Annotated in this window: 98 protein-coding genes, 1 tRNA gene and 1 pseudogene (2 of these 100 running past the window's edge); 58 read left to right on the top strand and 42 right to left on the bottom strand. The window is 71.6% G+C overall.

Annotated features, from left to right (window positions below):
* Positions 1–929, top strand: partial view of an excinuclease ABC subunit UvrB gene (uvrB, locus tag DEO23_RS11270; protein WP_109276132.1) — the final stretch only. 1,180 nt of this gene lie to the left of the window's left edge; the window shows 929 of its 2,109 coding nt (coding positions 1,181–2,109); its start codon lies off the left edge, out of view; it ends in the stop codon at positions 927–929.
* A 16-nt stretch (positions 930–945) separates the two neighbouring features.
* On the opposite strand, the gene DEO23_RS11265 is transcribed toward uvrB, so the two are convergent.
* Both DEO23_RS11265 and DEO23_RS11260 read right to left on the bottom strand, forming a co-directional pair.
* A complete protein-coding gene (locus DEO23_RS11265; protein WP_165831813.1) occupies positions 946–2,685 on the bottom strand; it encodes a bifunctional 3'-5' exonuclease/DNA polymerase in 1,740 nt (579 codons plus the stop codon).
* Positions 2,682–3,425: an MBL fold metallo-hydrolase gene (locus DEO23_RS11260; RefSeq protein ID WP_109276130.1), complete on the bottom strand. Its 744-nt coding sequence runs from the start codon at positions 3,423–3,425 to the stop codon at positions 2,682–2,684. The genes DEO23_RS11265 and DEO23_RS11260 overlap by 4 nt, the downstream gene beginning before the upstream one ends.
* A gap of 201 nt (positions 3,426–3,626) precedes the next feature.
* Between DEO23_RS11260 and uvrA the strand changes: the two genes are divergently transcribed.
* The 9 genes from uvrA (at position 3,627) to secG (ending at position 15,283) form a co-directional block, all read left to right on the top strand.
* Entirely contained in the window at positions 3,627–6,476 is a 2,850-nt protein-coding gene (gene uvrA, locus DEO23_RS11250) for an excinuclease ABC subunit UvrA (protein ID WP_109276128.1), read from the top strand.
* A 9-nt stretch (positions 6,477–6,485) separates the two neighbouring features.
* Positions 6,486–8,375: an excinuclease ABC subunit UvrC gene (uvrC, locus tag DEO23_RS11245; RefSeq protein ID WP_109276127.1), complete on the top strand. Its 1,890-nt coding sequence runs from the start codon at positions 6,486–6,488 to the stop codon at positions 8,373–8,375.
* 181 nt (positions 8,376–8,556) lie between these two features.
* Positions 8,557–9,510 (top strand): RNase adapter RapZ, encoded by a 954-nt coding sequence (rapZ, locus tag DEO23_RS11240; RefSeq protein WP_109276126.1) that lies wholly within the window; start codon positions 8,557–8,559, stop codon positions 9,508–9,510.
* Entirely contained in the window at positions 9,507–10,643 is a 1,137-nt protein-coding gene (locus tag DEO23_RS11235) for a gluconeogenesis factor YvcK family protein (RefSeq protein WP_109276125.1), read from the top strand. The genes rapZ and DEO23_RS11235 overlap by 4 nt, the downstream gene beginning before the upstream one ends.
* Positions 10,627–11,601, top strand: coding sequence for a DNA-binding protein WhiA (gene whiA, locus DEO23_RS11230; protein WP_109276124.1), 975 nt, complete (start codon positions 10,627–10,629; stop codon positions 11,599–11,601). Before DEO23_RS11235 ends, whiA begins: the two co-directional genes overlap by 17 nt.
* A gap of 194 nt (positions 11,602–11,795) precedes the next feature.
* Entirely contained in the window at positions 11,796–12,800 is a 1,005-nt protein-coding gene (gene gap / locus DEO23_RS11225; RefSeq protein WP_109276123.1) for a type I glyceraldehyde-3-phosphate dehydrogenase, read from the top strand.
* Positions 12,801–12,915: 115 nt separating this feature from the next.
* Positions 12,916–14,118, top strand: a complete 1,203-nt coding sequence (locus DEO23_RS11220; RefSeq protein ID WP_109276122.1) for a phosphoglycerate kinase — start codon at positions 12,916–12,918, stop codon at positions 14,116–14,118.
* Entirely contained in the window at positions 14,115–14,891 is a 777-nt protein-coding gene (tpiA, locus tag DEO23_RS11215) for a triose-phosphate isomerase (RefSeq protein WP_109276121.1), read from the top strand. Before DEO23_RS11220 ends, tpiA begins: the two co-directional genes overlap by 4 nt.
* 143 nt (positions 14,892–15,034) lie before the next feature.
* On the top strand, positions 15,035–15,283 hold the full coding sequence (secG, locus tag DEO23_RS11210; protein ID WP_109276120.1) for a preprotein translocase subunit SecG: 249 nt from the start codon (positions 15,035–15,037) through the stop codon (positions 15,281–15,283).
* Positions 15,284–15,362: 79 nt separating this feature from the next.
* Here the strand turns inward: secG and pgl are convergent, their stop codons facing one another.
* From pgl to tkt, 4 genes are all read right to left on the bottom strand, one after another.
* A complete protein-coding gene (gene pgl / locus DEO23_RS11205; protein ID WP_109276119.1) occupies positions 15,363–17,063 on the bottom strand; it encodes a 6-phosphogluconolactonase in 1,701 nt (566 codons plus the stop codon).
* Entirely contained in the window at positions 17,060–18,595 is a 1,536-nt protein-coding gene (gene zwf / locus DEO23_RS11200) for a glucose-6-phosphate dehydrogenase (protein WP_240613364.1), read from the bottom strand. The genes pgl and zwf overlap by 4 nt, the downstream gene beginning before the upstream one ends.
* Before the next feature lie 120 nt (positions 18,596–18,715).
* The gene (gene tal, locus DEO23_RS11195) at positions 18,716–19,828 is read right to left on the bottom strand and encodes a transaldolase (protein WP_109276117.1); all 1,113 of its coding nucleotides are present in this window, start codon (positions 19,826–19,828) and stop codon (positions 18,716–18,718) included.
* Positions 19,829–19,982: 154 nt separating this feature from the next.
* Positions 19,983–22,082 (bottom strand): transketolase, encoded by a 2,100-nt coding sequence (gene tkt / locus DEO23_RS11190; RefSeq protein WP_109276116.1) that lies wholly within the window; start codon positions 22,080–22,082, stop codon positions 19,983–19,985.
* 349 nt (positions 22,083–22,431) lie between these two features.
* On the opposite strand from tkt, the gene DEO23_RS11185 reads away from it, so the two are divergent.
* The 12 genes from DEO23_RS11185 (at position 22,432) to DEO23_RS11130 (ending at position 34,568) form a co-directional block, all read left to right on the top strand.
* Complete coding sequence (locus tag DEO23_RS11185; protein WP_109276115.1) at positions 22,432–23,391, top strand: heme o synthase; 960 nt, start codon at positions 22,432–22,434, stop codon at positions 23,389–23,391.
* 28 nt (positions 23,392–23,419) lie between these two features.
* Entirely contained in the window at positions 23,420–24,430 is a 1,011-nt protein-coding gene (locus DEO23_RS11180; protein ID WP_109276114.1) for a site-specific tyrosine recombinase XerD, read from the top strand.
* Between the two features lie 130 nt (positions 24,431–24,560).
* Complete coding sequence (locus tag DEO23_RS11175; protein ID WP_109276113.1) at positions 24,561–25,433, top strand: ParA family protein; 873 nt, start codon at positions 24,561–24,563, stop codon at positions 25,431–25,433.
* The gene (locus DEO23_RS11170) at positions 25,433–26,305 is read left to right on the top strand and encodes a pseudouridine synthase (RefSeq protein WP_109276112.1); all 873 of its coding nucleotides are present in this window, start codon (positions 25,433–25,435) and stop codon (positions 26,303–26,305) included. The genes DEO23_RS11175 and DEO23_RS11170 overlap by 1 nt, the downstream gene beginning before the upstream one ends.
* Positions 26,302–27,435, top strand: a complete 1,134-nt coding sequence (locus DEO23_RS11165; RefSeq protein ID WP_109276111.1) for a prephenate dehydrogenase — start codon at positions 26,302–26,304, stop codon at positions 27,433–27,435. Before DEO23_RS11170 ends, DEO23_RS11165 begins: the two co-directional genes overlap by 4 nt.
* A 20-nt stretch (positions 27,436–27,455) precedes the next feature.
* Positions 27,456–29,687 carry a bifunctional cytidylate kinase/GTPase Der gene (gene der, locus DEO23_RS11160; protein ID WP_109276282.1) on the top strand — a complete coding sequence of 744 codons (2,232 nt, stop codon included), beginning with the start codon at positions 27,456–27,458 and terminating at the stop codon, positions 29,685–29,687.
* A 144-nt stretch (positions 29,688–29,831) separates the two neighbouring features.
* Positions 29,832–30,119 carry a hypothetical protein gene (locus tag DEO23_RS11155; protein ID WP_119724705.1) on the top strand — a complete coding sequence of 96 codons (288 nt, stop codon included), beginning with the start codon at positions 29,832–29,834 and terminating at the stop codon, positions 30,117–30,119.
* A 1-nt stretch (position 30,120) separates the two neighbouring features.
* Positions 30,121–30,594 carry an NUDIX hydrolase gene (locus DEO23_RS11150; RefSeq protein WP_109276109.1) on the top strand — a complete coding sequence of 158 codons (474 nt, stop codon included), beginning with the start codon at positions 30,121–30,123 and terminating at the stop codon, positions 30,592–30,594.
* On the top strand, positions 30,591–31,232 hold the full coding sequence (locus DEO23_RS11145) for a hypothetical protein (protein ID WP_109276108.1): 642 nt from the start codon (positions 30,591–30,593) through the stop codon (positions 31,230–31,232). Before DEO23_RS11150 ends, DEO23_RS11145 begins: the two co-directional genes overlap by 4 nt.
* 71 nt (positions 31,233–31,303) lie before the next feature.
* Complete coding sequence (locus tag DEO23_RS11140) at positions 31,304–32,677, top strand: extracellular solute-binding protein (protein WP_109276107.1); 1,374 nt, start codon at positions 31,304–31,306, stop codon at positions 32,675–32,677.
* Positions 32,674–33,645: a carbohydrate ABC transporter permease gene (locus DEO23_RS11135; RefSeq protein WP_109276106.1), complete on the top strand. Its 972-nt coding sequence runs from the start codon at positions 32,674–32,676 to the stop codon at positions 33,643–33,645. Before DEO23_RS11140 ends, DEO23_RS11135 begins: the two co-directional genes overlap by 4 nt.
* A complete protein-coding gene (locus DEO23_RS11130) occupies positions 33,642–34,568 on the top strand; it encodes a carbohydrate ABC transporter permease (protein ID WP_109276105.1) in 927 nt (308 codons plus the stop codon). Before DEO23_RS11135 ends, DEO23_RS11130 begins: the two co-directional genes overlap by 4 nt.
* Before the next feature lie 102 nt (positions 34,569–34,670).
* On the opposite strand, the pseudogene DEO23_RS11125 reads toward DEO23_RS11130, so the two are convergent.
* Positions 34,671–35,789: pseudogene (locus DEO23_RS11125) on the bottom strand (acyltransferase family protein); the annotation flags it as partial.
* Positions 35,790–35,909: 120 nt separating this feature from the next.
* Here DEO23_RS11125 and DEO23_RS11120 point away from each other — a divergent pair.
* Positions 35,910–37,217: a sensor histidine kinase gene (locus tag DEO23_RS11120; RefSeq protein ID WP_109276104.1), complete on the top strand. Its 1,308-nt coding sequence runs from the start codon at positions 35,910–35,912 to the stop codon at positions 37,215–37,217.
* On the top strand, positions 37,214–37,849 hold the full coding sequence (locus DEO23_RS11115) for a response regulator (protein ID WP_109276103.1): 636 nt from the start codon (positions 37,214–37,216) through the stop codon (positions 37,847–37,849). Before DEO23_RS11120 ends, DEO23_RS11115 begins: the two co-directional genes overlap by 4 nt.
* A 69-nt stretch (positions 37,850–37,918) precedes the next feature.
* Here the strand turns inward: DEO23_RS11115 and purU are convergent, their stop codons facing one another.
* Positions 37,919–38,794, bottom strand: a complete 876-nt coding sequence (gene purU, locus DEO23_RS11110; protein ID WP_109276102.1) for a formyltetrahydrofolate deformylase — start codon at positions 38,792–38,794, stop codon at positions 37,919–37,921.
* A gap of 149 nt (positions 38,795–38,943) precedes the next feature.
* Here purU and DEO23_RS11105 point away from each other — a divergent pair, with 149 nt between their 5' ends.
* Both DEO23_RS11105 and DEO23_RS11100 read left to right on the top strand, forming a co-directional pair.
* On the top strand, positions 38,944–39,453 hold the full coding sequence (locus DEO23_RS11105; protein WP_109276101.1) for a universal stress protein: 510 nt from the start codon (positions 38,944–38,946) through the stop codon (positions 39,451–39,453).
* A 200-nt stretch (positions 39,454–39,653) separates the two neighbouring features.
* Positions 39,654–39,944: a DUF4287 domain-containing protein gene (locus DEO23_RS11100; RefSeq protein WP_109276100.1), complete on the top strand. Its 291-nt coding sequence runs from the start codon at positions 39,654–39,656 to the stop codon at positions 39,942–39,944.
* A 129-nt stretch (positions 39,945–40,073) separates the two neighbouring features.
* On the opposite strand, the gene DEO23_RS11095 is transcribed toward DEO23_RS11100, so the two are convergent.
* A tRNA-Pro gene (locus tag DEO23_RS11095) sits at positions 40,074–40,147 on the bottom strand.
* A 279-nt stretch (positions 40,148–40,426) separates the two neighbouring features.
* Here DEO23_RS11095 and DEO23_RS11090 point away from each other — a divergent pair.
* The 3 genes from DEO23_RS11090 to DEO23_RS11080 all read left to right on the top strand — a co-directional run bounded on the left by DEO23_RS11090 (position 40,427) and on the right by DEO23_RS11080 (position 42,336).
* Positions 40,427–40,870 (top strand): FHA domain-containing protein, encoded by a 444-nt coding sequence (locus tag DEO23_RS11090; protein ID WP_476695647.1) that lies wholly within the window; start codon positions 40,427–40,429, stop codon positions 40,868–40,870.
* Positions 40,871–40,874: 4 nt separating this feature from the next.
* Complete coding sequence (gene ftsR, locus DEO23_RS11085) at positions 40,875–41,570, top strand: transcriptional regulator FtsR (protein WP_109276098.1); 696 nt, start codon at positions 40,875–40,877, stop codon at positions 41,568–41,570.
* Between the two features lie 181 nt (positions 41,571–41,751).
* Entirely contained in the window at positions 41,752–42,336 is a 585-nt protein-coding gene (locus tag DEO23_RS11080; protein ID WP_109276097.1) for a MerR family transcriptional regulator, read from the top strand.
* 109 nt (positions 42,337–42,445) lie between these two features.
* On the opposite strand, the gene DEO23_RS11075 is transcribed toward DEO23_RS11080, so the two are convergent.
* Positions 42,446–43,237: a ParA family protein gene (locus DEO23_RS11075; protein ID WP_109276096.1), complete on the bottom strand. Its 792-nt coding sequence runs from the start codon at positions 43,235–43,237 to the stop codon at positions 42,446–42,448.
* Positions 43,238–43,351: 114 nt separating this feature from the next.
* Between DEO23_RS11075 and DEO23_RS11070 the strand changes: the two genes are divergently transcribed.
* Positions 43,352–44,380: a methyltransferase gene (locus tag DEO23_RS11070; protein WP_109276095.1), complete on the top strand. Its 1,029-nt coding sequence runs from the start codon at positions 43,352–43,354 to the stop codon at positions 44,378–44,380.
* A gap of 10 nt (positions 44,381–44,390) precedes the next feature.
* On the opposite strand, the gene DEO23_RS11065 is transcribed toward DEO23_RS11070, so the two are convergent.
* From DEO23_RS11065 to DEO23_RS11045, 5 genes are all read right to left on the bottom strand, one after another.
* Positions 44,391–45,035: a TIGR03085 family metal-binding protein gene (locus tag DEO23_RS11065; protein WP_109276094.1), complete on the bottom strand. Its 645-nt coding sequence runs from the start codon at positions 45,033–45,035 to the stop codon at positions 44,391–44,393.
* A 160-nt stretch (positions 45,036–45,195) separates the two neighbouring features.
* Entirely contained in the window at positions 45,196–46,197 is a 1,002-nt protein-coding gene (locus DEO23_RS11060) for a sugar phosphate isomerase/epimerase family protein (RefSeq protein ID WP_109276093.1), read from the bottom strand.
* 60 nt (positions 46,198–46,257) lie between these two features.
* The gene (locus DEO23_RS11055; RefSeq protein ID WP_109276092.1) at positions 46,258–47,400 is read right to left on the bottom strand and encodes a Gfo/Idh/MocA family protein; all 1,143 of its coding nucleotides are present in this window, start codon (positions 47,398–47,400) and stop codon (positions 46,258–46,260) included.
* Between the two features lie 112 nt (positions 47,401–47,512).
* The gene (locus DEO23_RS11050; protein WP_109276091.1) at positions 47,513–48,643 is read right to left on the bottom strand and encodes a Gfo/Idh/MocA family protein; all 1,131 of its coding nucleotides are present in this window, start codon (positions 48,641–48,643) and stop codon (positions 47,513–47,515) included.
* Complete coding sequence (locus DEO23_RS11045) at positions 48,640–49,407, bottom strand: sugar phosphate isomerase/epimerase family protein (protein WP_109276090.1); 768 nt, start codon at positions 49,405–49,407, stop codon at positions 48,640–48,642. The genes DEO23_RS11050 and DEO23_RS11045 overlap by 4 nt, the downstream gene beginning before the upstream one ends.
* Before the next feature lie 143 nt (positions 49,408–49,550).
* On the opposite strand from DEO23_RS11045, the gene DEO23_RS11040 reads away from it, so the two are divergent.
* Positions 49,551–50,351, top strand: a complete 801-nt coding sequence (locus tag DEO23_RS11040) for a transglutaminase-like domain-containing protein (RefSeq protein ID WP_240613362.1) — start codon at positions 49,551–49,553, stop codon at positions 50,349–50,351.
* Positions 50,352–50,361: 10 nt separating this feature from the next.
* On the opposite strand, the gene DEO23_RS11035 is transcribed toward DEO23_RS11040, so the two are convergent.
* Positions 50,362–51,309: a PAC2 family protein gene (locus DEO23_RS11035; protein ID WP_109276088.1), complete on the bottom strand. Its 948-nt coding sequence runs from the start codon at positions 51,307–51,309 to the stop codon at positions 50,362–50,364.
* 152 nt (positions 51,310–51,461) lie between these two features.
* On the opposite strand from DEO23_RS11035, the gene DEO23_RS11030 reads away from it, so the two are divergent.
* Positions 51,462–52,586 (top strand): DNA glycosylase AlkZ-like family protein, encoded by a 1,125-nt coding sequence (locus tag DEO23_RS11030; protein WP_109276087.1) that lies wholly within the window; start codon positions 51,462–51,464, stop codon positions 52,584–52,586.
* On the opposite strand, the gene DEO23_RS11025 is transcribed toward DEO23_RS11030, so the two are convergent.
* On the bottom strand, positions 52,556–53,821 hold the full coding sequence (locus tag DEO23_RS11025) for an MFS transporter (protein ID WP_165831811.1): 1,266 nt from the start codon (positions 53,819–53,821) through the stop codon (positions 52,556–52,558). The two genes, DEO23_RS11030 and DEO23_RS11025, sit on opposite strands and share 31 nt — an antisense overlap.
* 182 nt (positions 53,822–54,003) lie before the next feature.
* Between DEO23_RS11025 and DEO23_RS11015 the strand changes: the two genes are divergently transcribed.
* From DEO23_RS11015 to DEO23_RS10970, 9 genes are all read left to right on the top strand, one after another.
* Entirely contained in the window at positions 54,004–55,014 is a 1,011-nt protein-coding gene (locus DEO23_RS11015; RefSeq protein ID WP_165831810.1) for a LacI family DNA-binding transcriptional regulator, read from the top strand.
* 191 nt (positions 55,015–55,205) lie between these two features.
* The gene (locus DEO23_RS11010; protein WP_109276085.1) at positions 55,206–57,029 is read left to right on the top strand and encodes an ABC transporter substrate-binding protein; all 1,824 of its coding nucleotides are present in this window, start codon (positions 55,206–55,208) and stop codon (positions 57,027–57,029) included.
* Positions 57,030–57,038: 9 nt separating this feature from the next.
* Complete coding sequence (locus DEO23_RS11005; protein ID WP_109276084.1) at positions 57,039–58,049, top strand: ABC transporter permease; 1,011 nt, start codon at positions 57,039–57,041, stop codon at positions 58,047–58,049.
* 1 nt (position 58,050) lies between these two features.
* On the top strand, positions 58,051–59,163 hold the full coding sequence (locus tag DEO23_RS11000) for an ABC transporter permease (RefSeq protein WP_240613361.1): 1,113 nt from the start codon (positions 58,051–58,053) through the stop codon (positions 59,161–59,163).
* A complete protein-coding gene (locus tag DEO23_RS10995) occupies positions 59,160–60,140 on the top strand; it encodes an ATP-binding cassette domain-containing protein (RefSeq protein WP_109276083.1) in 981 nt (326 codons plus the stop codon). Before DEO23_RS11000 ends, DEO23_RS10995 begins: the two co-directional genes overlap by 4 nt.
* Positions 60,141–60,145: 5 nt before the next feature.
* Entirely contained in the window at positions 60,146–61,000 is an 855-nt protein-coding gene (locus DEO23_RS10990) for an ABC transporter ATP-binding protein (RefSeq protein ID WP_109276280.1), read from the top strand.
* Positions 61,001–61,094: 94 nt separating this feature from the next.
* The gene (locus DEO23_RS10985; protein ID WP_165831809.1) at positions 61,095–62,108 is read left to right on the top strand and encodes a GNAT family N-acetyltransferase; all 1,014 of its coding nucleotides are present in this window, start codon (positions 61,095–61,097) and stop codon (positions 62,106–62,108) included.
* 78 nt (positions 62,109–62,186) lie between these two features.
* Positions 62,187–62,765 (top strand): maltokinase N-terminal cap-like domain-containing protein, encoded by a 579-nt coding sequence (locus DEO23_RS10980; RefSeq protein ID WP_109276081.1) that lies wholly within the window; start codon positions 62,187–62,189, stop codon positions 62,763–62,765.
* A gap of 207 nt (positions 62,766–62,972) precedes the next feature.
* Positions 62,973–63,788 carry an endonuclease/exonuclease/phosphatase family protein gene (locus DEO23_RS10970; protein ID WP_109276079.1) on the top strand — a complete coding sequence of 272 codons (816 nt, stop codon included), beginning with the start codon at positions 62,973–62,975 and terminating at the stop codon, positions 63,786–63,788.
* Positions 63,789–63,849: 61 nt separating this feature from the next.
* On the opposite strand, the gene DEO23_RS10965 is transcribed toward DEO23_RS10970, so the two are convergent.
* The 5 genes from DEO23_RS10965 to DEO23_RS10945 form a co-directional block, all read right to left on the bottom strand.
* The gene (locus DEO23_RS10965) at positions 63,850–64,710 is read right to left on the bottom strand and encodes a GH25 family lysozyme (RefSeq protein ID WP_109276078.1); all 861 of its coding nucleotides are present in this window, start codon (positions 64,708–64,710) and stop codon (positions 63,850–63,852) included.
* A gap of 143 nt (positions 64,711–64,853) precedes the next feature.
* A complete protein-coding gene (locus tag DEO23_RS10960) occupies positions 64,854–66,311 on the bottom strand; it encodes a multidrug effflux MFS transporter (protein ID WP_240613360.1) in 1,458 nt (485 codons plus the stop codon).
* 59 nt (positions 66,312–66,370) lie between these two features.
* Complete coding sequence (locus DEO23_RS10955; protein WP_109276077.1) at positions 66,371–67,648, bottom strand: MFS transporter; 1,278 nt, start codon at positions 67,646–67,648, stop codon at positions 66,371–66,373.
* Between the two features lie 16 nt (positions 67,649–67,664).
* A complete protein-coding gene (locus DEO23_RS10950) occupies positions 67,665–68,453 on the bottom strand; it encodes a queuosine precursor transporter (RefSeq protein WP_109276076.1) in 789 nt (262 codons plus the stop codon).
* 39 nt (positions 68,454–68,492) lie between these two features.
* A complete protein-coding gene (locus DEO23_RS10945; RefSeq protein WP_109276075.1) occupies positions 68,493–69,290 on the bottom strand; it encodes a TetR/AcrR family transcriptional regulator in 798 nt (265 codons plus the stop codon).
* 165 nt (positions 69,291–69,455) lie between these two features.
* Here DEO23_RS10945 and DEO23_RS10940 point away from each other — a divergent pair, with 165 nt between their 5' ends.
* A complete protein-coding gene (locus DEO23_RS10940; protein ID WP_109276074.1) occupies positions 69,456–72,236 on the top strand; it encodes an MMPL family transporter in 2,781 nt (926 codons plus the stop codon).
* Positions 72,233–74,938 (top strand): YhgE/Pip domain-containing protein, encoded by a 2,706-nt coding sequence (locus DEO23_RS10935; protein WP_109276073.1) that lies wholly within the window; start codon positions 72,233–72,235, stop codon positions 74,936–74,938. Before DEO23_RS10940 ends, DEO23_RS10935 begins: the two co-directional genes overlap by 4 nt.
* A gap of 33 nt (positions 74,939–74,971) precedes the next feature.
* On the opposite strand, the gene DEO23_RS10930 is transcribed toward DEO23_RS10935, so the two are convergent.
* Genes DEO23_RS10930 through DEO23_RS10920 form a run of 3 tightly spaced genes read right to left on the bottom strand, consistent with a single transcriptional unit; the run spans position 74,972 to position 81,281 of the window.
* The gene (locus DEO23_RS10930; protein WP_109276072.1) at positions 74,972–78,490 is read right to left on the bottom strand and encodes an error-prone DNA polymerase; all 3,519 of its coding nucleotides are present in this window, start codon (positions 78,488–78,490) and stop codon (positions 74,972–74,974) included.
* 15 nt (positions 78,491–78,505) lie between these two features.
* Positions 78,506–80,260, bottom strand: a complete 1,755-nt coding sequence (locus tag DEO23_RS10925) for a DNA polymerase Y family protein (RefSeq protein WP_109276071.1) — start codon at positions 80,258–80,260, stop codon at positions 78,506–78,508.
* Positions 80,261–80,279: 19 nt separating this feature from the next.
* The gene (locus DEO23_RS10920) at positions 80,280–81,281 is read right to left on the bottom strand and encodes a hypothetical protein (protein ID WP_205678951.1); all 1,002 of its coding nucleotides are present in this window, start codon (positions 81,279–81,281) and stop codon (positions 80,280–80,282) included.
* Between the two features lie 261 nt (positions 81,282–81,542).
* On the opposite strand from DEO23_RS10920, the gene DEO23_RS10915 reads away from it, so the two are divergent.
* Positions 81,543–83,357 carry an HNH endonuclease signature motif containing protein gene (locus DEO23_RS10915; protein WP_165831808.1) on the top strand — a complete coding sequence of 605 codons (1,815 nt, stop codon included), beginning with the start codon at positions 81,543–81,545 and terminating at the stop codon, positions 83,355–83,357.
* Positions 83,358–83,488: 131 nt separating this feature from the next.
* Positions 83,489–84,235 (top strand): methyltransferase domain-containing protein, encoded by a 747-nt coding sequence (locus DEO23_RS10910; RefSeq protein WP_109276069.1) that lies wholly within the window; start codon positions 83,489–83,491, stop codon positions 84,233–84,235.
* A gap of 43 nt (positions 84,236–84,278) precedes the next feature.
* Here the strand turns inward: DEO23_RS10910 and DEO23_RS10905 are convergent, their stop codons facing one another.
* Positions 84,279–84,962, bottom strand: a complete 684-nt coding sequence (locus DEO23_RS10905) for a DUF2848 domain-containing protein (protein ID WP_109276068.1) — start codon at positions 84,960–84,962, stop codon at positions 84,279–84,281.
* A gap of 111 nt (positions 84,963–85,073) precedes the next feature.
* On the opposite strand from DEO23_RS10905, the gene DEO23_RS10900 reads away from it, so the two are divergent.
* The gene (locus DEO23_RS10900; RefSeq protein ID WP_109276067.1) at positions 85,074–86,450 is read left to right on the top strand and encodes an MFS transporter; all 1,377 of its coding nucleotides are present in this window, start codon (positions 85,074–85,076) and stop codon (positions 86,448–86,450) included.
* Positions 86,451–86,505: 55 nt separating this feature from the next.
* Here DEO23_RS10900 and DEO23_RS10895 read toward each other — a convergent pair whose 3' ends face one another.
* Positions 86,506–87,153 carry a GntR family transcriptional regulator gene (locus DEO23_RS10895; protein WP_165831807.1) on the bottom strand — a complete coding sequence of 216 codons (648 nt, stop codon included), beginning with the start codon at positions 87,151–87,153 and terminating at the stop codon, positions 86,506–86,508.
* Between the two features lie 73 nt (positions 87,154–87,226).
* On the opposite strand from DEO23_RS10895, the gene DEO23_RS10890 reads away from it, so the two are divergent.
* Positions 87,227–88,021 (top strand): nitrilase-related carbon-nitrogen hydrolase, encoded by a 795-nt coding sequence (locus DEO23_RS10890; RefSeq protein ID WP_109276065.1) that lies wholly within the window; start codon positions 87,227–87,229, stop codon positions 88,019–88,021.
* A gap of 75 nt (positions 88,022–88,096) precedes the next feature.
* On the opposite strand, the gene DEO23_RS10885 is transcribed toward DEO23_RS10890, so the two are convergent.
* Together DEO23_RS10885 and DEO23_RS10880 are read right to left on the bottom strand one after the other, a co-directional pair.
* Positions 88,097–88,894 carry a TrmH family RNA methyltransferase gene (locus DEO23_RS10885; protein ID WP_109276278.1) on the bottom strand — a complete coding sequence of 266 codons (798 nt, stop codon included), beginning with the start codon at positions 88,892–88,894 and terminating at the stop codon, positions 88,097–88,099.
* Positions 88,895–88,970: 76 nt separating this feature from the next.
* Entirely contained in the window at positions 88,971–89,762 is a 792-nt protein-coding gene (locus DEO23_RS10880) for an ABC transporter ATP-binding protein (RefSeq protein ID WP_109276064.1), read from the bottom strand.
* A 175-nt stretch (positions 89,763–89,937) separates the two neighbouring features.
* On the opposite strand from DEO23_RS10880, the gene DEO23_RS10875 reads away from it, so the two are divergent.
* From DEO23_RS10875 to DEO23_RS10865, 3 genes are all read left to right on the top strand, one after another.
* A complete protein-coding gene (locus DEO23_RS10875) occupies positions 89,938–91,443 on the top strand; it encodes a cation:dicarboxylate symporter family transporter (RefSeq protein ID WP_109276063.1) in 1,506 nt (501 codons plus the stop codon).
* Positions 91,444–91,520: 77 nt separating this feature from the next.
* Entirely contained in the window at positions 91,521–93,005 is a 1,485-nt protein-coding gene (locus tag DEO23_RS10870; RefSeq protein ID WP_109276062.1) for a ribonuclease catalytic domain-containing protein, read from the top strand.
* Positions 93,002–93,808: a hypothetical protein gene (locus tag DEO23_RS10865; RefSeq protein ID WP_109276061.1), complete on the top strand. Its 807-nt coding sequence runs from the start codon at positions 93,002–93,004 to the stop codon at positions 93,806–93,808. The genes DEO23_RS10870 and DEO23_RS10865 overlap by 4 nt, the downstream gene beginning before the upstream one ends.
* 31 nt (positions 93,809–93,839) lie before the next feature.
* Here the strand turns inward: DEO23_RS10865 and glgA are convergent, their stop codons facing one another.
* Positions 93,840–95,042, bottom strand: a complete 1,203-nt coding sequence (glgA, locus tag DEO23_RS10860; protein WP_109276060.1) for a glycogen synthase — start codon at positions 95,040–95,042, stop codon at positions 93,840–93,842.
* Between the two features lie 125 nt (positions 95,043–95,167).
* Between glgA and glgC the strand changes: the two genes are divergently transcribed.
* Together glgC and serB are read left to right on the top strand one after the other, a co-directional pair.
* Positions 95,168–96,406 (top strand): glucose-1-phosphate adenylyltransferase, encoded by a 1,239-nt coding sequence (glgC, locus tag DEO23_RS10855; RefSeq protein WP_109276059.1) that lies wholly within the window; start codon positions 95,168–95,170, stop codon positions 96,404–96,406.
* Positions 96,407–96,483: 77 nt separating this feature from the next.
* Positions 96,484–97,149: a phosphoserine phosphatase SerB gene (serB, locus tag DEO23_RS10850; RefSeq protein WP_109276058.1), complete on the top strand. Its 666-nt coding sequence runs from the start codon at positions 96,484–96,486 to the stop codon at positions 97,147–97,149.
* 40 nt (positions 97,150–97,189) lie between these two features.
* Here serB and DEO23_RS10845 read toward each other — a convergent pair whose 3' ends face one another.
* Together DEO23_RS10845 and DEO23_RS10840 are read right to left on the bottom strand one after the other, a co-directional pair.
* The gene (locus tag DEO23_RS10845) at positions 97,190–97,711 is read right to left on the bottom strand and encodes a SixA phosphatase family protein (protein WP_109276057.1); all 522 of its coding nucleotides are present in this window, start codon (positions 97,709–97,711) and stop codon (positions 97,190–97,192) included.
* A gap of 79 nt (positions 97,712–97,790) precedes the next feature.
* Complete coding sequence (locus tag DEO23_RS10840) at positions 97,791–98,516, bottom strand: beta-ketoacyl-ACP reductase (protein ID WP_109276056.1); 726 nt, start codon at positions 98,514–98,516, stop codon at positions 97,791–97,793.
* A 176-nt stretch (positions 98,517–98,692) separates the two neighbouring features.
* Between DEO23_RS10840 and DEO23_RS10835 the strand changes: the two genes are divergently transcribed.
* From DEO23_RS10835 to DEO23_RS10815, 5 genes are all read left to right on the top strand, one after another.
* Positions 98,693–99,766 carry a hypothetical protein gene (locus tag DEO23_RS10835; RefSeq protein ID WP_109276055.1) on the top strand — a complete coding sequence of 358 codons (1,074 nt, stop codon included), beginning with the start codon at positions 98,693–98,695 and terminating at the stop codon, positions 99,764–99,766.
* 119 nt (positions 99,767–99,885) lie between these two features.
* Positions 99,886–100,242 carry a hypothetical protein gene (locus tag DEO23_RS10830; protein ID WP_240613359.1) on the top strand — a complete coding sequence of 119 codons (357 nt, stop codon included), beginning with the start codon at positions 99,886–99,888 and terminating at the stop codon, positions 100,240–100,242.
* On the top strand, positions 100,239–101,261 hold the full coding sequence (locus tag DEO23_RS10825) for an SURF1 family cytochrome oxidase biogenesis protein (RefSeq protein WP_109276053.1): 1,023 nt from the start codon (positions 100,239–100,241) through the stop codon (positions 101,259–101,261). The genes DEO23_RS10830 and DEO23_RS10825 overlap by 4 nt, the downstream gene beginning before the upstream one ends.
* Positions 101,233–102,099 carry a glycerophosphodiester phosphodiesterase family protein gene (locus DEO23_RS10820; protein ID WP_109276052.1) on the top strand — a complete coding sequence of 289 codons (867 nt, stop codon included), beginning with the start codon at positions 101,233–101,235 and terminating at the stop codon, positions 102,097–102,099. Before DEO23_RS10825 ends, DEO23_RS10820 begins: the two co-directional genes overlap by 29 nt.
* A 115-nt stretch (positions 102,100–102,214) precedes the next feature.
* Positions 102,215–102,565 carry an RNA polymerase-binding protein RbpA gene (locus DEO23_RS10815; protein WP_109276051.1) on the top strand — a complete coding sequence of 117 codons (351 nt, stop codon included), beginning with the start codon at positions 102,215–102,217 and terminating at the stop codon, positions 102,563–102,565.
* 102 nt (positions 102,566–102,667) lie between these two features.
* Here DEO23_RS10815 and DEO23_RS10810 read toward each other — a convergent pair whose 3' ends face one another.
* The 9 genes from DEO23_RS10810 to DEO23_RS10770 form a co-directional block, all read right to left on the bottom strand.
* Entirely contained in the window at positions 102,668–103,249 is a 582-nt protein-coding gene (locus DEO23_RS10810; RefSeq protein ID WP_109276050.1) for an FxsA family protein, read from the bottom strand.
* Positions 103,250–103,253: 4 nt separating this feature from the next.
* Positions 103,254–104,042, bottom strand: coding sequence for a polyprenol monophosphomannose synthase (locus DEO23_RS10805; protein WP_109276049.1), 789 nt, complete (start codon positions 104,040–104,042; stop codon positions 103,254–103,256).
* Positions 104,039–105,709 (bottom strand): apolipoprotein N-acyltransferase, encoded by a 1,671-nt coding sequence (gene lnt, locus DEO23_RS10800; RefSeq protein WP_109276048.1) that lies wholly within the window; start codon positions 105,707–105,709, stop codon positions 104,039–104,041. The genes DEO23_RS10805 and lnt overlap by 4 nt, the downstream gene beginning before the upstream one ends.
* Positions 105,706–106,476: an imidazolonepropionase-like domain-containing protein gene (locus tag DEO23_RS10795; protein ID WP_109276047.1), complete on the bottom strand. Its 771-nt coding sequence runs from the start codon at positions 106,474–106,476 to the stop codon at positions 105,706–105,708. Before DEO23_RS10795 ends, lnt begins: the two co-directional genes overlap by 4 nt.
* A gap of 52 nt (positions 106,477–106,528) precedes the next feature.
* Positions 106,529–109,486 carry a DEAD/DEAH box helicase gene (locus tag DEO23_RS10790; RefSeq protein WP_109276046.1) on the bottom strand — a complete coding sequence of 986 codons (2,958 nt, stop codon included), beginning with the start codon at positions 109,484–109,486 and terminating at the stop codon, positions 106,529–106,531.
* Positions 109,486–110,445 (bottom strand): diacylglycerol/lipid kinase family protein, encoded by a 960-nt coding sequence (locus DEO23_RS10785; RefSeq protein WP_109276045.1) that lies wholly within the window; start codon positions 110,443–110,445, stop codon positions 109,486–109,488. Before DEO23_RS10785 ends, DEO23_RS10790 begins: the two co-directional genes overlap by 1 nt.
* Positions 110,442–111,368 carry a twin-arginine translocase subunit TatC gene (gene tatC, locus DEO23_RS10780; RefSeq protein ID WP_240613358.1) on the bottom strand — a complete coding sequence of 309 codons (927 nt, stop codon included), beginning with the start codon at positions 111,366–111,368 and terminating at the stop codon, positions 110,442–110,444. The genes DEO23_RS10785 and tatC overlap by 4 nt, the downstream gene beginning before the upstream one ends.
* Positions 111,369–111,480: 112 nt before the next feature.
* Positions 111,481–111,864 carry a Sec-independent protein translocase subunit TatA gene (gene tatA / locus DEO23_RS10775; protein WP_109276044.1) on the bottom strand — a complete coding sequence of 128 codons (384 nt, stop codon included), beginning with the start codon at positions 111,862–111,864 and terminating at the stop codon, positions 111,481–111,483.
* 127 nt (positions 111,865–111,991) lie between these two features.
* The gene (locus tag DEO23_RS10770; RefSeq protein WP_240613357.1) at positions 111,992–114,037 is read right to left on the bottom strand and encodes a WYL domain-containing transcriptional regulator; all 2,046 of its coding nucleotides are present in this window, start codon (positions 114,035–114,037) and stop codon (positions 111,992–111,994) included.
* A 37-nt stretch (positions 114,038–114,074) separates the two neighbouring features.
* Here DEO23_RS10770 and DEO23_RS10765 point away from each other — a divergent pair, with 37 nt between their 5' ends.
* Entirely contained in the window at positions 114,075–115,244 is a 1,170-nt protein-coding gene (locus DEO23_RS10765; RefSeq protein ID WP_109276042.1) for a DUF3866 family protein, read from the top strand.
* Between the two features lie 24 nt (positions 115,245–115,268).
* On the opposite strand, the gene DEO23_RS10760 is transcribed toward DEO23_RS10765, so the two are convergent.
* Positions 115,269–115,343: the end of a PH domain-containing protein gene (locus tag DEO23_RS10760; RefSeq protein WP_109276041.1), read on the bottom strand. The gene runs 402 nt beyond the window's last position; only the last 75 of its 477 coding nucleotides appear in the window; the start codon falls outside the window, past its right edge — the gene reads right to left on this strand; it ends in the stop codon at positions 115,269–115,271.

Below are 115,343 nucleotides of genomic sequence, written 5' to 3'. Positions count from 1 at the left end.
CCGGGCAGACCGTGTACCTCTCGGCGACCCCCGCCGACTACGAGCTGGGGCGCAGCAACGGCGTGGTCGAGCAGATCATCCGGCCCACGGGGCTCGTGGACCCCGAGGTCATCGTCAAGCCCGTCAAGGGGCAGATCGACGACCTGCGCGCGGAGATCGAGACCCGGGTCGAGCGCGACGAGCGCGTGCTGGTCACCACGCTCACCAAGCGCATGGCCGAGGACCTCACCGACTACCTGCTGGAGAACGGGGTGCGGGTGCAGTACCTGCACTCCGACGTCGACACCCTGCGTCGCGTCGAGCTGCTGCGCTCGCTGCGCCAGGGCGAGTACGACGTGCTGGTGGGCATCAACCTGCTGCGCGAGGGACTCGACCTGCCGGAGGTCTCCCTGGTCGCGATCCTGGATGCGGACAAGGAGGGCTTCCTGCGCTCGCGCACCTCGCTGATCCAGACCATCGGTCGCGCGGCCCGCAACGTCTCGGGGCAGGTGCACATGTACGCCGACACGGTGACCGACTCGATGCGCGAGGCGATCGACGAGACCAACCGGCGTCGCGAGAAGCAGGTCGCCTACAACACCGAGCACGGGATCGACCCCACGCCGCTGCGCAAGAAGATCGCGGACGTCACCGACATGCTCGCGCGTGAGGACATCGACACCGACACCCTGCTGGCCACCGACTACCGCTCCGGCAAGGAGCGTGTGAACCGGGACCGGGCGCGGGCGAACGTGGTCGACGCGGTCTCCTCGCGCACCGTGGACCTGGGCGACGACCCGGTGGGCAACCTCAGCGCGATGATCGACGAGATGACGGCGCAGATGCACCAGGCCGCCGAGACCCTGCAGTTCGAGGTCGCGGCCCGGATGCGCGACGAGGTCCAGGAGCTCAAGAAGGAGCTCAAGCAGGTCCAGCGCAGCGCGTCCTGAACGGACGCCGAGGGCCCTACTTCTCGGCCTGCCGCTCGGTGATCTGCAGGTCCAACGGGAAATCGACCGGACTACCGGGGAACAGCAGACGCCCGGCGCCGTCGGCGGCCTCGCGCACCGCCGCGGCCGCCGCCTCGGCCTGGGAGGCGGGGGCGTGCACGATGACCTCGTCGTGCAGGAAGTAGGCCAGGTGCGCGCGGGGCGCGAAGGCGGGGCCCGACGGCGTCGCGGCCTCGCTCTCGGGGACCGCCGGGAAGCCGGCCAGCGCGAGCCGCAGGGCCGCCATCCAGGACAGCGCCCACTCCGCCGCCGTCCCCTGCACGACGAAGTTGCGGGTGAAGCGGCCGCGATCCCGGGCCGAGCGCCGGGCCCGCTCCTGCTCGGCCTGGCCGGCGTCCGGCAGGTTCGACGAGCGCTGGGCCGTGGACCACGCCTCCTCGGGCGGGGGAGAGGAACGCCCCAGCCAGGTGCTGACGATCCCGCCGCGCTCGCCCTCGGCGGCGGCGTCGTCGACCAGACGCATCGCCCGTGGGAAGCGCTCGCGCAGCCGCGGCACCACCCGGGCGCTGTCGCCGGTGGTGCCGCCGTACAGGGCGCCGAGCACCCCGACCTTCGCCTCCTGCCGGGTGGCGACGATGCCGGCCTCGACGATCCCCGAGTACAGGTCCTGCCCCGCGCCCGCCGCGGCCATCGCGCGGTCGCCCGACATCGCGGCCAGCACCCGCGGCTCGAGCTGGGAGACGTCGGCGCTGACCAGTCGCCACCCGGGATCCGCCCGCAGCGCGGGACGCAGTCGCCGCGGGATCTGCAGGGCCCCGCCGCCGCTGCTGGCCCAGCGCCCGGTCACCACCCCGCCGGGGACGTAGACGGGGCGGTAGCGACCCTCGTGCACCCACTGATCGAGCCAGTGCCAGCCGTTGGCCGTGAGCAGCCGGGCCATCTTCTTGTACTCCAGCAGCGGTGGGATCGCCGGATGATCGTGCTCCGCCAGTTCCCACTGCGAGGTCGAGGAGACGTCGATCCCGCCGCGGCGCAGGGCCCGCAGCACCCGGGGCGGGGAGTCGAGGCTCAGGATCGGGTCCTCGAGGGCGGCGCGCACCGCGGCACCGACCTCCGCCATCCGCGCCGGCACCTGGTCGCGACGGGGTCGGGGACCCAGGGACTCCGTCAGCAGTCGATCGTGCTCGGCCACGTCCCAGGGGATCCCGGCGGCATGCATCTCCGCGGCGACCAGGGCCCCGGCCGATTCCGCCGCCAGCAGCAGGCGCAGCCGCGAGGGCTCCGCGGACTGCGCGACCGCCTCCTGCTGACGGGCGTGCTCGGCGAGGACCTCTGCGATCTGCTGCGGCACGCCTCCCGTGCGGCCGGCGGCGTCGAGCTCGAAGAGGGCGGTGCCCCGCTGCGGGTCCTGCGCCGCGGTCTCCTCGGGCGTCTCCCAGGCGCTCGCCTCCCGCAGCGCCCGGGCGTCCCGCACCAGCACGGAGCGGGCGAGGATCCGGTGGGCCAGGCGCAGGTCGTGACAGCGGGCGAGGACCACGCCCGCGTCCAGCAGTGCGGGGCACCAGGTGGCGGCGTCGGGGAGCACCCAGCGCGGGCCGACCGCGTCCTCGATCTCCCGGGCCCGCTGCGGCCAGTCCTGCGGGTCCACCTCGTGGCTGCGCAGCGTGATGCCGTCCTCGGCCTGCTCGCGCAGGGCGATCCGCCCGTCGGCCCCGCGGCCGACGACGCACTCACGGGTCGTCGGCGGCCGTGTCACCACCCGCGTTCGCGCCACTCGCCCAGGTGCGGGCGCTCGGCGCCGAGCGTGGTGTCGTCGCCGTGTCCCGGGTAGACCCAGGTGGCGTCGTCCAGGTGGTCGAAGATCCGCTGCTCGACGTCCTCGAGCAGCGAGGTGAACCGCTCGGCGTCCCCGCGGGTCGCCCCGACGCCGCCGGGGAACAGGGAGTCCCCCGTGAAGAGGTGGTCGCCGTCCTCGCCGCCCCGCCACAGCAGGGCGATCGAGCCCGGGGTGTGCCCGCGCAGTCCGATCACCTCGAGGTCGTTGACGCCGACCCTCACCAGGTCGCCGTTGCCGAGCGTCTGATCGGTGGGGGTGGGGATGTCGGGCGCGTCGGCCGCGCCGGCGTAGGTGCGGGCACCCGTCGCCGCGACCATCTGGGCGAGGGCGCCCACGTGGTCGTGGTGGCTGTGGGTGGTCACGATCGAGTCGAGCCGGCTGGCGGGGGAGCCCTCGCGCACCAGGCGCAGCAGCCGGGGCTGGTCCGCGGCGGCGTCGATCAGCAGCTGCGCCCCCGAGACCCGGCAGGTCAGCAGGTAGGCGTTGTTGTCCATCGGGCCGACGGAGGCCTTGCGGATCACCAACGTCGAGGTCCGCCGGGTGGCGGTGGGACCGTCGGCCTCGACGTGGCCGTCGTAGGGCGGTCCGTCCTGCCCTCCGGTCGCCGAGACGACGTCATCGGCGCTCGCGGCGGACTCGTGGTCACGGTTCTCGCTCATGACCCCAGTATGGACCGGGACGAGGGTGCGGTGAGAGGGCGCCGGCCGGCGTGCGAGCGCGCGTTCCCCGTGCGACGGCGACTCGCCGTGGTGGCGGAGCACAGGTCAGCGGACATGCCGCTGTCCGCCGTGCGCGAAGCGCTCCGTGGCAGCGGCCTCATCGCCCTCTCGGACGTCGGCCCGCGCTCGTAGGATGGCCGGGTGAGTGACACCCTTCTGGTCCGCGGCGCCCGCGAGCACAACCTCAAGAACGTCGACATCGAGATCCCCCGGAACCACCTGGTCGTCTTCTCCGGCCTCTCCGGCTCCGGGAAGAGCTCCCTGGCCTTCGACACCATCTTCGCCGAGGGGCAGCGACGCTACGTCGAGTCGCTGTCGGCCTATGCCCGCCAGTTCCTGGGGCAGATGGACAAGCCCCGGGTCGACCTCATCGAGGGACTCTCGCCGGCCGTCTCGATCGACCAGAAGTCCACCAACCGCAACCCGCGCTCGACCGTCGGCACCATCACCGAGGTCTACGACTACCTGCGCCTGCTGTTCTCCCGCACCGGGGTCCAGCACTGCCCCGTGTGCGGGGAGCGGGTGACCAGCTCGAGCGCGGAGCAGATCGTCGACGTGCTGCTGGGCGAGGAGCCCGGCACCCGCTTCCAGCTGCTGGCGCCCGTGGTGCGCGGGCGCAAGGGCGAGCACGCCGATCTGCTCAGCTCCCTGCGCTCCGAGGGCTACGCGCGCGCCCGCATCGACGGCGACGTGCGGCGCCTCGACGAGAGCATCGAGCTGGACAAGAAGTTCAAGCACACCATCGAGGTGGTGGTGGACCGTCTGGCCGCCAAGCCGGACTCCCGGCGTCGCCTCACCGACTCGGTCGAGACCGCGCTGCGCCTGGCCGACGGGCTCCTGGTCGTCGACTTCGTGGATCGCGAGAGCGAGGCGCCGGATCGTGAGCGCCGCTTCTCCGAGAAGCGCGCCTGCCCCAACGACCATCAGCTCGCTCTCGACGACATCGAGCCCCGCTCCTTCTCCTTCAACGCCCCCTACGGCGCCTGCCCGGAGTGCACGGGCCTGGGCATGCGCCTCGAGGTCGATCCGGAGCTGGTGATCCCCGACGAGGACCTCACCCTCGCCGAGGGCGCGATCGCGCCGTGGACGATGGGGCATGCCGACCACCACCAGCAGATGATGGCGGGCCTGGCCGAGGAGCTCAGCTTCTCGCTGGACACCCCGTGGCGCGCACTGCCCCAGCGCGCCACCGAGGCGCTGCTGCACGGCAACGACTTCAAGGTTCACGTGCGCTACCGCAACCGCTTCGGCCGCGAGCGCCGCTACTCGACCGGCTTCGAGGGCGTCATCCACTACCTCGAGCGCCGCCACGAGGACACCGAGTCGGACTGGGCCAAGGACCGCTACGAGCAGTTCATGCGCGAGGTCCCGTGCCCCGCCTGCGGGGGCGCCCGTCTGCGGCCCGAGGTGCTCGCGGTGACCGTCGGGGAGCGCTCGATCGCGGAGGTCTGCGACCTCTCGATACGCGAGGCCCACGGCTTCCTCGGCGGCCTCGAGCTCGGCGAGAAGGAGGCGCAGATCGCTTCCGAGGTGCTCCGGGAGATCGAGTCCCGACTCGGCTTCCTGCTCGACGTGGGCCTGGACTACCTGACCCTCTCGCGCGCGGCCGGGACGCTCTCCGGCGGCGAGGCGCAGCGCATCCGGCTGGCGACCCAGATCGGCTCGGGCCTGGTGGGCGTGCTCTACGTCCTCGACGAGCCCTCGATCGGGCTGCACCAGCGCGACAACGAGCGGCTGATCGGGACCCTCACGCGTCTGCGGGACCTCGGCAACACCCTGATCGTCGTGGAGCACGACGAGGACACGCTGAACGCCGCCGACTGGATCGTGGACATCGGTCCGTTCGCGGGCGAGCGCGGCGGCCACGTCATCCACTCGGGCGATCTGGCGGGACTGAAGGCCAACCCCGAGTCCCTCACCGGCCAGTACCTCAGCGGCGCGCTCTCGATCCCGGTCCCGCCCGTGCGCCGCCCGGTCCAGAAGGATCGACTTCTCACGGTCCTCGGCGCCCGCGAGAACAACCTCAAGAACGTCGATGCCAGCATCCCGCTGGGCACCTTCACCGCTATCACCGGCGTGTCCGGCTCGGGCAAGTCCACGCTGATCAACGACATCCTCTACTCGGTGCTCGCCAAGGAGCTCAACGGTGCCCGCACCGTCGCCGGGCGCCACAAGAAGATCACCGGCCTGGAGAACCTCGACAAGGTCGTCCACGTCGACCAGTCGCCGATCGGCCGCACCCCGCGCTCGAACCCGGCGACCTACACGGGAGTGTGGGACCGGGTGCGCACCCTGTTCGCCCAGACCTCCGAGGCGAAAGTGCGCGGCTACAAGGCCGGGCGGTTCTCCTTCAACGTCAAGGGTGGGCGCTGCGAGGCCTGCTCGGGCGACGGCACCATCAAGATCGAGATGAACTTCCTGCCCGACGTCTATGTGACCTGCGAGGTCTGCCACGGGGCGCGGTACAACAGGGAGACCCTCGAGGTCCACTTCAAGGGCAAGAACGTCGCCGAGGTCCTCGACATGCCGATCGAGGAGGCCGCGGAGTTCTTCGACGCCGTCCCGGCGATCCGTCGCCAGCTGCAGACCCTGAACGACGTGGGCCTGGGCTACGTGCGTCTGGGGCAGAGCGCGACCACGCTCTCGGGCGGTGAGGCGCAGCGCGTCAAGCTCGCCTCCGAGCTGCACAAGCGCTCCAACGGCCGCACCATCTACGTGCTCGACGAGCCCACCACGGGGCTGCACTTCGAGGACGTGCGCAAGCTGCTCGAGGTCCTCAACGGGCTCGTCGAGAAGGGCAACACGGTGGTCGTGATCGAGCACAACCTGGACGTCATCAAGAGCGCGGACCACGTGGTCGACCTCGGTCCCGAGGGTGGCGACGGCGGCGGCCGGCTGGTCGCGGCCGGCACCCCCGAGGAGGTCGCGCGGGTCGCCGCCTCCCACACGGGCCGGTTCCTGGCCCAGCTCCTCGACTCCGGGAGGCAGTGACCCCTCACGATGGCTGATCCCTCGACCTACCGCCCCGCCACCGGGACGATCCCCACCTCACCGGGCGTCTACCGATTCCGCGACGCCGACGGTCGGGTGATCTATGTCGGCAAGGCGAAGAACCTGCGGGCGCGGCTGTCCAACTACTTCCAGGACCTCTCGGTCCTGCACGAGCGCACGCGGCGCATGGTCACCACCGCGACCGGCGTGGAGTGGACGGTGGTGCGCACCGAGGTCGAGGCCCTCACTCTCGAGTACACCTGGATCAAGGAGTTCGACCCGCGGTTCAACGTCAAGTTCCGCGACGACAAGTCCTATCCCTACCTCGCGGTGACCATGGGGGAGGAGTTCCCCCGCGTGCACGTGACCCGCCGCCCCCGCCCCAAGGGCGACCGCACCTTCGGCCCCTACACGCAGGTGTGGGCGATCCGGGAGACCGTCGACCTGATGCTGCGCGTGTTCCCGGTGCGCTCGTGCAGCGCCGGGGTCTTCCGCCGCGCCGAGCGCGCCGGGCGCCCCTGTCTGCTGGGGTTCATCGGCAAGTGCTCGGCCCCCTGCACCGGGGAGATCTCCCCGGAGGACCACCGCCGGCTCGCCGAGCAGTTCTGCGACTTCATGGCCGGCAACACCGGCGCGCACCTACGGCGCATCGAGGAGCAGATGCGGGCGGCCGCCGCCGCCCAGGACTACGAGACCGCCGCCGGACTCCGCGATGACCTGCAGGCGCTGCAGAAGGTTATGGAGAAGAACTCCGTGGTGCTCTCCGACGCCACCGACGCGGACCTGGTGGCGCTCGTGCAGGACGAGCTCGAGGCCTCGATCCAGGTCTTCCACGTGCGCGGTGGCCGCATCCGCGGTCAGCGCGGCTGGACCGCCGAGATCCTCGACGACTCCGGCCCCGCCGACCTCATGGAGCGGGCGCTCGCGACCCTCTACACCGACGGCGAGGCGCCCGCCGAGATCCTGGTCAGCCACCTGCCCACCAACGCCGAGCAGATCCGCGAGCTCACCGGGCGCCGGGTGGACCTGCGCGTGCCGCGGCGCGGCGAGAAGAAGGAGCTGCTGGAGACCGTCGCCGCGAATGCCGAGGACGCGCTCCGCCTGCACCGTCTGCGTCGCACGGGCGATCTCACCGCCCGCACGAAGGCCCTCGAGGACCTCGGCAACGCCCTCGAGCTCAGCGAGCCCCCGCTGCGCATCGAGTGCTTCGACATCTCGCACGCCCAGGGCACCAACGTCGTCGGCTCCCAGGTGGTCTTCGAGGACGGTCTGCCCAAGAAGAGCGAGTACCGCCGCTACTCGGTCAGCGGTGAGGCCGCCCGGGACGACACCGCCTCGATGTACGACGTGATCCGGCGGCGCCTGCAGCACCACCTCGACCCGAAGCCGGTCGACGACGAGGACTCCCGACGGTTCGCCTACCCGCCCTCGCTGATCCTCGTCGACGGCGGACAGCCCCAGGTCGCCGCCGCCCAACGCGCTGTCGACGACCTCGGGATCACCGACATCGCCCTGGCCGGGATCGCCAAGCGGCTCGAGGAGATCTGGCTGCCGGGGGACGAGTACCCGGTGATCCTGCCCCGCACCAGCGAGGCGCTGTTCCTCGTGCAGCGGCTGCGCGACGAGGCCCACCGCTTCGCGATCACCTATCACCGCTCCAAGCGCGGCCGGGCCATGCAGTCCAGCGCGCTCGACGAGGTGCCGGGCCTGGGCCCGGCCCGCAAGCGCGCGCTGCTGGACCGCTTCACGACCGTGAAGGCGATCCGGGAGGCCGACGAGGAGGCGCTGCAGGAGGTCTCCGGGATCGGACCCCAGCTGGCCGCCCAGATCCTCGCCTCCCTGCGCGGGGAGGAGCCCGAGCCCGCGGTCGACATGGCCACCGGCGAGATCCTCCCGTAGGCCGGGCGACGCCGAGGAGATCACGCAGATCGCAGCTGAACGGGCATGATGTCCGTGGTCCCGGTAGCCTGCCCGCAGCGGGCCGGTATCCTGCTCGGACCGCACGCAGCCGCGCCGATCCCGCCGCCACCGCAGCGGGAACGAGCGGCCCCATCAGTCCTACGAGGAGCAAGGAGCACCGATGGCGTCAGAGGAGATCCCCGGCGCCTCCGCGCCCAGCGCCGAGGTCGGCCCCCAGGATGCGCCGCACGCCGCCGACTCCCCTCCGCCCGACGTCCCGGGCGACGTCGTCGTCATCACCGGACTCGCGGGGGCGGGACGTGAGACCGCCGCCCACGCCCTCGAGGACCTGGGCTGGTACGTCGTCTACAACATCGCTCCGCAGCTGATCCCGGAGCTGTCCGACCTGCAGCAGCAGGCCGAAGGGCGCCCGAACCGCTTCGCCGTGGTCGTCGACCCCCGCTCCGGACCCTTCTTCTCCGAGCTCTCCCGGGTCATCGCGCAGCTGCGCAGCTCGGAGATGCGCGTGCGCCTGGTGTTCCTCACCGCCGACGAGGACACGCTGGTGCGCCGTTTCGACTCCGTGCGCCGTCCGCACCCGCTGCAGGGCGAGGAGGGGGTGCTCGAGGGCATCCGCCGCGAGCGAGAGATGCTCGCGCCCTACCGGCGCCTGGCGGACATCGTCATCGACACCTCGCCGCTGAACGTGCACCAGCTGACGATGAAGATGCGCACCACCTTCGGGTCCCACAGCGAGCAGGCGCTGACGGTGAACGTCATGTCCTTCGGGTTCAAGTACGGGATCCCGATCGAGGCGGACCACGTCAGCGACGTGCGCTTCATCCCCAACCCCTACTGGGTTCCCGAGCTGAAGGCCCTGCGCGGGACCGACGACGCGGTCGCCGCGTTCGTGCTGGCCGATCCCAACGGCGCCGAGTTCGCCTCCCGCTATCTCGAGATGATCCGCCCGGTGCTGCGCGGGTACTCCAACGAGAACAAGCACTTCACGACGATCGCGATCGGCTGCACGGGTGGCAAGCACCGTTCGGTGGCGATGGCGGAGAAGATCGGCGAGGACCTCCGTGAGGCCGGATTCGCCGTGCGGGTGCGTCACCGGGACCTGGGGCGCGAATGACCTCCTCGCGACTTCCCGGGCTGCCCCCGCACCTGCGGCACGGCCCCCGACGCTCCCTGTCGGCCCCGCGCCGTGTCGTCGCCTTCGGCGGCGGGCACGGTCTCGCCGCCAACCTGCGCTCGCTGCGACTGCTGGTCGACGACATCACAGCCGTGGTGACCGTGGCCGACGACGGCGGCTCCTCGGGACGCATCCGGGGGCAGCTGCCGGTGCTGCCTCCCGGCGACCTGCGGATGGCTCTCGCCGCACTGTGCGAGGACTCCGACTGGGGCGCCTTCTGGCACGACGCCGTCCAGCACCGCTTCGCGACCGACGGCGAGCTGGACGGCCACGCCCTGGGCAACCTGATGATCGTGGCCATGTGGCAGATCCTCGAGGACCCGATCGCCGGGCTCGACCGCATCGGCGAACTGCTGGGCGCCCGCGGCCGGGTGCTGCCGATGGCGCTGGACCCCCTGGACATCGAGGCGGAGGTCGTCTTCGCCGACGGCACGCGCTCCACGGTGCGCGGCCAGGCCCAGGTCGCCGAGGCGCCGGGCCGCGTCGAGACGATGCGGCTGATCCCCGAGCGTCCGCGGGTGCCGGACGAGGTCGTCCAGGCGATCCATGCGGCCGACTGGGTCGTCGTCGGCCCCGGCTCCTGGTACACCTCGGTCCTGCCGCACCTGCAGATCCCGGAGATCGCCGAGGCGCTGCGCACCACCAGCGCGCACCGCTGCGTGGTGATGAACCTCGAGGCCGGGGGAGAGGAGATCGAGGGGATGCGCAGCCGCGACCTGCTCTCGGTGCTCCTGGACGCCGCGCCGGACACGCGCTTCGACACCGTGATCGCCGATCCGACGGCCCTGGACGACGCGGTCGAGCTCGCCGAGTTCGCCCACACCCGGGGCATCCGCACGCTGCTGCGGCAGGTGAGCGTCGCCGCCGGCGTGCCCGAGCACGACCCGGTGCGGCTGGCGGCCGCCTACCGCGACGTCTTCGACGGGGTGTTCGGGGACATCGGCCAGGGGGCCGGTGCCGCTCGCAGCACCGGGCAGAACCGACGACCCGGGGCGGAGGGCGAGTCCGTGGTGGACAACGCACCGGGGACCACGCAGAACAGGGAGGGGACCGAGGATGGCACTGACCGCTGACGCCAAGGAGGAGCTGGCACGGATCGAGGTGACCCGGCCCTCCGCGCGCAAGGCGGAGGCGGCTGCGATGCTGCGCTTCGCCGGGGGGCTCCACCTCCAGGGCGGGCGTGTGGTCATCGAGGCCGAGCTCGACAGCGCGGCGACCGCGCGGCGGCTGCGCGCCATCATCGCCGACGTGTACGGCCATCCCAGCGAGATCGCCGTGCTCTCGCCGTCGGGCATCCGTCGCACCACGACCTACATCGTGCGGGTGGGCGGCGACGGCGGCGTGCTCGCGCGTCAGACCGGACTGCTCGATGCGCGCGGCCGGCCCGTGCGGGGGATGCCCCCGGCCGTGGTCGGCGGCGCCGCCGTCGATGCCGAGGCCGCCTGGCGCGGTGCCTTCCTCGCCCGCGGATCGCTCACCGAGCCCGGTCGCAGCTCCGCCCTCGAGCTGGGCTGCCCGGGACCGGAGGTGGCCCTCGCCATGGTCGGAGCCGCGCGCCGGATCGGGATCGCCTCCAAGGCCCGCGAGGTGCGCGGAGGAGATCGCGTGGTGCTGCGGGACGGCGACGCGATCTCCGCGCTGCTGACCAGGATGGGCGCCCACCAGACCGTGCTGGTCTGGGAGGAGAGGCGCACCCGCCGGGAGGTCCGTGCGACGGCCCACCGGCTGGCGAACTTCGACGACGCGAACCTGCGGCGTTCCGCGCGCGCCGCGGTCGCCGCGGGACAGCGGGTCGAGCGTGCGCTGGAGATCCTCGCCGACGAGGTGCCCGATCACCTGCGCGAGGCCGGGCGTCTGCGGATCGAGCATCGCCAGGCGAGCCTCGAGGAACTCGGCCGTCACGCCGATCCGCCGATGACGAAGGACGCCGTCGCCGGACGGATCCGCCGCCTGCTGGCGATGGCCGACAAGCGGGCGGAGGAGCTCGGCGTGCCCGGCACCGACGAGGGGGACGAGGACTCCGACGAGTGAGCGCCACGACGAACCCGGTCGAAACGGTCGTCCGCACCTCGGGACGCGTGAGCCGCGCCACCGAGGATTGATAGACTGATCCGTGGTCGTGATCGTTCCCCCGGGTACCCGAGGGGACGGCGCGGTCGTTCGAGCGTACGAGGGCGTGCGCGACACCCATCCCCGCAGCCACGGCTGCGTTCCAAGGAGGAACCGTGACCATCAAGGTCGGAATCAACGGATTCGGTCGCATCGGGCGCAACTACCTGCGCGCCGCCCTCGAGCAGGGAGCTGACATCGAGGTGGTCGGCGTCAACGACCTCACCGACAACGCCACGCTCGCCAACCTCATCAAGTACGACTCCATCGGCGGTGTGCTGCCCTACGAGGTCAGCCACGACGAGGACTCGATCACCGTCGGCGAGACCACCTTCAAGGCCTTCGCCGAGCGCGATCCCAAGAACATCCCGTGGGGCGAGATCGGCGCGGACGTCGTCATCGAGTCCACCGGCATCTTCACCGACGCCGAGAAGGCGAAGGCGCACCTCGAGGGTGGCGCCAAGAAGGTCATCATCTCCGCTCCGGCGAAGAACGAGGACGCGACCTTCGTGATCGGCGTCAACGAGGGCGACTACGACCCCGCGTCGCACAACATCGTCTCCAACGCCTCCTGCACCACCAACAGCCTCGCGCCGGTGGCGAAGGTGCTGAACGACGAGTTCGGCATCGTCAAGGGCCTGATGACGACGATCCACGCCTACACCTCGGACCAGGTCCTGCAGGACGGCCCGCACAAGGATCCGCGTCGTGCGCGCGCCGCCGCCCTGAACATCGTGCCGACCACGACCGGTGCGGCCAAGGCCGTGGCGCTCGTGCTCCCCGAGCTCAAGGGCAAGCTCGACGGCTACTCGCTGCGCGTGCCGGTCCCCACCGGCTCGATCACCGACCTCACCTTCGAGGCCTCCCGCGAGGTCACCGCCGAGGAGGTCAACGCCGCGGTGAAGAAGGCCGCCGAGGGCCCGCTCAAGGGCATCCTGCGCTACACCGAGGACCCGATCGTCTCCAAGGACATCGAGGGCGACCCGCACTCCTCGATCTTCGACGCGCAGCTCACCAAGGTGAACGGCAACCAGGTGAAGATCTTCGCCTGGTACGACAACGAGTGGGGCTTCTCCAACCGCCTGGTCGAGCTCAGCCAGCTCGTCGGCAAGAGCCTCTGATCCTCTCTCTCCCGAGCTGAGATCCGACGGAGCCCGTCCGGCGCCGCACCCTGTGAAGGCGCGGCCTCGGGCGGGCTCCGCCGCTTCCGTCCGCCCCCTACCGAGGAGTAACCCCGTGCTGAAGACCATCGAGTCGCTCGGCGACCTGACCGGCAAGCGGGTCATCGTCCGCGCCGACCTCAACGTGCCGCTGGACGGCACCACCATCACCGACGACGGCCGCATCCGCGCCGCTCTGCCCACCCTCACCCGGCTCAAGGACGCCGGCGCCCGGGTCGTCGTCATCTCCCACCTGGGACGCCCCAAGGGCACCCGCGAGGAGAAGTACTCGCTGCAGCCCGTGGCGGCCCGTCTCGGCGAGCTGCTGGGCCAGGACATCGCGTTCGCGACCGACACCGTGGGCGCGAGCGCGCGCGAGGCCGTCGAGGGCCTCGTGGACGGCGGGGTCGCCGTGCTCGAGAACCTGCGCTTCGCCGCCGGCGAGACCTCGAAGGACGCGGACGAGCGCCGCGCCTTCGCCGAGGGCCTGGCGGCCCTGGGCGACGCCTTCGTCTCCGACGGCTTCGGCGTGGTCCACCGCAAGCAGGCCTCCGTGTACGAGCTCGCGGAGCTGCTGCCCGCGGCCGCCGGGGAGCTGGTGAACGCCGAGGTCGAGGCCCTGCGCAAGGTGACCGACGATCCCGAGCGCCCCTTCGTGGTCGTCCTCGGCGGCGCGAAGATCGCCGACAAGCTCGGTGTCATCGAGAACCTGCTGACCAAGGCCGATCGCCTCCTCATCGGCGGCGGCATGGCCTACACCTTCCTCAAGGCCCAGGGCCTGGAGGTCGGCACGTCGCTCCTGGACGAGGAGCGCGTGGACACCGTGCGCCAGTACCTCGAGACCGCCGAGCAGAACGGCGTCGAGCTCGTGCTGCCGGTGGACACCGTCGTGGCGGCGGAGTTCTCGAACGACGCCGAGCCCACCGTGGTCGCCTCGAACTCCATCCCGGCCGATCAGGAGGGCATGGACATCGGTCCCGAGACCGCGAAGCTGTTCGGCGAGAAGATCGCCGATGCGGCCACCGTGTTCTGGAACGGCCCGATGGGCGTCTTCGAGTTCCCGACCTTCGCCAAGGGCACGGAGTCCGTGGCACGCTCGCTCGCGGACGCCGAGGGCTACACCGTGATCGGCGGCGGCGACTCCGCCGCGGCCGTGCGCACCCTGGGCTTCGACGAGAACGCCTTCTCGCACATCTCCACCGGCGGCGGTGCGAGCCTCGAGCTGATCGAGGGCAAGGAGCTGCCGGGCATCGCCATCCTCGAGGAGGACCACGCATGACCACCCGCACCCCGCTGATGGCGGGCAACTGGAAGATGAACCTCGACTGGAAGCAGGGGCTCTCGCTCGTCGAGGACCTCGGCGACGCCCTCAAGGGCCTGGACACCTCGGCCGTCGAGGCCGTCGTGCTGCCGCCCTTCGTCGACCTGCGCACCGTGCAGACCGCCGTGGACGCGGGCAAGCTCCCGATCGGCTACGGCTCGCAGGACATCTCCGCCCACGAGTCCGGTGCCTACACCGGCGAGGTCTCCGCGTCGATGCTCTCCGCCCTCGGCGCGAGCTACGCGACCGTCGGGCACTCCGAGCGCCGCGAGTACCACGGCGAGACCGAGCAGGTCACCAACGCCAAGGTGAAGGCCGCTCTCGACGGCGGACTCACCCCGATCCTGTGCGTCGGCGAGCCGCTCGAGGAGCGCAAGGCCGGCAAGCAGGTCGAGTACACCCTCGCCCAGCTCGAGGGCGGCCTCGAGGGGCTCTCCGCCGAGCAGGTCGGCTCGCTGGTCGTCGCCTACGAGCCCGTGTGGGCCATCGGCACCGGCGAGGTCGCGACCCCGGACGATGCGCAGGAGGTCTGCGGAGCGATCCGCGACTGGGTGCGCACCGCCCACGGCGAGGCGGCCGCCGACGCCGTCCGCGTCCTCTACGGCGGCTCGGTGAAGTCCTCGAACGTCGCCGAGCTGATGACCAAGCCCGATGTCGACGGCGCCCTCGTGGGTGGGGCCTCGCTGAAGGCCGACGAGTTCGCGAAGATCGTGCGGTACCTGGAGGCCTGAGCGCCTGGGGCGCGGGGGAGGGGCCGAGGAGGTCGCGTCCCCCGCGCCGAACAGCTCACATCCGCAGGGGCGGGTCCGGACCGGGGCCCGCCCCGTGCCGTATCCTGGCGCAGTCTTTCGTACCCGTGAGGAGGGTCGCCCACGTGGACCTCAACCTGCTGAAGATCATCCTGCAGATCGTCCTCGGGATCACCGGCGTGCTGGTGATCCTGCTGGTGCTTCTGCACCGCGGCAAGGGCGGCGGCCTGTCGGACATGTTCGGCGGCGGCGTCTCCTCGAGCGCGAGCGCCTCGGGAGTCGCCGAGCGCAACCTCGACCGTCTGACCGTCACCCTCGGCATCGTCTTCGGTGCCGCGGCCGTCGGGCTCGGAGTGATCGAGCGCTTCATGTGACATCCGCGCCGCACGGCGCACGAGAAAGCGGCCGGGAGGAGCACTGCTCCTCCCGGCCGCTTCTCTTCGTGCGGGGACCTCAGGACGCTGCCGCGTCTCCTGCCGCTGCCGCATCCAGGTACCACGTCGTGGTCTCGAGCCCGCGCACCGAGGAGGCTGGCACCTCCCACGGGGCGATGCCGCGGTGGGCGTCGGCCACGGCCTGCGCCTTGCCCTCGCCGGCGGCGAGCAGCGCCACGTGACGCGACGAGTTCAGCACCGGCCAGGTCAGCGAGATCCGCAGCGGCGGGGGCTTCGGGGAGTCCACGACCGCGACCGCGCTCGCCCCGTCCAGCTGCTGCGAGGGGTGGCGCGGGAACAGCGAGGCGATGTGCCCGTCGGGCCCGACGCCCAGCAGCAGCACGTCGAAGAAGGCCTCTCCGCGCGTGCGGAACGGTCGGTCGCCGCCGGCCCGGTCGAGCTCCTGGCCGTACCAGGCGGCTGCCTCGTCCAGCGACATGCCGCTCGAGGTCGAGGGGATCGGGTGCAGCTTCCCGGAGGCGAAGGCGATCTTCTCGAGGAAGCCCGTGCGCACGGCCTGGTGGTTGCGATCCTCCGACTCGGCGTCGACGAACCGCTCGTCGCCCCACCAGACGTGGACGGCCTCGGGGTCGACCTCGTGCTCGCTGAAGGCCGCGGGGAGGGCCTCGGCAGTCGCGGTGCCGATGGTGCCGCCGGTGACGACGAGGTGCGCCTCGCCGCGTGCGGAGATCGCCTCGGCCAGATGCGCCGCGACGTCGTCCGCCGCGCGCACGGCCGCCGCCTCCAGGGACTCCGAGACGGCATCGGTCGGCTCGGGCTTGTCCTTGGCGAAGGTGGAGGCGTCCTCGACCTTGGAGAAGGCCTGGGCGAGGGCCTCGCCGTAGACCTCGTCGGGATCCAGGCGACGCAGCTCCTCCGCCAGCAGCTCGTAGAGCGAGCGCTCGGGCATCGGGACCGTCTGGTCCTCCTGGTCCCCGGGCAGGGAGATGACGACCGCATCGCCCTCGCCGCGGCGCAGCTCGACGGTGTCGTCCTCCCGCTCGAGGACGACGGCCTGGGGCCCGGCCGGGGCATCGGGCGTGTTCTCGACCTTCACGTCGACACCCAGCTCGAGAGCCAGCCAGGCGGCGAGCAGGCGCACCGTGAGATCCTTCTTCGACCCGTGCACGGTGACGCGCTGGGGCAGGCCGACGGGCGGGGCCTCGTAGGCCGTCGCCACGAGCCCGCGCCACCGGGTCAGGCGGGCCCACGAGAGGTCCGAGTCGCCGCTCGCGTAGCCGCGACGCAGCCGCTTCAGGCTCGCGACCGGGTCGGAGCTCGAGGCGGCGTCGGTGATCCGACGCTGCGAGATCGACCCCAGCACGTCGTGGACGGGGGAGGAAGGAGCGTCCTCCGGCCACCAGGTGACGATCGGGGAGTCCGGGAGCAGCAGCGGGTTGATCAGCGTGTCCAGGCTGGACATGGTCTCCCCGCGGGCACGCAGGATGACGATCTCGCCGGCCCCCGCGTCGCGCCCCACGCGGATCTCCGCGTCCAGACCGGTGGGCTCGTCGGTGTCGGCGTCGACCACGATCACCCGGCTGGGGTGCTCGTGGCTGGCGCGGACGGCCGCCTCCAGGGGCGCGTCGATGTCCTCGCCGGTCGCGACGATGATCAGCGTGAGAACGCTGCCCAGCGTCGTGGCGCCGAAGGTCTCGCGCATCTCGGTCATCTTCTTCGAGATGGCCGAGCTGGTGGTCTCGTTCAGTGTGGTGATCACGGTCGCCTCCAGGCGCGCCCGTCGCGCGCGAGCATCTCGTTGGCGGTCTCCGGGCCCCAGGTGCCGGGACGGTACGGAGCGGGGGGAAGGTTCTGCGCCCAGTACTCGGTGATCGGGTCAAGGATCTCCCAGCTGAGCTCGACCTCGCGCTGACGCGGGAACAGCGGCGGGTCACCCAGCAGCATGTCCAGGATCAGGCGCTCGTAGGCCTCCGGGGACTCCTCGGTGAAGGAGGAGCCGTACTGGAAGTCCATGTTCACGTCCCGCACCTCCATCTGGGTGCCGGGGACCTTGGAGCCGAAGCGCATGGTCACGCCCTCGTCGGGCTGCACGCGGATCACGATCGCGTTCTGCCCCAGGTCGGCGGTGTCCGTCGAGGAGAAGGGCAGGAACGGGGCGGATTTGAAGACCACGGCGATCTCGGTGACGCGGCGCCCCAGGCGCTTGCCGGCGCGCAGGTAGAACGGGACGCCGGCCCAGCGGCGGGTGTTCACGTCCAGGCGCATCGCGGCGAAGGTCTCGGTCGTGGAGTCGGCGGGGATGCCGTCCTCCTGGAGGTAGCCGCCCACCTCCTCGCCGCCCTGCAGGCCCGCCACGTACTGGCCGCGGGCGGTGTGCAGCGAGAGGTCCTCGGGCAGCGAGATGGCCTCGAGCACCTTCTCCTTCTCCGTGCGCAGCTCCTTGGCGTCGAAGGAGATGGGCTCCTCCATGGCCGTGAGGGCGAGCAGCTGGAGCAGGTGGTTCTGGATCACGTCCCGGGCGGTGCCGATGCCGTCGTAGTAGCCCGCGCGCGAGCCGATGCCGATGTCCTCGGCCATCGTGATCTGCACGTGGTCGACGTAGTTCGCGCTCCAGATGGGCTCGAACATCTGGTTGGCGAAGCGGAACGCCAGGATGTTCTGGACGGTCTCCTTGCCCAGGTAGTGGTCGATGCGGAAGACGTCCTCCGGGCGGAAGACCTTCTCCACGACGTCGTTGAGCTCCTTGGCCGACTCCAGGTCGTGCCCGAAGGGCTTCTCGATGACCACGCGGCGCCAGGAGCCGTCCCGAGGGGTGTTCAGACCGGAGTTCGCCAGCTGCGAGCACACCTGCGGGAAGGCGTCCGGCGGGATCGACAGGTAGAAGGCGTGGTTGCCGCCGGTGCCCCGCGTGCGGTCGAGCTCGCCGACGACCTCGGTGAGCTTCTCGAAGGCCGCGGAGTCGTCGAAGGTGCCGGTGACGAAGCGCAGGCCGCCGCGCAGCTGCTCGAAGGTGGCCTCGTTGAACTCGGTGCGGGCGTGCTCGGAGACGCTCTTGCGGACGTACTCGGCGAAGTCCTCGTGGCTCCAGTCGCGGCGGCCGTAGCCGACCAGACCGAAGGCGGGCGGCAGCAGGCCGCGGTTGGCGAGGTCGTAGATCGCCGGCAGCAGCTTCTTGCGCGCCAGGTCTCCGGTGACGCCGAACATCACCATCGAGCTCGGGCCCGCGATCAGCGGCAGACGCCGGTCACGGGGGTCGCGCAGCGGATTGCGCGGGGTGGGGGTCGTGTTCACGATGGTCCTTCCGGCACGGGGCGGAGCCGCCGAGGGAGCGGCTCCGCCGGGTGCTCGATGGAGTCAGGACCGGCGCTGGGTCCCTGCACGGAGCAGGGACCCGCGCGTCGGCGGGGTGGGTCAGGCGGTGGCGGAGGCGATCGAGGCCGAGACGGTCTCGAGGAGCTCGTTCCAGGCCTTCTCGAACTTCTCCACGCCCTCGCGCTCGAGGACCGCGTACACGTCGTCGAGGTCGACGCCGGCGGCGGCGATCTTCTCGAGGTCCTGTGCCGAGGCCTCGGCGGTGGAGGCGTCCAGGGCGGCGCCGGGCTCCGAGTGGTCCGCGACGGCGTCGAGGGTCTTCTCCGGCATCGTGTTGACGGTGGGGGAGGCGACCAGCTGGTCGACGTACATGGTGTCGGCGTACTCGGGGTTCTTCACGCCGGTGGAGGCCCACAGGGCGCGCTGGACGTGCGCCCCCTTGGCCTCGAGGGCGGCGAAGCGCTCCGAGGAGAACTTCTCGAGGTACAGGCCGAAGGCGACGCGCGCGTTGGCGACGCCCGCCTTGCCGCGCAGCTCGAGGGCGTCGCCGCCGAGCTTCTCCAGTCGCGCGTCGATCTCGCTGTCGAAGCGCGAGATGAAGAACGAGCCGACGGAGCGGATGCCGGAGAGGTCGATGCCCGCGGCGTCGGCCTTCTCGAGGCCGGCGAGGTAGGCGTCGATGACCTCGCTGTAGCGGTCCACGGAGAAGATCAGGGTCACGTTGACGCTGATGCCCGCACCGATCACCTCGGTGATCGCCGGCAGGCCGGCCTTGGTCGCGGGGATCTTGACCATGACGTTCGGGCGGTCGACGATCTCGCTGAGGCGCTTGGCCTGCTCGATCGTGCGCTCGGTCGCGTGGGCCTGACGGGGGTCGACCTCGATCGAGACGCGGCCGTCCTGGCCGTCCGTCGCCTCGTAGATGGGCGCGAACAGGTCGGCGGCGTTGCGCACGTCGTCCGTCGTCAGCTTCTCGACGACGTCGTCGACGTCCTTGCCCTCCTTCGCCAGCGCCGTGATGTCGGCGTCGTAGTCCTGGGCGCCGGAGATCGCGGCCTGGAAGATCGAGGGGTTCGTGGTGACGCCCACGACGTTCTTGGTGTCCACGAGCTCCTGCAGGTTGCCCGAGGTCAGACGGCCGCGGGACAGGTCGTCGAGCCAGATGGAGACGCCGGCGTCGGTGAGGGCCTGGGTACGGGTGTTCTGGGTCATGGGATGAACCTTCCTCGGCGCGGGGCGCCGATGCGATCGACGGGATGATGCGTCCCCGGTGCTGTGACCGGGGAGGCGCCGCGCGGGCGGGCAGTGCTCTCGGGCGCGGCGTGGAACGGGGGCGGGACCCGTGGGCCCCGCCCCCGTCGGCGGATCAGCTACGTGCGGCTTCGATCGACTCCTTCGCGGCGGCCACGACCGCGTCGGCCGTGAAGCCGTACTCGCGGAACAGCGTGGCCGCGTCCGCGGAGGCGCCGTAGTGCTCGAGGCTCACCGCTCGACCGGCGTCGCCCAGGTACTTGTACCAGGACTGGGCGATGCCCGCCTCGACGGTCACCCGGGCGCGCACGGCGCGGGGGAGGACCGACTCGCGGTAGGACTCGTCCTGCGCCTCGAACCACTCGACCGAGGGCATCGAGACCACGCGGGTGGGGGTGCCGGCCTCCTCGAGCTGCTTCTGCGCCTCGACGGCGTACTGCAGCTCGGAGCCGGTGCCGATGAGGACGACGTCGGGCGAGCCGTTCGAGGCGTCCTTGAGGACGTAGCCGCCCTTGGCGAGGCCGTCGGCGCTCGCGTACTCCGAGCGGTCCAGCGTGGGCATCGCCTGGCGGCTCAGGACCAGGCCCACGGGCCCGTCGCGGTGCTCGAGCGTCGCCTTCCAGGCGGCGGCGGTCTCGTTGGCGTCCGCTGGGCGGACGACGGCGAGACCGGGGATCGCCCGCAGCGCGGCGAGGTGCTCGACGGGCTGGTGGGTCGGACCGTCCTCACCGAGGCCGATGGAGTCGTGGGTCCACACGAAGATGTTGTCCACGCCCATCAGCGCCGACAGGCGCACGGCGCCGCGCATGTAGTCGGCGAACTGGAGGAACGTGCCGCCGTAGGCCCGGGTGAGCCGGTCCAGGTTGATCCCCGAGAGGATCGCGCCCATCGCGTGCTCGCGGATGCCGAAGTGCAGGGTGCGGCCGTACTCATCGCCGGAGAACTCCTTGGTGGAGCGCTCGGAGGGGATGAAGGAGGGCTCGCCGTCCATGGTGGTGTTGTTCGAGCCGGCGAGGTCGGCGGAGCCGCCCCACAGCTCGGGCAGCACGGGCGCCAGCGAGTTCAGCACCTTGCCCGAGGCGGCGCGGGTCGCGAGGCCCTTGGCGTCGGACTCGAACACCGGCAGGGCGTCGGCCCAGCCGTCGGGGAGGTCCCCGGCGACCAGCCGGTCCAGCAGGGCCGCGCGCTCGGCGTTGGCCTCACGCCAGGTGGCGATCTTCTCGTCCCAGGCGCTGTGGGCCTCGCGGCCGCGGTCGACCAGCTCGCGGGTGCGGGAGAGGACGTCCTCGGAGACGTCGAAGGTCTTCTCCGGATCCAGGCCGAGGGCCTTCTTCAGCCCCTGGACCTCGTCGTCGCCCAGCGCGGCGCCGTGGGCGGCGCCGGTGCCCTGCTTGGTGGGGGCGGGCCAGGCGATGACGGTGCGCAGAGCGATGAAGGACGGCTTGTCCGTGGTCTTCTGCGCGGCCTCGATCGCCGACTTCAGGGCGGCGACGTCCTCGACGTACTCGGTGCCGCCGTTGGTCCAGTCCACGTGGTGGACGTCCCAGCCCAGCGCCTCGTAGCGGGCGGCGGTGTCCTCGGTGAAGGCGATGTCGGTGTGGCCCTCGATCGAGATGTCGTTGTCGTCCCACAGGACGATCAGGTTGCCGAGCTCCTGGGTGCCCGCGATCGAGGAGGCCTCGTTGGTCACGCCCTCCTGCATGTCGCCGTCGGAGGCGATCACGTAGGTGAAGCGATCGAAGGGGCTCTCGCCCGCGGGGGCCTCGGGATCGAACAGGCCGCGCTCGCGGCGCTGGGCCATGGCGATGCCGACCGCGGTGGCCAGGCCCTGGCCGAGCGGCCCGGTGGTGGTCTCCACGCCCTTGGTGTGGCCGACCTCGGGGTGGCCGGGGGTCTTGGAGCCCCAGGTGCGCAGCGCCTCGATGTCCTCGAGCTCGAGGCCGAAGCCGCCCAGGTACAGCTGGATGTACTGGGTCAGGCTCGAGTGGCCCGCGGAGAGCACGAAGCGGTCACGGCCGAGCCACTCGGTGTCCGAGGGGTCGTGGCGCATGATGTCCTGGTAGAGCAGGTAGGCCGCGGGGGCGAGGCTGATCGCCGTGCCCGGGTGGCCGTTGCCGACCTTCTGGACCGCGTCGGCGGCCAGGGTGCGCACGGTGTCGATCGCGCGCTTGTCCACGTCCGACCAGCCGTCGATTCCCTTGAACGATTCGCTCACGAGTGATTCTTCCTTCCGTCAGGAGCGGCATTGAGAGGCTCGCGTCGCCCGCTTCCCGGGTCGCGCCTCTCAGTGACCCCTCGATCCTATCGCCCTGCCCCGTGGCCAGGGGCAGCCGGGCGCTCGCGCTGGGCGAATTCCCGGTGAGCCTCGTCATGGGGGTCGTGGACGGTCACGGTCCGGGCAACGGGTCGCGGGCACGCGGTGATGTCGGGAGGTGACGAGCGGCACGCGGTGCGGCGCGCCCCACTCCCGTCCCGGGGCCGCGTGGTCCGGCGGGCCGGTAGGATCGAGCGTGTTCGCCCCCTGGACGCAGAGGCGCCCGGAACACCAGGAAGGACGGTGGACGGTGACCGCACCCCACGGCACCCCCGCTGCCGGGACAGCCCGGCGCAGCGTCAGTGCACCCAGGGCTCCGCGCACCGTCGCCGGCACCCTCCGGGCCTACCTGGCCCTGACGAAGCCGCGGATCATCGAGCTGCTGCTGATCACGACGATCCCCACCATGTTCCTCGCGGCCGGTGGGTTCCCGCACCCCCTGCTGATCCTCGACACGATGGTGGGCGGCTACCTCGCCGCGGGCGGCGCGAACACGCTGAACATGTACTTCGATCGCGACATCGACGCGAAGATGAAGCGCACGCGGAACCGCCCCATCGTCACCGGCGAGGTCAGCCCGCGCGCGGCGGTGGTCTTCGGCGTCGCCCTCTCGATCGCCTCCGCCCTCTGGCTCGGGCTGCTCGTCAACTGGGCCTCGGCCGTCCTCGCGATCGCCGCGATCCTGCTGTACGTCGTCTTCTACACGCTCTTCCTCAAGCGCCGCACCTCCCAGAACATCGTCTGGGGAGGGGTCGCCGGCTGCATGCCCGTGCTGATCGGCTGGTCCGCCGTCACCGGCACCGTCTCGTGGACCGCCTTCCTGCTGTTCCTGGTGATCTTCTTCTGGACCCCGCCGCACTACTGGCCGCTCGCCGAGAAGTTCACGAAGGACTACGAGACCGCGGGCGTGCCGATGCTGCCCGTGGTGAGCTCGCGCGAGAACGTCGCCCACCAGATGATCGGGCACACGGTGGCGATGATCGCCTCGAGCCTCGCGATCATCCCGCTCGGCCACACCGGCTGGGTGTACGGGGTCGCGGCGGTCGCCTCCGGCGCCTGGTTCCTGTTCCTCGTGATCCGCTACGCGCTGCGCACCCACCGGGGGATGACCGGGAAGGCCCTCGGCCCGATGGTCGTCTTCCACGGATCCATCACCTACCTCACGCTGCTGTTCGTGGCCCTGGCGATCGACCCGTTCGTCCGCTTCTGAGGGCCGCCGCGGCGCCCCTGCTCCTGCGATGAGCACCGAGACCTCGCACCCGGCCGCCGACGGTCTTCGCGACGGCGACCGTCGCGTCCTCGAGCAGTACCTCAGCCACCTCCGCATCGAGCGCGGGCTGTCGGCGAACACCCTGGCCGCCTACCGGCGCGACCTCACGCGCTATCTGCGCCGTCTCGCCGAGACCGGGACCGACGTCGCGGCGGTCGACGCGCAGGACGTGACGGCGCACCTGCGCACGATCCGCTCCGGGGGCGACGGCGGAACCCCGCTCGCCGCCTCCAGCGCGGCGCGGGCCCTCGCGGCCGTGCGCGGGCTCCACGCATTCCTCGACGCCGAGCGCAGCTCGCGCACCGGCGATCCCGCACGGGGCCTCCCCGCCCCCTCGCGCCCGCGGACCCTGCCCCACCCGATCACGGTCGGGGAGGCCTCGCGTCTGCTCGAGGCGGCGGGCCGTCCGGGCACCGGCTCGTTCTCCACCGAGCGGGCGCTGCGGGACCGGGCACTGCTCGAGGTCCTCTACGGGCTCGGCGCCCGCATCTCCGAGGCGATCGGCCTGGACGTCGACGACGTCGACCTGGCAGCGCGCTCAGCGGTGCTGCGCGGCAAGGGCGACAAGCACCGGGTGGTGCCCGTCGGCCGCTACGCGCTCGAGGCCCTCGAGGCGTATCTCACCCGTGCGAGGCCCTCCCTGGCCGTGCGGGGGAAGGGCACCCCGGCGATCTTCCTGGGGTCGCGCGGAGGACGCCTCACCCGTCAGGCCGCCTGGCAGATCATCCGGCGCGCCGCCGGCGATGCCGAGATCGAGGGGCCGATAGGGCCGCACACGCTGCGCCACTCCTTCGCCACGCATCTGCTGCACGGGGGAGCGGACGTGCGCGCCGTGCAGGAGCTGCTGGGGCACGCCTCGGTCACCACCACCCAGCTGTACACCCAGGTGACCGCCGATTCCCTGCGCGAGGCCCACGCCGCCGCCCACCCGCGCTCGCGCGGGACCGCCCCGGGGCACGGCACGCGCTCGGGGGCTTAGACTTGCGGGGCGCTCCCCGGCGCCGCCGGCACGGCGGACCAGCCCCGCGGACGCCCCGCCCACTGGACCGGTGGCGCACAGACCTGCGGTGAGAACCGACGCCCGGACGAGAAGACGACAGGAACCCCACGTGAGCGACTCCTCGAAGTTGACCCTGGACATCGACCTGGGACCCACGGGTCTCCCGCTCCCGGACTTCCCCGAGCCCCCGGCGCTCGAGAGCCACGGGCCGGCCCGGGTGATCTCGATGGTCAACCAGAAGGGCGGCGTCGGGAAGACCACGAGCGTCATCAACCTCGGCGCGGCACTCGCCGAGATGGGTCGCAAGGTGCTGCTGGTGGACCTCGACCCGCAGGGCGCCCTGTCGGCCGGGACCGGCGTGAACCCCTACGAGCTCGACATCACCGTCTACAACCTGCTGATGGACCGCAGCCACGACGTGCACGACGTGATCCAGTCGAGCACCACCGAGGACCTCGACGTGCTGCCGGCGAACATCGACCTCTCGGCGGCCGAGGTGCAGCTGGTCAACGAGGTCGCCCGCGAGATGGCCCTCGCCCGGGTGCTGCGCCCGGTGATGGACGAGTACGACGTCATCATCATCGACTGCCAGCCGTCGCTCGGCCTGCTCACCGTGAACGCCCTGGCGGCGAGCCACGGCGTGATCATCCCGCTGGAGGCCGAGTACTTCGCCCTGCGCGGTGTGGCGCTGCTGGTGGAGACCATCGAGAAGGTCCAGGACCGCATCAACCCGCGTCTGGACATCGACGGCATCCTGATCACGATGTTCGACCCCCGCACCCTGCACGCCCGGGAGGTCAGCCAGCGCGTGGTCGAGGCGTTCCCCGACCGGGTCTTCCGCACCACCATCAACCGCACCGTGAAGTTCCCCGACGCCTCGGTCGCCGCGGAGCCGATCACCTCGTTCGCGTCCTCCACCAAGGGCGCGGAGTCCTACCGACTGCTCGCGCGCGAACTCGTCGCCCGCGGCTGCGCGGCCTGATGGCCCGGCGCCGGCGCAGCGCGTTCACCCCGCCCAGAACGGTGCGCCTGCGCGACGACCAGGGCCGGACGGTGCGCTCGGGCGCGGCCCAGGAGGCGGACGCGGCACCGTCGGCCGACGCCTCCTCGGGCGCCGAGGAGCCGGCGCGCGAGCGCCTGCAGAAGGTCCTCGCACGGGCCGGCTTCGGCTCGCGCCGCGCCTGCGAGACCATCATCGGCCAGGGACGGGTCAGCGTCGACGGCGAGACCGTCCTCGAGCAGGGGGTGCGGATCGACCCCTCCCGCCAGGTCGTCCATGTCGACGGGCGCCGCCTCCAGCTGGACGACAGTCGCCGCACCGTCGCCCTGAACAAGCCCCGTCACGTGGTCAGCGCGATGCACGACCCCGAGGGGCGGCGGGACCTCACCGAGTTCACCGAGCGCTTCCCCGAACGGCTGTACCACGTGGGCCGTCTCGACTACGAGACCGAGGGGCTGCTGCTGCTGACCAACGACGGCGAGCTCGCCCATCGGCTGACCCACCCCAGCTTCGACGTCGAGAAGACGTACGTGTGCCGCTTCGATCTCACCGGGGCCTTCCCCCGCGGTCTGCTGAAGACCCTGCGCGAGGGCGTCGAGCTCGAGGACGGGCCGGCCCGCGCCGACCGTGCCCGCCTGATCGCCCACGACGGCCGGGAGGCCGTGGTGGAGGTGACCCTGCACGAGGGCCGCAACCGCATCGTGCGCCGGATGTTCGCCTCGCAGGGCCTCGAGCTCACCGCGCTCGTGCGCACCCGGATCGGCCCGGTGCTGCTGGGGGAGCTGGCCCCGGGCGAGACCCGCGAGCTCGCCGCGGGCGAGCTCGGCACGCTGATGGCCGAGGTCGGGCTGTGAGCACGACGGCTCCTCATCTCCCCAGCCCCGTGCTGATCATCGGGACCGGGCTCATCGGCGGCTCCCTGGGGCTCGCGCTGGGCCCCGCGGGGGTCACGGTGCACGTCCAGGACGTCTCCCCGGGCACCACCTCGCTGGCGGTCGAGCTCGGCGTCGGTCGGCCCCGCACGGAGGAGGACGCCCCGCCCGCCCTGGTGCTGGTCGCGGCACCGCCGGACGTCGCCGCGTCCCTGGTCGCCGACGCCCTGCACAGCTACCCCGAGGCCCTCGTGGTCGACGTCGCGAGCGTCAAGCGGGCGGTCCTCGAGTCCCTGCGGGGCGAGGTCTCCGCGGGGCGGCTGACCGAGCAGGACCTCACCCGTTACGTGGGCGCCCATCCGATGGCCGGACGCGAGGTCTCGGGCGTGATCGCCGCTCGCGCCGACCTGTTCCTGGGGCGGCCGTTCGTGATCTGCCCCCACGAGGGCACGGAGCGCCGCGACATCGCGGTCCTGCAGCAGATCGCCGCCGAGCTGGGGTCCCTGCCGGTGGTGATGGAGGCGGCCCGCCACGACGAGGCGGTCGCCCGGGTCTCCCACGCCCCGCAGGTCCTGGCGAGCCTGCTGGCCACCGGACTGCTCGAGGCCGACGAGCAGGCTCTCGAGCTCGCCGGCCAGGGCCTGCGCGACACCACCCGCATCGCCGCCTCGGATCCGCGCCTGTGGGTCGAGATCCTCGGTGCCAACGCCCGTGCCCTGAGGCCCGTCCTGCAGACGATGGGGGAGAGGCTCGAGGGGATCCAGGATGCGCTGCGCACCATGGAGGCGGATCCAGACCCGGGCGTCGGCTCGCGTCGCCGCCTGGCGTCCCTGATCGCGGACGGCAACCGCGGGGTGCATCGCATCCCCGGCAAGCACGGCAGCGGCACCGACACCTTCACGACGGTCTCCGTGATGGTGCCCGACAGCCCCGGCGAGCTCGCTCGTCTGCTGACGGAGACCGGACAGATCGGCGTCAACCTCGAGGACCTCCACCTCGAGCACTCCCTGGGCCAGAGGGTGGGCGTCGCGCACATCGCGGTGATCCCCAGCCATGAGGATCTGCTCACGAGGGAGCTCGCCGCGCGCGGATGGAGCGTGCTCGACGGCTGAGCTGTCCGTATCCTGAGGTGATGGAGTCCCCTGCGCACCCGACCGCGACCGAGCAGCGCGGCGTCACCGTCGCCATCGACGGCCCCGCCGGCTCGGGGAAGTCGACCATCGCCCGCCGCATCGCCGAGACCACCGGCGGTGGCTTCCTCGACACCGGTGCGATGTACCGGGCCGTGGCCTGGGACTGCCTCGATCGCGGAGTGGACCTCGAGGACCTCGATGCCGTCGCCGAGGCGGCCCGCGGCCTCGACCTGGACCTGGGCACCGACCCCGACGGGGCGACCGTCGCGGTGCGCGGCACCGACATCACCGCCGCGATCCGCACCCCGGAGATCAGCAGCCGCGTCAGCGCGGTGGCCACCAACACGGCCGTGCGTCCCGTCCTGCAGCAGCGCCAGCGCGAGATCCTGCGCGCCACCGCCGACGCGCGCGGCCTGTGTGCCGCGGAGGGACGCGACATCACCACGGTCGTCGCTCCCGACGCCGACGTCCGCGTGCTGCTCACCGCCTCCGACGAGGCACGGATGGCCCGCCGCGCCGCCGAGCTGGGTCTCGACGACTCCGAGGCCTCGAAGGCGCAGATGCGTGACCAGGTCCTGCGCCGCGACCGCGACGACTCCGCCGTCTCCGAGTTCCTGACCGCCGCCGAGGGCGTCACCCCGATCGACACCACGGCGCTGGGCATCGACGAGGTGCTCGAGCGCGTGCTCGCCCTCGTCGACGCCGCGCACGCCCGGAACGCGGCAGAGGCCGCCGGGCAGGACGAGGACGACGAGGGGCCCGAGGTGATCACGACGGCCGGACCCGGCGCCGACGCGCCGTCGGACGAGGAGATCGCCGGCGCCTGGCGCGCGGGGCTCGAGGACTACGCGCTGGAGGACGAGGACCTCGCCCTCCTGGAGGACGAGGACGCGGACCTGCCGGTGGCCCCGGCCGCCCGCAACCTGCCGGTGCTCGCCGTCGTCGGTCGACCCAACGTCGGGAAGTCCACCCTGGTCAACCGCATCCTCGGGCGCCGCGAGGCGGTCGTCGAGGACACCCCGGGAGTCACCCGCGACCGTGTCTTCTACGAGGCCGAGTGGGCGGGACGGGACTTCTGGCTGGTCGACACCGGCGGCTGGGAGGACAAGGTCCAGGGCATCTCCTACCGCGTCGCCGAGCAGGCCGAGGTCGCGATCGAGCTGGCCGACGCCGTCCTGTTCGTGGTCGACGCGAACGTCGGCATCACCACCACCGACGAGCAGCTGCTGAAGGTCCTGCGCCGCTCCGACCGCCCCGTGATCCTGACCGCCAACAAGGTCGACGACGAGCGCGGCGAGCTCGAGGCCGCGGCCCTGTGGAACCTCGGGCTCGGCGAGCCCCACCCGGTCTCGGCGATCCATGGCCGCGGTTCGGGCGACCTGCTGGACGCCGTGCTCGAGGCGCTGCCCGAGGAAGGACGCGGAGCGGCGCCGGACAGCGGCCCGCGACGGGTCGCCCTTCTCGGGCGCCCCAACGTCGGCAAGTCCTCCCTGCTGAACCGTCTGGCCGGCGGCGTCCGTGTCGTCGTGGACGACGAGGCGGGGACGACCCGCGACCCGGTGGACGAGAAGATCGAGTTGGGCGGGCAGACCTGGACGTTCGTGGACACCGCGGGGATCCGTCGTCGGGTCCTGCAGTCCCAGGGCGCCGATTTCTACGCCTCGCTGCGCACCCGCTCGGCGCTCGATCGGGCGGAGGTCGCCGTGGTGCTGCTGGAGGCCTCGGAGCCGATCTCGACCCAGGACCTCAAGATCATCGACATGGTGCTGGAGTCCGGTCGCGCGCTGGTGCTGGCCTTCAACAAGTGGGACCTGATCGACGAGGACCGTCGCCGTCAGCTCGAATGGGAGATCGAGAAGGACCTCGCCCACGTTGCCTGGGCCCCGCGCGTGAACATCTCGGCGAAGACCGGGCGCCACGCCGAGAAGCTCGTGCCCGCGCTGCGCACGGCCCTGGACTCGTGGGACACCCGTGTGCCGACCGCGCGACTGAACGCCTTCCTGGGCGCGATCGTGGCCGCGCACCCCCATCCGCTGCGCGGTGGCAAGCAGTCCAGGATCCTCTTCGCGACCCAGGCGAGGACCCGTCCGCCACGGATCGTGATCTTCGCCAGCGGCTTCCTCGAGCACGGGTACCGCCGCTTCATCGAGCGCCGCCTGCGGGAGGACTTCGGGTTCGCGGGCTCGCCGATCGAGATCGGCGTGCGGATCCGCGAGAAGCGCTTCTCGTAGGCTGGCGCCATGAGCGATCCCCATGGCGGCCCGCCGCAGATGCCCTCCGACCCGCCTCCCGGCGGCGCCGCTCCCGGCGGCGCCGCTCCCGGGGGCGCTGCTCCCGGGGGTCCTCCTCCGGCCGGTTCGCCTCCCGGAGGGCCGATGCCGGGAGCGCCCGCGCCGGTGCAGTACCCCGAGCGGTCGTCCCTCCAGACCCAGTCGATCGTCCTGATCGTCGTGGGTGCGCTGTGCGGCGGCATGATCCCGACGATCCTCGGCATCATCGCGCTGGTCCAACTGGACCAGCCCACCACCGCACGGTCGCTGGTGCGCTGGGGCTGGATCTCGCTGATCATCATCGCGGCCCTGATCGTCCTCTTCCTCGTCGCCTCGTTCCTGGTGCCCTCGCTGATGATCGGCCTGATGTTCTGGGCAGACGGGACCGCCTGAGGTGCCGACCCCCGAGTTCGTCCTGGACCTGCGCGAGAAGGTCGGTCACGACCTGCTGTGGATGTCAGGGGTGACCGCGATCGTGCTGGATCGCGCCCACGAGAACCTGCTGGTGGTGCGGCGCACCGACAACGGTGTGTGGACGCCCGTCACGGGCATCATCGACCCGGGGGAGCAGCCGGCGGCGGCTGCCGTGCGGGAGGTCGCCGAGGAGGCCGACGTGACCGCGCGTCCCGTGCGCCTGCTCGAGGTGCGCACCCTGCCCGTGATGACCTACCCCAACGGGGACCGGGCCCAGTACCTGGACCTGTGCTTCCTGCTCGAGCACGTCGAGGGCGATCCCTTCCCGGCGGACGGCGAGAACACGGAGGCGCGCTGGGCGCCGGTCGACGAGCTCCCGGACATGCCCGGCCGATTCCGCGAGCAGCTCGACCTCGCGCTCTCCGGGCGCGCCGAGGCGGCGTTCCGCGCATGAGCGCGGCGCGGGAGCGCGGGGTCGCGCGTGCTGGGGACGTGCTGCGCCTCCCTCTGACCGCACGGGAGGGCGATGCCGCCGAGGTGAGGGTGCTGCTCGACCTGCGCGAGCTCAGGGGGCGCGACCAGGCGGCGGCCGAGCACCTCTCGGTCCTCGGCGAGGGCGTCCTCGTCGAGGTGCGCGTCGGCGGGCGGCTGCTGCTGCCCGGTGCGTGGACCGAGCGCAGCTTGCTGGATCTCGCGGCGGACGGGCAGCATCGACCGGTGCGGGCCGGCGACCTCCGGCTCCCCGCCGTGGTGCTCGGCGGCACCGGGCGCACGACGCTGGCCTGGGGGGAGACCCGGTGGCCGCTGCAGCTGGATGCGAGCGTCGCCATCCCGGCCTCCTGCCGTCCGAGTCCGCACTCGCTGCCCGAGCTGCGCCGCTTGGTGCTGCACGCCTCGGGCCGACGCGCCGAGATCGCCCTGACCCTCTGGCAGGACCCGCGCTTCGACGTCCCCTGGCACGACGTGCGCCTGGTCCCGCGCGCCTCCTGGTGGTTCGAGATCGCGCAGGTACCCGAGGGGATGCGCTACGCCGACGCGGCCGCGTCCCAGGACGTCCGCGTCGATCGTCTCCTGCCCGCCTCGCGCATGTAAGCTTTGCCACGCCGATCCCGGTGCCGCTTTCCTGCGAGCACCGAGACCCTCGACGCGGAGGAGCCTTCCCCATGGACCCCTCGGGCCCCAGACGCCCTGATCGACGCACCGTGCTGCGGTTCACGGCGGGCGCCGCCGTGGCCCTGCCACTGGCAGCCTGCTCCGGCTCCTCGGGGCCCAGCACCGTGCGCATCGCCTACCAGCAGTTCGGCTCGGGAACGCAGCTCTCGAACTGGCTCAACGCGAGCGCGAAGACGTTCACGAAGGACAATCCCGGCCTCAGCATCGAGCTGGTGCCGATCGTCGCCGCCGAGAACGACTACTTCACGAAGAACGAGCTGCTGATGTCCTCGCCGCGGACGTCGGCCGACGTCGTCTACGAGGACTCCTTCATCATGCTCTCCGACGTCGGCGCGGGGTACCTGCAGCCGATGGACGAGGAGATCGCGACGTGGGAGCACTGGGACGACGTCGCCCCGGCCTCCCGCGACGCGTTCACCGCGGAGGACGGACACGTCTACGGCACCCCGCAGACCACCGACACCCGCGCCCTCTACTACCACCGCGACGTCTTCGAGGAGGCGGGCCTGCCCACCACCTGGGAGCCGCGGAACTGGGACGACATCCTCGAGGCCGCCCGCGCGATCAAGGACTCGGACTCCGAGGCCGCGCCGATGTTCATCTTCTCCGGCAAGGCCCAGGGCGAGAAGGCCTCGATGCAGGGCTTCGAGATGCTCCTGTACGGCACCACGTCGCGCCTGTACGACGAGAAGTCGAAGAAGTGGGTGCTGGGCGGGAAGGGCTTCGTCGACGCCCTCGGGCTGCTCAAGACCATGTTCGACGAGGAGTTGACCCTGCCGGTCTCCCAGCACCTGGACCCGAACATCGGCGAGAGCATCTACTCCACGATGCTCCCCGCCGGGAAGCTCGGCATCATCCTCGACGGCTCCTGGAATACCAGGAACTGGGCGAAGGGATCGCCGGGGGAGTGGCCCGAGTGGACCGAGAAGATCGGCTTCGCGAAGATGCCGACGAAGGACGGCCAGGACCCCGGCACGCTCACCCTCGCCGGCGGGTGGGGGATGACCATCCCCCAGTACTGCCGCGACAAGAAGGCCGCCTGGGCCTTCATCGAAGCAGCGACCTCGACCCAGAACTCGCTCGACTTCGCCATCGCCGACAACCACATCACCGTGCGCAAGGACGTCGCGGCGAAGAAGGAGTACCAGGAGTACGCGCCCTCGGTCGAGTTCTTCACCGACCTGCTGGCGACGGCGTACTACCGCCCCGCCCTCCCGGCCTACCCCGAGGTCTCCGCCGCGATCCAGGAGGCCATGGAGGCCGTGATGACCGCGGGTGACTCCCCGGAGGAGGCCGCGGCCGCCTACGACGCCGCGGTCACCGACATCGTCGGCCCCGAGAACGTCCAGGAGGAGTCCCGATGAGCACTCTCGCTCCCTCGACCTCGCGACGCCCGGATCCGCCCGAGCGCTCCGACCCGGCGCCCGTGCGCCCGCGGCGTCGTCGCCCTGCGGGCATCGGCGATCGCCTCTCGCTGCGCCGCACGATCCCGATGATCCCCGCGGCCCTGCTCCTGCTGCTGTTCATGGCCGGGCCCATCATCTACTCGCTCTACCTCGCGTTCACCGACAAGGCGATCCGCGGGGAGGGCGCCTCGAAGACGTCCTTCGTGGGCGTCGAGAACTTCACCGACGCCCTCACCGACGGCGACTTCTGGAACTCGGTCGTCCTCACGATCGTGTTCACGGTGATCTCCGCCGTGATCGGCCAGAACCTGATGGGGCTCGTGCTCGCCCTGCTGATGGAGAAGTCGAACAGGGCCATCAGCTTCGCGGTCACCTCGGTCGTGATCGCCGCCTGGATCCTGCCCGAGGTCGTCGCCGGCTACCTGCTCTACACCTTCTTCTCCGACGGCGGCAGCCTCAACGGCCTGCTGGGCCTGGTGGGGATCGCCCCGCAGACGCTCCTGTTCAGCGCACCGATCGTGGCGGTGAGCTTCGCGAACGTGTGGCGCGGCACGGCGTTCTCCATGCTCGTCTACTCGGCGGCCCTGGGCGCGATCCCCGGTGACATCCAGGAGTCGGCGTCGATGGACGGAGCCGGACCGATGCGGCGCTTCTTCTCGATCACCCTGCCGCTGCTGCGTCCCGCGATCGCGACCAACCTGATGCTGATCACCCTGCAGACACTCTCGGTCTTCGGCCTGATCTTCATCATGACCGGCGGCGGGCCGGACCGGAAGAGCCAGACCCTGCCGCTGTACATGTACGAGCAGGCCTTCTCCTACGGCCAGCTCGGCTACGGCACCGCCGTCGCCCTGCTCCTGCTGCTCATCGGCGCTGCCGCCTCCCTCGTCTACCTCCGCCTGCTCCCCGAGGAGGAGAAGCGATGACCACCACCGAGAACGCCTCCTCCGCCACGGGGGCCACGCCCCCCACCGCCACGGCGTCCACCCCACCCGCCCGGCGTACTCGCAGCACCGGGGGCAAGGGCCCCCGGGAGCGGACCACCGAGCTGGCCTCGGGCATCGTGATGATCGTGATCGGCGTGGTCTTCCTGATCCCGCTGCTGTGGGTCGTCCTGGCCTCGTTCAACGAGAACGCGACCCTCTCGGTGAGTTGGCCCGAGCACTGGAGCCTGGGCAACTTCGCGGCGATCTGGAACGCCGACACCACGTTCCGGCCGCTGGGCAACTCCCTGCTGCTGTGCGGCGGGGCGACCATCGTGACGATGGTGGCCGCGGTGCTGTGCGCCTACCCCTTCTCGCGCTACCGCTTCGCCGCCAAGCGTCCGCTGCTGCTGACGATCATCTTCGCGACCGGCCTGCCCATCACGGCGATCATGATCCCGGTGTACTCCCTGTTCGTGCAGGTCAACCTCGTCGATTCGATGTTCGGTGCGATCCTGTTCCTGGGCGCCTCGTCCCTCCCGTACGCGATCTTCCTGACCAAGGGCTTCATGGACACGGTGCCCGTGGAGATCGAGGAGTCGGCGTGGACCGAGGGGGCGGGCGTGCTGCGCACGCTGTGGTCAGTCGTGCTGCCGCTCATGCGCTCGGGCCTGTCGGTGGCGACGATCTTCACCTTCGTGGGCATGTGGGGGAACTTCTTCGTGCCCTTCATGCTGCTGCTGAGCCCCGACAAGCTCCCCGCGGCCGTCACCCTGTACACGTTCTCCTCCCAGTACGGACAGGTGGCCTACGGCCAGCTCGCCGCCTTCTCGATCTTCTACTCGCTGCCCGTGGTCGCGCTGTACCTGATCATCGGGCGCAGCCTGGGGACCGGGTTCGCCGCCGCCGGTGGTGTGAAGGGCTGAGGGCGGGCGCGCACCACGGAACAGCCCGCGGGGTCGGCGGTGGCCGTTCAGCCACCGCCCGATCCAGGTGCTGCGCACCATCAGGTCGTAGGTGACCAGCAGGACCCCGGTGGTCACCACGAGGTTCGCTGCCACCTTGACCAGCGGCGGCAGGGGCAGTTGCGCCATCGCGATGCCGAGCGCGACGACGATCGGCAGGTGCAGCAGGTAGATCCAGTACGAGGCGTCGGCCAGGTAGCGCACGACGGGGATCTCGCGATCCACGACCCGCGCTGCGAGCCCGAGCAGAGCACGCACCCACGACCACCCCGCGAGAGCCACCAGGACGACCGTGGCACCCTGGCCGCCGACGTCCGCGATCACCAGCACGGACAGGACCACCGCCACGACGAGATCCAGCGGCCACACCCGGGCCATCCGCACGAGCGACGCGTCGTCGGCCTGCAGGAACCACCCGACCAGGAACGCCCCGCCGTAGGCGAGGCTCGCCCCGGCGACCGGGAGTAGGGTGGTCGGCTCCTGGATGCCGCCCACGTCGTCGCCCTGGGCGAGCAGGCCCGCCCCGTAGGGCACGGCCGCCAGCAGCAGTCCCGGGGACGTGGACAGCACGTGGCCGAGCCATCTCGCGGCGCGACCCGCGCGCTCGCTGCCGAGCACGCGGACCAGCAGCGCGCGCACGGCCACCACGACCACGACGATCTCCAGCAGGAGGAGCAGGAACCACAGCTGCCCGGGCGTGAGCAGCGCGAGCAGGCCTCCCTGTGTCGAGCCGCCGGCGGACTCCTCGCTCGGCGGGGCCGGGGGCATGGGACGCCCCAGCAGCAGGTTGCCGCCCACGATCACTACCGGCAGGGACAGCACCGCGAGCGGCCAGAACGCCGGCAGCGGGGCCCCGATGCGCAGCAGACGGTCGCGCAGGTAGGCGCGGACGCCGCGGCGTTGCAGGACCATGCGCCCGAAGTACCCGGCCAGCAGCATGAACAGCGTCATCCGGAAGAGGTGGATGACGATCAGCGTCGGCTGCGCCCAGGGCGCGGTCGTGGAGTCCTCGAACAGCCAGACGGTGTCGGGGATGAACCCGATCACCGTGTGCAGGACGACGCCCAGGAGCAGCGCGGCGGCGCGCAGGGCGTCGAGGTGGTGGAGGCGAGGGGGAACGGGAGAGGTCCCGAGGCCGGGGCCCGGGGGTGTGGATCGGGGCGGGGACTGGTCGTGTGCCATGTCAGCGACGCTAGGGACCAGGCCTTCTGCCCGGATCCGCCCATCGGGAGCGGGAGCATCCGCCGATCGGGGGATGCAGGATCGCTGGCGGCGCAGGGGAGCGCGGGGGAGACTGGTCGCATGCCCGTGGCCTCCGCGCCCCACCATCCGCGGCCGACGACTCCCGTCGGCCGCCCCGGATCGGTGCGTGCGGCGGGGCTCGCGAGCCCGTTGCCGATCGCCGGCTCGGCGGCGGCCTCCGCGCCGGGACCGATCGGTCGGATCCTGACCACGTGGCTCCCGCCTCTGCTCGCGGCCGTCTCGTGGGGCATCGGCCTGGTCGCCGCCGAGGCGCTGGGGTTCGGAGACGTCATCCTGTGGGCGCTGCTGCCGACTCTCGCGACGCTCGTGATACGTCTCGGTCTGACCAGAGAGCTCCGGAGGTGGGGCGCGGGGCACCCGCGGCTGATCGCCCTCTTCGTCCTCCATCAGGCGGTCCTGCTCGTTGCTGTCGCCCTGAATCCCCTCGCGTGCATCTATGCCTTCGTGGGGTACCTCGATGCGCCGCGCTTCCTGAGGGGCCGGGCGGTCCGGGTCTCCGTCGTCCTCACCGCGCTGATCTGCGCGCTCGGTCAGACCGGCGGGTTCGGGGCGATCGCGGCCGTGCCCGCCCTGTTCCTGCTGCTGGTCTTCGTGAACGTCCTGCTGAGCCTGGGCATGATGCACATGGACACCGAACGCGAGCGGGAGGTCGTCGCACGGGAGGCGGCAGCGCGCGAGCTCGCGCGGGCGACCAGCGAGAACGCGGCCCTGCACGAGGAGCTGGTCCGGAGGGCACGGGAGAACGGGGTGGCCGAGGAACGTGCGCGCCTGGCGCGCGAGATCCACGACACCGTCGCGCAGGGCCTGGTCGGTGTGATCCGTCAGCTGGAGGCGGTCCCGCAGGATGGGCTCGAGAGGTCCGCGCGACAGCGGATCCTCACCGCTCGGGACGCCGCCCGCGAGAGCCTGGTCGACGCACGCCGCGCGGTCGACGCGCTCGCACCCCAGCAGCTCGAGGGGAGCGACCCGCTCTCGGGGCTGGCCGAGCTCGTCGCGCGCTGGTCCCGCGCCCATCGCGTGGTCACCATTTTCGATGCGGACGAGGCACCGGACCCGGTCCCTCATCCTCACGCCCTCGTACGGGTGGTCCAGGAGGCCCTGTCCAACGTGGCACGGCACGCCTCGGCAGGCACCGTGGAGATCACGATCGGCGACGAGCAGCGGCATCTCGTGCTGCGGATCGCCGACGACGGCCGCGGCTTCGATCCCGAGGCGGCCCTGGACGAGACCGGTCACGGCCACGGGCTGGCCGGGATGCGCTCCCGGATCCGGGAGACGGACGGGACGCTCACCGTCGACTCCGCCCCGGGAGCGGGCACCGTCATCACCGCGAGGGTTCCCCGATGAGGTCCGCGACCCCTCGGGGCGTCCGCGTCGTGGTCGCCGACGACCATCCCGTGGTGCGGGACGGGCTGGTCGCGATGCTCGGCGCGGACCCGGACATCGACGTGGTCGGGTCCGCCCAGGACGGCGCCGAGGCCCTGACGGTGATCGCCGCCGAGGAGCCCGATGTCGTCCTGATGGACCTGCGGATGCCCGGCACGGGCGGGGTCGAGGCGATCCGGGAGCTGCGGGCCCGTGGTGGCACGAGCACCCGGATCCTCGTGCTGACCACCTACGACACGGACCGCGAGATTCTCGGGGCGCTCGAGTCCGGGGCCGACGGATACCTGCTCAAGGACGCCCGGGGCGAGGAGCTCGTGCGCGCCGTCCACGACCTCGCGGCCGGCCGCCCCGTGCTGGTGCCCGCGGCGCTCGCCGCCCTCACCTCGAGCCGGGGTGCGAGGGCCGCGCTCAGTGCGCGGGAGAGCGAGGTCCTGCGACTCGTGGCGGAGGGCTGCACCAACCGCGCCGTCGCCCGCCGGCTGAGCATCGGCGAGGCGACCGTCAAGACGCACCTCGCGCACGTCTACGACAAGCTCGGCGTCGGCGATCGTGCCTCCGCCGTGCGCACGGCCTGGGAGCAGAGCCTGGTCTGAGCATCGACTGCGGTCGCGAAGACCCGCGTGGTCGGACCGGTCGTGTCGGAGGCGACCGATGACGAGGGGTCAGCGGAAGACGACCGTGCGCTTCCCGTCCAGCAGCACCCGGGACTCGGCCGCGTAGCGGACGGCCTGGCGCAGGGTGAGTGATTCGGCGTCCTGACCGATCTCGCGCAGCTGCGCGACCGAGCCGGAGTGGTCGACCCGGGTGACGTTCTGCTCGATGATCGGCCCCTCGTCGAGATCCGGGGTGACGAAGTGCGCCGTCGCGCCGATCAGCTTGACCCCGCGCTCGTGCGCCTGGCGGTAGGGGTTCGCCCCCTTGAAGCCGGGCAGGAACGAGTGGTGGATGTTGATGCAGCGCCCGGCGAGTGCCTCGCAGAGCTCGGGTGAGAGCACCTGCATGTAGCGGGCGAGGACGACCTGCTCGATGTCGTGCTCCTCGACCGCCTCCAGCACCTCGCGCTCGAAGTCCGCCTTCTGCTCGGCGCCCGTCACCGGACGCGACCGGAACGGCACGTCGTGGAACTCGACGAGCTCACGCAGGGTGTCGTGGTTGGCCATCACCAGCGGCACCTCGATCGGAAGGTGGCCGGACCGCTGGTGGAACAGCAGATCGGCCACGCAGTGGGCGGCCTTCGAGGCGAGGATCAGGGTGCGACGCGGGCGGTCGGCCTCATCGAGCGTCGTCTCCAGGCCGAAGCGCTCCACGACGGGGGCGAGCGCCTCCTCGATCACCGAGCGTTCGGCGGCCGCATCGATCCGCAGACGCATGAAGAAGCGACCCGTGTCGGCGGAGGTGAACTGCTGGGACTCCAGGATGTTGCCGCGGGCCGCGACCACGGCGCCGCTGAGCGCATGCACGATGCCGGGCCGGTCCTCGCACACCAGGGTCAGGACCCAGGTGCGGGCCGCGGGCGTCGGGGAGGTGTCGATCGGCATGGGAAGAGTCTAGGAGCGCGAGCGGTGGGGGCCCTCGTCGTATCGCCTCGTGGGAGGCGGAGATCGCCTCTGGACTTCACGGGCCGACAGGGGGACGATCTCGGTATCCGCGCACGAGCCGGATGCGCGGCCGGGGAGGGAGGTCAGCGATGACGAGGTCGATCCCCACCGTGGTGGTGGGCGTGGTCCCGGGACAGCACTCCCGGGTGGTGGCCGAGGCGGCCACGTTCGCGGAGAGATTCGGCGGCGAGCTCGTGTGCGCGAGCGTGGATGCCTCGAGCTACACGCTCGAGCGCAGACCCGACGGCACGGTGACGGCACTCCCGGTGGATCCCGACGCCTTCGAGGAGATCGTCGAGGAGTTCGACCCCGGTCTGCGCGAGGCGATCTCGACGACTCTCGCGGGACGGTCCGTGTCGTGGTCGACGGTCGCCCTCGCGGGGCCGCCGGCGCAGGAACTCACGCGCCTGGCCGATCAGGTCGATGCCGCGATGATCGTGGTGGGGACGCGCGAGTCGGGGATCCGGGCCTCGTTGCGCGAGTTCCTCAGCGGCTCGGTCGCCGTCCATCTGGCTCATCACCAGCACCGCCCGGTCGTCGTGATACCCCTTGCGGCCCACGGCGAGGACATCACCCTGCCGTGGGAGGACGAGGGGTGAGCACCCGGAGATGCGGCTGACAGTGCGATGCCGCGCGTGGAGGTTTGACGTCGGGGCTTAGCTATCGGTGTCCCGCCTCGAAGAAGTTGACCGGACTCACTCCTCCGTGGTGCCTCACGGTCAACCCGACGGATACGAACAGGCGCCGCCGACCGTACCGAACCCATCGAAGATCCGCAGTTCCGAGAAAGGACCCGCAGATGTCATTCCAGGCATATCTCGACACCATCGAGGACAAGACCGGCCTCACCCCCCGACAGCTCCTCGATGTCGCCAAGAGCCGCGGCTACGACGCCCCGGACATCAAGGCGGGCGTCATTCTTGAATGGCTCAAGGACGACTATGGACTCGGGCGCGGCCACGGCATGGCACTCGTCCACGTCATCAAGAAGGGCCCGCAGATCGACAGCAAGCACGTCGGGACGACCGGTTCACACCGGGACGAGTCCGACCTACTGTGGCTCGACGGAAAGGCGGCTAGGCCGCAGTGATCGCCGCTCTCGCGACGTGGGGCATGACCCTGTGATCCAACATGGAGAGAGGCCCGCCCCGGCGCTAGCCGATGCGGGCCTCTCTCCATCCCTGCAGATCATCGGAAGATCCGATCATCGCAGTCCCGGTCGGGCTGACAGGATTTGAACCTGCGACCCCTTGACCCCCAGTCAAGTGCGCTACCAAGCTGCGCCACAGCCCGAGACCTTCGATCGCCCGGGAACCTCGTTCCGTAACGACCGGAGTCGATGCTACCCCGGAGCGGGCCGTGAGGGCGAATCCGGAACCGCGTGACCTGCGGCACCCTGGCGTGGGAGCGCTCCGTGGGCGCCGCCGACGACCTCGGAGGTGGGTACTTCTCCACGAGCGATACGTCCTGTCGGTCAAGTATTCGTCAAATCTCCACAGCTTTGTCCACGGGGGCGACGGCAGGGCGCCGGGACGTGGGAGGATGGGCCGACCTAGGGAAAGGGGAGCAGCAGTGACCGAGAACGCCGACGGCACGTATGACAGCCTCGACAAGACCTCGACGCTGCATGCGATCCCCACCCAGGATGCGCTCGAGGAGCCCGAGCACGGCCTGAACCAGCAGGACCGCGCGGCGATCGAGAACCTCCCCGACGGCAGTGCGCTGCTGATCGTGCGGAAGGGGCCGAACCTCGGAGCGCGGTTCCTGCTGGATGCGGAGAAGACGGTCGCCGGCCGCCATCCCCACAGCGAGATCTTCCTGGACGACGTCACCGTCTCGCGCAAGCACGCCGCCTTCCTGCAGCAGGGGGCCGACTTCGTGATCCGCGACCTGGGGTCCCTCAACGGCACGTACGTGGGCATGGAGCGCGTGGACGAGGCCGTCCTCCGCAACGGCCAGGAGGTCCAGATCGGCAAGTACCGGCTGACCTTCCACCTCAAGCCCGGTAAGGACTGAGCGAGTGCCGGCCTCTGCCTCGCGCAGGCCGACGCCGTCGGGCAGTGCGCGCCTGAGCATCGGGCAGGTGCTCGATCTGCTCCACGAAGAGTTCCCGGACCTCAGCCACTCCAAGCTGCACTACCTGGAGGCCGAGGAGCTGATCGCTCCCGAGCGCACCGCGAGCGGTTACCGCAAGTACTCCCGGGCCGACGTCGACCGCCTGCTGTTCGTGCTGCGCGCCCAGCGCGATCGTTTCTGGCCGCTCAAGGTCATCAAGGAGCACCTGCTCGAGCACGGGGTCGACGGTGACATCACTTCGATCGCCTCCCGTCCCGGCCCCAGCTCGCAGATCCAGCCGGTGCGCCTGGACCGCCGCGGGTTGATGCGGGAGACCCACGCCGACGAGGACCTGCTCGCCGAGCTCGAGAGCTACGGGATGCTCGAGGAGGGAGCGGTGTTCTACGGGGCCTCCGAGCTCGAGATCGTCCGCGCCGCGTGCGCCCTGGCCGACGAGGGCCTCCATCCGCGCCACCTGGTGATGGTCCGCACCTCGGTCGAGCGTCAGGCGCACATGCTGCGCTCGGTCGCCCAGCCGCATTCGCGCCCCACGGACGCCGCCGCTCGCGGGCAGGCACAGAGTCTCGCGGAGGAGCTCGGGGAGTCCCTCAACACGATGCACAATGCACTGCTCAGGAAGCAGATCAACCGCGGCGGCTGAGCCGGCTGCGGACGGCTCCTGCACCGAACAGGTGCTTCCGGACCACTCCGACCGTGCACGGGGCGCGCTCGTCGCCCACGCGACACGCGTGCGCGGGGGCGGGACGCGGAGGGCTCGGAGGCGCTAGGCTGTCAGCGTGCTCTCACCCTTCCCCATCGGAGAGCCGCAACCGGAGGCGAATGTGAACAGCGATCAGCGCGCGGACCGCGCCACGCAATCGACCGTGCCCGCGGAGGACGCCCAGGGCGTCCTCTTCGACGAGCTCGTCGATGCGCCCGGCGAGTTCGGCTACCGCGGCCCCGCGGCCTGCAAGGCCGCCGGCATCACCTACCGCCAGCTCGACTACTGGGCGCGCACCGGCCTGGTCTCCCCGAGCGTGCGAGCCGCGAGCGGCTCCGGCAGCCAGCGCCTCTACGGCTTCCGTGACGTCCTCGTCCTGAAGGTCGTCAAGCGCCTCCTGGACACCGGCGTCTCCCTGCAGCAGATCCGCGTCGCCGTCAGTGCACTGCGTGAGCGCGGTATCGACGATCTCGCCCAGATCACCCTGATGAGCGACGGCGCCTCGGTCTACGAGTGCACCTCCGCCCAGGACGTCATCGACCTCGTCCAGGGCGGGCAGGGCGTGTTCGGCATCGCCGTGGGCCGCGTGTGGCGCGAGGTCGAGAGCGAGCTGTCGGTCCTGCCCAGCGTCGACCCGGCCGACGACGCCGAGGCCGCCCTGCACGACGAGCTCGCCGCGCGCCGCCGCGCACGTCACGCCGGCTGAGGGACACAGGACTCCGACCAGGGCCGACAGGGCCCCGGACACAGAGAGGGCGGGCACCCGGGAAGGGGGCCCGCCCTCTTTCTGTCGTCGGGTCTCTCGCCGAACGTGCTCAGCTGTCCTGGCGGGAGTCCATCACGCGCGTCAGCAGCGCATCGAAGTCCTGGGTGAGGCGCTCTCCGCTGGCGCCCTGGTACTCGTGAAGGGGCACGGCGCCGCCCTGGGCCTGCTGCAGTCCCACCCGTTCCTCGATCACCGGCTCGAGCACCAGGTCGCCGAACAGGTCGCGCAGTTCCGCGAGACGGTACTGGTGCTCGACCGAGCGCGGGCGGTAGCGGTTGACGACCAGACCGAGCGGCTTCAGGCGCGGCGCGAGATCGCCCTCGTGCATCTCCTGGGCGAGCTTGAGGGCACGGTCGGCCGCGGTGACGGCGAAGAACCCGGGCTCGCACACCACGAGGGAGCGGTCCGAGGCCGAGAGCGCCATTTGCGTGAGGCCGTTCAGGGACGGCGGGCAGTCCACGATCACCACGTCGTAGCGGTGGGTGCGCTTCTCCAGCGCATCGTGCAGTCGCCGCACCTCGCGGCCCTTGGGGGCCGGGGAGTCCACGAGCACGGAGCGGTGGCTGCCCGGGATGATGTCCAGGTGCGAGGAGGAGTCCTTCGACCACGGGGCGGGGATGATCGCGCGATCCACCGTCTCGGTTCGGGGGGAGGACAGCACCTCGGCGACGTCGGTGCTCGAGCCGGGCTCACCCAGCAGGCCGAGCGTCGCGTCGGCCTGCGGATCGAGGTCGATGACGAGCGCGTTCACCCCCTGATGGAGGGCCGCGGATGCGAGGCCCAGGGTCACGGACGTCTTGCCGACGCCACCCTTGAGGGAACAGACGCTCACGATGAACACGCTGACAGTCTACCGATCCTGCTCCCTCCCTCCGGCACCGGCGCACCGGCGATGTGCGTCGGGTTACCGTGAGGGGCGGCTCCCACCGGGGGAGCGCGGCAGCGGAGGTGAACGGTGGCGTCGGACTCGCTCGAGATCGTCCTCGAGGTGCTCGAGGGATGCGCGGGGCCCGCGCAGCGCGAGGCCGAGGAGCTGGGGGTCGTCCGGGTCGTCTCGCCGACGGAGCTGCGCCTTCGCACCGCCGACCTGGCCGGGCTGCGCGACCTGCGGTGCACGGTCGCCGCCTACGCCGCCCTGGTGGTGCCGGCGCGACGGCCCCGCGAGCTGCTCGAGACCTCCGTCCAGCAGCGGCTGCGCGATCTCGTCGCCCGCATCTCGCGCGTGCGCCCCCGCCCCGTCTTCAACGCCGTGCGGCTGCGCGCGGCGGGCGCGCACAGCCCGGAGATGCAGCGCCTGCAGTCCGCGATCGCCGAGAGCGCGGGGCTCCCGGCCGCCGAGGACGGTGACCTCGTGGTGAGGGCTCGCCGCGGTCGCGATCCGGGCACCTGGGAGCTGTTGGTGCGCCTGACGCCGAGGCCGCTGGCCACCCGCGCCTGGCGCACCGAGGACTACCCCGGCGCCGTCAACGCGACGATCGCCGCGAGCGTCCTGGACCTGCTGGACGTCGGGGCCCAGGACGAGTTGCTCGACATGACCTGCGGATCGGGCACCTTCCTCATCGAGCAGCTGCACCGAGCGGCGCCCGCACGCACGGTGGGCGTGGACCTGGATCCCTCGGCTCTCGACCGGGCGCGCATCCACCAGCGTGCCGCACGTCGGCGAGGGCGGATCGACTGGGTCTGCGCGGACGTGCGCGCGGCGGAGATCGAGGGTGGGTTCACGCGGATCCTCACGAATCCGCCCTGGGGGACCCTGCACGGCGATCACGACTCCAACGAGCAGTTCCACGAGGACCTGCTGCAGCGAGCCGCTGAGCTCGCCGCCCCCGGCGCCCGTCTGGGTGTGCTGACCCACGAGATCCAGCGCATGCACTCGGTGCTCGAGCGGGAGCCGTCCGGATGGCACCCCGTTCTCGAGCACCGCTTCTTCCAGAAGGGGCACCATCCGCGGCTGTTCCTGCTGGAGCGCGCGGTGGGCTCCTGAGCGGAGACGCTCAGAATCCCCGCTGGCCGCGGCGCAGCACGAGCAGTGCCTCGGGGTCGCCCTCGAGGCGGACCTTGGCGACACGGTCGCGGCCGTAGGCCCACAGGATCAGCTCGGTCGGGCTGCCGTGCACACGCACCGACCCGATCGGGTCCTTGGTGCCCACACGGATGCCGCCCTGGCCCGAGACCAGGGTGACGTCCACGTCGGTGCGGACCAGGGCTCGTGCCATCCGGCGCAGCTGGCTGAACAGTTCCCGATCGTGCTCGGGGGCGAGCTCGCGCGGCTGCCAGCCCGGCCGGCCGCGCAGCAGGTCCTCGTGGTGCACGAGGTATTCGACCGTGTTGACCAGCGAGTCGGCGAGCCGCATCGGGGACAGGCGCGGCGGTCCGCTGCGGAACATCTCGACGCGGTCGGCCCAGGTGCGCGCCTGGAGCTTCTTGAGGGACGCGTAGGAGCGGTCGGCGAGCGGGCCGATCGGCAACGAGGGGCCGATCATCAGGTCCTGACGGCTCTCGCGCAGGATCAGGTGCTCGAGCAGGGCGTTGGCGTCCCACTCGTCGATGACGGTGGGGGCGTCCGGCCCGAAGGAGACGAGATCATCGGCCAGGGCGGCGCGCTCGGCGCGGGCCAGCGGCAGGGGGTGGGTGGACATGGCGCCATGATAGGCACCTCGGATCAGCAGCGCCCGGGAAGGTGATCCGCGGGCTGCCGGGAAGCGGCCCGGCAGCCCGCACGAACCCGCGCCCGCAGCCCGTCCGAACCCCTTCGGCCCCGGCCGTCCCCGACGGGCCTCGGCCGTTCCCGGCCCCCGGTCACTCCTGGTTGCTGAACGCGGCGTCGAAGGCGGTCTCGGAGACCGGGTAGTCCAGGGACTTCAGGTGCTCGATGGCCTCGGCGGCGCCGTGCAGGCGGTCCATCCCGGCGTCCTCCCACTCGACCGACAGCGGACCGTCGTAGCCCACCGAGCGCAGCGCCCGCAGGCACGCGTCGAACGGCACGTCCCCGCGGCCGAAGGAGACGAAGTCCCAGCCGCGACGGGGATCGCCCCAGGGTAGGTGGGAGGAGAGCCGGGTGTTGCGCCCGGTGATGCGCACCCGCACGTCCTTGCAGTGCGCGTGGTAGATGCGGTCCCCGAAGTCGGTGATGAAGGAGACCGGGTCGATCTGCTGCCACATCATGTGCGAGGGGTCCCAGTTCAGCCCGAAGGACTCCCGGTGGCCGATGGCCTCGAGGGTGCGCTGGGTGGTCCAGTAGTCGTAGGCGATCTCCGAGGGGTGGACCTCGAGGGCGAAGCGCACGCCGCACTCCTCGAAGACGTCGAGGATCGGGTTCCAGCGCTCGGCGAAGTCCTCGTACCCCTTGTCGATGACGTCGGCGGGCACCGGCGGGAACATCGCCACGTACTTCCAGATGCTCGAACCGGTGAAGCCGGTGACGGTGCGCGCGCCCAGGCGCTGCGCGAGACGGGCGGCGTTCTTCATGTCCTCGGCGGCGCGCTCGCGCACGCCCTCCGGGTCCCCGTCGCCCCAGACGTGCGAGGGCACGATCGCCTGATGACGGAAGTCGATGGGGTCGTCGCACACGGCCTGGCCCACCAGGTGGTGCGAGATCGTCCAGACCTTCAGTCCGTGCTTCTCGAGGATCCCCAGGCGCTCGGCGATGTAGTCGTCGTCGTCCCAGCGGGAGGCGTCGAGGTGCTCGCCGGAGATCGCGATCTCGAGGCCGTCGTACCCCCAGGAGGCCGCGTGCGAGGCGACCTCCTCGAGGGGGAGGTCGACCCACTGACCGGTGAACAGGGTGTGCGGCTGCGCCATGGTGGTGCTCCTTCGCAGGGTGTGTGGCGGAACGTACGGGTGGTGCTGTCAGTGGTGGTGTCAGGGGACCTGGACGCTCGCGCCGTCGGCCGCGTCGGAGGCGATGATCGCGTCGAGCACCCTCTGCAGGGCGAGCCCGTCGGCGAAGTCGGGGGAGAAGGGCACGTCCTCGGTGATCGCGCGCAGCAGGTCGTAGGCCTGGTTCGTGAAGGCGTTCTCCCAGCCCAGCGTGTGGCCGGGCGGCCACCAGCCCTCCACGTAGGGGTGGTCGGGCTCGGTGACCAGGATCCGGGTGAATCCCTGCTCCGCCGCGGGGACCGTGGCGTCGAGGAACCACAGCTCGTTCAGCGCCTCGAGGTCGAAGCGCAGGGAGCCCTCGGTGCCGTAGAGCTCGATCACGAGCTGGTTCTTCCGGCCGCCGGCGAGCCGGCTCGCCTCGATCGAGGCGATCGCCCCACCCTCGAGCTCGAGCGTGGCCCAGGCGGCGTCGTCGACCGTGACCCGCTCGGGACCGTCGGGCCCGGGACGCTCGGGGACCACGGTCTCCAGGCGGCCCCGCACGGAGGTCGCCCGCTGCCCGGTGAGGAACTGGATCTGGTCGATCGCGTGGGATCCGATGTCGCCGAGCGCGCCGGAGCCCGCCGTCTCCCGTCGCAGCCGCCAGCTCATGGGAGCGTTCTCGTCCACGAGCCAGTCCTGCAGATAGCTCGCGCGGGCCTGCAGGAGCCGTCCCAGCCGGCCGCTCTCGACGAGCGCGCGGGCCTGCGCGAGCGCCGCGACCCGGCGGTAGGTGTGTCCGAGCGCGGCGACCTGCCCACGCTCCTGCGCACGGCGGGCTGCCTCGACCATGCGCTCCGCCTCGGCGGTGTCGTTGGCGATCGGCTTCTCGCACAGCACGTGCTTGCCGGCCTCGAGGGCGGCGATCGCGATCTCCGCGTGGAGGAATCCGGGTGTGCAGATGTCGATGATGTCGACGTCCTCCCGCTCGAGCACCTCCCGCCAGTCGGTGGCATGGGACTGCCATCCCAGTCGCGTCGCGGCGGCCGCGACCTTCTGCTCGTCACGGCCGACGATCACGCGCCGCTCGATCGGCGGCACCTCGAAGGCCGCGCCCACGGTGCGCCAGGCCTGTGAGTGGGCCCGGCCCATGAACTCGTAGCCGATCAGAGCGACGCCGAGGGGGCGGGCGTTGGGGGAGGACATGCGGGACTCCTTGACGACAGCGGGTGCGGATTCGTGCGCGGCGCTCACGGGAGCAGGGGAATGCGATCCCGGCGAGCGGCGAGGCCGAGGAGGGCACCGGGGGCTCCTGTGCTCACAGGGTGCGCTCCATCGGATCGAAATCGGCGGGCAGCGGGACCGGCACGGTCGCGCTGGAGGTGACCTCGACGGCGGTGCCACCGGTGACGGCCTCCTCGATGGAGACCATCACGTCCAGGACGTGACCGGCGAGCTCGCCGGTCAGGCGGTGCGGGACCTCGGCGCGGATCGCGCGTGCCATCTCCAGGGTGCCCAGGCCCCTGCCGGTGCTGGGGCCGCTCTCGGGTCGCGCCTGCCAGACGTCCTCGCCCGTGCCCGCTTCGGCGCGCAGCGAGAGGGAGCTGGCCCCGTCGAACACGTTGGGGTCGGGCAGGGCGATCGTGCCGAGCGACCCGGTGAGGTCGAGCTCGGCGGTGTAGGCGGCCCCGGAGTCGAAGGTCAGCAGCACCGTCGCGGTGGTGCCGTTCTCGAAGGTGAGGAGGGCGCTGACCTGGGTGGGGACCTCCACGGGGAAGTCGGTCCCCGCTTTCGGCCCCGAGCCGATGGTGCGTGTGGGGACCGCCTGGGTCCCCACGGCCTGCACGGAGGCCACGGGTCCCTGCGCGAGCACGAGCGACGTCAGGTAGTACGGGCCGATGTCGAACAGGGGGCCCGCCCCGCGCGCGAAGAGGAACTCGGGACTGGGGTGCCAGGACTCGGGACCCGGGACGCGGAACAGCGCGAGTCCGAAGCGCGGCTCGCCGATCGCGCCCTCGGAGATCTCCCGCAGCGCCGACTGGATCCCCGCGCCGAGCACGGTGTCCGGCGCACCGCCGACGCGCAGCCCCTTGTGCGCCGCGCTCTCCAGCAGCGCGGCCGCGCTCGCACGGTCCGTGGTCAGCGGCTTCTCGCTCCACACGTGCTTGCCGGCGGCCAGGATCTGCTCGGAGACGTCCGCATGGGCGGCCGGGATCGTCAGGTTCACGACGATCTCGATGTCCTCGTCCTCCAGCACCACGTCGACCCCGCCGTGGGCGGGCACCGAGAACTCCTGTGCACGGGTGGCCGCCGCCTCGGGAACGATGTCGCCGATCGCTCGCAGCTCGAGATCGGGGAAGGCCCCCAGATGCTCGAGGTACTGGGCGGAGATCGTCCCCGCCCCGATGATGCCGACGCCGACGGGTCCGCTTCGCTGCCCTGCACTCATGCCCTGGGATCCTTCTCGTCGTCGTTGTCGTCATGGTCCTGCAGATATGCCAGGGAGGCGGCGACGCCCTCGAAGATGTCGCCGGCGTAGTCGTCGAACTCGATCACGCCCAGGTGCCCGGCGGAGCGGGATGCGGCGACGATCGCGTCCACGTCGATCTCGCCCCGTCCCAGGGGCTGCTGCTCGGCCTTCGACCCGCTGCGGGGCCCGTCCTTGAGGTGGACGGCCCGGACCCGGTCTCCGAGCGTGCCCAGCAGGGTCACCGGATCGGATCCGCCGACGGCGGCCCAGTAGGTGTCGACCTCGAGGACCACGTCGGGGCCGAGGGCGCCGTCCAGCACCTCGAGGCCCGTGCGCCCCTCGAAGCGCGGATCGGCCTCGAAGCCATGGTTGTGGTAGCCGACCCGGACGCCCTCGCCGCGAGCCGTCTCGGCGGCGGCGTCCAGCAGCTCGGCGGTGTGCCGGATCTCCGCCTCGTCCTTCCACAGATCGGGATCGCGATGTGGCTGGATCACGGTGCCGATCCCGAGCTCGGCCGCGGTGGCGAACAGTGCGCGCTGGTCCTCGGCGCCGAGGAGATCGGCGTGGGTGGTGGGTGCCCTCAGCCCGAGGTCCGGGAGCGCGCTGCGCAGCATCGCCGCGTGCTCGACCAGACCGAAGGGCTCGACCTCGCGGAGGCCGAGGTCCCGCAGGCGCGTGAGCGTGCCGACAGGATCCGTTCCCAGAGCCTCTCTGACGCTGTAGAGCTGGACAGAGATCTGCAACGGGGGCTCCTTCGACGTGGGGGACCGGGGCAACCGGTTTCCTGTGTTCCGCATCACCAGCCTACGAGGTGGTGGGTCCGTGTCAAGAATCCGACCACGCCGCGTGGGTCCCGGTATCGGCCGTCGTGGCGCAGACTGGTGGGGTGCACAGAGACATCAGCGCCCGCATGACCGCCGTCGTCGAAGCCGGGACCGACCTCGCCCTGCTGGTGGCGGTGGATGCGTACGTCCCCAGCTCCGGGGAGTCCCTGCGGGTCCTCGCGGACGGCCGCGCCGTCGAGGCCGACGAGCAGATCACCCCGCGTGGGAACCGCATGCACCTGCTGCACGACCTCCCCGGTGGCGAGCTCAGCATCCAGTACTCCGTGCACGTGGAGGCCGACGCCCCGGCCGCCCCGGTGCAGCCCACGGACGAGGTCACCTACCTGCTGCCCTCGCGCTACTGCGAGGTCGACGAGTTCGCGCAGGTGGTCGCCGACGTGGTGGGCACGGCGAGCGGCCGGGAGGCCGTCGGCAGGGTCGTCGACTGGGTGAGCGGTCACCTGAGCTACGTGCCGGGCTCGAGCACGGTCCAGGACTCCGCGCGCAGCACCTTCGGCTCCCGACAGGGCGTCTGCCGCGACTACGCCCACCTCACGGCGACGCTGCTGCGCGCCGCCGGTGTGCCCGCACGCTGCGTGTCGGTCTTCGCCCCGGGCCTCAGCCCGATGGACTTCCACCTCGTGGTCGAAGCGCTCGTGGACGGCATGTGGGAGGTGGTCGATGCCACGCACCTGGCGCCGCGCGAGTCCATGGTGAGGATCGCGAGCGGTCTCGACGCCGCCGACACCGCCTTCATGACGACGCTGCGCGGCGACGTGGACTTCCGGGGCCTCCAGGTGGTCGCGATCGCCCAGCCCGACCTGCCGGGCGAGGACCCGGGGGCACGGGTCGAGCTGCGCTGAGCGGGTCGGGTCAGTCCTCGCGCGGAGGCTCGGGGGTGCTCGGCCCCTCGTCCTCGTCGTGCTCGGTGTCGTCCTCCCCGTCGAGCCCGGCGAGGTACTTCTCGATCTCGGCGGCGATCTCCTCGGCGTCGGGCACCTCGGAGTCGTCGATGGGCGCGCCGATCCCCATCCGGTCGGCGTTCTCCTCGAGCGAGCGGACCATCTCCTGGAGCTGCGGGGAGGCGGCGACCTGCTGGGCGATGGACTCGCGCACGTTCTCGGCCATCGGCGCGAGGGCGCCGATCGCGATCTCCGGTCCGCCTTCCTCGTGCACGGCGCGCAGCAGCGAGATCGCGGCGTCGGGGTAGTCGAGCTCGTGGAGGTACTGCGGCACCTGCACCGCGAGCCCGACCACGGTGTGCCCGGCGTCGTGCAGACGCATCGTCAGCAGGGAGGTGAAGGAGGACCGCAGGCGGAACGTCGCCGGCACGGGCCGCGGGTGCGAGATGTCCGCGCGATCACCCGCGAAGCGGCTGACCTGGAGCGCACGCGTGTGGGGGACAGGGGCGGGGAAGCCCTGGGCCACCAGCGTCGTCTCGATCCCCAGCTGCTCCACGACGATGCGCAGGGAGGAGGCCACCCGCTCCCACTGGAAGGAGGGCTCGGGCCCGGTCAGCAGGAAGAACGTCTCGCCGGAGGGGTCGGTGACCTCGTGCAGCAGGATCTCGGGACGCTCGTAGTCGGTGAACTCGTCCCGGTCGAGGGTGACCACCGGACGATTGCCGGTGTAGTCGTGGACCTGGTCCATGTCCAGGCGGCCGACCACACGGTTCTCGAGCGAGTTCAGGACGTGGTCGTCGAGGATCTGCTGGGCGTGGCCGGCGTCGCCGAAGGCCCCCAGGGTGACCAGCAGCGTCCGCCCGTGCAGCGCGCGGGAGTCGACGTGGCGCTCGTAGCTGAACAGTGCTGTGGGATCCATGGCGAGTCTCCTGGTCTGCTCTCTCGATCCTGTGGATGATCCGATCAACGCCCACGGTCAGCGCGGTATTCCGGGAGGCGGGTGCTGCGAGGTGTGAAGCGCGCGTCATCCGGGCGGTACCCCACAGGGGCGCGGCGCTCTAGCATCGGTCCATGCCCCAGCCCGATCTGGTCCGCGCCCGCCTGCTGGGCCAGGGTCTCGTCACACGCCCCTTCGGCTCCGCTGCCGCGGCCGCGTCCCATCTGCTCGCCTCGCAGGCGCAGGACCTGCCGGGCGTCGTCGGCTCCCTCGCCCTGCGCCTCGGGGAATCCGACGCGGGCGAAGGTCCCGCTCCCGGGCCCGCTGACGTCATCGCCGCGTTCGACCGCGGCGAGATCGTGCGCGGCTACCCGATGCGCGGGACGGTCTTCGTGACCGCAGCCGCCGACATGCGGTGGCTGACCGAGCTGTGCGCGGAGGGGCCGCTGCGCGCACAGAGGGCCCGCCGCGGCGCGCTGGGCCTGGATCAGGAGCAGGTGGACCGGGCTCGTGCGGTCCTCGAGGACACGCTGGCCGAGGTCCCTGCCGGCCTGCCGCGCTCGGAGCTCCTCGCCGCCTGGCAGCAGGCGGGGCTCGCCTCCGAGAAGGGGCAGGGGTACCACCTCCTCAGCCACCTGGTGGCGAGTGGGGTCGCCGTCTACGGGCCGTGGAAGGACGACGACACCGCGGTCGTGCTCGCCAACACGCATCTGCCTCCGGACAGCGGACTCGAAGGACGGTTCGACGGCGATCGGACCGCTGCCGCGGCGGAGCTGCTGCGGCGCTACCTCCTCGGGCACGGACCCGCGACGCTCCGGGACGCCGCCTGGTGGAGCAAGCTGCCGCTCTCGCTGCTGCGGCGAGCGCTGCCCTCGGTCCTGGCGGAGGTCGAGGAGGCCGGAGCGGACGAGGCGGGGGAGACGCGGTACGCGGCCCCGGGCCTCGCCGAGCAGCTCGCCTCGACCCCGTCGGCGCACCTGGACGCCCTGCAGCTGCTGCCCGGGTTCGACGAGATCGTGCTGGGCCACCCCGACCGCCTCCCCCTGCTCGGCGAGGAGGAGCTGCCCCTGCTCGTGCCGGGGCGCAACGGGATCTTCCGTCGGGGGATGATCCGCCGCGGACGCATGATCGGCTTCTGGCGGCGCGAGGGACGGCCCGGGGACCGACGGCTGGAGCTCGATCCGCTGGGGCCGATGCCGGCGGTGGCACGACGGGAGGCAGAACGCGCCTACGCGACCTTCCCCTTCGTCTCCGCCTGAGAGTCGCGCGGAGGTCCTGGACGTCGTCGGGACCCCGCGTCGCGGCCGACGAGAGCGATCGCGAGGCCCGCGAGCGCGGCGAGCAGGGCGAAGGCCCAGAAGGTGATCGCGTACCCGAGCGTCCCCAGTGCGGCGAGGCCCAGCAGCGGACCGGAGACGATCGCGCCCACGCGCCGGGAGTTGAGGTAGATGCCCGAGGCGAGTCCCGGCCCGGCGATGGCCTCCTGCATCCACGCCAGCGCGATGCCCGACAGGGCGGCGATCGACAAGGCATTGAGGATCTGCAGGCCGACGAGGGCCACCGGCGAGGCCAGCAGCGGCACCACGGCGTAGTAGACCGCTCCCAGGACTGCCCCGGCGGCCAGCAGGGCGGTGGGGCGCAGCGAACGCGTGAGCCGCCCCATCAGCAGCAGGGCCGGGGCCTCGAGCGCCGCACAGGTGCCCAGCGCCGCGCCCGCCCAGACCGGGGCGAGCGCGAGATGGTCGGTCACGAGCAGGGGCATCGCCGTCACCGAGCCGGCGTTCCCCGCCTGCAGCGCGGTGATCGCGGCCGTGACCACGACCAGTTCGAGCCGGCCCGTCCTGCGCTGCTCGGGGAGCGCCGCATCCCCGGTCGTGTCGGGCCCGGAGCCGGGTCCAGCGTCGGGATCGTCCGGGCTCCCCGCGTCACCTGCCTCGGACCGGCGCTTCCTCGCCGAGGCGACCGCGCGGTCCAGCAGGATGCTGAGGGCGATGCTCCCGGCCGCGACCGCGGCGATCAGGAGCAGCACCGCCCGGTCGCCGAACCCGGTCATCACCCCGGTCGCGAGCGGGGGCCCCGCGACCCAGGCCACGGAGAACACGGCGCGCGTGCGCACGACCTGCTCGGAGTCGGCTCCCGAGGCCCTCTGCTGGGCGAACAGCATCCCGGACCACACGCCGGCCGGGCCCGCGAGGACCACCAGGACGATCCCGGCGAGCGTCAGGCTCGAGACCACGGCGAGCGCGAGCACCGTGGCGAGGGTGAGCGCCGCGCACAGGATCATCGGGCGGGTGTAGTCGCCGTGCCGATCGGCCCAGGCAGGGATCAGGATGGCTGCGAGGAATCCGCTCGCGTTCATGATCGCCAGGACCAGACCCACCTCGCCGGGGCCCGCGTCGAACAGGCTCGCCAGCAGGAGGGCGATCACCGGGTTCAGCAGGGCGAGCTGGAGTCCGCCGACGAGCGCTGAGGCGGGGACGAGGAAGCGGGTCACGCGAGCCGATGCTACGGGCCCGGCGCCCGTCGACCAGTCCCCGGGGATGGGGGCACCGGCAGTACCCCCGTCCCCGGGGGCGATGCGCCCACCGGATCGACGAGTCACCTGCCCAGGGCTGGGCCGAGCGCTTACGGTGTGCTGTGTCGGTCCCTTCCGGGGCCGCGGGCAAGGGGGTCACGATGAGCTCGACACTGAGCGATGTCGCCCGGGAGGCGGGGGTCTCCAAGGGCACGGCGTCCAAGGCGCTCAACAACCAGGCGGGCGTCTCGGAGCGGACGAGGAGCCGTGTGGCCGAGGCCGCCGAGACGCTGGGATGGACCCCCTCCTACGCTGCGCGCGCCCTCTCCCGCTCTTCCACCGGTGTGTTCGGTCTCGCCGTCGCCCGCTCCAGCGAGATCGTGGGTGCGGAGAACTTCTTCATGGCCTTCGTCGCGGGGATGGAGGCCGAGCTGTCGCGCAGCGACCGCGCGCTGCTGATGCAGATCGTCCCCGACGTCGACGCCGAGGCGGCCCTGCTGGGCCGCTGGGCGGCAGAGCGCCGGGTGGACGGGTTCGTGCTGATGGACCCCCGCACGGAGGATCCGCGGCTGAGCGTGGTCACGGGATCCGGGCTGCCGGCGGCGGCGATGTCCTGTGCTCCGCTCGGGGAGGGCATCTCGACGCTGCTGGTCGACGAGACGGCGAGGGTGCGCACCGTGCTCTCCCACCTGCTGGACGGTGCACGGGGGTCCCATGACCATCTCGTCTACATCGCGGGCCCCCCGGAGTTCCTCCACGTCGAGCACCGGCGGAGCGCCCTCGCTGCGCAGTGCGCCGAGCGGGGGATCGGAGTCACCGTCCTGACCTCCGACTACCGGCAGGCCTCCGCGAGCGCGTGGATGCGGGAGATCCTCGCCGTGCGGGAGAGGACCGGGTGCCGCGCGGTCATCGTGGACAACGAACTGCTGGCCGCCCAGCTGCTGGTCGCCCTCGTCGGCGAGGGGCTCTCGGTGCCCGCGGACCTCAGCGTGACCGCTCTGGAGAACTCGATCCTGTGCACCGTCACCGATCCGCCGCTGAGCGCCCTGGGCAGGGACGTCGCCGAGAACGGGCGTCAGCTGGCCCGGCTGCTCGTCGACCGGGTCCAGGGAGGCCCGCCGCGCAGTCTCGCGGCGGATCCGGGAACGGTGCTCGCCCGCGGCAGCAGCTGAGCGGAAATGGTGCAAACCGGGCGCACGCGAGCACAGTCGCGCAGCGTAGGAAAACCGGTTGCGATCGTTACGCCTTCGTGACCGCAAGGGCGATGCGGTGATGTCTGCCACACCCTAGATTCGCGGCCAACGGATCAGAGCGGATCCGCGGCTCCAACGGCGGGGCCGATCCTGAGAGGCAGTTGGTCACCATGTCCCAGCGCGTCCCCACCCCACACATCCCCTCGGGCTCCAGCAGGCGCGGCTTCCTCGCGACCTCCGGAGCGCTCGGCGGCACCCTGGCCCTGGCCGCCTGCGGCGGCAACAGCGGCGGGGGATCCGGTGACGGAGGTTCCGGCGACCTCAAGGGCGTCGGCAACAACGGAGCCGCCGGCAAGGGACGCAGCGGAGACGCCGCGGACCACCTGTTCATCGCCGGGTTCCAGTGGGACCCGCCCAGCAACTTCAACACCTTCTCCGCGGCGCCGACCTGGCCCGCCTCGGGCAACGTCGCCCAGTACGTCTACGAGACCCTGCTGCGCTACGACGTCGTCTCCGGCAAGCTGCTCCCCGGCCTCGCCGCGAAGTACGAGGTCGACGGCACCTCGTCGATCGCACTGACCCTGCAGGACGGCATCACCTGGCACGACGGCAGCGACTTCTCGACCGATGACGTCCTGTACACCTTCGAGCTCGGCAAGATCGACCCCAGCCTCGGGGTCGCCTCCTTCTGGGTCGAGGTCGACGAGGTCACGGCCGACGGCAACACCATCAACGTCGCGATCAACCAGGACCGCAAGAACGTGGGCATGGTGCTGGCGACCCTCGCCCAGCAGTTCATCGTGCCCAAGGCGGTCTTCGAGAAGGCCGCGGAGGAGACCGGGAAGAAGATCGCGACCTGGGAGACGAAGGAGTGCATGGGCACCGGCCCCTACACCCTGGAGAAGTCCGACCAGACCCAGATCATCCTCGCCCGCAACGAGAAGTACTGGGGCAAGGACTTCTACGGCGGAGTGCCCGCTCCCACCAAGGTCATCCACCCGATCTTCAAGTCGAACGAGGACGGGAACCTGAAGTTCCAGAACGGCGAGCTCGACGTCATGCAGCAGTTCATCCCGCAGATCTCGAAGATGTGGGACTCGGGCAAGCCGGTCGGGACCTACCTGCAGGAGTCGCCGTACTTCGTGGCGGGCTCGATGCCCATGTTCCTCATCAACACCACCAAGGACGGGCTGAAGGACACCGAGGTCCGCCGCGCGATGGCCTACGCGGTCGACTACGCCTCGATCGCCGAGACCGCGATGTCCGGGTACTCGCCGGACGTCGTGGCCTCTCTAATCCTGCCCGAGGGGGCCGAGTCGGAGTGGCTGGACAAGGACAAGGCGACGTCCGACGGCTGGAAGTACGACCCGAAGAAGGCCGAGCAGATCCTGAAGGACGCGGGATACGCGAAGGGTTCCGACGGGATCTACGCCAAGGACGGCGTGAAGCTCGGTCCCTGGAAGCTGATCACCCCGCAGGGCTGGACGGACTGGAACGCGGCGCTGGAGATCGTGGCCAAGAGCTTCAAGGCCGTGGGCATCGACGCCGCCACCAACTTCCCGCAGCAGGCGCAGGTCACCACGTCCGTCCAGAACGGCGACTTCGACATGGCGTGCTGGTACGTGGCGGGCGCGAACCCTGCGACGCCGTGGCAGCGCTTCAGCGACGTGATGAGCAACGTCGAGCTCGCCGATCTGGGCAAGACCGCCTACCGCAACTACGGACGCTGGGAGAACAGCGAGGTCAACGACCTCCTGGAGGCGGCCGCTGCCGCCGCCGACGACGACACCAAGAAGTCGGCGATCACGGCCCTGGACGACCTGTACCGCAAGGAGGTGCCCGCCTTCCCGCTGATGTACCGGCCCGACGAGTTCTTCGAGTTCAACGCCTCGAACTGGTCGAACTGGCCCACGGAGGAGAACGACTACGCGCCGCCGATGTTCCGCGGGGCGGGCAACCAGTGGATCTTCAAGATCCAGAAGATCGGCGGCTGAGGTGCTGTCGTGAACCTCGGACGCTACATCGCACGCAAGACGGTGTGGTACCTGGTCGCGCTGGTGGCAGCAGTGTCCCTGAACTTCCTGCTGCCCCGGCTCGTCCCGGGCAACCCCGTCGACGTCATCGTCTCCAACCTCACCCGCGGCGGTTCCATCACGGGCGAGCAGCAGAAGCAGATCTACGAGAGCTTCGTGGCCGAGTTCGGACTGGACCAGCCACTGTGGCAGCAGTTCGTGACCTACCTGGGCAAGGTGTTCACCGGCGATCTGGGCACGTCCTTCGCCTCCTATCCGACCTCGGTCAACGACATGATCGGGGAGGCCATGCCATGGTCGATCGCCGTGCAGCTGCCGGCGATCGTGATCGGCTGGCTGCTGGGAAACCTGGTGGGCGCGGTCGCGGCCTTCCGCGGCGGCAACTGGGACCGCAGCGTGTTCACCTCCTCGCTGTTCCTCTCGGCGATGCCCTACTACTGCCTGTCGATCCTGCTGCTCTACGTGCTCGCCGTCGTCGCGGGGGTCTTCCCGGTGGGCGGGGCGTACTCCCTGGGCGGCACACCCTCGCTCAGCCCGTCCTTCCTCCTGGACGCGCTCCAGTACTACTGGCTGCCCTTCCTCTCCTTGGTGATCGTGTTCATCGGCGGTCAGGCCGTCGGCATGCGTTCGATGGCCATCTACGAGCTGGGCGGGGACTACGTGAACTACGCCCGGGCGATGGGGATCGGCGACAACAAGGTCACCCAGTACATCTTCCGCAACGCGATGCTCCCGCAGATCACAGGGCTGGCGCTATCGATCGGCACGCTCGTGGGCGGCGCCCTGATCACCGAGCTGGTGTTCAACTACCCGGGCGTGGGATCCCTGCTGTTCTCCGCTATATCGAACAACGACTACCCGGTGATCCAGGCGATCACGCTGATCATCACCGTCGCGGTCCTGGTCGCCAACTTCTGCGTGGAGATCGTCTACGGCATCGTCGATCCGCGCATCCGCGCCGCAGCGACAGGGGAGAAGTGACATGTCGGCCCCCAATGCACCGCTCACGGACGAGAAGGCCGCACCGCGGTCCAATCCGTTCCGCAGCATCAACCTCTCCTCGCGGTTCTGGATCGCCCTGGTCCTGGTGGCCTTCGTGCTCCTGCTGGGACTGGCCGGCTACGTGTACCCGACCGGCCCGGGGGAGAAGGTCGGCTCCCTCTACGACGCCCCCGGCAACGGGCTCGTCTTCGGCACCGACAACTTCGGCCACGACGTCCTCGCCGTGCTGATGGCCGGCACCCGCACCTCGCTGGTGATCGGTCTGGTCGCCGGCATCGTGGCGACCGTGATCGGCGTCGTGGTCGGACTGTTCGCCGGGTTCGTCGGCGGGTGGATCGAGGAGCTGCTGATGGGCGTCACCAACGTGGTGCTCGCGATCCCCTCGATCATCGTGCTGATCCTGATCTCGATCTCGCTGCCCAAGAGCACGATCTGGTCCCTCGCGATCGTCATCGGCATCACCGCCTGGCCGTGGACCGCGCGTGCGGTGCGGGCCCAGGCGAGCTCCGTCGCCACCCGTGAGCACATCGACGTCGCCCGGCTCTCCGGGTCGCGCCTGCCCGCGATCCTCATGCGGGACGTGCTGCCCTACATCCTGTCCTACACGGTGATGGCCTTCGTGCTGCAGGTCTCCGGGGCGATCCTCGCCGAGGCCGCCCTGTCGATGCTGGGGCTGGGGCCGTCGGGGGCGAACTCGCTGGGGACCCAGCTGCACTGGGCTCTCGCCTTCCAGGCCGTCGGCAGCGGCGCCTGGTGGGCCTTCCTGCCGCCGACGATCATCCTGACGCTGGTCTCCTTCGGCTTCCTGCTGCTGCAGGCGAGCCTCGACGAGGTGTTCAACCCACGGTTGCGGCGGGGCCGGCGTCGCCAGATGAAGCAGGCCGCCGCCCGCCGTGCCGCCGAGGCCGCGCAGCTGGCGTCCTCGCGCAGCGAGCAGGAGGGGCGCAGCGAGCCGGAGGATCGCGGTGAGCACGGCGGGCGGAGCGGATCCGACGGGCCCGCGACGCCGCCCGCACCGACCCCGGTCGCACCGACCCCGGTCGCACCGACCTCGACCGCCACGGCACGGACCCAGGAAGGAGGCCTCGCATGAGCGTCGCCCCCACCGCCCCGCAGACCCCGTCCCGCGAGGGACTGCTCGCCCGCGCGCTCGACGTCACCGCCGTCTACGGCGGGGGCGAGAAGGACTTCACCGCCGTCGACGGCGTCGGCCTCGAGCTGGGGGAGGGGCAGATCCTCGGGCTAGCGGGCGAGTCCGGATGCGGGAAGACCACTCTCGGCAACTCCCTGGCGATGATCGCGACCCCGCCGCTGTACGTCCTGGGCGGCACCCTGGAGATCGACGGGCGCAGCATCGACCTCTCGACCGTCCGCGGCAACGCCGACATCAAGCGTCAGCGGCGGTTCCGCGGAGGCACCGTCTCGATGCTCCCGCAGGGCGCGATGAACGCGATCAGTCCGACGCTGCGGGTCCGCTCCCTGGTCCACGACGTCGTGCGCGCCCACGACCACTCGGTGAGCAGGGACGAGGCCCTCGATCTGGCCCGCGAGCGGCTCACCATGCTCGAGCTGCCGGTGAGGGTGCTGGACTCCTACGCCCATCAGCTCTCGGGAGGCATGAAGCAGCGCGTGATCATCGTGATCTCGACGCTGCTGAACCCGCGGCTGCTGATCGCCGACGAGCCCACCTCGGCCCTGGACGTCTCCAGCCAGCGCATGCTCGTCGAGATGCTGCTCGCGATGGTCGAGCAGCGGATCATGTCGGGCGTGGTCTTCGTGACGCACGACCTGCCTGTGCTCTCGCAGGTCTCGGATCGTCTCGCCATCATGAACGCCGGTCGCATCGTGGAGACCGGCCCCACCGAGCAGATCGTGAACGACCCGCAGCACGACTACACCAAGAAGCTGCTCTCCTCGGTGCTCGACCCGACGGAGGAGACCAGGCAGCGCGGGCAGGCGCGCGGCCGGGGGAGCGAACCGCCGGAGGGACGATCGACCGCCGCGACGGCGCGGCCCGCCCGTTCCGGGGTGCCCGCGCGTCACGCCGGGTCCCGTGCGAGGAAGGGATGAAGGACATGGAGCAGGCAGTGAGCGCCGTGCAGGACGAGGCCGAGGGCACGTACACCCACAGCACGACGAGCGGTGAAGCCGTCCTGGAGTGCGAGGGCGTGAGCAAGGAGTTCAGCGTCGCGGGCGGGAAGGTGCTCGCGGTCGACGACGTCACGCTGCAGTTCCCCGCGAGCAGCGTGCTCGCCGTGGTGGGGGAGTCCGGCTCGGGGAAGTCGACCCTGGCCAGGATGCTGCTGCGGCTCATGCCGGTGACCTCGGGGACGATCACCTTCCGCGGGCAGGACGTCACTCACCTGCACGGACGCCATCTCCGCGGCTACTGGCGAGAGGTCCAGGCGGTCTTCCAGGACCCCTTCGCCTCCTTCAACCAGTTCTTCACCGTCGGGTCCCTGCTGCGCCGCAGCCTGCACCTCGCCGAGGTGCCCGCCGACGAGGCCGACCACCTCATCGAGACCTGTCTGGGATATGTCGACCTGACACCCGGCCAGGCGCTCGGGAAGTTCCCGCACCAGCTCTCGGGCGGTCAGCGGCAGCGGGTGATGATCGCCCGCGCCCTGATGATGAAGCCGACCGTGCTGCTGGCCGACGAGGCGACCAGCATGCTCGATGCGACCTTGCGCGTGAACGTGCTGAACGTCCTGCACGACCTCAAGCACGACCTCGGGCTGACGGTCCTGTTCATCACCCACGACATCGGCCAGGCCTGCTACCTCGCCGACCGGGTCGCGGTGATGGAGCACGGGCGCGTGGTCGAGCGCGGCACCACCGAGGCGGTCATCTTCGATCCCCGGGGCGACTACACCAAGCGTCTGCTCTCCGACGTGCCGGATCTCCGCGGGAGCCTCAAGCGCCCGGCGTGAGGCGGGGCCGCGTCCGCTGAGCGGAACGGTCGGGCGGCCGCGAGAGGACGTATTCATGAGGTGCCCCCGCGCCTGGCTCGATACGGTGAGGCACGTGAACGATGCCGACATGATGCCCGTCGCCGATCTCCCGGAGCCGAGAGAGGGCCGGGGGAGCGCCGACCTCACCTGGGACACCCTGCGCCCCGAGGACGCCGAGCAGCTGCAGGCGCTGTTCGGCGACATCGCGGATGCCGACGGCACGGGGGAGACCATGCCGCTCGAGGCAGCCCGGGATCAGCTGAGCCTTCCCGGTTTCGACCTCGCGCGCGACTCCCTCGCCGTGCGCGACGCAGGGAGGCTGATCGCGACCGCCTCGGTCGACGTCGCCACTCACCCCGACCGTGAGGGTCGTGCGCGGGTGCGCCTGGAGGGCGGGGTCCACCCGCACTACCGCCGTCGCGGCATCGGAGGGCGGCTGCTGGATCGCCAGCAGGAGATGGGGCGGCGCCTGGCCGAGGCCGTCCACCCCGGGCGCCCCGGTCACCTCCACGTCGGGGGAGGACTCGATGGGGCCGACGTGCGCCCGCTGCTGACGGCACGCGGGTTCGAGCAGGTACGCACCTTCCAGGAGATGCTGCGGCCGTTGCCGGACGAGAGCCTCCCGGAACCCGCGCGCATCGACGGCCTGGAGCTCGTCACGCCAGGGGAGGGAGAGTCGGCAGCGGTCCACGCCGCGCACGTGGAGGCCTTCGCCGATCACTGGGGGTCGGCACCCGCGAGCGCCGATCGCTGGGCCCGTCTCTGGCAGGCCTCGACCCGGCGCCCGGAGTTCTCCACCATCGCCCGCGATGCCGACGGCATCGTCCAGGGCTATGTGATCACCGAGGTGTGGCAGCCGCGCCGTCTCTACATCGGCCTCGTCGGCACGCGGCCCGGAGCCCGCGGGCGAGGCGTCGCGACCGCGACGCTGACGCGCACACTGCGTCTGGCAACGCGGTCGGGGGAGTTCGACGACGTCGAGCTCGAGGTCGACGGGGAGAGCCTCACGGGGGCGACCCGGCTCTACGGCCGTCTCGGTTTCATACTGGACAAATCATTTGCCCTGTACAGTAAAGAACTGTCGTGAAACGCTGTAGCGGAACTCGACGTCGACACCGGACCGACCGGCGCCGCTTCCGCACGACGGGCCGGATAGCGTGGAGCCATGGCGATCATCCATCGGGCCGAGCTGACACCGTCGAAGAACGAGATCCTCCACGGTCTGCTGACCGCGCGCGGTTGGCTCGAACCGGGGGAGTTCACTGTGCTCGGCGCGTACAGGTTCGACGATCCTGCAGGTCAGGTAGGGATCGAGTGTCACCTGGTGCGTTCGGGGGAGATCGTCTTCCATCTCGTGCTGAGCTACCGCGACGCTCCGCTCGAGGACGAGGATGCCGACCTGGTCGCGACCATGGAGCACTCGGTGCTGGGCACGCGGTACATCTATGACGGGCTCGAGGACGAGGTCGCGCTGGATTGCTTCCTGAGGGCGATCGCCGGCGCGCAGGACCAGGCCGATCTCGACGTGTACGAGAACGGCGAACTCGTCGAGCACCGGCCGCAGAGCATCAGGCTGCGGCGCGAGGTGGACGCCGGCGTCGAGGTCCCGAGCGTCGAACAGCTCGAGGGTGGCGCGCCGTTCGTCATCGCCCAGAGCATCGGCGGCGTGGACGGAACCGTGCGGCTCGTCGCGGAGTGGTCGGACGGCAGCGGCGTCGTCGCGGCCTTCGAGGTCGCGGATTGACGGTCGGCGGAAGTGTGGACCGGGGAGTCCGCGCGCCTGGCCCTCTTCCGGTCTACTTTACATAACGTGCATTATCGGCGCTTTCCGGGTGTGCCTGAGCCCGGGTGTGTCTGAGGGCGCGACGGCGTGCAGGGACGACGGCTCTGGGCTGATCGCCCGTAGGCTGATGAGCATCGACGACATGGACGACTCGACGAGGAGATCCGCATGATGTTCGGTCCGGCCGACGAGCAGCACCTGCACGTGATGACGTTCAACATCCGCATGGCATCGGGTCTCACGCACCCCGGCGATCCCGACCACTGGCCCGACCGTGCGCCGCTGCTGGACGAACTGCTGCGCAGCGAGCAGCCGACGCTGCTGGGCATCCAGGAAGGAACCTTCCCGCAGCTGCCCGTCGTCCAGCGCGCCCTGCCGCGGCACCGGATGATCGGCTACGGCCGTGAAGGCGGCAGCGCCGGCGAGCACGCCGCGATCTTCTACGACGCGCAGCGGCTCACCGTGACGGCGTGGGACCAGCTCTGGCTCTCGGACGCGCCGCGTACCGTCGGCTCACGCACCTGGGGCAACACCGTCACCCGGATACTGACCTGGGCGCGCCTGCGCGACGAGCCCACCGGGGCGGAGTTCGTGCACGTCAACACGCATTTCGACCACGAGGTGGAAGATGCTCGCGTGCGCAGCGCCGGTCTTCTGGCCGAGCTGGTCACGAGCGAGGAGATGGCAGAGCTGCCGATCATCGTGACGGGGGACTTCAACTCCCCCACGCGCTCCCCTGCCTGGCGCCTGCTGGTCGAACGAGGTCCGCTCGTGGACCTCTGGGACGGCGCTCGCGAACGGGTGACACCCGCCTGGGGGTCGTTCACCGACTACGGGCAGCGGACGGAGGGCGCCGAACGGATCGACTGGATGCTCGGCTCACCGGACGTCCGCGCCGAGCGGATCGGGATCGGCGCGGTGCCCTCCGGCGTCCGTGCGGCGTCGGACCATGCACCGATCCATGCCCTGATCCCCCTGGTCTGAGCGGTCCCGATCCGGCCGGATCGACAGTGATCGACCGGATCGGGGCTCGAGCAGGAGTCGCTCAGATCCCGCGCGGGCTGTACCCGGCGTCGCCGACGAAGGCCTCGAACTCGCTCTCGGTGCCCTGGAAGACGCTCGAGTCACCGGCGAACGGCCCGGAGTCCGAGAACTGCCACATGTCCCAGTCCCACCAGCGGCCCGGCATCTTCGAGGGCCTGGAGGAGCTGTAGTACGCGACCTGGAGCGGCGTGTTCGAGGGCGCGAAGTCGCCGACGACCTCGTCCCACCAGTTGGCGTTGGTGTACACCATCGGTCGGCGCCCGGTCTCGGCCTTGTAGGCGGCGATGAACCCGGAGATCCAGTCGCGCAGCTGCTGCTGGGAGAGCCCGAAGTCGTTGGGGACGCCCGAGACGGCCTCCATGTCGAGCAGGCCCGGAAGGGTCTGGCCGTCGGCGCTCCAGCCTCCGCCGCCGTTCAGGAACGCCTCGCACTGGCCCTCGGGGTCGCCCGAATCGGGGCGGGCGAAGTGGTAGGCACCGCGGATCAGCCCGGCCGACGTCGCCGACCTGTACTGCTGGTTGAAGGTCGAGGAGCGCCAGGTCGCACCCTCCGTCGCCTTGATGAACACGTAACGGGAGCCGGCGGCCTTCTGGGCCGCCCAGTCGACGCTGCCCTGGTACGTGGACACGTCCTGACCGGGGATGCCGGCGGGGATCGAGGCCGCGGAGGCGGGAGCGCTCGCGAGCCCGCCGATCGTCAGGGCGGAGACGCCGACGGCTCCCCCGCGCAGAAGGGCCCGGCGCGAGGACGCCCCGGATCCTGACTCGTCGGATCGGAGGTTCCGGGGGGTGCTGCGCCGCGAGAGGAAGGACGGTCCTGGGGCGCCGGTGGCACGCGCGTGCCGGGGGACGTAACGGGACACGGGATGCTCCTGTGATGGGGGAAGGTGCGACTCCGGAGCGAGCCGCGCCCGGCCACCGTAACCGCACACGAGCCCAGGATCACTGTCACGTCGCTCCCGCGCGTGTCGCCGCGCGCCGTGCCTGGCGTGGCCCGCGGTCCGTGTCAGTGCTCCGCCCGGCGCCCGCTCCCTCGTCCCGCGACGACGAAGCAGCTGACCGAGATCAGCGAGCCGACAACCATCACGACGGCCATCGGCAGGGAGGAATCGGTGCCGCCGAGACCCACCAGCGGGGCGGCCAGCGAGGCGGAGATCGAGAAGCCCAGCCCGAGCATCGCCGAGCCGGTGCCGGCGACCTCGAGCGCCGCCCGGGAAGCGAGCGCTCCCCCGTTGCCGAAGATCATCCCCTGCGGCGCGACGGTCAGGAAGAACGCGGGCAGCACGATCCACGCGGGGGTGTCCAGGAACAGGCTGCCGACGAGCAGCGCGAAGGAGGCGGTCACCACGATGGTGAGGCCGGTCCGGATCAGCGGGCGCGGGTGGAACGAGCGTGTCAGCCGCGCCGAGAGGAAGGACATGGCCATCATCCCGCAGGAGTTGATCGCGAAGCTGATCGAATAGGCCGTCGAGGAGAAGCCCAGCATGTTCTGGACGACGAACGAGGACGCCGAGACGTAGGCCATCAGGGCGAACGCCGAGAACGCGTTGACCAGCATGTAGGCGACGAACTGGCGGCGGCGCAGCAGCATCGCGCAGTTGCGGGCGAAGGTGTGCAGTCCCCCGCTGTGGCGCCTGCTCGGCGGGAGCGACTCGGGGATCAGCAGCAGGGTCCCCACCAGGGAGAGCAGCGACATTGCGGCGATCACGAGGAAGACCTCTCGCCACTGCCCCACCAGCAGGATGAGCCCTCCCAGCAGCGGGGCGACGATCGGGGCTATCCCGCCCACTCCCTGCATGATGTTCATGATGCGGAACAGCTCGGGTCCGTCGGTCAGGTCGATCAGGACTGCGCGTCCCAGCACCATCCCGAAGCCTCCGCCGAATCCCTGCAGGACGCGGAAGACCAGCAGTACGCCGACGTCCGGCGCGAACGCGCACACGATCGAGGCGATAAGACACAGGGAGATGCCGGCGATCAGCGGGACCCGGCGCCCCACCCGGTCCGAGAGCGGCCCGGCGATGATCTGCCCGCTCGCGGTCCCCAGGAAGAACGCGGTGATGGTGAGCTGCATCCGCGAGGCGCTCGTCCCGAGGTCCGCGGTCACGTCGGGGAACGCCGGGATGTACATGTCGGTGGCGAGCGGCCCGATCGCGCTGAGCGTCGTCAGCACCAGGATGACCAGGGCGGTCACCCGTCCGCGCGTCCCCGCGAGCTCGTCCTCGCTGGGGCGGTGGGCGAGCTCGCGGTCGGCCACGTCCTCCAGCACGGGGATGCCCGAGGTGATCGTGGGGACCGAGCCGGTGATGGTCGGGATGTCGCCGGTGAGGGTCGGCAGACCGCCGGTCGCGGTGCTCACCAGCTCGGGATCGGGGCCGGGGTGTCGAGGACGGGGATGTCGGTCGTGCTCGTGGCGCGTCTGTGCGTCGGAGCGGTGGTCGGGGTCGCGGGGGCGCGAGGACACGGAGGACCTTTCCGAGGGATGGATCGCCCGCGCGTCCCGCGTGCGACCGTCCTCGAAGCCTAGTCGCGCACTCCCCGGGCCGCACCGACCTCGCGCCGCCGTCTCATGGCTCGAGAACCCAGCAGCGCGGCGATCGCCGCGATCGCCGCGTAGAGCGTCCCCAGCAGGGCGGTGGCGACCCAGCCCCTGTGCTCGTAGCCGGTCGCGCCGAGCGCCGAGCCGACGGTCGCGCCCACGTAGTAGGCGCTGAGGTAGATCGCGGAGGCGGTCGAGCGCGCCGAGGAGGGGGCGAGACGGGCGACCGTCGCCGAGGCGCTCGAGTGGCCCAGGAAGAACAGGCCGGTCATCACGCCCAGCCCCAGGACGACCCAGACCACGTGCGAGGGCAGCGCGATCCAGTAGCCCGCCGCGACCACGGCGGCCGAGAGCAGGAGGGCGGGCAGCAGCCCGATCCGTCCCACGATCCTCCCCGCCCGGGCGGAGGTCACCGTGCCCAGCAGGTAGAGCAGGAAGACGGCGTTGGCAGCGGCCGGCCCGAGACCGAGCTCCGGCCCCTGCAGACGGAAGCCCACGACCGTGTACGCGCTGTTGAAGGCGGCCATCAGTGCCGCACCGATCACGCACGCCGCGAGCACCCCAGGGATCTCCAGGGAGGCACGGGCGGCGCGCAGCGTGCGCAGCATGGCACCGGACCCGTCGCTCGACGCGGCGCCCGCTGCCGGGATCGCACTCCCCTGCCGCGGGCGCAGCAGCGCGACACCGAGCCCGCACGCGAGGCACAGCAGGGCCATCACGCCCATCGCCCAGCGCCAGGACGCGAACTCGGCGAGGACGCCCGGCAGCAGACGCGAGCACAGCCCGCCCACCGTGTTCCCGGCGAGGTACACGCCCGTGGCGGAGGTGATCGCCTCCGGCGCGATGCGCTCGCCGATCAGGGCGAGGGCGCTGGCGGGCACCAGGGAGATCGCGAGGCCCTGCAGGAACCGGGCGCCGATCAGTGCGACGAGCGTGGGCATCAGCGCGCAGGCCAGACCGATCACGCCGGAGAGCACCAGGAAGACGAGCATCCGGTGGAACAGGCCGCGACGCAGACCCACCGTGCTCAGCGGCACCATTCCCAGTGCCATCCCGAGCGTGGTCGCCGCGACCGTCCACCCGGTCGCCGCCTCGCCGGCGTCCAGCCCGCTGCCGATCTGCGGCAGCAGTCCCTGGGTGTCGTACATGACCAGGAAGACCGCGAACCCTGCCAGGAACACGGCTCCGACCACGCGGCGGTAGCCCGCCGAGCCGTGGGGGTAGCGTGCCTCCTCGCTCGCGCTCGGGGATGCTGTGCTCATGCCGGGCGGGCCGTCCTCATACGGCGGGCGCCTCCTCGGGGGACCGCGTGGCCGAGAGAGCGGCCTGGTAGGTCGGGTCCAGACGCTTGAGCAGCCGGATCACGGCCGCGGTGATCGGCATGACCAGGTACTGCACGGCCACCTTGTAGACGAAGCCGAGGATCGTGTACTGCGCCCAGTCGCCCACGGTGGTGATGCCGATCGCGCTCGCCGCGATGGTGCAGAACAGGATCGTGTCCACGAGCTCGCCCGCGCCACTCGCGGAGAACAGCCGGCCGATCAGGCCCCGCTCCCCCGCCCGGCGCTTCATGCCGCTCATGATCAGGGAGTTCACGCTCTGGCCGGCGGCGAAGCCCACGAGCCCGGCGAGGACCACGATCCACACGGGCCCCAGGGCCATGGTGATCGCCTCCTGCTTGGCCAGCCCGTAGTCGTCCGGGAAGGGCGGCAGGGCGATGATCACCTGGTAGCACAGGGCGGCGAGGATGTTGACGATGAAGCCCATGATGATCGCGCGCCGCGCCGCGCGCACGCCGTAGAGCTCGGTGATGATGTCGCCGACGATGTACGCCAGCGGGAAGAGGAAGAAGGCACCGTCGGTGATGATGTCGAAGCCGATCCCCGGGACCGTGCCGAAGAAGACGCCCTTGGCCGCCCCGATGCCCGAGAGGATCACCACCGCGCACATGATCATCGCGAGGATGTCGTAGTGCGAGGATCCCCGGTCGGCGTAGGCGATGCCGACCGGGCTTCCAGGCTTCCCGGCGGTGCGGCCGGGCGCCGGCGAGGGGGACGCGGTGCTCATGGGGTCTCCTGAGGATGCGGGGCGGGGCGCCCCGACGGATCACCGGGGCAGCGGTCGTGGGCCGACGACCGGGTCGGCCGCTGAGTATTCTCCCCCGTCGGCCGCGCGCTGCGGGACGCAGCTCCCGGCGCCGGTCTCGCCGACCGGGACCAGGAACGCGTGCAGCGTGCCCAGGATCGTCGTGGAGGCGAGAGTGGAGACGTCCTCGCCCTCGAGCTGCTCGCGGGTGATGAGGTCGACGAAGACGCCGATCAGCAGCTGCGCGAGGTCCTCGTACCCCACTCCTCCCCGCAGCTCCACGTCGGGAGCCGTCTCGGAGAGGACCTCGGCGACGGTCGCGCGCAGCAGACGCCGCTGGGCGACCAGTCCGTCGCGGGCCTCCTGCGAGCGCAGGGAGTGGGTGACCGCCTCGGTGTGCAGCAGGCACCACTGGCGGCCGAAGGGGCGCATGACCTCGAACAGCGAGAGCATGATGCCGGCGTCCTCGCTCGAGGGTTCCCCGGGGGCGATGGTCTCGAGGATGCCGTGCTCGGCGCGCACCGCCGAGACCCGCTCGCGCATGATCTGGATCACCTGGTCGGTGGCGAGCGCGAAGGCCGCTCCGAAGACCTCGTCCTTGCTCTCGAAGTTGGAGTAGAACGCGCCTCGGGTGAAGCCGGCGGCGCTCACCAGGTCGTCGATCGTGGCCCCGTCCAGGCCCGTCTCCGCGAACACCTGAACGGCGGCGCGCACCAGGCGCGAACGGGTGTTCTCCTTGCGCCGGGTCTCGTCCCCCACGGGCGCTCCCTGCAGGAGGTCCGAGGCGCGGGTCGACGCTTCCGGATGTGCGGTGTCCATGGGTAACATCTTACCGATACATCCGTGTATCCAGGGCTGTGCTGCACCACACCACCGTGGTCCCTGCCGGCGCCGCCCCGGAGCCCGTCCGGGACCGTCCCACGGCTGGGGAGTTCTCGAGCGATCCTCTCTTCCCACCTCCCTCCGCCGACAGGAGACCGCCACGTGTCATCCACCCTGTACCGCCTCGGACGTGCGATGGCCCGTGCTCGCTGGAAAGCGGTCGGGACGTGGCTCTCCCTGCTCGTGGTCATGGGCGTCCTCGCCGTGGGACTCGGCGGCGCGTTCTCGACCCAGTTCGAGATCCCCGGCACCCAGGCGCAGGAGGGGCTCGACGAACTCGCCGACCGCTTCCCGCAGATGAGCGGGACCGGTGGGCAGCTGGTCTTCGTCGCGACCGACGGCACCACCGTCGACGACCACGAGAAGCGGATCGACCGGACCATGGAGGACGTCTCCGACGTCCAGGGGATCCAGAGCGCTCCCTCGCCGTTCGACGACCAGAGCCCCGGGACCCGCGCGGATGACGACTCGGCCATCATCGGCAGCCTGCAGATGGAAGGGTCGCCCGGGGCCTTCCCCGACGGCGCCCTGGAGAAGCTCGAGACCATCGCCGATGACGCGAACACCGAGGGCCTCGAGGTGCACCTCGGCGGGCAGATCCTGCAGAGCTCCGAGGTCCCGATGGGGCCCGGTGAGGTGATCGGTCTGCTCGCGGCCCTGATCATCCTCGCGGTCGCGTTCCGGTCGGTCGTCCCGGCCTTCATCCCGATCGTGAGTGCCGTGGTGGGGGTCGGCGTCTCGATCCTCGCGGTGATGGCGCTCTCCTCCGCGATGGAGATCCCCTCGGTGACGATCTCGCTGGGCGCCATGCTGGGCCTCGCGGTCGGCATCGACTACGCCCTGTTCATCCTCTCGCGCCACCGCAGCCAGCTGGCGCGCGGGACCGACGTCGAGGAATCGATCGGCGAGGCGACGGCGACCTCCGGCAGCGCGGTGATCTTCGCCGGGCTCACCGTCGTGATCGCGCTGGTGGGCCTTTTCGTCACCCGTATCCCGTTCCTGAACATCATGGGCATCGCGGCCGCCGCCACCGTGTCCGTCTCGGTGCTGGTGGCCCTGACCCTGCTGCCGGCGATCATGGGCCTGATGGGCGAGCGCCTGCGCCCCCGCAAGGTCCGGCGCGCCATGGCCGCCAACGGCGGGGTCCTCCCGGAGCCCGAGCAGGACGCCTCGGCCCGCCCCGCCGGACGCAGCCGGTGGGTGCGCCTGGTGACCAAGGTGCCGGTGGTGACGATCCTGGTGGTGGTGGTCGCGATCGGTGCCCTCGCGATCCCGATCAAGGATCTGCGCCTGGGCCTGCCGGACCTCGGCACCGAGAAGCCGGACACCGATGCGCGACAGACGTACGACCTGGTCGCGAAGGACTTCGGCGCCGGGTACAACGGTCCCCTGCTGGTCACCGCCGACATCATCAACTCCGACGACCCGCTGGGTGCGGTGGACGATCTCGAGAAGCGGATCGAGGACCTCCCCCACGTCCACGAGGTCCAGCTGGCGACCCCCAACGAGGGAGCCGACATGGCCGTGGTGGTCGTCATCCCCGACGGCTCGCAGACGGACGAGTCCACCGCGGACCTGGTGAAGACGATGCGATCGGACTCCTCCTCGTGGGAGAAGGACCTGGACATCTCCGACGTGCGGGTCACCGGTCAGACGGCGGTCGCGATCGACATCACCGACCGTCTCACCGACGCCCTGCTGCCCTTCGGCGTGTTCGTCGTCGGCCTTTCGCTGATCCTGCTGATGGTCGTCTTCCGCTCGATCTGGGTCCCGCTCAAGGCCTCCCTGGGGTACCTGCTCTCGGTCGGGGCGGCCTTCGGTGTGGTCGCGATGGTCTTCGAGTACGGCTGGGGCAACGAGGCGCTCGGCATCCACGTGGTCGGTCCCGTCATCGCCTTCATGCCGATCATGTGCATGGGTGTGCTGTTCGGCCTCGCGATGGACTACGAGGTCTTCCTGGTCTCCCGCATGCGCGAGGAGTACGTGCACACGGGCGACGCCCACGGGGCGATCGAGCGCGGATTCAGCGCGAGCGCGCCGGTGGTGATCGCGGCCGCGCTCATCATGTTCTCGGTCTTCGCCTCGTTCGTGCCCGGTGGCAGCTTCATGCTGCAGCCGATCGCGATCGCGCTCGCCGTGGGCGTCCTCGTCGACGCCTTCGTGGTGCGCATGACCCTCGTGCCCGCCGTGCTCGCCCTGCTGGGTCGTCACGCCTGGTGGCTGCCGCGCTGGCTCGACGCCCTGCTCCCCCGCCTGGACATCGAGGGCGAGGGCCTGGCGGCCGTCCTCGAGCACCGGGAGTGGACCGCCGAGCACGGTGACATGGCCGTGCGCATGGAGGACCTGGTCGTGCCGCTGGTCGGCGAGTCCGGACGGCTCGGACCGCTCACCGGGGCGCTGGAGCCGGGCAGCCTGCTGGTGGCCCGCAGCGCCGACGACGCCGCGCGCGCCACCTTCCTGGACCTGGTGAGCGGCCGGCTGGCCCCGCGCTCCGGGATCCTCGCCGTCCACGACCGGTTGGCGCCCGACGACCTCGGCGCGATCCAGTCGCGCGTGCACCGCATCGGGCCGGGCGAGGACATCCTCGGGCGCATCCGGGAGATCCACGGCCGCGGCAGCGGGCAGCAGCTCGTCGTCATCGACCAGATCACCGATCTCGCCCACGCCGCCGACCTCACCGCCGGCGAGGCCGTCCACCGCCTCGAGGAGCTGATGCGGGGCGGCACCGCCGTGATCGCCGGCTCCCGGGTCGACTCGGGCCTGGAGGCGTCCCAGGCCGAACAGCGCGTGATCGACGCACTCGAGGATCCCGACCGTCACATCGCCCTGCGCGTGCACCGTGCCCCGTCCTCCGCCGCCGTCGTGGAAGGAGCCCACGCATGAGAACGCTCTCCCGCCACATCCCCTCCCTGATCATCGTCCTGCTGCTGCCGCTGCTCGTCGCGGGCATCGGCATGTGGGCGCTGACCGGGCGCGTGGACAACATCGACAAGGTGCCGGCCGCCGTGGTGAACCTCGACGACGGCGCGACCATGAAGGTCGACGGCAAGGAGCAGCAGGTCCCGCTCGGGCGCACCCTCGCCGGGGCGCTCACCCAGCCCTCGACGGCGAAGGACTCGGATCAGGAGACAGGATTCGACTGGTCCCTGACCTCGCAGGACGACGCGAAGGACGGACTGAAGGACGGCACCTACTCGGCGGTCATCGTGATCCCGAAGGACTTCTCGAAGAACCTCGCCTCGATCGGCTCCACCGATGCCGCGAAGGCCCAGGTGCAGGTGTACACGGACGACTCCTCCGGCATGCTCGACTCCCTCATCGGCTCGACGGTGGCCAAGGCCGCCTCCCAGTCGATGGGCAGTCAGTTCACCGAGCAGTACCTGGACAAGCTCTACGTCGGCTTCAACGAGATGCACAAGAACTTCGGTGACGTCGCCGATGGCGCCTCGGACCTCTCCGACGGCGCCGACCAGCTCGACGACGGCGTGAAGAAGTCTGCCGACGGCACCCACGACCTGGCCGACGGCGCCGACGAGCTGGCCGACGGCTCCCAGCAGCTGGCCGACAACGCCCCCGAGCTCTCCAAGGGTGCCGGCGACCTCTCGGACGGCACCTCGGACCTGGCCGACGGGCTCGGTCAGCTCTCCGGCGGTGCCGACGATCTCGCGGGCGGCACCGACGATCTCGCGAACGGTCTCGACGACCTCTCCGGCGGCGCGGACCAGCTCTCGGACGGCACGTCCTCCCTCTCCGACGGGCTGGGAGACCTGGCCGACGGGTCCCAGGGCGTCGCCGACGGCGTGGGCGGGCTGAAGACCGCGCTGCGCGGGGACGGCACCGCCAAGAACCCGGGTCTGGTGCCCTCGGCCGACGCGATCACCGCCGGGATCGCCGGGGACGGGACCTCGAAGAACCCCGGCCTGGAGAAGGGCGCGAAGGACCTCGCCGACGGCGCACAGCAGCTGGGCGACGGGGCGGACGCGGCCTGGAACGGCGACGGCACCGCGCAGAACCCCGGGCTGAAGACCGCCGGCGACGGACTGAGCGAAGGAGCCGACGGCGTCGCCAAGGGCGTGCAGGGGGTCGACAGCGTCGTCCATGGTGACGGGGGTCAGAACCCGGGCATGGACGCCACCGTGGAGGCGGTGCAGCAGTACTGCGTCGACGATCGCGACGACGCCAAGTGCGCCGAGGCCACCGCCGGCCTCTCGCAGCAGAAGGACGGCCTGGACACGGCTCTGGCCGGCGACGGTCAGGGCAACGACCTGGCGTCCATCTCCCAGCAGACCGCGGACGGCGTCGACTCCTACACCGACGGTGTCTCCCAGGTCTTCGAGGGGGACGGCACCGCGCAGAACCCGGGCCTGGCCACGGGCGCCGAGCAGGTCGCCGAGGGCGCCGACACCTTCGGCACCGAGGTTCCCGAGCTCGTGGACGGCCTGCAGCAGTACACCGACGGCCTGCACCGCTTCGCCGGCGGCGTCGACGACCTCGACGACGGGGCGACCAAGGTGGCCGACGGCACCAGGGACAGCGCGGACGGCGCCTCGGACCTGTCCGACGGCGCGCAGAAGCTCGCCGACGGGACGGACTCGAGCGCGAAGGGCGCCCACAAGCTCGCCGGCGGCGCCTCGGACCTGGCCGACGGCGTCGGCCAGAGCGCCGACGGCGCGGACAAGCTGTCCGACGGATCCTCCCAGCTGGCCGACGGCACCTCGCAGCTCGCCGACGGCACGCAGGGGCTCGCGGACGGGGCCTCCGGGCTGGCCGACGGGACCGACCAGCTGGCCGACGGCAACGACAAGCTCGCCGACGGCTCCTCGAAGCTCGCCGACGGGACGGGCGATCTGGCCGACGGCCTGGACAAGGGCGCCGACCAGATCCCGAACTACTCGAAGTCCGAGCGGGACAGGATGTCGAGCCAGGCCTCCCAGCCGATCTCGAGCTATTCCTCCCGGGCCCACGAGGCGGCGGGCGCCGCCACGGCGACCTTCCCCTTCGTCGCCGCCCTGGCCATGTGGCTCGGTGCCTTCGGGATCTTCCTGCTGATGCCCGCCCTGTCCAAGCGGCTGCTGGACGGCGCGGTGCCCATGTGGAAGGTCGTGCTGCGGTCGCTGGTGCCGGGTCTGCTGCTGGCACTCGTGCAGACCATCGCCGTGCTGGCGGTGATCACGGCCATCGGTGTGGACCCGGTCTCGCCGCTCTCGGTGGGACTCGTGTGCCTGGCGGGGGCGGTGATGTTCGCGGCCTTCCACCAGGCGCTGCTCGCTCTGCTGGGCGATCGGATCGGCAGGATCCTCTCGATCGTGCTGATGGTGCTGCAGGTGGTGGTGCTGGTGGGGATCCTCCCGCTCGAGACGGCGCCGCCGTTGCTGCAGTCGATCAGCGGCCTGATGCCGATCACGATCGTCAGTCGCGGTCTGGTGCATGCCTCGCTGGGCGGTTCGCTGACCTCGACCGCGGGGACCCTGCTCGCCATCGCCGCCTGGTTCGCGGTGTCGGTGGTGGTCACCCTGGTGGCCTCGAGGGGCGCCCGGACGGTGCGCCCCGGTAAACACCTGCGGGCCGGTGGTGCGGCCGCCTGAGGCGGACGCGGCCCGGCGGCCCGGGCCTCTCCCCTAGCGGAAGTCCCGGGCCCGGCCCGCGCCGGCGAGCTCGAGCACCTCGACCCCGTCGGCCACCAGGTTCACCGCGCCGGTGAGGTTCTCGACGATCCCGCGGATCACGACCGCCCGGGAGGTGCGCAGCACGGCCCGGTGACGTGACCAGAACCCCTTCGAGCACACGACGTTGAGGATCCCGGTCTCGTCCTCGAGGCTGAGGAAGGTGATGCCGCTCGCGGTCCCGGGCCGCTGCCGGTGCGTGATCACCCCGCCCACGCGGATCCGGGTGGAGTCCTCGGCCTCCCGTGCCCCGCGGATCGAGAGCGCACCGGCGCGCTCGAGGTCCTCCCGCACGAGCGCCATCGGATGGTCCGCGAGCGTGATCCCGGTGGCCCAGGAATCGGCGGAGGCGAGCTCGGCGTCGCTGAGGCCCGGGAGCATCGGCGCATCGGCCCCGATCGCCAGGTGGGGCAGCACGTCGGGCGACTCCTGGGCGGCCGCGCCCGCGCTCCACAGCGCCTGTCGGCGCGAGGGGGCGAGCGAGTCAAGGGCGCCGGCGGTCGCGAGGGCCTCGAGCTGACGGGCGCTCAGCCGCACCCGCCGCGCGAGATCGCTGATCGAGGCGAAGGCCCCGCCCTTCTCGCGGGCGGTGACGATCTCCTCGGCCTTCTCCTCGCCGATGCCGCGCACCTGCTCGAGACCCAGACGGATCGTCGGCCCCTGCGCCGCGAGCTCCCCCTGCACCTGGGGCCTGGCCGATCGCAGCACCTGCTTCTCCTCCTCCGACCAGCCCTCGGGGCCGCGGTGACGGGCTGCCCTGCCCAGCAGGTCCTCGTTACCGGGCAGGCGGTAGGCGCGGTGCTCGGCGTCGGTCTCGAGTCCGGTCCGCACCTCGGAGACGGCGACGTCGACGCCACGGGTCTCCACCCCGTGGCGGCGGGCATCGGCCACCAACGACTGCGGGGAGTAGAAGCCCATCGGCTGGGAGCGCAGCAGCGCCGCGGTGAAGGCCGCCGGGTAATGGCACTTGAGGTAGGCGCTCGCGTACACGATGTAGGCGAAGGAGTAGGCGTGGGACTCGGGGAAGCCGTAGTTGGCGAAGGCGAGCAGCTTGCGCTGGATCGCCTCGGCGTCCTCCCCCGTGATCCCGTGGCGGGCCATCCCCGCGAACAGCTGGTCCGAGAGCGCGAGCATCTTCTGCGTGGAGCGCTTGGAGCCCATCGCCCGGCGCAGCTGGTCCGCGAGCGCCGGGGTGAAGTCGGCGACGTCCACGGCCATCTGCATCAGCTGCTCCTGGAACAGCGGAACCCCGTAGGTGCGGCCCAGGGATTTCTCCAGCAGCGGGTGGAGGTAGGTGGTCTCCTCCTCCCCCGCCCGGCGCCGGATGTAGGGGTGCACGGAGCCGCCCTGGATGGGGCCGGGCCGGATCAGGGCCACCTCGACCACGAGGTCGTAGAAGCACACGGGCTTCAGACGCGGCAGGGTCGCGATCTGCGCGCGGGACTCGACCTGGAACACGCCCACGCTGTCGCCGGTGCACAGCATGTCGTAGACCGCGGGATCCTCCTGCGGGAGGTTGCGCAGGCCGTGGTGCTCCCCGTGGTGCTCGGCCACCAGACGCAGGCAGTGGTCGATCGCGGTGAGCATCCCGAGGCCCAGCAGGTCGAACTTCACCAGGCCGGCGTCGGCGCAGTCGTCCTTGTCCCACTGCAGCACGCTGCGGTCCTCCATGGCCGCCCACTGCACCGGGCACACCTCGATCACGGGACGGTCCGCGAGCACCATGCCGCCGGAGTGGATGCCCAGGTGGCGCGGGGCCTCGCGCAGCTGCTGGGCGAGTTCGACGACGTCGGCGGGGACGTCGGCGTCCGCCAGCGAGCTGAAGGAGCGCTCGATCCTCTTGGACCAGGCGTCCTGCATGCCGACGTCGTAGCCGAGCGCGCGGGCCGCATCGCGCACGGCGAGCTTCGCCCGATAGCTGATGACGTTGGCGACCTGCGCAGCGTACTCGCGCCCGTAGCGCTCGTAGACGTGCTGGATGACCTCCTCGCGACGATCGGAGGCGATGTCGAGGTCGATGTCGGGCGGGCCGTCGCGCTCGGGCGCGAGGAAGCGCTCGAACAGCAGGTGGTGGCCGACGGGCTCGACGGCCGTGATCCCGAGGGCGTAGCAGACGGCGCTGTTGGCGGCCGAGCCGCGACCCTGGCACAGGATCTCCTCCTGCTCGCAGAAGGCGACGATCTCGCGGACGATGAGGAAGTAGCCGGGGAAGTGCAGGTCCCGGATGACCTGGAGCTCGCGGTCGATCTGCGCCCAGGCGCCGGGGACGTGCTCCTCGTCGGCCTCGTCGCTGTCGGTCGCAGGGCGCGGCCCGTAGCGCTCGCGTCCGCCCTGCTCGACGACCTCGACCAGCCAGCTGTCCTCGGTGTGGCCGGCGGGGACGGGGAAGGGCGGCAGGTCCGGGGCGAGCAGCTGCAGGTCCAGGGCGCACTCCTGCCCCAGCCTGGCGGCGGTGGCGATCGCCCCGGGATAGCGCGGGAGCAGCTGTGCCATCTCCTCGCCGCTGCGCAGGTGGGCGGGCCGCGAGGGCAGGTAGGGATCGGCATCGACCAGGGAGGAGCCCGCGCGCAGGGCGGCGTGGACGTCCACCAGACGCGTGTCGGAGGGGCGGGCGCAGTGCGCGTTGGTGCTCGCGGTCACCGGCAGGGTGAGCGTGTCCAGATCCGTCTCCTCCCGCACCAGTCGCGCCCCCTGGACGAGGGCGTCGTGGATCTCGTCGTCCAGGGCGCCTCCCCCGGCCACCAGCTCGACGGCGACGTTGCCCGGGCCGAACAGCTCGAGGAGCCGGGTGATCTCGCGCGCGGCCGCCCGGGCCGCTCCTTCGAGGTCACCGTCCTCCACCAGCGGGCGCACCGCCCGCTGCACCGCGCCCTTGCGGCATCCGGTGAGCACGAGCCAGTGCCCCTCGCGGGCGATCCGGGAGAGCTCGTCCAGACGGTAGCGGGGCGTGCCCTTGCGCCGGCTGTCCAGGTGGGCGCGGGCGATCGCGGCCGAGAGCGAGCGGTAGCCCTCCGCGTCGCGGACCAGGACCAGGAGGTGCTCCCCGTCCGGGTCGGGGACCCCGGTGCGCTCGGGCGAGATCACGGGCAGGCTGCTCGCCCGCTCGCTGTCGGGCTCGTGGCCCAGGGTCAGCTCGGCGCCGTACACGGTCGCCAGGCCCTCCTCGCGGGCGGCGCGGGCGAAGCGCACCGCCCCGGGCAGACCGTCGTGGTCGACGAGGGCGAGCGCCCGCAGCCCGAGCGAGGAGGCCTCGGCGACCATGTCCTCGGGACTCGAGGCGCCGTCCAGGAAGCTGAAGTGCGAGTGGGCGTGCAGCTCCGCGTAGGCGACGTCCGCGCGCGGGACGTGACGGGGCGTCTCCCGATGTCCCGTGTGCTCGACGGTGATCGGGGGCTCCACGCTCGCGGACGCGCGGTCCGAGAGGATCGCCTCGAGATCCTTCCAGGCGGGCGGGCCCAGGAACCAGCGGCTCATCGGATCCTCCTCGCCTCAGTCATGGATCCCCTCCACGGTCCAGGCACCCTCCCGGCTGAGCAGGACGAGGGCGCGCCCGGACTCGAGCACCACCGCGAGGCGCGCGGCGCGTCGGCCGTCGGTCGCCCACCAGCGCTCGTCCAGGACCGTCGGCGCCCCGTGGGAGAGGACGGCATAGGAACGTCCGCCCGCCACGCCGTGGGCGTCGAGCACCCCGGCGCCCTCGCGGGGCACCTCGAGCAGGGCGGGGGCGGCGCTGAGCAGGGCGCGCGCGGTGACCACGACGGCCCGGCCGCCCTCGTCCCGCAGCAGGACGGGCGGCGGGTCACGCAGCACGACGGAGGGCAGCGGACGCGGCAGGGAGCCCGGCCAGGGCCCCGGGCGCGCGGCCGGTCGTTCGCTGCGCCAGGGCACCAGGCGCACCTGCTCGGCGAGCAGCCGGCCCCCGACCTCGACGGGGACCATCACCGCCTCCTCCCCGGCCAGGCCCTGTGCACGGGCGAAGGCGCGGCCGGCACGCTGCGCGGCCTCCCCGGCGCTCCCCCAGAGCGCCGGGGCGCCCTCGCCGGCGGGCCGCAGCTGCACGGGCTCGAGGGCCAGGCGCACGATCTGCCCGGTCTCCTCGCCGCGCATCCGGGCGCGGGTGATCCAGCCGTCGCACTGCCAGCGGATGCGGTCCACGACGTCGGCCGGGGACAGCGCGCCGTCATGACGCCAGGTGCGCTCCATCTGCTGCCCCGAGGCGGTGAGGGCCAGGATGCGCAGCCGGGTGCAGACGAGCCCTCGCGCCACCAGCATCCCGTGCAGCTCCTCGGCCATCGGACGTGCCGCGAAGGCCGCCTGGTCCACGCGCACGAGCGGCGGGTCCAGGCTGCGGGAGACCTCGAGCGGCTGGGTCGGGTGATGCGCCTCCGGCGGCGTCGGCTCGCCGCCGCGCGCGAGCAGGTGCAGCTGGGCGACATCGGGACCGAAACGGGCCGTGACCGAGGTCGAGGGCAGCGCTGCGAAGTCCTCGAGGGAGCGGATGCCGAGCCGCTCGAGGAGATCGATCACCTCGGCGAGGTCCACGCGGCGGGTGCGGGCGGAGTCGGCCGCGGGCTGGTCCCGATGCCCCCACCCGGGGCCGACGGGCGCCTCGCGCAGGGCGGAGATCGCGTGCGGCCCCAGGTAGTTGCGACTGCGACCGGGCCGCACGATCCGCCCGGTGCGGGCGGCCAGCAGCGCGGCGAAGGGGCCGTCGGCGATGCCGACCATCGCATCCCAGCCGGTCAGCTCGGCGACCGCGTCGACGATCGCCTCGGCGAGGGCCTCCTCCCCTCCCCTGTGACGGGCGGGCCCGCGGGCCGACATCAGCAGCACGCCGGGGCGCAGCACGTCCACGCCCGCGGCGACGGTGTCGACCGCCGCCGCGACCAGCTCGAACAGGCCGCTCTCGTGCTCTGCGTCGGCCTCGACGACGACGGCCTCGGGGCAGGCGGCCTGGGCGGCGCGACGACGCATCCCGGCAGCCACGCCCGTCGCGCGTGCGGCCTGATCGGCGTGCGCGACCCGGTGACGGTCCATGACGATCACCGGCGGTGGTGCGGGGGTCTCGGGGGCTGTGGGGGCTTGCGGGGAGTGTGGGGCCTGCGGTGACGTGGTGGTCGCCGGGGCCGTGGTCCGCGCGAGCTTCTCGCGTGCCGCCAGCAGGGGCCAGTGCGGCAGCACGACGGCCGCGATGCGGGTCGCGGTGGGGGTCTGGTCGAGCACATCGGCCTGCGCGGGGCTCATCTCGTCCTCCAGCGCGGGGTCATCCTGCCCTCCTGATCATGTGCAGCGAGGCCGGACGGGCGGGGGCGGCGTGCGGTGCCGGTGCGATCAGGCCGTGGACCTCGGGCAGCACGATGTCGATCGCGCTCCCCTCGGGGATGCCGCGGCCTGCGGAACGTACCCGCAGGGAGCGTCGGCGCAGACGACCGGTGCCCTGGCCGAGCCCCTCCCAGGACTCCTCCTCGATGCGCATCCGGACGTCGGCCCGTCCGGAGGGATCGGCGGTGAGGACCAGGGTGTCGTGCGCACGGGCGCGGTCGGTGAGACTGCGCCGCAGCGACGGCGGGATCCGCAGACGCGGCCCGAGCACGAGCACCCCCACGCCGTCGACGAGTGCCGAGAGCACCTGCGGCAGCTGCGGCATCGCCTCGGTGTCGGTGGCAGTGACCAGGGCGAGACGCTCCGGGTCGAGGCCGGCGTCGTGGGCGGCACGCAGGCCCGCGTCGGGCAGACCCGCGAGCGCACACCAGCCGTCGTCCCCGCAGGCCGAGGCGGCCATCGCGAGCAGGAGCGAGACCGATCCCGCGCCGTCCACCGCGACCGTGCTGCCCGCGCGCAGGGACCCGTGCGGCACCAGCGGGGCGAGCGGCGGCGGCAGCGGCACGCGCGCAGAGGTCTCCGCCGGGGACGGGACCGAGACCGGCGCCGGGGCCGGGCCCGACCCCGGCGCCGCGCTCTCCTGACGGCCGGTGTCCGGGGTGGGACGCGTGCCCGGTCGGACCAGACCCGTCGGACCACCGAGACCACCGGAGAAGGCGGTGCGATCGATCCGGCTCCCGTGCCGGGCCGTGCTGCGCTCGGCGGCACCGAGAGCGGCGCGGGCCCGCGCGAGACGATCCGCGTGCGTCTCCCCCGGATCGCTCCGCTCGTGGCGCGCGTCCCGCGTCTTTCCCGGGTCGCTCCGCGTCTCCTGCGGCTCGTTCCGATCCGCCTCCGGCGCCGCTCCCCCGGGGAGTGCTCGCACATGCAGCGCTGTGCTCATGGTCCACCTCCTCCTTCCCGTGGATCCCGACCGATCGCGAGTCTCGAACAGACGTTCGAATCGTACGCCTCTAGCGCTCGAACGCCACCCCCGGCCGGGGTCGTGCAGCCTTCGCCTGCCGACGGTCGGGAAGTCTCCGTCAGGGGTCGGACATCTCAACTGCGGTGATGCGAGGACGGAAGAGCGAAACGTGATGCACATCACAATAGAACGTACGTTCGAACTATGGTGCTCCGGACCACCGTGGTGTTCGATGGAGACATGGACACAGCAGGCGCGATGGGGCGCTCGGAGGAGCCCGGTGGGGGCGATGGCCGCTCACGTGCGACCACCCTCGCGCGCTCCGTCGTCCTGCGCGCCGCCGCGACCGACGACGGCCGGGCCGAAGCCGTCCTCGCGACGCCGGCGCCGCACTCCGATCCCGATCTGCAGGAGATCGCGAGCGCTCTCGGCGAGCTCGCCGTTGCCCCGGATGCCCCCTTCGGACCCCATGAGGGAGACCTCGGTGCGGCCGAGCTCTCCGGGATCCTCGCCGACATCGCTGCCCTCCGCTCCGCTCTCGGCGCGATCGAAATCCGCGTGGGCGACGCTCTCGACGAATGCCTGCGCGCACAGGACGTCCAGCAGGGAGTTCCCGAGCGGGACCGGGGGCGACGTACCGCGAGCGAGATCCGCATGGCCTCTCGCATCTCCCCGGGACGGGCCTCGGGGCGGCTGCGGTCAGGTCGTCGTCTCGTGCACGACATGCCGCAGGTGTTCGGCGCCCTCGCACAGGGGCGCTTGACGGAGGCCGCGGCGCACGCCATCGGCCGCAGCAGCGGGCCGCTCGACGTCGACCAGCGGCGCGAGATGGACAGCATCATCGTCTCGCGGATACCCGATCTCGACGGCGCTTCCTCGACCCGCTGGGGTCAGGAGGTCACTGCGCTCGTCCAGCAGATCGATCCCGGCAATAGTCAGCGACGGCACGTGGTCGCCGCCCGCGAGCGCAGCGTCACCGTGACGCCCGGTGCCCACGGGATGGGGGACGTCCACGCGCACCTGAGCGCCCTCGACTGCGCGGCGATCCGCCGCAAGCTCTCCCTCGAGGCCGAGGCGCAGGTGGTCGCGGGCGACCCTCGCACCCATCAGCAGATCATGGCCGACCTGTTCGCCGACACCCTGCTGGGTCGGGAGGAGGGTATGGATCCTGTGCATCTGGACGTCGGGCTCGTCCTGACCGAGCGCACCCTGTTCGCCCCCGAGCACGGGGATCCCGCGATGATCGAGGGGTACGGGACGGTCCCACCGGGCGTCGCCCGGGAGGCGATCACCGAACGACTCCCCCGCCACCGGAGCCGGAAGGCGACGAGCGAAGCAGCGGCATCGGACGAGCCCGACACCGTCTTCGATGAGCAGTCCAGGCTCGTGCTGCGTCGGCTGTTCACCCACCCCACCAGTGGCGAGCTGGTGGCGGCCGAATCGCGCGCCCGGGCCTTCCCGCGCGGTCTCGCCCGCATGATCTCCCTGCGCGACGCCACCTGCGCGGGCCCGTACTGCTCGGCGGGGATCCGCCAGATCGACCACATCCGTCCCCACTCCCGTGGGGGTGCCACCACCTTCGACGACGGCCAGGGTCTGTGCGCGTACTGCAACGGCACCAAGGAGCTCCTGGGCACCGCCGAACGGGTCGGTGAGACGTCCGAGCCGCACCTGGTGCATTGGACGTCGCGTCTCGGGCGCACGGCGCGCCTCGCTCCTGCCCCGATCGTCGGCCTGCCGATGGACAGCCGCCCATCGGTGGGCAAGGCGCCGCCAGGGCCACCCCCGCTACCTGCGCCACCACGGGAGAACCGGCCACGGATCCGCATCATCGATCCGGACGAGCTGCCGCCGATCCAGGACGCTCCCGATCCCTTGGGAGAGGACTGCTTCCCGCCGCCCGACAGTGACGTGTTCCTCGAGGAACGACTCGGGCTCATCCCGCTCTCGCACCTGCCGACCGCGGCTGACCTGGATGACCTCTGCCCGTGCTCGCGCGAGGACATCCCCTGTGCACGATGCGCACGGGAGGCCGCGCAGCACTGCGGGGCCTGAACCGTGCGGTGCGGCTCGGCCGGGGTCGACGAAGCCCGGGACGCCGAACGCCGTGGCCGCACGCTGCCCCACCCACGGGTCACGTCATCAATCCTGTTGCCCGCACCACCGCCGAATGGGAGTCTCCCGGGATGAGCACCTACGACGAGACTCGACGTGCCTGGGAGGAGGCCTCCCGCAAGCATGTGCGCGAGTACACCCAGCTCCTGGACGAGGCCCGCACCGCCCAGCTGGCACCGATCGAGACCTCGCTCCTCGCGCCATTCGTCGAGGGGGCCGAGGTCCTCCATCCGCAGTCGGGTCACGGCATCGACGACCATGCGCTCCTGCGTCTCGGAGCGCGACATGTGACGGGCCTGGACTACAGTCCGACGGCCGTGGGTGCCGCGCAGCGCCGGGCCGATGAGCTCGCAGCGTCCTGCACCTACGAGACGGCGGAGCTGCCGACCACGGGGCGTCCCGATGAGTCCGCGGACCTCGTCTACACGGGCAAGGGCGCGCTGATCTGGCTGGTCGACCTGAACGCCTGGGCGCGGGAGATGCATCGGGTGCTGAGGCCCGGCGGACACCTGTTCGTCCTCGAGGCGCATCCGCTCGTCCCCCTGTGGGACTGGGACGCCGACGAGGCCCGGGTCCGCCCCGACCGTGGGTACTTCGCGCCCACCCACGTCAACGACACGTTCCCGGCACGCGGGGCGACAGAGCACCAGCGCACCCTCGCACAGACGGTGATGTCGATCCTTGGCGCCGGCTTCGAGCTGCTCCATCTGGCCGAGCACGCCGAGCCGTTCTGGCGACCCGACGACGCGATGCCTGCCGCGGCCTGGGACGGGCGGTTGCCGATCACGTTCAGCCTGCTCGCCCGCCGTCCGTCCTGACGGAGTGGCGGCAGGCCGGGCGGGCGGCACTCGGCCGGGGCACTCAACCGATCGGTTCCGGCATGATCTCGACGTCATAGCCCAGCGACATGGTGCGATCCAGCACGGGGTCGTGCATCTCCAGGTCCCAGCGTCGACCGAACTGGTCGACGTCCGGGAGCATGATCGGCGTCCCCGAGAGCAGAACGGTCCCGGGCTTCAGCAGGTCCAGGTCGCGGAGCTTCTCGATCCACGCATCCGGTGTCATCAGCGCACCCAGGGCGGCGTCCTGGATCATGGAACGCTCCTCCCCGACCGTCACCCATGCGCGGACCCTGATCTCGTCGAGGTGCTCGCGGATCTCGTCGAGGGGCCAGGCCTCCGCGGCGAGGACGTCGGGAGAGGCGTTCTTCGACCAGGCGACGCCATGGACCTCGAGCGCGCGGTCGGTATGGTCGCACGCGAGGGTCAGGAAGAACCTCTCCCCGTCGTGGAGGAGCGCCCACTCGGCCTCGCCGGACGTGCGGGAATGCTGGACGGTGACGGTGTCGGTCTGCTGGGCCAGGTAGGGCGAGACCGGGTACATGGCCGGAGTGGTCGCAGGTCCGAGGATGCCGAGCTGGGCGAGCTCCTCAATGTGCGCGCGCACCTCGCCCTGGTCGCGTCCGGCGTACCCGGCGTTCAGCAGCTGGGCCACCTCGAGGCGCACGAAGTCGCCGTTGGGCAGGGAGAACTGGAGTGGTGTCATGGGCTCTGCTCCTGGTGTCGACGGTCTGGATCGACGGCCTTGATCCGTGATGTATGCGTACTGTATACAGTTCCCCAGCGCTCGGTACAGCCCACATTCCAGGAGGAACCCATGGGTGATCAGCACGTCGGCACCGCCGACGACGGCACGGGGCGCGCGGGCGCCTCTCAGCCCCCGGTCGACAGGAAGAGCCTCTACAAGGCCTTCGCGGCCGCTCTGTCGGGAACGACGATGGAGTGGTACGACTTCGCGGTCTATTCCGCGGCCTCCGCGCTGGTGCTCGGCACGCTGTTCTTCCCGTCGGAGGACCCCTACGTCGCCACCATCTCGGCCTTCTCGACCTATGCGGTCGGATACGTCTCCCGTCCCATCGGCGGCGTGGTCTTCGGACGTCTGGGCGACATCATCGGACGCAAGCGGGTGCTCGTCATCACCCTGCTCATGATCGGGATCGCGACGTTCCTCATCGGCATCCTCCCCACCTACCAGCACATCGGGACCACCGCCGCCGTGCTGCTGGTGGCCCTGCGCTTCATCCAGGGAGTGGGCGTCGGCGGCGAATGGGGCGGTGCCGTCCTGCTCTCGAGCGAATACGGCGACCCCCATCGCCGCGGCTTCTGGGCCTCGGCCGCCCAGGTCGGCCCGCCCCTCGGGAACCTGCTCGCCAACGGCATCCTCGCGATCCTCACCGTCTCCATGAGCGCGGACAGCTTCCTGTCGTGGGGATGGCGCGTCGCCTTCCTGTTCTCCGCCGTGCTGGTCGCCTTCGGGCTCTGGATCCGTCTGAAGCTCGAGGACACCCCGGTGTTCCACGCGCTGCAGGAGTCGGGCGACCGCTCCGAGAAGCCGCTGAGCGACGTGCTCACGACACAGGGGCGCCAGCTCCTCTCGGCGGTGCTCGCACGACTCGGCCCCGATGTCTTCTACTCGCTCTACACCGTCTTCATCATCAGCTACGGGGTGCAGCACCTGGAGATGGAGCGCTCCCAGGTGCTGGTGTCCGTGCTGATCGGATCCGGACTCCAGGTGGCCTGGATCCCGCTGGCGGGCTGGGCCTCCGACCTCGTCAACCGTCGGCTGCTCTATGCGATCGGTGCGATCGGCGCCGCGGTGTGGAGCTTCGTGCTGTTCGCCGTCGTCCAGCCGGGGTCCGTCGGCCTGCTCATCGTCTGCATCGCCGTGGCCGGGATCCTCCACTCGGTCATGTACGGCCCGCAGGCGGCGTACGTCATCGAGCAGTTCCACCCCCGCCTCCGCTACACCGGGGCCTCCCTCGCGTACACGATCGCCGGTGTCTTCGGCGGCGCGCTCGCGCCGTTGATGTTCACCCTCGTGGCCGGTCCCGAGGGGCGGGGCGCATTCGTCGCCCTCTACGTCGCCGTGGCCTGCACGCTGACGCTCATCGGGCTCGCCCTGGGCCGGAACTCGGCCCCGCAGGAGGATCTGGACTACATCGGCGCCGATCAGAGCGAGGCGGCGCAGTCGTGACGGTGGCGCGTCGCCCCGTCTCCTCGACCCGCGGGCCGACGCTTCCCGGCACCGCTCACGTCAGCAGGAGGACGTCCCTCGTGGTCTTCAGGTGCTGGACGATGCTGCGCTCGGCCGCCGCGAGATCCCGCCCGGCGAGCGCCTCGAGGATCTGCTGATGCTCCTCGCAGACCTGCTCCCGGCGGTTGGGCATCCGGAAGATCGCCTCGGTGCCGACCATGAGCTGACGCGTCCGGATCGCTTCGTAGGCCTCGATCATGTACTCGTTCTCGGTCGACCTGACCATCGTGAGGTGGAAGTCGCCGTCGAGCGCGATGAACGCCTTGGAGCTCGCCATGTCGGAGTCCTGCTTGAGCTCCTCCTGCTGCGCGACCAGGGTCTGCATGATCCCGAGGGGGACGGCGCCGGCCGCGATCGTGAGGTCGGCGGCCCTGACCTCGATCAGCTCCCGGAAGGCGAACAGCTGACGGATCTGCGAGGTCGTCAGAGCGGGGACCATGGCTCCCCGATGCGGGACCAGCTCGATGAGACCTCGCGCGTTCAGCAGCAGCATGGCCTCGCGCACCGGCGTGCGCGAGATCCCGAGCTGGGTCGCGATGTCCTGCTCGCTGAGGAAGGTTCCGGCATTCGACGGGTCCGTCAGCACGACCTGCAGCAGATGCTGGTACGCGGCGTCCCTGCCGCTGAGCTTCCGAGAAGACATACAGCTTGTATACGACATGCAGGGCTCGCGGACAAGACCGCACCGTGAGCAGGAGGAACGAGAGGACCATCGGATGAGGATCGCACTGGCTCAGATCGGCAGCACGCCCTCGGTCGAGGACAACCTCGACCGCATCGCCGAGCACGTGGAGCGCGCGGCACGGGAGCACGCCGAGATCGTGGTGCTCCCCGAGGCCTCGCTGGTCGCGTTCGACGGGGACGTCGCCGGCTTCGCCGCCCACGGTGCGCCCCGTGCCCACCGCCGGATCGCGGAGATGTCCGCACGGTTCGGGATCACCGTCGTCGTCGGGTCCTTCGAGCAGGCGCCGGACGGGCGCATCCTGAACACCCTCGTCGTCGCCTCCCCCGAGGGCGGGTGGACGAGCTACCACAAGATCCACCTCTACGACGCGTTCGGGTACTCCGAGTCGGACTCGATCGCGCCGGGCGACGAGCCCGTCACCCTCGCCGTCGGCGAGGTCCGTCTGGGTCTGTCCATCTGCTACGACGTGCGCTTCCCGGAGCTCTACCGACGCCTGGCGACGCAGGACGCACAGGTGCAGATCGTCGCGGCGTCGTGGGGCGACGGTCCGGGGAAGGCCGCCCAGTGGGATCTGTTGACCAGGGCTCGCGCGCTGGACACGGGATCATGGGTGATCGCTGCTGATCAGGCCGTGCGCGATACCGCGACCGAGGGGACGACCGGGGCTCACCCCCTCGGCGTGGGGCACTCCGGCATCGTCCGACCCGACGGCACCGATCTCGTCCGCTTCGGGAGCCTCCCCGAGATGCGGGTGATCGACATCGACGTGGAGGACTCCGCACGGGTGCGCGCGGGGATCGCCGTGCTGGACAACGCCAGGCTGTGAGGCGACGGGCGTCGCGGCGTCAGGTGCCGAGGTGTGACGGCTGGTCGGCACCCGGTCGACGGGTACGACGCCCGATCACCGGATGCCCGACGCCGCTCTCCGCTGCCAGAACACCACCGCGCTCGCGGCGGCGACGTTCAGCGAGTCCACCTGACCGCTCATCGGGATCACCACGTGCTGATCGACGGCCTGGAGCGTCGCGTGCGCGAGCCCGTGGCCCTCGGCCCCCAGCACGAAGGCGACCTTCCGCCCCGGTGACAGATCCACCTGGTCGAGCGCCACGGCCCCGTCGCTGAGCGCGAGGGCGAGCACGTCGAAGCCCGCGTCGTGCAGCAGGTCGACGCCGTCGTGCGCGGTCTCCTCGCCCGGTGGATGGTGGGCATGCGGCCACGCGCCCAGTCGTGTCCACGGCACCTGGAACACCGTGCCCATCGAGACCCGGATCGAGCGGCGGTACAGCGGGTCCGCGCACTGGGGCGTGACGAGGACGGCGTCCACGTCCAGCGCTGCGGCCGAACGGAACATCGCGCCCACGTTCGTGTGGTCGACGATGTTCTCGAGCACGGCGACGGTCCGCGCCCCCTCGAGCAGCTCGCTCGCCGCGGGCATCTCCGGTCGCTGCATCGCGGCCAGTGCGCCGCGGTGCAGGTGGAACCCCGTCAGGGACTCGAGCAGCGACTCCTCCCCCACGAACACCGGGACGTCGGGGAAGCGGGTGAACAGCGGCGCGAACTGCTCCACCCACTTCTGGGACATCAGGAACGATCGCGGGGCGCAGCCGGAGTCCATCGCGCGCTGGATGACGTTGAAGCTCTCGGCCATGAACAGGCCGCGCTGGACCTCCATGCTCGAGCGCAGTCGCACGTCCGTCATCCGCAGGTAGTCGTCCAACCGCGGATCGACGAGCTCGCTGATCCGGACGATCTGCTCGTCCGCTGCTCTCACGGGGTCAGTCCAGCTGCACGGCGCGTGCGCTGAAGCGCTCGCCGTGCTGCTCGACCACCAGCGGCAGCCCGAAGGTGCGGGTGAGGTTCTGGGAGGTCAGCGTCTCCTGGATGGGGCCGGCCGCCACAGCCGTGCCCTCGCGCAGCAGCAGGGCGTGGGTGTAGCCCGGCGGGATCTCCTCGACGTGGTGGGTGACCAGGACGGTCACCGGCGTCGCCGGGTCCTTCGCGAGCCGGGCCAGGTTGCGCACCAGCTCCTCGCGGCCGCCGAGGTCCAGACCCGAGGCGGGCTCGTCCAGGAGCAGCAGCTCGGGATCCGTCATCAGGGCGCGGGCTGAGAGCACACGCTTGCGCTCACCCGTCGACAGGGTGCCGAAAGCGCGGTCGGCGAGGTCCAGCACGCCGAACGCGTCCAGCAGCGTGCGTGCGCGGTCCAGATCCATGTCGTCGTACTCCTCGCGCCAGCGGCCGACGACCCCGTAGCCGGCGGTGACGACGACGTCCAGCGCCGTCTCGTGGCCCGGGACGGAATCGGCGAGCTCCTGGCTGGCGAGCCCGATCAGCGGACGCAGCTCGAAGATGTCGACGCGGCCGAGGCGCTCGGAGAACAGCTCCACGCTCCCCGAGGTCGGGTGCATGCGCGCCGCCAGCAGACGGATCATGGTCGACTTGCCCGCGCCGTTCGGCCCGAGGACGACCCAGCGCTCCCCCTCGCCGATCCCCACGGAGAGTCCGTCCAGCAGATTCCGCCCGGCTCGGCGGACGACGACATCGTTCAGTGCAGCAGCCTCGGACATGGTCCAGAGCCTATCGGCTCGGATGGCGGCTTCCGACGAGAAACCGCCCGCGACGCGCCGCTCGCACCACCCGCGATGCGAGGGTCACTGCCGCGGGACGGTCGCGTGGTGGCGCGCGCCACAGGGTAAGGTGCCGCGCGTCGTCATCCCCCCACCCCACGCGAAGGAGCGTCCCATGCCAGCCCCGTCCCCCACCCAGGCCGCCGGCCCGGACGCCCCGCGCAGGACCCGACGCGTCAGTCCGCACCTGCTGTACATCCTGGTGATCATCGCGGTGCTCGCGGGCATCGCCTTCGGCCTGATCGCGCCCGACACCGCCGCGGGGTTCAAGGTCCTCGGTGACCTGTTCGTGAACCTGATCAAGATGATGATCGCCCCGATCATCTTCTGCACCATCGTGCTCGGGATCGGCTCGGTGCGCAGCGCGGCGACCGTCGGCCGCATCGGCATCCTCGCCCTCGTCTACTTCCTGATCATGTCGACCTTCGCCCTGGCCATCGGACTGGTCGTCGGCAACATCCTGAAGCCGGGGCAGGGCCTGACCATCCCCGACGGCGGCAGCACGGTCGAGCAGTACGTCGACGAGGCCGAGGCCGCGGGCGGCCTCATGGACTTCATCGGATCGATCATCCCCAAGACCATGGTCAGCTCCCTGACCGACGGCTCCGTGCTGCAGGCGCTGCTGATCGCCCTGCTCGTCGGCTTCGCCGTGCAGGGGATCGGCGGGCGCACCGCCGACGTCGCCCTCGAGGGGATCGAGGTCGCCCGCCGCATCGTCTTCCGAGTGCTGATGATGGTGCTGTGGCTCGCGCCGATCGGCGCGTTCGGTGCGATGGCGGCCGTCGTCGGCGCCTCCGGCATCGGCGCGGTGTGGGAGCTGATCAAGCTGATGATCGGCTTCTACATCACCTGCATCCTGTTCGTGGTCGGCGTGCTCGGGATCATCCTCTACGCCGTCGCTCGCGTGAACGTCTTCCAGCTCCTGAAGTACCTGATCAAGGAGATCATCCTGATCATCGCGACCAGCTCCTCGGAGTCGGCGCTGCCGCTGCTGATGGCCAAGATGGAGCACCTCGGCGTCAAGAAGTCGACGGTCGGCATCGTGGTGCCCACCGGCTACTCCTTCAACCTCGACGGCACCGCGATCTACCTGACCATGGCCGCGATCTTCGTCTCCGACGCGATGAGGATGCCGATGACGATCCCTCAGCAGATCGGCCTCCTCGTGTTCATGATCGTCGCCTCGAAGGGCGCCGCGGGCGTCTCCGGAGCGGGACTCGCGACCCTCGCCGGAGGGCTCGCCGCGCATCGTTCGGACCTGCTGCCGGGCGTCGGCATCATCATCGGCATCGACCGCTTCATGTCCGAGGCCCGCGCCATCACGAACTTCGCGGGCAACGCCATCGCGACCGTCGTCATCGGCACCATGACCCGGACCATCGACCGCGACCGCGCCCGCGAGGTGCTCTCGGGGAACCTCCCCTTCGTCTCCGCCGACGCGATCGACGGCGACGGGACCGATGCAGCCGGGACCGATGGGGCCGGGACCGATGGAGCCGGGACAGATGCGGCCGGAGCCGAGCACGCCGGGACGTCCGTCGGCGCCGCCGGGACGTCCGACGGGTCCACGGCGCACGGCCACGACGCGGCCGACAGCGACGCCCCGACCCGAGGGTTCTGAGCCGCAGGCTGCTCGTAGACTGGGCGGGATCGGTCCACCGGGTACCGGTCCCGCCCGACGCGTCCCAGGAGGATCCCGTGCCGCACCGTCCGCTCTCGCTGCGCGCGCCCCGCGGGTCCGTCGCCGCCTCCGAGATCGGCGCGGCGATCGACGATCTGCTCGCCGACGTCGCGCAGGACGCGGAGCTGAGCGTCGAGTTCCCTCCCGAGGTCCTGGCAGCGGCCGAGGCGTCCGCGGGCACCTGGTCCCAGGGCGCGACCGCGCACGAGGACCTCCGGGAGATGCCCTTCGTGACCCTGGATCCGGAGAGCTCGACCGACCTCGACCAGGCGATGCACCTCGAGCGCACCGAGCAGGGCTTCCGCGTCCGCTACGCGATCGCCGACGTCCCGCTCTTCGTCGAGCTCGAGGGCGCGGTCGACCAGGAGGCGCGTCGACGCGGCGAGACGGTCTACCTCCCCGACCGTCGGATCCCCCTGCATCCGACGTCGATCTCGGAGGGTGCCGCCTCGCTGCTGCCCGACCAGGACGCTCCCGCCTTCGTCTGGGAGCTCTCCCTGGACCCGCGCGGCGCGGTCACCGACACCCACCTCGGGCGCGCCCTGGTCCGTTCCCGCGAGAAGCTCGCCTACGACAGGGTCCAGGACGACCTCGACGCGGGACGCGGCCACCCGATGATGCTCCTGCTGCAGGAGATCGGCGCGCTGCGCACCCAGCAGGAGGCCGAGCGCGGGGGCGCGAGCCTGAACATCCCCGAGCAGGAGGTCGATCAGGACGGGGAGCACGTGCGCCTCGCCTGGCGCAGCATCCGACCCATCGAGGACGCCAACGCCCAGATCTCCCTGATGACCGGGATGGCCGCGGCCTCGCTCATGATCCGCGGCGGCGTCGGCATCCTGCGCACGATGCCACCTGCCCCCGCCGAGAACGTCGAGCGCTTCCGTCGCCAGTGCGAGGCGCTCGGCGTGAGCTGGCCGGAGGGCCTGGAGTACGGGGCGTTCCTGCGCACCCTGGACTGGCGCGATCCGCGTCATCTGGCGCTGTTGAACCAGGCGGCCTCCCTGTTCCGCGGCGCCGGGTACGTCGCCTTCACGAACAGCGGACAGATCCCCGAGGATCCGACGCAGGCAGCCCTCGGCGCTCCCTATTCCCACGCGACCGCTCCACTGCGCCGGCTCGTGGACCGCTTCGTCCTGCTGACCTGTCTGCACCTCTCCCGCGGCGAGGAGATCCCCGAGCAGCTCGCCGAGGCCCTCCCTCTGCTGCCGGAGATCATGCAGTCCACGACCTCGCGCGCCGGCTCCCTGGAGCGCCGGGCCGTCGAGATCGTGGAGCGCACGGCGCTGGCCGCGATGGGCGGCGTGGTCCTCGAGGGCACCGTGATCGACCGCCGCGGCGGGAGCGACGAGCAGCCCGTCCGTGTCGAGGTCCAGGTGCTCGATCCGCCCGTGACGGCCTGGGTCGAGGCCGATCACGAGCTCGGCGACGTGATCCGGGTCCGCCCGGACCCCGCGGGCGGCTCCGGATCCGCACCCCGTTTCGTCCTCGCGGAGGCCTCATGAGCTCGCTGCCCGAGCCGGACGACACCGGCGCTCACCCCGGTCCCGACGCGATCGCCCTCCCCCGGGCGGCCGCCCTGGTGCTGTGGAGCGCCGCCTACCTGCGCGGGGACATCGGGCCGGACGACGCCGCGGTGCTCGCCCAGGGCAGCGGCCACCGGCAGGTCGGCGGCGGCGGGGAGGACCTGTTCGACTGGATGACGGCCCTGCGCAGGCTCCCCCTCGCGCAGGTCCATCTGGTGCTGCCGGCCCCCGGGCGGATCACCGGTCTGGTCGGCCCGCCCGAGGCCGTCGCCTCCGCGCTCGAGTCCGAGCAGGCGGTCGTGGTCAGCGCCGCGGGGATGGCCGAGCACACCCTGGTCCCGATCGCCGAGGCACTGGGGCCCGACGGCACCCGGGGCACCCTGGTCTCCTGGCGTCGCATCGCCGCGCGCGGCGGGGCGCCCGCTCCCGTCCGAGCCTTCGGCGGTGCACGGGAGACGTTCCTGCGAGCCCTGCAGCAGGCCGCCTCGGGGACGCTGGAGCTGGACCTCGTGCCCGAGGAGGCGATCCCTCTGCAGGCGCTCCCGGCGACCTGGACCTCGGTCCCGCTCCCCCGCCACGTCGGGGCCCCGGCCGAGCACCTCCTGACCCTCGCCGCGCGCACGCTCCTGCTCGCCGATCAGGAGCTCTGGACCGGTTCCGAGCACACCCACGCCCTCAGCGAGGACACCGAGCGGCGCGAGGTCCTGCACACCCTGCGCGACGAGGCGCGCGAGGCGATCATGGAGACGGTCGGGCTGATCATCTCCGACGAGCTCGGCTGAGCGTCCTCCTGACCGGCCTCCGCCCCGCCTCTCAGGCCCGTGCCGCGTGCTCCCTCAGCACCGTCTCGTAGACCTCGAGGGTGCGCTCGGCGATCGACGTCCACGAGAAGTGGTCCGCTGCCCGCTGCCGGGACGCCTCCCCCATGCGCCGGGCGCGCTCCGGGTCGCTGACCATGTCGGTGAGCGTCGCGGCGAGGTCCGAGACGAAGCGGTCGGGATGCGTCGGGGCGCCGGTGCCGTCGGAGACCTGGTCGATCGGCACCAGCAGTCCGGTCTCCCCGTCGACGACGACCTCGGGGATCCCGCCCGTCGCGCTCGCGACCACCGGGATGCCGCAGGCCATCGCCTCGAGGTTCACGATCCCGAGCGGCTCGTAGATGCTCGGGCACACGAAGGTGGTCGCGTGGGTGAGGATCTGCGTGAGCTCGCCGCGGGGCAGCATCTCGGAGATCAGGTGCACACCCTCGCGGGTCTGCTGCAGCTGCTGGACCAGCCCGTCGACCTCGGCGGCGATCTCCGGGGTGTCCGGGGCGCCGGCGCACAGCACCACCTGCACCTCCGGCGGCAGCTCCCGCACGGCACGCAGGAAGTACGGCAGGCCCTTCTGGCGGGTGATCCGGCCGACGAACACGACCGTCGGCGCCTCGGGGTCGATCCCGCGGCTCGTGAGCGCATCGGTCGCCGGGTTCGGGGCCCAGGTGTCGATGTCGATGCCGTTGTGCACCACGTGGACCCGCGCGGGGTCGACGCCCGGGTAGGAGCGCAGGATGTCCTCGCGCATCCCCGCGGAGACCGCGATGATCCCGGCTGCGCCCTCGTAGGCGGTGCGCTCGGCGAAGGAGCTCAGCGCGTAGCCGCCGCCCAGCTGCTCGGCCTTCCACGGCCGCAGCGGCTCGAGGGAGTGGGCGCTCAGCACGTGCGGCACCCCGTGCAGCAGGGAGGCGATGTGGCCGGCGAAGTTGGCGTACCAGGTGTGGGAGTGCACCAGGTCCGCGCCTGCGCAGTCGGCGGCCATCGGCAGGTCCGTGCCCAGGGTCTGCAGGGCGGAGTTCGCGCCGTCCAGATCCGCGGGTGCCCGGTAGGCGGTGGTGTCCGCCTCCTCGCGCGGGGCCCCGAAGCATCTCGCCTGCACCTCGATGTGCGCGCGCAGCACCCGGGTCAGCTCCGCGACGTGCACCCCCGCTCCCCCGTAGATCTCCGGCGGGTACTCCTTGGTCAGCAGGTCGACGCGCATCCGGTCCTCCTGATCGGGCGCGGACGAGGGCCGACGGGGTCGTCCGTCGGGCCGTCCGCGCGGTGTTGGCGGGGTGGGCGTGGGCGGGTGTGTGAGAGCCCCCACAAGGGCATTATGCTCAATCCATGTCCTCCGTGCTCGCCATCGTCCTCGCAGGCGGTGAGGGGAAGCGGCTGATGCCGCTGACCCTCGATCGCGCCAAGCCCGCAGTGCCCTTCGGCGGCATCTACCGGCTGATCGACTTCGCGCTGTCGAACATCGTGAACTCCGGCTACCTCCGCATCGTCGTGCTCACCCAGTACAAGTCCCATTCGCTGGACAAGCACATCGCCTCGACGTGGCGGATGAGCTCCCTGCTGGGCAACTACGTCGCCCCCGTGCCCGCCCAGCAGCGCATGGGCAAGCACTGGTACCTGGGCAGCGCGGACGCGATCTACCAGTCGCTCAACCTGATCGAGGAGGAGAAGCCGGACTACGTCGTCGTGGTGGGCGCGGACCACGTCTACCGCATGGACTTCTCCCAGATGGTCGACGCGCACATCGCCTCGGGCAAGGCCTGCACGGTGGCGGCGATCCGGCAGGACATCGAGGAGTCCGACCAGTTCGGCGTGATCGAGACCGAGCCGTCCTCCCCCGAGGTGATCTCGCGCTTCGTGGAGAAGCCGAAGCAGACCGCGGGTCTCGCCGACGACCCCACCCAGGTGCTCGCCTCGATGGGCAACTACGTGTTCACGGCCGACGCCCTGGTCGAGGCCGTGACGAAGGACGCGAACGATCCCGATTCCGCGCACGACATGGGCGGCGACATCGTCCCGTACTTCGTGGACCAGGGCGAGGCCGGCGTCTACGACTTCATCCGCAACGACGTGCCCGGGTCCTCGGACCGTGACCGGGACTACTGGCGGGACGTCGGCACCCTGGACGCGTTCTACGCCGCCCACATGGACCTGATCTCGATCCATCCCGTGTTCAACCTCTACAACGAGAAGTGGCCGACCTTCGCCGGGGTGCGCAACGTGCCGCCGGCCAAGTTCGTCCACGCCGGGCCCGGACGCGTCGGCTCGGCGGTCGATTCGATCGTCTCGCCCGGCGTCGTCGTCTCCGGCGCGCAGGTCTCCAACTCGGTGCTCTCGCCCGACGTCCGCCTGCACTCGTGGTCGGGGGTCTCGGACTCGGTGCTGATGGACAACGTCTCGGTGGGCAGGCACTGTCAGGTCCATCGCGCGATCATCGACAAGAATGTGGTGATCCCGCCGCGCACCCAGATCGGTCTGGACGCCGAGAAGGACCGGGCGCGCGGCTTCCATGTGACCGAGTCCGGCCTGACCGTCATCGGGAAGGGCACCGTCATCGAGCCCTCCTGATCGCTGCGCCGGGCCCGGTGGGCCGGGAGCCGCCCGCAGCGGGCGGACCGCACCGCGACCGCGACCGTGAGGACCTCATGACCCACCCCACACCCGACGCCGCACCGCGTGCGCTGCTCGTCAGCGACGTCGACTCGACCTTCCTCACCCAGGAGGTCATCGAGCTGATCGCCGACCACGCCGGCACCCGCGAGCAGGTCGAGGCGGTCACGACCCGCGCCATGCGCGGTGAGCTGGACTTCGCGGAGTCGTTGCGAGAGAGGGTCGCTACCCTCGCCGGGCTCGACGCCTCGGTCCTCTCCCGGGTGCGGGAGGCACTGGTGCCGACGCCCGGCGCCCTCGAGCTGTTCGCCCGCGCTCGTGAAGCAGGGGTCCTCACCGCACTGGTCTCCGGCGGCTTCCACGAGGCGATCGACGAGCTCGCTGCGCGCGCGGGCGTCGATCACGTGCTGGCCAACCGGCTCGAGACCGCCGATGGACGACTCACGGGCCGGGTCGAGGGACCGGTCGTCGACGCCGCGACGAAGGAGCGCACCCTGCGAGAGCTGGCAGAACGGCACGGGATCCCCCGCTCCCGGACGCTGGCCGTGGGCGACGGGGCGAACGACGCCCTGATGGTGCAGGCCGCCGGCGTGGGCATCGCCTTCCGGGCGAAGCCCGCGCTCGCCGAGGTCGCCGACGTGCGGATCCAGGAGCCCGACCTGATGGAGGTCTGGCCCCACCTCGAGCGTCTGCTGGGGTGAGCGCGGCGCGGGCCGCAGGGGTCCGCGGACCCCTCAGCCCTCAGCTGCGCACGACGGTGTGCAGCGTGAGGTCGTCCTCCCCGAGGTCCTCCCAGTGCGGAAGGGACCCGGTGAGGACGCACAGGGCTCCCGTGGGCAGACCGATGCGGGCCTGAGCCACCGACGAGGGATCGGAGTCGTCCCCTGACAGGGCCGTGGTGAGCGAGGACATCGTCGGCTCGTGGCCGATGACCATCACGACCCGCTCGGAGTCCTCGGTCTCGTGCACGAGGTCCAGGACCTCCATCGGCCCGCCCTCGTAGATCTCGGACCGGTAGCGCACGCTGCCGTCGAAGCCGGGCATCGCGGAGAGCACGGATTCCCAGGTCTGCCGGGTCCGTTCCGCATCGGAGACGAGCACCCGCGTGGGGCGCACGCCCTGTGCCTCGAGGTACTCGCCGATCATCCGCGCCTGGGTGCTGCCGCGCTCGGTCAGGTCCCGCTCTCGGTCCGGGTCCTGCGCGCTGTCCGCCTTGCCGTGGCGCATCAGCAGCAGGAGTCGACTGTCGGGGTCGGAGGGCATCGGGTCGTCTCACGCCTTCTGTGGTCGGTGTCCGGCGTCGCGATGGGCAGGCGTGCCGGACGCACGGGATCTGCGGGTCTCAGTGTCCCATGCCGAGACCGCCGTCGACAGGCAGGACGGCGCCGGAGATGTAGGCGGCGTCGTCGCTCGCGAGGAAGGCGACGACGCGCGCGACCTCGGACGGCTCGGCGAAGCGTGCCGCCGGGATCTGTCCGAGGTAGCTCTTCTGCAGGTCCTCCGGCAGCGCGTCGGTCATGTCCGTCGCGATGTACCCGGGGGCGACGACGTTCGCGGTGATCCCTCGCGACCCCAGCTCCCGGGTGATCGAGCGGGCGATGCCGAGCAGCCCCGCCTTCGAGGCGGCGTAGTTGACCTGCCCCGGGGAGCCCAGCTGGCCGACCACCGAGCTGATCAGGACGATCCGCCCCTTCTTCTTGCGCATCATCGACTTGATGACCCGCTTGACCGTCCGGAAGGACCCGGTGAGGTTGGTGTCGATGACCTTCTCGAAGGACTCGTCGCTCATGCGCAGCAGCAGCTGGTCGTCCGTGACCCCGGCGTTGGCCACCAGCACCTCGATGGGGCCGTGGGCCGCCTCCGCCTCCTTCACCGCCGCGTCGAGGGACGCGCCGTCGGTGATGTCGGCCGTCAGTGTGAGGGTTCCCTCGGGGCCGTCCTGCCCGGAGCGGGAGGTGATGGCCACCTGGTCCCCGCGGCGCACGAACTCCTCCGCGATCGCGCGGCCGATGCCGCGGTTCGCGCCGGTGACGAGGACGCTGCGGGGCTGGGGGGTCTCGGCGGACATGCGGGGGTGCTCCTTCGATGCGGGGAGGGCGGCTCGCGGGGCGCGGGTGCGCGCCCGGCACGGGCGGTGCCGTGGATCTACGGTGCTCTAGCATACGTAGGGACAGGTGCTCGGGACACCGCGGTGAGCGACCCGGGCGGCGGCACGCTCCTCCCCCACCGGAAGGTCCCTCCTCGATGGCTTACCGCTTCAATCCGCCGCCGAACTGGCCGATCGACGAGCCCGGGTGGACCCCTCCGCCGGGGTGGCAGCCCGATCCCTCCTGGGGACCTGCCCCCGAGGGATGGAACTTCTGGGTCCCGGAAGAAGAGGACGAAGAGCCCGCGGCGCAGTCCCCGGCACCCGGGGCGGAGCCGCCGCTCCCCACCGGCGACGAGGAAGATCACCCTCGCAGCACCGGGGCGTCCACGCCTGCCGACGAGGCCGGATCGTCACGGACCTCGGCACCGCAGATGGGGTACGGGTACTCCGCCGACGACCAGGGCGGGCATGCCTCGGGTGGTTCGAGCGCCCCCGCCCCGCTCCCGGGGCAGTCCTCCGCGGATGGTGCCCAGGGCCCCGCCGGGAACGGGGGATGGTCGAATGCGCCGAACGCGGAGCAGAAGCCGCCCAAGGGCATCGTCGCGAGATTCTGGTGGATCGGCTGCATCGTCCTGGCCTTCCTCGCGGCTCTGCTGCTGATCGTCGGCATCGTCATCGCCACCACCGTCGCGAAGCGCTCGGACGATGCCACCGCCGCACCGCCCTCGGGTGAGGCGTCCACCCGCACCCAGGACGCGACGACCGAGACGGCGGACGAGGACGACGCGGAGAAGACCGTGACCCCCTCCGACCTGCCGACCGTGGCCGCCTCCGGCACGGAGCAGGACGTCGTGGGCCCCGACGGCAAGGGCACCATGACGGTGTCGATGGAATGGAAGTCGGCCAAGGATCTCGACACCAGCTACGAGATCGAGGACAGCGCGTACGGCGAGTTCCTGGTGGTGACCGCGAAGCTCGAGGTCACCGACGGGACGATGAGCATGGGCCCCGGCAACTTCGACGTCGAGACGCCGTACGGCGGCCAGGTCTCCTACGACTCCGACACCTTCGCCCTGAAGGGCGCGGGCCAGGACGTGAACGCGCCCCGGGACTTCTCAGCCGGTGAGGAGTACACCGAGAGCATGATCTACGAAGTGAAGCGAGCGGGCGGCAACAAGCTGGCCTTCGACTCCTACTCCGACGAGTACACCTGGGATGTCGCCAAGTGACCTCGTCCTTCAATCCCCCTCCCCACTGGCCGGAGCCCCCCGAGGAGGGCTGGGCCCCGCCGCAGGGCTGGCAGCCCGATCCTCGCTGGGGGCGTGTGCCCGCGGGGTGGAGGGTCTGGATGCAGGGCGCGCGCTCGCACGGCACGAGCGATGCGCCCCTGCTGGACTCCGAGGACGTCCCCGCGAGCGGCGCACGCGTTCGACGCCGCGTCGAGAAATACCCCGTCAGCGTCATGAACCCGGGGATCTGGTCCGACAACCAGCTCGAGCACGAGGACTACGGCTTCCCCGAGCCGGCGCCCCGGCGTGCTCGCCCCCGCCTGCGCCTGGGGCTGACCATCGCGGCGACCGCGGTCGGGCTGCTGCTCGCCGCCGCCACGGCCGTGGTCTTCGTCCGCCTGACGTCGTACGCGGAGGACTCGCTGCCCGCCGAGTCGCTGGCGCCCGCCGCTGCGGAGGTCGCGACCACGGTATGAGAACGGCCCTGCTCATCATCCGGCGTCTGGTCAGCCGTGACGGAGCGACCATGCTGCTCGCTGCGATCCTGGCCGCGGCCCTCTGCGTGGGCCTGGGCTTCTGGCAGTGGCACCGCTTCGAGACCAAGAGGGACAACGCCCGGCTGGTCGAGACCAACATGACGGCGGACCCGGTCGCCCTCCCCCGCGTGCTGCCCGACACGGATTCGCACCTGGCCGGTGCGGACGAGTGGAAGCAGGTCGAGCTGCGCGGGCAGTACTGCACCGACCCGGACTGCGTGCTGTACGTGCGCAATCGGCCCTCGGACAGCTCGGTGGGGTTCTGGCAGCTGGTGCCGTTCACGACCGACCAGGGCACACTGCTGGTCGTGCGCGGCTGGGTGGACGTGGCCGAGTCGAGCTCCGTCCCGGCGACGAAACCCCCGGTCCCCCACGGCACGACCACGGCGGTGGTCCGCATGCGCGATGCGGAGCCCGTGCTCAAGGGCCGCACGAATCCGCCGGGGCAGGTGCAGACCGTCACCCCCTCTGTGGTCGCCGGGCAGCTGCCCGACCTCGACGGCCCGCTCTACACGGGCGCCTACGGTGAGCTTGCCTCCGAGAGCCCCGCGGCCTCCCCGATGCCGGCTTCGCTCGAGGGGCCGGACACGAGCCTCGGCCCGCACCTGTCCTACGCGGTGCAGTGGTGGCTGTTCGCGGCCTTCTTCCCCGTCGCCGTGGTGGTCCGCACCCGCCGCCAGATCCTGGACGAGGCCGCCGAGAGCGACAGCGCCCCCGGCGTCGAGGCCGAGCACGGCACCGCTCAGGGCATCGAGGCCGGTGACGGCGGTGGGCATCCGGCCGGGTCCGAGGGCGAGCAGGAGGCAGGGCGCCCCGCGGCGCCGAGCGACCGTGATCCGCGCCGAGGTCAGGGCGGTCGCACCGCACGCCGAGGCACGTCGCACGAGGCACGCCCCTCGCGCAGACGCTCGAAGGACGAGGAGGAAGAGGATGAGCTCCTGGAGCACCGACAGCACTGAGAACCCCGGCCGGTTCCTGCCGGGCAGACGCCCGCGCAGGATCGCCCACCGCGGGCTCGCCCTCGACGGTGCGGAGAACACGCTGCGCGCCTTCGCCGACGCCCTCGCCGCCGGGGCGGACATGCTCGAGACCGACACCCGGGCCAGCGCGGACGGCATCGCCCTGGCCGTCCACGACGAGGACCTGCGTCGGATCTCGGGCGATCCTCGCCGCATCGCGGACCTGCGGGAGAAGGACCTCGAGGACGTGCTCGTCGCCGGCGTCGAGCCGCTCGCCCGGCTCGAGGACGTGCTGGGTGAGTTCACCTCGTGTCCGGTCAACATCGATGTGAAGGACGAGGCGGCGATCACCCCGGCGGTCGAGGCGATCGCGCGCACCTGCTCCGCCGACCGCGTCTGCGTGACGAGCTTCCGGGGGTCCGTCGCCTCCCGTACCGCCCGTGCGGTCGCCGCGAGAACGGGTGTCACGCCGATGCGCAGTCCGTCCCGCGAGGTCCTCGTGGGATTCCTGGGGGCTCGGCTGCTCGAGCTGCCGGACCCGGTCGTGCGGCTGCTCCTCAGCCGTTTCGGTGCCCTGCAGGTCCCCGTCTCCCATGCGGGGATCCCCATCGTGACCGCGGCCAACGTCGCCGCAGCGCACCGCGCTGGCTGCGAGGTCCAGGTGTGGACCATCGACGACCCGGAGGAGATGCGAGGGCTGCTCGAGCTCGGGGTCGACGGCATCATCACCAATCGTGTCGACCTGCTCAGCGCGCTGCTCGAGGGACGCGGAGAGGCCGGACCGGTCGCCGGTGACCCGCTGCGGGCCACTCCCCCTCCCTCCCCGCCCGTGACGTGATGTGACGCACGTCGTGCCCGGGGAATGTTCTCGGAGCGCGCGACGTTGTCCCCACTGTCGCGCCGAAGTGCGTGCGCGACCGTCGCCCCCGGAACCGTCAGGAAGGCATCATCGGATGAACAGCCGCAGCCTGCGAGGCACACGACTCGGATCCTTCAGCATGGAGACCGACGAGAACGTTCTCGCCGCTCCGCGTCAGGAGGCGGTCTACGACTGCCCGAACGGCCACGCGATCATCCTCCCGTTCTCCGTCGAGGCCGATGTGCCCGCGGTCTGGGAGTGCCGCTGCGGTGCGACCGCCGTGCTGCGCGACCACGACAAGCCCGACGAGAAGCCGGGCAAGCCCCAGCGCACCCACTGGGACATGCTCCTCGAGCGCCGCAGCGAGGAGGACCTGCAGGCCCTCCTCGATCAGCGCCTCGACCTCCTGCACGCCGGGAAGCTCCACCAGAGCCGCAACTTCTGAGGCCAGGCCGCTGCTGCGCGGCGGCCTGCCCGTCCCCGCACGAGACCCCGCGACCGGATCGGTCGCGGGGTCTCGTGCTGTCCCGGGCCCTGGGCGGGGGCCTCAGCCCTGGGTGATGATCGGGGGCCCGTCGGGAGAGCTGCCGGCATCGGAGGCGTCGTCCCGCTTCTGCGGGGTCACGACGATCTCCCCGTCGATCACCCCGTTCGAGGAGCGACGGTAGAGCACCCGGTGGGCGGAGTCCGATCCGCTGCGCAGACCGAGCCCCTCGACGGTGCGGCGCTGGATCGGGGTGATCAGCAGGATGATCCCGACGACGTCGGTGAGGACGCCCGGGAAGAAGAAGCACAGCGCAGCCAGGACGGTGAAGGCGGGGCGGCTCAGGTGCCTCTGGACGTCACCGGTACCCCGCAGCGCGCGCAGGAGGGAGCGCGCCCGGGAGAAGGACTGCTGCCCGGCGGCGATCAGCAGCGCGACGCCGATGATCCAGCCCACGACCACGATCAGCAGCGCCCACCAGAGCGAGGACTTCACGCCGATCAGGATCAGCAGTGCGATCTCCAGTATCCCCAGGAGAAGGACGCCGAACGGCAGCAGCGGCGCGAGACGAGCGCGCCACGAGCGCCGGGTGCTGCCGGCGCCGGTGCTGCGTGGGGGCGTGGACGAGGACGATGCGGAGCTCATGCGATCACCTGCCGGACGGTTGAGAACTCTCACCGGATACGAGGCGGCCAGCGTATCGGAGGGCGGTGAGCAGCTGCTGTGAGCGCAGTGCGAGACCCCAGAGCGTGACCTTCACGAGGGCCTCGCGGACGATCGCCGAGCTCATCTTGCTGGCGCCCTCGGTGCGCTCGTCGAAGTCGATCGGGACCTCGCGGATCACCGCTCCGCCGCGGGCGGAGCGACGGGTCATGTCCACCTGGAAGCAGTAGCCCTGGGACGCGGGACCCGCCTCGACCAGCTGTGCCGCGAGAGGGGCACGGTAGGCGCGGAAGCCCGCCGTCGCGTCCCGCACCCGCAGTCCGAGGGCGAGACGCGCATAGGTGTTGGCGGCCCTGGACAGGAGCAGGCGTGGCAGGGGCCAGTCGTGCACGCGACCGCCGGGCACCCAGCGCGAGCCGATCGCGAGGTCCGCTCCCCGCTCCACGGCCTCCAGCAGCCGGGGCAGCTGCTCGGGCCGGTGGGAGGCGTCGGCGTCCATCTCCACGAGGACGTCGAACCTGCGGTCCAGGCCGTGGCGGAACCCGGCGAGATAGGCGGGACCGAGACCTTCCTTCCCCGCGCGGTGCAGGACCTCGACGACGGGGTCGTCGGCGGAGAGCTCGTCGGCCAGCAGGCCCGTCCCGTCCGGCGAGGCGTCGTCGACCACGAGCACGTGGGCGTCGGGGACGGCGGCGCGCAGGCGGGCCAGGGTCGGAGGCAGGGCGTCGCGCTCGTTGTAGGTCGGGATCACCACGAGCACCCGCTGAGGGGTCACCCTCGGCCCCCGGCGGCCGTCGCGGCCGCACGGTCCCGTCGGCGCCGGGCCGGCGCCACCGCGCGACGTCCGCCCGCCCCGGCGAGCAGGACGCCGGCGAGCCCGAGACCGGACAGCACGATCTCGGGCCAGTGCCCGGCGGCGACGGCGGGCGTGATGCCGGTGCGCAGCGGGACGTCGGCGACGACGGACCCCTGGGTCCAGTGGTCCTGGTAGTCGAGGGTCCGTCCCTCGGGCGTGAAGATCGCGCTCTGCCCGACGGTCGAGACGTGCACGACGCTGCGGCCGCTGACGACGGCGAACACCTTCGCCTCGGCGACCTGCTGGATCGCCTCGTCGGAGTCCCCGAACAGGGCGTTGTTGGACTGGACCACGATGACCTGCGCGCCGTCGTCGACCACGTCGTGCACGAGGTCCTGATAGGCGATCTCGAAGCAGATCAGGATGCCGACGCCGTGGCCGTCGACGTCGAAGACGCCGGGCTCCTTCCCGGCCTTCATGTCCGAGGAGATCAGGTCGACCTTGTCGCTCAGCGTGCGGAAGAACGAGCGGTAGGGGATGTACTCGCCGAAGGGCACCGGGTGCCGCTTGGCGTAGACGCCGTCGACCTCCCCCTGCTGCGTCCACAGCAGCGAGTTGTTGTAGCGCCCGCCGTCGTCGGTGGGGGTCTGGGTGCCCAGGATGATCGGTGCGTCGGCCTTCTGCGCCTCGGAGGTGATCGCCTGGCCCCGCGCCGGATCCTTGCGGGGATCCCATCCCGTGGAGTCCTCCGGCCACACCACGAGGTCCAGCGAGCCGCCGTTGCCGGCGACACGGGAGGTGGCGGCGTCGGTGGCCTCGAGCTGGTGGGGGAAGATGTCGGGCATCTCGAGGGACTCGGGATCGATCCTGTCCATGTTGCCCTGGACGCCGGCGACCGTGAGGGTGCTGTCCCCCGTGGGCGGGGGGTTCTTGGGCATCGGCACCACCATGGTGCCGATGACCACGCCGATCACCGTGGCCATCGGCCAGACCCCGCTGAGCCCGGTGACCCCGCGGTGACGGCGTCCCAGCAGGGCGAGGATGCCACCGCACAGGAACTGGCCCAGCAGCGCCACCACGAAGGAGAGGCCTGCGGTTCCGATCCACGGTCCCAGGTTCAGCAGCGGGGAGCTGGACAGGGCGAAGCTGACCGAGCCCCAGCTGAGGCCGCCCCAGGGGACGGTCGAGCGCAGCGTCTCGACGCCGACCCACAGCGCGGCGACCACGATCCCCGAGCCCAGCGTGATCCCTCGGCGCACCAGCACGGCACGGGCGAGCAGTCCGTAGACCACGATGTAGAGCGCCTGGAAGGCGCCCAGCGCGAGCCACGGTCCGACCCCGGCGTAGGTCTTCGCCCAGATCGTCAGCGGGACGAAGAAGGCGAGCCCCCACAGCAGCGAGGTGAGGGCCGCGGCCTGCCAGCGGCGGGTGAGCACGGCGGCGTTCAGTCCGGCGATCGCGAAGGGCAGCAGCATCCACAGGTCGTAGGGCGGGAAGGCCGCGATCGCGGCGAGACCCCCCAGCACCGCGAGCACCACGGCGGGCAGGAGCGTCGTGGGCACGACCTGGTCGCGCACGCCGCGGCCGCGGCGATGCACCGATCCCCCTCCCCCGTCCGTGCGCACTGCGCGCGTGGTGCTGCTCATCGGGCGATGGCCCCCGGTGTGTCGTGGACGATCTCGCCGTGCACGAGCGTGCGCAGGGCCCGGGGTGCGCCCTCGGTGAGGTCGGGGAGCATCGGGGTGCGTGAGCGGGGGTCCACGGACCAGGCATTGGTGCGGATGTCCGAGGAGTGCACGGTGAGGTCCCAGGGCTCCCAGACCACGAACGTCGCCTCGACCCCGAGGTTGAGCGCGCCGGGGTGAGGGATGTCCAGCAGACGCAGACCTGCTCGGCTGGAGGCGAGGAAGGCGGCACGATCGCTGATGCGCTGGTCGACCTCGCCCTCGTGCGCGGCGGAGCGCACCCAGCTCCACGGGGCCGCGGCCTCCTCGGCCCCCAGCGAGCCGAAGGCCAGCGGCACGCCCTGCGTGCTGAGGTCCTTCAGGGGCTGCGTCTCGGCGAGCGGCGCGAGCACGCGCATGCCCTCGCGGGTCCCGGGCAGGCCCGGCACGGCGTCGGTGACGCCGCGGGCCAGAGCGTCGCGTCGCCAGTCCTCGTCCACCGGGGAGCCGTCGGACGTCGGCAGGCAGTCGACGAAGCCCGGGGTCAGCAGGCAGCCGGTGGCGTCGATGCGCCGCGCCCGGGGGTGCAGCGCCTCGGCGGTCTCGGTGGGGCCGATCCAGGCGATGCGGTCACCGGAGACCAGCAGCGAGGAGGCCTCCGGGTCCTGGGTGCTGTAGACGACGACACCCGTGTAGAGGACCTCGTCGCCGGCGGCGTCGTCCGAGGCATCGGGAGCGGTCGCGGTCATCAGGGGGATCCCTCCTGGGGGCGTGGCACGGGCGGGTACGGGGCGCGGGCGGTCACCGTTCCATCTCCTGGGCGACCAGCCCCCGGCGCACGCCGACTATGGCATCCCTGGCTGTGAGGGAGACGTGCGGGAGCTCCGAGAGCTGTTCGAGCTGGTCGACCACCTGGCGGCAGTGCCGCACGAAGTCCCCGGGGGTGAGGTCGGCCTCGCCGAGCGCCGCCGCGAGGTGGTGGCCGCTCGCCCAGCGGTGCACGATCGCGCTGATCGCGGGGTCCGGGGCGGCGGTCGGGTCCACGCCGTGGCGGCTCTCCGCCGCGCGCAGCGAGGACGCGATGCGCTCGGTGGTGGCCAGCGCCGCGTCGAAGCGCGTGCCGGGTGGGAGCTCGGGAGCCTGCGGGGAGTCGCGACGGGCCTCGTAGCTGCAGGCGGAGACCATGGCGGCCAGTTCGGGCGCGTCGAGCTGCGCCCACGCCTCCTGCTCGAGGCACTCGGCGACCAGGAGATCCCGGTCGGAGAACAGACGCCGCAGGTGGAGACCGCGCTCGGTGGGCTCCAGATCCCCCGCGCGGCTGCGCTCGAGGTGTCCGAGCTCGGTCAGCAGGCCTGTGAGGCGGTCGAACTGGCGCGCGAGCGAGGAGGTGCGTCCCTCGATGCGTCGCTGCACCCCGGCGAGGTCCTTCTCGGTGCGCGCGAGCCGACGCAGCCAGCGCTCGTGGGCCTCCAGGTCCTCGCAGCCGTGGCAGGGATGGGCGCGCAGCCGCTCCCGCAGCTCGATCAGCTCGGGATCCTCCGCCGCGGTCGAGGGCGGCCTGCCCGATCGTCTGCGGACCTCGGCGCGGGGGTCGTCGTGGTGCCCGCTGAGTCGTTCGCGCAGGGCGCTCGCGGTGTCCTTGCGGACCTTCGAGGATCCCATCCGCTCCGGCCTGGGCAGACGCAGCGTCCCGATCACCGCCGGGGCGCTCGGCACGTCGCCCGGTCGCAGGCTGCGGGTGCGTCCCTCCGTGGTGAGCACCTGGACCTGTGGGCCGCCGAGCACCTCGCGGTCCACGTCCAGGACGACCGCGTACCCCTGCCGCCGACCCCCGGGCAGGGCCAGGATCTCCCCGCGCCGCAGGGAGCGCAGGGTCGATCGCGTGCTGTCGCGGGCGGCGGCGGAGCGCGCCTGGGAGAGCTCCTTCTCGCGCGCGGTCATGCGGGCGCGGATGTCGGCGTACTCGCGCAGGTCGCCGCGCTCGCAGACCGCCGCCTCGCGGTAGGAGGCCGCGGTCTCCTCGAGCTCGTGGGCGCGCCGGGCCAGTCCCACCACGCTGCGGTCGCTCTGGAACTGGGCGAAGCTCATCTCGAGGGTCTCGCGTGCGCGCTCGAGGTCGAAGCGCGCGAGCAGGTTGACGGCCATGTTCGCGGTGGGATGGAAGGCGGAGCGCAGGGGGAAGGTGCGCCGGGAGGCCAGCGCCGCCACCGCGTGGGCGTCGAACCCCGCCGAGGCGACGACGATCGCGTGCCCCTCGATGTCGATGCCGCGCCGCCCGGCACGGCCGGTGAGCTGGGTGTACTCCCCCGGGGTGAGGTCCGCGTGCTCGACCCCGTTGAACTTCGTGAGCTTGTCCAGCACGACCGAGCGGGCCGGCATGTTGATCCCCAGCGCCAGGGTCTCGGTCGCGAACACGACCTTGATCAGGGCCGCCTCGAACAGGTCCTCCACACAGGCCTTGAGCAGCGGCAGCATGCCCGCGTGGTGGGCCGCGTAGCCGTTCTCGGCCGCCCGACGGAAGTGGGCGAGGTCCAGGATCTGCTCGTCCTCGACGCCGATCACGCTGAGCCTCTCGTCGAGCAGGGCCCTGATGCGGGTTCGTTCCTCGTCGGTGGTCAGCCGCAGGTGGGAGCGATCGAGCCGTCGGACGGAGGCGTCGCAGCCCGCCCGGGAGAAGATGAAGAAGATCGCGGGGAGCAGGGCCTCCTGCTCGAGGATGCGCACGACGTCCGCCTGCTGGGGCGGGCGGGGCCCCTGCGGGCGGCCCCCGCGGTCCCCGCCGTGCCCGCGCAGACGATGATGCCCGGCGGTGCCGCGTCGATCGCGGCCACCGGTCCCTCCGCGCGGTCCGCGTCCGCCGTGTCCGTGACGTCCCTTCGCCGAGCCCCGGCCGCCGCCCCCGGGGCCGCGGCCGCCATGGCCCCCGCGATCACCCCGACCGCCTCCGTGTCGTGGCGATCCCCGCGAGCCGCGGTGGCCGTCCACGGGGACGGAGAGCGAGCCGACCTGCTCGAGATCGGGGTTCACGACGGGTCGCGAGGCGGCCCGGGTGCCGGGCGAGAGCGCGGGCTCGCCGTCCTCGTCGACGAAGAGGTCGAGCATCTCCTCGCCCACCAGCACGTGCTGGAACAGCGGGATGGGGCGGGTCTCGGAGACGATCGTGCGGGTGCTGCCGCGCACCTCCTGCAGCCAGGTGCCGAACTCCTCGGCGTTCGAGACCGTCGCCGAGAGCGCCACAAGCTGCACGGCGGGATCGAGGTGGATGATGACCTCCTCCCACACCGGTCCGCGCATCCGGTCGGCGAGGTAGTGCACCTCGTCCATGACCACGAAGCCGAGTCCGTCCAGCAGGGGCGAGGAGGCGTACAGCATGTTGCGCAGCACCTCGGTGGTCATCACGACCACGTCGGCCTCGGGGCGGATGCTGACGTCGCCGGTCAGCAGACCCACCCGCTCGTGTCCCAGCCACTCGCGCAGCTCGTCGTGCTTCTGGTTGGACAGCGCCTTGATCGGGGCCGTGTAGAAGACCTTGCGGCCCTGGGCCAGGGCCAGGTGCACGGCGAACTCGCCGACGATGGTCTTCCCGGCCCCGGTGGGCGCGGCCACCAGCGCGGACTGACCGTCCTGGAGCGCTTCGCACCCGTCGACCTGGAAGGGGTCCAGGGCGAAGTCGAAGCGCTCGCGGAACTGCGCGAAGGGCGTGCCCTGGCGGCGCTGCTCCGCGCGGAAGTCGGCGTAGGCCTCGGACGGCGACGGCATCAGGTGTTCCCCCTGGTATCCGCGGCAGCGGGGAGGTCGGCGAGAATGCGCACCGCTCCTGGCAGGACGCGTGCGCGCACGGGCAGCTGGTTGCGAGCCTCCCCGTCGGCGTAGGCGCGCAGGAGAGTGCTCTCGTGCAGGCCGACGCGGATCTGGTGCACCGGGCGGGTGCTGAAGACGGAGAGGTCGGTGTGGGTGCCCCGGAAGACGCGCGGGAACAGGCGCAGCAGCCCCGTGCGGGAGAGGCCCGCGACGACGGCGAGGTCGAGACGGCCGTCGTCCACGCGGGCATCGGGCACCAGGCGCATGCCACCCCCGAGCACGCCGGTGTTGCACAGGGTCAGCAGGCTCGCGTCGATGTCCTCGCGCGGCCCGCCGTCGACCTCGATCCAGTAGCGCCGCGAGCGGAACGCCGAGATCTCGCGCACCAGGGCGCCGGTGTAGCGCATCCGCGGGGACAGACGGGAGTCGTTGGCACGGGCGTTGACCAGGGCGTCGAAGCCCAGGGAGACGTTGCCCAGGGCGATGCTGCGGTCGATGCCCGTGGGGTCGCCGTCGACACCGGATCGCAGCTCGATCGCGTCGATCGCGACCACGGGACGTGAGAGCGCCTGCAGAAGTCGGCGCACCGATCCCTCGACGTCGGCCTCCTCCATCCCCAGGGCGCGCGCGAAGTCGTTGCCGCTGCCGGCGGGGACGACGCCGAGGCGCACCGGGGTCTCGGCGACGATCCCCGCCCCGAGCGAGACCGTTCCGTCGCCGCCGACGACCACCAGTGCGGTGAGCGTGTCCCGGACCTCCATCGCGCGGGCCCTGGCGACGGCGGCGCTGACGGCGGTGAGCTCGACGACGGAGATGCCCGCGATCCGCAGCAGGTGCGCCACCTGGCGTCCCGTGCGCTGGGCGGCACCACTCGCGGCGGACGGATTCGTCAGCAATCCGATCCGCAGCCGGCTCACCGGTCGTCGTCCTCGTCGAGGGACGAGGGCCCGTCCACGGCCTCCGGGGCGTCGTCGATGGTGCTGGCCCGCTCGTCGTCGAGATCGGTGTCCTCGAGCTTCGCGCGTCGCCTGTCGTTCCAGAGGCTGACCAGGACGGCGGCGAAGTAGAGCGCGATCATCGGGGCCGTCATCGCGATCATCGAGAAAGGATCTGGCGTCGGCACCATCACGGCGGTGAAGGCGAAGCACAGGAAGATGACCCAGCGCCAGGCCTTGAGCATGCTGCGGCCCGAGAGGATGCCCAGGAAGTTCAGCAGCACCAGCACGACCGGCAGGTCGAAGGCGATCCCGAAGGCGAGCATGGTCTTGATGAACAGCTTCAGGTACTCGCCGAAGTCGATGTTCGCGATCACGGCCTCGCTGTTCGGCGCGAAGCCCAGCAGGATCGGGACGGCCTTGTCCATGATCCAGTAGCCGGCGACGCAGCCGATGAAGAACAGCGGGATCGCCGAGCCGAAGAACCCGATCGCGTAGCGGCGCTCGTTCCTGTGCAGCCCGGGGACGAGGAACATCCAGATCTCGTAGATCACGACCGGGGCCGCGAGGATCAGGCCGATGTAGGCCGAGATCTGCATCTTCGTGCCCAGGAAGCTGCCGACCTTGCCGTAGCTGATGCCGGCCTGCAGATCGGGGTTCTGGGACTTGGCGGCGTTGAAGGGCTGCTGCAGGAAGCTGTACACGTAGTCGAAGACGAACCAGCCCACGATCGCCATCAGCAGGATGACGACGGCGCAGACCACGAGGCGGTTCCGCAGCTCGACGAGGTGCTCGTTGAGCGCCATGCGCCCCTCGGGGTCACGGGCACGACGCTTGGTCCTCACACGTCCCCTGCGACCCTTCGAGGGCTCGGTGTCCTCGTCGGAGATGCGGTCTTGCGCCACGGGTGGTTCGTCCTTCCGGCATGCGGGTCCGGGCGTCCTGGACGCCCGGACCCGTCAGCGAGAGATGCGGTCCGGCCCGGTACGGGGGCCGTCCGCACGGAGGTGGTGCGACTCAGTCGCGACGGTAGTCGTCCTCGCCGCGTTCGCGGGTGTGCACGACGTCGCGGTCCCGGTCCCGGTCGTCACGGGGGTCGTAGTCGCGCTCGTCGCGGCGGGAGCGCTCTCCCCGCTCGTCCTCACGGCTGCTGCGCGTCTCGCGCTCGCGGGTGTCGCGGGAGTCGTCACGACGGCGACCCTCGCGCGAGGAGCGGTCGCGGCGATCCTCGCCGTCCTCGTCGTCCTCCTGCTCGTCACCGCGCAGCTCGTCGACCTCGCTCTTGAAGATGCGCATCGACTTGCCCACGTTGCGGGCGAGGCTCGGGAGCTTGCCCGCACCGAAGAGAAGCAGCACCACCAGGACGAGGATGATGATGTGCCAGGGCTTGATCGCACCCATGGTCAGTCCTTTCGTCGGGGCCGCGCCGGGAAGCGGCCTCATTATCGTCCCACAGCGGGACGGGAGTCCGTGGAGCGCGGACGCGCAGTCCACGGCGACGACGTCGCTGCGATGCGCACGCTCGTGGTCAGCCTACCGACTGCCCGTCCCCGTGACGCTCAGCAGCGCCCCAGGAAATGGTCACGATCTCATCTCTGAGCTCGGCGGGTTCGAGCACCTCCGCGGAGCCGCCGGCCTCGATCACCGCGTCCACGAGCGCCGAGCGCACGGGGTCGGGCAGGTGCGCGAAGGACTCCCCGCTCTCGCCGTCGCGGATCTCGTCGGCCTCGAAGGCCTCCGCGATCCAGCGGCCGCCTCCCTGCAGCCGCAGCCACGAGCCGCCCGCGACGCGCCCGGACGAGGAGGCTCCCGCCTCCTGGGACACCGATCCGGGGTCGCTGGTCGCGGCGTCGTCGGGCAGCACCTCGACGATGCGGTCCAGCCGGAAGCGGCGCTCCTCCCCCGCGAGCTCGCAGTGGGCGCGAACGTAGCTGCGCGTGCCGACGGTGAGCAGCTCGAGGGGACGGACGACACGCACGGTGGTGCCCGGCGTCGTCGGCGGTGAGTACCGGATGACGAGCGAGTCGCCCTCGGCGAGGGCCTCGCGGACGGCCCGCAGCACCCCCTGCCGACGCGCCGCACCCGTGCCGCCGCCGACCTCGTGCGCCCCGGCGGGTGCGGGGGCGGCGGAACCGTCGTCCGGCACGCCGGAGGGCTGCTCGGACGGGGCCGGCTCCTGCGCCCGTCCGACTTCCTCGCGCTCCTCCTCGCCGAGGTGGGCGGAGAGCTTGCGGCGCGCCGAGTCGACGACCTCGCTCTCCTCCCCCGCCGCGGGGTCGAGGGTGGCGAGTCCTGCGAGCAGCGCGGTGCTCTCGGGTGCGCTCAGGCGCAGCGGCCGGCGCAGTGCATCGGCGTTGCGCACGCGCACGATCCCGGAATCCCACTCGGCCTCGATGAGGTCCTCCCAGCCGGTCCCGAGGTCGCCGCACACGAACAGCACCTGCAGGTCGGTGATGACCTGTTCGGTGCTGATGGCGAACTCCTCGGCGATCTGCTCGAGCTCGACCTCGCCGCGGCTGAGGACGTAGGAGGCCTCCCCGATCAGTCGCGAGAGATGATCGGTGCCGCTCGGGCTGACGCGGATGCGAGGGCCGCTGCGCGGGGTCGCGCTCTCGAGGGCGGCGAGCTCGGCGGGCCCCTCGTGGACGCGCGCGACACCCGTCAGCACCCCCGCGAGCTCGCGCCGCCACGGCTGCGGGGAGAGCAGGGTGATCCAGCGGGTCTCGGCGAGGACCCGGCGGCGCACCTGTGTGCGCGGGAGCTCGGGGAGCTCGATCCGACGCTCCTCGAGAGGGGCGCCCAGCTGGTCGCGCAGGGCGAGAGCCTTGAACGGCTCGACGTCGAGCACGGCGCGCGCGGTGTCCGCACCGGCGTCGGCGCGCTCGAGCGCCTCCGCGATGGAGGTGTGCCGTGGCCTGTCCGCCGTGGCCCGCCCCTTCAGACGCGGATAGGTCTCGACGCGGGAGGCGCGGAAGAGCCGGGCCTCGGCGCGGTCGACGTCGTGCCCCCACGCGTACCAGCGGCCCTCGTGGACGGCGACCACCCACGGCTCCAGGGTGCGGTCGGAGAGGCGGCCGTCGGCCGTGCGGTAGGAGAACTGGACGCGTCGGGACTGGGTGACGGCCTCGAGCAGAGGTGTCAGGACGGGCAGCGACTCGAGGGATCCTCGAGGTGTGCGGCGCAGCAGGTCCGGGTCCGCCTCGATGCCCAGGCTCAGCAGCTTCGAGCGCACTCGGCGGGCCGCTCCCCCGGCCGCGGCGTCGTCCCAGGCACGGCTCGCCGCGAGCAGGACCGTGTACTCCTGCGGGGTGACGTCGAGAGCACCGGTGCTCTCGCCGCCCGCGATCCGGTAGAGCACGCGCGACTCGTCCCACGTGTCGCGCTCGGAGACCAGCGGCAGTCCCAGCTCGAGGATCGCGGCCTTGTCGCGCTCGAACATCTTCTCCGCCGCGTCGTCGCTCTCGGCGTTCGCGTAGTCGGGGATGACGTCGAACAGCTGGGCGCGGTCGATCCGGGACCGCGACCCGATGGTCATGATGACGTTGAGCAGTCGTTCCACACCTCGAGCAGCCACCGCTCCACCGTAGCGGCACGGCGGCTACGCTGGGCGCATGCTGCAGTGGGAGCGGGGTCGTGTCCTCGACGTGAGGGCCCCGTGGGCCGGGGTGCAGACCCTGCGACTGGAGGTCGAGGGCGTCGAGGGCGAAGTGCCGGCGCTGTCCTATCCCGAGCTCCTGGGCGAGATCGCCGTGGGCGAGGGCGTGCTCGTGAACTCCAACGCGCTGCGTCGCGGCCTCGGCACCGGCGGGCAGGCCCTCGTGGTCGCCCGCACGGACGAGCTCCCGCGGGACGCCGAGCCCCACGGCCACATGGTCAAGGCCCGCTACACACCGATGCAGACGCTGGTCGACGCCCTCGACGACCCGGCCTCCCCGCATCGCGAGGCCCTCGAGCAGGTCGAGGACCTCGGCGGGATGCCGGTGGTCCTGGCGGACCTGCACTCCGCGCTGCCCGCGATCGTGGCCGGCATCCGTGCGACCCGCCCCGATGCCCGGATCGCCTACGTGATGAGCGATGCCGCCGCGCTCCCGGCGGCGTACTCCCGCACGGTCGCCCAGCTGCGCGCGAACGGGGAGCTCGCCGCTTGCATCAGCTCCGGCCAGGCCTTCGGCGGCGACCTCGAAGCAGTCACCGTGCACTCGGCGCTGCTGGGTGCGAAGGCCGTGGTCGGGGCCGACGTCGCCGTCGTCACCCAGGGTCCCGGCAATCTGGGCACCGACACGACCTGGGGGTTCTCCGGGATCCAGGCGGCGGAGGCGCTGCACGCGGCCACCGCGCTGGGTGGCGCGCCGATCGCGGCCCTGCGGGTCTCGGGCGCGGATGCGCGGTCCCGGCACGTCGGACTCTCCCACCACAGCGCGACCCTGCTCGGGCGGGCGGCCCTGGCCCCTGCGGACATCCCTGTGCCGCGGCGGCACGCCGACGCCCACGTGGCGGGATCCGCTCGTCGAAACAGCGCTGAAGAGCTGTCAGTTGAGGGACAGCTGGAAACAGCAGTTCTCCGACGTGCGCTGGCGCGAGGTGTCCGGCATCGGCGCGTGGAGGTCCCGGCGGAGGATCTGCTCGAGGTGCTGGGCGGGTCGAGCGTCCCGCTGCGGACGATGGGCCGAGGGCTCTCCGAGGATCCCGCGCCGTTCGTCTACGCGGCGGTGGCCGGACGGCGGGCAGCGCAGGTGGTGCCGTCGATCGGCACCGGTGCCGAGGCCGACGAGCGCGACTGACGCGCGCCCTGCGGCACGGGGGCCTCAGGCCTCCGTCGAGGAGCCGCCGTCGAGGGTGCCCGTTCCCTCGCCGCGTTCGGTGATCAGCCCGGCCAGTCG

Origin of the sequence: Brachybacterium endophyticum (assembly GCF_003130585.1) — a bacterium.
In the GTDB taxonomy this organism is placed as follows: domain Bacteria; phylum Actinomycetota; class Actinomycetes; order Actinomycetales; family Dermabacteraceae; genus Brachybacterium; species Brachybacterium endophyticum.
The sequence above is the reverse complement of the archived record's forward strand: the minus strand, read 5'-3'. Positions and strand labels throughout refer to the sequence as shown.

Coding starts and splice junctions, on each gene's coding strand:
- DEO23_RS10915 (WP_165831808.1), top strand. CDS start 81,543: ATGGACACAGCAGGCGCGATGGGGCGCTCGGAGGAGCCCGGTGGGGGC.
- DEO23_RS11105 (WP_109276101.1), top strand. CDS start 38,944: ATGACGAGGTCGATCCCCACCGTGGTGGTGGGCGTGGTCCCGGGACAG.
- DEO23_RS10900 (WP_109276067.1), top strand. CDS start 85,074: ATGGGTGATCAGCACGTCGGCACCGCCGACGACGGCACGGGGCGCGCG.
- DEO23_RS10970 (WP_109276079.1), top strand. CDS start 62,973: ATGATGTTCGGTCCGGCCGACGAGCAGCACCTGCACGTGATGACGTTC.
- DEO23_RS10875 (WP_109276063.1), top strand. CDS start 89,938: ATGCCAGCCCCGTCCCCCACCCAGGCCGCCGGCCCGGACGCCCCGCGC.
- lnt (WP_109276048.1), bottom strand. CDS start 105,709: ATGAGCAGCACCACGCGCGCAGTGCGCACGGACGGGGGAGGGGGATCG.
- DEO23_RS10885 (WP_109276278.1), bottom strand. CDS start 88,894: ATGACGGACGTGCGACTGCGCTCGAGCATGGAGGTCCAGCGCGGCCTG.
- DEO23_RS11055 (WP_109276092.1), bottom strand. CDS start 47,400: ATGTCCTCCCCCAACGCCCGCCCCCTCGGCGTCGCTCTGATCGGCTAC.
- uvrC (WP_109276127.1), top strand. CDS start 6,486: ATGGCTGATCCCTCGACCTACCGCCCCGCCACCGGGACGATCCCCACC.
- tpiA (WP_109276121.1), top strand. CDS start 14,115: ATGACCACCCGCACCCCGCTGATGGCGGGCAACTGGAAGATGAACCTC.
- whiA (WP_109276124.1), top strand. CDS start 10,627: ATGGCACTGACCGCTGACGCCAAGGAGGAGCTGGCACGGATCGAGGTG.
- DEO23_RS10935 (WP_109276073.1), top strand. CDS start 72,233: ATGAGAACGCTCTCCCGCCACATCCCCTCCCTGATCATCGTCCTGCTG.
- DEO23_RS11115 (WP_109276103.1), top strand. CDS start 37,214: ATGAGGTCCGCGACCCCTCGGGGCGTCCGCGTCGTGGTCGCCGACGAC.
- DEO23_RS10790 (WP_109276046.1), bottom strand. CDS start 109,486: ATGCCGTCGCCGTCCGAGGCCTACGCCGACTTCCGCGCGGAGCAGCGC.
- DEO23_RS11155 (WP_119724705.1), top strand. CDS start 29,832: ATGCCGGGAGCGCCCGCGCCGGTGCAGTACCCCGAGCGGTCGTCCCTC.
- DEO23_RS10930 (WP_109276072.1), bottom strand. CDS start 78,490: ATGAGCCGCTGGTTCCTGGGCCCGCCCGCCTGGAAGGATCTCGAGGCG.
- tal (WP_109276117.1), bottom strand. CDS start 19,828: ATGACCCAGAACACCCGTACCCAGGCCCTCACCGACGCCGGCGTCTCC.
- DEO23_RS11120 (WP_109276104.1), top strand. CDS start 35,910: ATGCCCGTGGCCTCCGCGCCCCACCATCCGCGGCCGACGACTCCCGTC.
- DEO23_RS11010 (WP_109276085.1), top strand. CDS start 55,206: ATGTCCCAGCGCGTCCCCACCCCACACATCCCCTCGGGCTCCAGCAGG.
- DEO23_RS11130 (WP_109276105.1), top strand. CDS start 33,642: ATGACCACCACCGAGAACGCCTCCTCCGCCACGGGGGCCACGCCCCCC.
- DEO23_RS10880 (WP_109276064.1), bottom strand. CDS start 89,762: ATGTCCGAGGCTGCTGCACTGAACGATGTCGTCGTCCGCCGAGCCGGG.
- serB (WP_109276058.1), top strand. CDS start 96,484: ATGACCCACCCCACACCCGACGCCGCACCGCGTGCGCTGCTCGTCAGC.
- DEO23_RS11015 (WP_165831810.1), top strand. CDS start 54,004: ATGAGCTCGACACTGAGCGATGTCGCCCGGGAGGCGGGGGTCTCCAAG.
- DEO23_RS10925 (WP_109276071.1), bottom strand. CDS start 80,260: ATGAGCCCCGCGCAGGCCGATGTGCTCGACCAGACCCCCACCGCGACC.
- DEO23_RS10955 (WP_109276077.1), bottom strand. CDS start 67,648: ATGAGCACAGCATCCCCGAGCGCGAGCGAGGAGGCACGCTACCCCCAC.
- DEO23_RS10795 (WP_109276047.1), bottom strand. CDS start 106,476: ATGACCGCGACCGCTCCCGATGCCTCGGACGACGCCGCCGGCGACGAG.
- purU (WP_109276102.1), bottom strand. CDS start 38,794: ATGCCGATCGACACCTCCCCGACGCCCGCGGCCCGCACCTGGGTCCTG.
- DEO23_RS10840 (WP_109276056.1), bottom strand. CDS start 98,516: ATGTCCGCCGAGACCCCCCAGCCCCGCAGCGTCCTCGTCACCGGCGCG.
- DEO23_RS10810 (WP_109276050.1), bottom strand. CDS start 103,249: ATGAGCTCCGCATCGTCCTCGTCCACGCCCCCACGCAGCACCGGCGCC.
- DEO23_RS11030 (WP_109276087.1), top strand. CDS start 51,462: ATGCCCCAGCCCGATCTGGTCCGCGCCCGCCTGCTGGGCCAGGGTCTC.
- DEO23_RS10945 (WP_109276075.1), bottom strand. CDS start 69,290: ATGGACACCGCACATCCGGAAGCGTCGACCCGCGCCTCGGACCTCCTG.
- DEO23_RS11260 (WP_109276130.1), bottom strand. CDS start 3,425: ATGAGCGAGAACCGTGACCACGAGTCCGCCGCGAGCGCCGATGACGTC.
- DEO23_RS11050 (WP_109276091.1), bottom strand. CDS start 48,643: ATGAGTGCAGGGCAGCGAAGCGGACCCGTCGGCGTCGGCATCATCGGG.
- DEO23_RS10835 (WP_109276055.1), top strand. CDS start 98,693: ATGGCTTACCGCTTCAATCCGCCGCCGAACTGGCCGATCGACGAGCCC.
- DEO23_RS10910 (WP_109276069.1), top strand. CDS start 83,489: ATGAGCACCTACGACGAGACTCGACGTGCCTGGGAGGAGGCCTCCCGC.
- DEO23_RS10995 (WP_109276083.1), top strand. CDS start 59,160: ATGAGCGTCGCCCCCACCGCCCCGCAGACCCCGTCCCGCGAGGGACTG.
- DEO23_RS10905 (WP_109276068.1), bottom strand. CDS start 84,962: ATGACACCACTCCAGTTCTCCCTGCCCAACGGCGACTTCGTGCGCCTC.
- DEO23_RS11170 (WP_109276112.1), top strand. CDS start 25,433: ATGGCCCGGCGCCGGCGCAGCGCGTTCACCCCGCCCAGAACGGTGCGC.
- DEO23_RS11065 (WP_109276094.1), bottom strand. CDS start 45,035: ATGTCCACCCACCCCCTGCCGCTGGCCCGCGCCGAGCGCGCCGCCCTG.
- DEO23_RS10825 (WP_109276053.1), top strand. CDS start 100,239: ATGAGAACGGCCCTGCTCATCATCCGGCGTCTGGTCAGCCGTGACGGA.
- DEO23_RS11145 (WP_109276108.1), top strand. CDS start 30,591: ATGAGCGCGGCGCGGGAGCGCGGGGTCGCGCGTGCTGGGGACGTGCTG.
- DEO23_RS11060 (WP_109276093.1), bottom strand. CDS start 46,197: ATGGCGCAGCCGCACACCCTGTTCACCGGTCAGTGGGTCGACCTCCCC.
- DEO23_RS11135 (WP_109276106.1), top strand. CDS start 32,674: ATGAGCACTCTCGCTCCCTCGACCTCGCGACGCCCGGATCCGCCCGAG.
- rapZ (WP_109276126.1), top strand. CDS start 8,557: ATGGCGTCAGAGGAGATCCCCGGCGCCTCCGCGCCCAGCGCCGAGGTC.
- DEO23_RS11180 (WP_109276114.1), top strand. CDS start 23,420: ATGAGCACCGAGACCTCGCACCCGGCCGCCGACGGTCTTCGCGACGGC.
- DEO23_RS10895 (WP_165831807.1), bottom strand. CDS start 87,153: ATGTCTTCTCGGAAGCTCAGCGGCAGGGACGCCGCGTACCAGCATCTG.
- glgA (WP_109276060.1), bottom strand. CDS start 95,042: ATGCGCGTCGACCTGCTGACCAAGGAGTACCCGCCGGAGATCTACGGG.
- DEO23_RS10815 (WP_109276051.1), top strand. CDS start 102,215: ATGAACAGCCGCAGCCTGCGAGGCACACGACTCGGATCCTTCAGCATG.
- DEO23_RS11140 (WP_109276107.1), top strand. CDS start 31,304: ATGGACCCCTCGGGCCCCAGACGCCCTGATCGACGCACCGTGCTGCGG.
- DEO23_RS10890 (WP_109276065.1), top strand. CDS start 87,227: ATGAGGATCGCACTGGCTCAGATCGGCAGCACGCCCTCGGTCGAGGAC.
- DEO23_RS10980 (WP_109276081.1), top strand. CDS start 62,187: ATGGCGATCATCCATCGGGCCGAGCTGACACCGTCGAAGAACGAGATC.
- DEO23_RS10920 (WP_205678951.1), bottom strand. CDS start 81,281: ATGAGCACAGCGCTGCATGTGCGAGCACTCCCCGGGGGAGCGGCGCCG.
- DEO23_RS11235 (WP_109276125.1), top strand. CDS start 9,507: ATGACCTCCTCGCGACTTCCCGGGCTGCCCCCGCACCTGCGGCACGGC.
- DEO23_RS10820 (WP_109276052.1), top strand. CDS start 101,233: ATGAGCTCCTGGAGCACCGACAGCACTGAGAACCCCGGCCGGTTCCTG.
- DEO23_RS10830 (WP_240613359.1), top strand. CDS start 99,886: ATGCAGGGCGCGCGCTCGCACGGCACGAGCGATGCGCCCCTGCTGGAC.
- DEO23_RS11035 (WP_109276088.1), bottom strand. CDS start 51,309: ATGGATCCCACAGCACTGTTCAGCTACGAGCGCCACGTCGACTCCCGC.
- DEO23_RS11000 (WP_240613361.1), top strand. CDS start 58,051: ATGTCGGCCCCCAATGCACCGCTCACGGACGAGAAGGCCGCACCGCGG.
- tatA (WP_109276044.1), bottom strand. CDS start 111,864: ATGGGTGCGATCAAGCCCTGGCACATCATCATCCTCGTCCTGGTGGTG.
- DEO23_RS11100 (WP_109276100.1), top strand. CDS start 39,654: ATGTCATTCCAGGCATATCTCGACACCATCGAGGACAAGACCGGCCTC.
- DEO23_RS10950 (WP_109276076.1), bottom strand. CDS start 68,453: ATGAGCACCGCGTCCCCCTCGCCGGCGCCCGGCCGCACCGCCGGGAAG.
- glgC (WP_109276059.1), top strand. CDS start 95,168: ATGTCCTCCGTGCTCGCCATCGTCCTCGCAGGCGGTGAGGGGAAGCGG.
- DEO23_RS10845 (WP_109276057.1), bottom strand. CDS start 97,711: ATGCCCTCCGACCCCGACAGTCGACTCCTGCTGCTGATGCGCCACGGC.
- DEO23_RS10865 (WP_109276061.1), top strand. CDS start 93,002: ATGAGCTCGCTGCCCGAGCCGGACGACACCGGCGCTCACCCCGGTCCC.
- DEO23_RS10990 (WP_109276280.1), top strand. CDS start 60,146: ATGGAGCAGGCAGTGAGCGCCGTGCAGGACGAGGCCGAGGGCACGTAC.
- der (WP_109276282.1), top strand. CDS start 27,456: ATGGAGTCCCCTGCGCACCCGACCGCGACCGAGCAGCGCGGCGTCACC.
- DEO23_RS10765 (WP_109276042.1), top strand. CDS start 114,075: ATGCTGCAGTGGGAGCGGGGTCGTGTCCTCGACGTGAGGGCCCCGTGG.